Here is a 114537-nt window from a genome sequence, read left to right as displayed (position 1 = left end):
AAGTGTTTTTTAAACGTTCGTTTAATGGACGTCAAATTTCAGGAAATGAAATAGGGAATGAGTTAATAAAAGGGAATGGAAATTTTAAATATTAAATAAGATACTTAATATACTGAATTACTGTAGATTAAACTGAGATACGATGGGTTTTCCAAAATATTTTTATTAAACATTTTGAGGATATAAAAAACAGTCTTATCTTTGCGTCCATTAAACGAACGTTTAAAAAACGCTTTTTGTTTGTAATCCGTTCGTTTATAGTCTCTTACCAGAAGGTAATGACGAACTGCAAAAAAACTGTTGGCAAGAAGGGCACAATGCTTGCTGTATTTTACATAAGGTGCTCGCAAATGATTGGATACCAGGTATATACCGAGGGTCCAAAGCCCCAGAGGAACACTCTTTTGTGAACAAAACAACGAAAATGGAAACGGATAACGAGGTTGAAGTCTGGCATGCCATGCGTGCCACATACCGCAGAGAGCTTGATGCGGTGCATCTTCTCGAGAAGGAGAACCTCGGCTGTTTTGTCCCCATGCAATATAAGGTAAGTATCCGTAAGGGTAAGAAAGTCCGTACTTTGGTTCCCGTCATCCGTAATCTGGTTTTTGTCCATGCACGTCCTTCCGACGTACAGCGTGTTAAGTCTCAAATTACTTATTTGCAATATATAACCGATACCCGCAGTGGTCAGAAGATAATTATTCCCGACCATGAGATGCAGCGCTTCATCGCCGTTGCCGGAACCTATAACGACCATTTGCTTTATTTCCAGCCCGAAGAGTTGAATCTGTCGAAGGGAACTAGAGTCCGTATTACGGGTGGTGACTTTGCAGGTCAGGAGGGTATTTTTCTGAAAGTAAAGGGGGCACGTGACCGCCGTGTGGTTATAGAGATACAAGGTGTCATTGCTCTTGCCATGGCCACTATCCATCCGGATCTTATAGAAGTGATCGGCTGAATTATAATTCATAATTTACAACTCATAGTTCACAATTCATAATTCAAAAAATGTCCTCCTCCCTTTTCGAAGAAGCAATTAATCTCCAGCGTGCTGCGCACGAACTGATGTATTTAGGTATGGACGGTAGTCCTATCTATAGTGATGACCTTTCCCGCCGCAACGGTGAGGTTTACCGCTTGACTGCGGCTTTGTATGGTTCCAGTGCCCGAGGTACTACTACGGAAGAACAAGCAAACGTCTGTCTTGCTCTCCTGATGGGGTATAACGCATCGTTCATTGACCATGGCGAGAAGCAGGATCACCTCCAGAAGATATTAAACCGTTGCTGGAATCTCCTTGATACCCTTCCCGCCTCGCTGTTGAAACTCCGTCTGCTTACTGCCTGTTATGGAGAAGTGTTCGATGAGCCCCTGGCCGACGAAGCCCGGAAGATTATTTCTTCCTGGGACTCCGCATCGCTCACTGCCGAACAGCAGGAAGCTGTCGAGGAATTCCGGAATGTAGTTGACAATCCCTATCCGTGGGAATATCTTGAGGACTAAAACAGGTGAAAGTTTTCTCGCAAGGCAAAAAAAATGGAGTGGAGAATGTAAGAGACACGGGAAAAGTTAAAGGCATATAGAGCTAAACATACAAGTGATATATTCATGTAATGAGTGAAAAGGATTCCACGCATTGTATTACGAAAAATAGCCTCCAGAGAAACGGATTATATGGCATTTCTGCCAATGAATATAGTAAAATAACTTATTATTTGATTAAAAATATAACTCAAAGTGGGTTATACCCCCTTTAGTAGATGCCCAATATCTATTGAATATCCGGGAAGCGTGGTACTAACTCTTTCATTACTACGCGAAGTAATAAATATAAATCACCTTTGGTTCCACCTTCCCGGATTAGTTTGATTTTTTCAGTGTGTGACATATAAGAATCTAACAAACATTAAATTATGCGTCGAGTCTTATTTCTGATTTTATGTCTTTTTATTTTCTTCGGTTCTGCCTATGCCCAGCGCATGTCCGACGAGCAAGTGGTTGAATATGTGAAACAAGCACAGGCAGCCGGAAAATCTCAGAAGCAGATGACTGCCGAACTGTTGCGCCGTGGTGTGACCCGCGAACAGGTGCTCCGCATCAAGGATAAATATGAGAACTCGGGTGTTGCTGTCCCGGGTTCCGAAGCTCCCTCACAGATGCGCAAGCGTTCGGTTGCTGTGGGAGAATCCTACGAGGCTGCCGAACTGGATGACCAGAAAGCGGTTGTTGATGAGAGACTTGAAAGCCAGTCCGCCCCTGAGGCTGCCGGCATACAGATTTTCGGTCATAATCTGTTCCAGAACCGTAATCTCTCCTTTGAACCTAGTGTGAATCTGGCTACTCCGGCAAATTATCGGCTGGGGCCCGGTGACGAGGTGATCATAGATATCTGGGGAGCTTCCGAGAATACCATCCGCCAGACCATCAGTCCCGAGGGGAGTATCCAGGTGAAAGACCTCGGTCCCGTTTATCTGAACGGCATGACTGTTAAAGAAGCCAACGCTTATCTGCAACGGGAACTGTCCAAGATCTATTCCGGTATCGGAGGGGGGGATCCCAATTCACAGATCCGTCTGACTTTAGGCGATATACGTACCATCCAGATCCATATCATGGGTGAGGTCACGGTGCCGGGTACTTATACACTTTCGGCCTTTTCCACGGTTTTCCATGCCTTGTACCGTGCCGGTGGTGTGAATAATATCGGTAGCTTGCGTGACATCCGTCTGGTTCGTAACGGAGAGACGATAGAGCATTTGGACGTCTATGAGTTCATCATGCAGGGCAAGATGAATGACGATGTCCGTCTGCAGGAGGGCGATGTGATTATCGTGAGTCCCTACCAGTCGTTGGTCGAGATAGTAGGCAAGGTGAAACGTCCCATGTATTATGAAATGAAGCCTGCCGAGACGGTTGCTTCCTTACTGAAGTATGCGGGTGGCTTTATGGGAGATGCCTATAAGAAGGCTGTACGCATCATCCGTAAAAGTGGACGTGAACATCAAGTATATAATGTGGATGAGATGGACTATTCCGTATTCCGTTTAGACGACGGTGACTTAATGACGGTTGACGCCGTACTCGACCGTTTTGAGAACAAGGTTGAGGTCAGTGGTGCCGTCTATCGTCCGGGGCTTTATCAGTTGGACGGTGAGGTGAACACGGTGAAGCAGCTGATAAAGAAGGCTGAGGGACTCCGGGGAGATGCTTTCCTTGCCCGTGTCCTTCTGGACCGTGAGCGTGAAGATCTTACGCACGAAATGGTTGCCGTTGATCTGGAGGGTATTATGAACGGTACGGTTTCTGATATACCCCTTCAGAAGAACGACCATCTGTATGTTCCCGGTATCCATGACCTGAAGGAGAGCGAGACGGTCTCCATTTATGGTGAGGTGCTCAATCCCGGTACTTTCCTGTACTCCGATAACTTAACGATAGAGGATATGATTGTCCAGGCGGGAGGTCTTACCGAGGCTGCCGCCACTACCTGTGTGAGCGTGACGCGCCGCATCAAGGATCCCAAGAGTACTGCCTACAGCAGCAAGCTTGCGGAGACCTTCACCTTTGACATCAAGGACGGTCTTCTGACGGGTGCCGGTAGTTTCTACCTGCAACCTTTCGATGTAGTCCAGGTTCGTCGCAGTCCTGCCTACCAAGTTCAGCGCATGGTGACGGTTGCGGGTGAGGTACTTTTCAGCGGCAGCTATTCGTTGTTGAAAAAGAATGAACGTCTGAGTGATGTGATAGGTCGTGCAGGCGGAATTACTCCGGCGGCATATATAAAGGGGGGACGTTTGATTCGCAAGCGCAATGATGAGGAACGTCGGCGTGAGACGGATGTGCTTCGCATAGCTCAGGGTGGTGAGGGGAAGGATAGCATCTCTGTGGACAAGCTTGCCATCTCTGAGACTTATGCAGTAGGCATCGATATGGAAAAGGCTCTGTTTAATCCGGGAAGTGACTATGACATTGTCCTGCGTGAGGGAGATATCGTTTATATTCCTGAATACGTCAATACGGTGAAGATCAGCGGTTCAGTGATGTATCCTAATACAGTAACCTGGGAGAAAGATGCCAAGCTGAAACATTATATCAATATGGCAGGTGGTTATGGCGAAAATGCGAAAAAGAAGAAAGCATACATCATTTATCTGAATGGTACGGTAGCCCGTGCTAAGAAGAGTGACAGTGATTTAATCCAGCCGGGTTGTGAGATTGTGGTTCCCACGAAGTCTGAGAGGAAGCGTCTCCAGCTTTCCGAGATTATGGGTATGAGCTCCATGACTGCAACGATTGCGGCGATGGTGGCTACGTTGACTAATGCTTTTAAATAAGAAACAAGTGGAAGATATAAAAAGAAAGGATGCTGATATGAATGACGAACAGCAGAATAAACATCCACAGGAAGAGGAGATTGATTTGCTAGAGCTTGCCTTGAAGGTCTGGGCAGAGCGCAAGTGGATATTGAAGTGTTGCGGCTATGCAGTGATTGTGGGACTGGTGATTGCTTTCAGTATTCCGAAAGAATATACAGCTACAGCTACAATTGCTCCGGAGTTGTCGGATGGAAAGAGTGGGGGAGGATTGTCTTCTCTTGCTGCCATGGCAGGATTTAATATAAATACTTCTTCTGGTGCTGATGCTATCTATCCTGATTTGTATCCCGATATTGTGAGTTCGACTCCCTTTATTATTGGTCTTTTCAATATTCCAGTGAAAGACCTAGAGGGGAAAATAGATACTACACTTTATTGTTATTTGGACAAGTATCAACGTTCTCCTTGGTGGAGTGTGATAACTTCTGCTCCTTTCAAGGCTCTTGGATGGGTGGTTTCTCTGTTTAAGGATGAAAAGGATGAGGATAGAATTACAAAGCTTAACCCTTTTCACTTGACAGTAAAAGAATCATCCATTGCAAAACTTTTGAGTAATAGCATCAGTGTTTCTGTTGACAAGAAGACGGGGCTTGCCACTTTGTCTGTTACGATGCAGGATGCTCATATTGCTGCCTGTTTGACAGATAGTGTAATGTATCGTTTGCAGAACTATGTTACGGATTACCGTACAAATAAAGCTCGTCAGGATTTTGAGTTCCAAAAGAAGCTTTTTGAACGTAAAAAGAAAGAATATGAGACGGCACAGGAGAATTATGCGAAGTTCTCTGATACTAACAAAAATATTATTCTTCAGAGTTACCGTGCTGAACAAGTACGATTGGAGAATGAAATGAATCTTGCCTATCAAGTATATACAAGTGTTGCACAACAATTGCAAATGGCTGAGGCGAAGGTACAGGAGATAACCCCCGTCTATACGGTGGTTGAACCTGCAATGGTACCCATTCGAGCATCGAAACCTGGTAAAGGAATGATATTGGTCGGTATTATCTTCACAACCGGAATTGTTTGTATTAGTTGGATTTTATTCCTGAAAAATATATTTTTGATTTTAAGGAAGAAGGGTAATCTCTCAAATAGATGTTAATAAATCAGGAAACTATTGAGGTTTTGTCTTTAGGATAAAAGTAACGGATTTGTCATAGTATTATTATCTGTAGATTGTATTCATAAATTTGTTTTAAATGTCAATTTATACGAGCAATAACAGTCGCATTGCCAAAAACACGATTTTACTTTATTTCCGAATGATTCTTACGATGTTGGTATCGCTTTATACCAGTCGTGTAGTATTGAACACCTTGGGGGTTTCTGATTTTGGTATTTATAATGTAGTAGGTGGTATCGTAGCAATGTTGGGATTCTTGAATGTATCAATGTCTGTTACGACACAACGATTTATTACATTTGAGTTAGGCCGTGGTAATTATAAACGTCTTCGGATAGTATTTAATACTAGTTTGTTGATATTGGCTATACTATCATTGATATTGGTTTTGATAGCAGAAACTTTGGGACTATGGTTCTTATGGCATAAAATGCAGATACCTGTTGAGAGGATGGATGCAGCATTTTATGTGTTTCAGGGTTCTATTGTGACAGCGGTCATATTTATTATGAGTGTTCCTTTTAATGCTATTATTATTGCTCATGAGCGGATGAGTGCATTTGCATATATATCTATTATAGAGGTACTACTCAAGTTGGCCATTGTATATTTATTATTGTTTTTTCCGTATGATAAATTAGTATTGTATGCTTTTTTGATAGTATGTGTACAATTTGTAATTTTCTTGTCCTACAGATTTTATTGTATAGCGAACTTTCAAGAATCCAGATTTATGCTAGTGTTCTGTTATCCGTATTTAAAAAAAATGGCAGGGTTCACAGGGTGGACTTTCTTGGGTAATTTAGCTTCTGTAACCTATACGCAAGGTTTGAACATTTTACTTAATCTATTTTTTGGCCCTATGATTAATGCTGCCCGTGGAATTGCGGTACAAGTGCAAAATGCTATCACTCAGTTCTCAATTAATTTTCAGATGGCATTGAATCCCCAGATAACTAAAATGTATGCCATTGATGATTTGCCGTCCATGTATAAATTGATAGAACGTAGCAGTAAGTTTACTTTCTGTTTATTGTTACTTTTGTCATTTCCGGTGATACTCGAAGCTGATTTTATACTTAAGTTATGGTTGGGTATTGTGCCTAAATATACTGTACTTTTCTTGAGACTGATACTTTGCACTGCTATTATAGATGCTGTTGCAAATCCATTGATGGTGTCTGCGGCAGCTACAGGTAAAGTGAAATTGTATCACTCGGCGGTAGGAGGATTGTTGCTCACTATCTTACCTATTTCATATGTAGTGTTAAAGAATGGAGGTGCTCCTGAATCTGTTTTTATAGTACATTTGCTCATCTGCGTGATAGCATTTGTTGTACGTTTATACATCCTACAATCCTTAATATATTTAGACATAAAGCGTTATTTGTATAATGTTGTTGGTAAGAGTGTGTTGATTATGTTAACAGCGTTGCCCCTTCCTGTAATGTTGAAGTTTTTTCTGGTTGATAACGCTATTTTCTCATTGATGGTGGTCTGTGTAGTATGTTTATTTGCAGTGTCTATATCATCTTTTTATATAGGGCTAGATAAATATGAACGTTGTTTTATAAAAGAGAAGCTATCTGTTTTATTGCTTAAAGTAAAGGGTGGTAAAAAAAATACTTGATGATTTCTGTTACATATGAAAGTTTTAGTCAAGGTTTATGCTAATTATAATTTAGGTGATGATTTGTTTCTACACTTATTGTTCAAAAGGTATCCTACTGTCACTTTTCGGCTGATAGCTCCGGATTCTTATGAGTTCTTTTTGAAGCATTATCATAATGTGGAGCGAGTATCTGAACCTCACTTGAATTTGCCATGGTTAATGATAGTCAGACTCTTTCGATTGTTTTACTGTTATAGATTATCTGGGTGTGTACTTAGAAGAAAATGGATAAAACTCTTTCAGGATGAGTCTCTTACTTCTGATGCCTATTTGTATATAGGTGGTTCTATTTTTATGCAACATGAGCCGAGATTGTTATTACAAGATAGTTTGAATAAGCTGATTAATGAGTATTTTGATAAGTCGTACATTATAGGAGCAAATTTTGGCCCTTATGTACGGCAGAGTTATTTGGTCTACTATCGTGATGAGGTGTTTCCTCGTTACACTGATGTTTGTTTTAGAGATACGTACTCTAGCCATTTATTTAAGGAGTTGAAAAATGTGCATGTTGCTCCTGATATCGTGTTTAATTTGCCACCACTTAATGTTGAAAAAAACTATAAGAGTGTTGGTATATCCGTGATGGATTTTACTAATCGTCCTGGCATTCAAAATATAAATAGTTTGTTTGTGGAAAAGATAGTGGATGCTATTGAATCTCTTTCTAAAGAAGGATATTCTTTTACTCTTTATTCTTTTTGTGAAAGAGAAGGTGATGAAATAGCAATTCGGAACATTCAAAACAAGTTGTCTGATTCGAAATTAGTAAAGACTTGCTATTATAGAGGAAATATAGGTGCTTTTCTGTCAGATTATGCTACTGTGGAAACTATGGTTACCACTCGTTTTCACTCTATGATATTAAGTTTGGTTTTCAAACAACAATTGTTACCCTTGATATACAGTGATAAGGTAATGAATGTTCTGGCTGATTTAAATTATAAGGACAACTTATACCACATTAATGATATAGGTTTGTACAATGTGACGGAGGCGATACGTATGGCGCGCATAGTAAATTATGATAATCAATATTATCAAAATGCGGCTGTTGCACAATTTGAAAAACTGGATCAGTTGTTGTTCTGATAATAATTTGCGTTATATTATGATTAAAGAGTTGCTAAAGGGTATTTATTCTAATATAGTGTCATATCAAAGTAAAAAAAAAATCATGAAATCTCTTAAAAGAAGAGGTGTAGAAATTAACCTTCCTTTTTACATACATGATTATAACCGTTTGATAATTTCCCCTCCTTGCTATATAGGACCTGATTCATGGTTCGTCTTACGTGCAAATTTGTATATAGGGTCTGGAACTATTATAGGACCTCGTTGTAGAATACATACTTCTAATCATAATTGGAGAGGAAATATGTTGCCTTATGACGATAAGTATATTGTAAAAGAAGTGCGTATAGGTAATAATGTTTGGATTGGTGCTGATGTATCCATAATGCCTGGGGTTACTATAGGTGATGGTGCTATTGTTGCAGCATGTGCTTGTGTGGCAAAAGATGTGCCTCCTTTAGCTTTGGTTGGAGGAAATCCGGCAAAAGTGATAAGTTACCGTGACGAGCAATTATACAATAAGTTGGTTGATTCCAGTCAAGTGTATTTGCTTTTAAAGCATAAAGGTGAAACAGTTACAGATGAATCCTTACGTTGTGTAAGTGAGTAGTATTTACGCTTAAATGATAACTAATTGGTTGATAAAAATAATCTAATGACAAAGTTCTCTATAATAGTACCAGTATATAATGTTGTTTCCTATCTTGAAGAGGCAATAATGAGTGTAATGAATCAAGATTATGGAAATTTTGAATTAATTTTGGTGGATGATGGAAGTACGGATGGATCGGATAAAATATGTGATGATTATTCAACTGGAGGAAACGTTCGATGCTTGCATACCACTAATTGTGGAGTGAGTAGAGCAAGAAATATAGGTCTTGATGTGTGTACTGGAGATTGGGTATTGTTTTTAGATTCTGATGATTGGCTTGATAGACATACTTTGTCCCGAGTAGCTTCTGCTACAACATTGGGTGTTGATATTGTTCAGTTTGGATTCACTAAAATATCTAAGAAAGAATATTGGGATCGTATCCCGCAAGGTAGAGGATTATATAATAATATTTTGGACTACCATAACTCATTTAGTTATATACCTGGTATAGCCGGTTACGCTATAAAAAAAGAAATAATAGATAGGTTTGACCTTCGTTTTTCACAAGGTATAAGATATTCAGAGGATCATGAGTTTATATTAAAATGTTTTATTACAGCATCTTCTTTTTTTGTAATTCATAATTCATTTTATTATTATCGGGATAGAGATGGCTCAGCTGTAAATCAACCTAAGCAGTACAGTACGGCTTTAGGGTGTTTAAAGGTTATTAGAAATGTTAGTCGGTATGTAGCAGAACATTCTTTGCCACAATCTTCCTTTTTGTCGTATTGGATTGAATATTCATATCGTGAGTATTATTCAATCATAGCGTTACTTCCTTTTTCTTGGGGTATCTATCGGACTTACTATAAAGATTTCATTCAATATTTGTCAATAATTGATAACAATCAACCGCCTTTATTCCTTTTTTACTTGATACGGATAGAAATAGCTAAATTGAAGCAGCTATTACTTAAATTATATTTGAATAATAAATTGGTGTATAAAATAGTAAGGTCGTTTCGGTGATCTGATGAAATTATGTATTCTGCTCCATATAATTTAGTAATAAGTCTTTTTTCTATTTTGGCATTTTTGTCTTTTAACTACAAGAAGGCAGAAGCAAAGAATTATTATGTTGTATTTTTCATTTATCTCATATTCTTTGGATTTAGGGGCTATGTTGGTTCTGATTTCTTTATGTATTATGAACTATTTCATAATCTGCCGGAGTTTGACACAAATTGGTCTTATAAGATTATAGAAGGTTTAGAATTGGAGAAAGGTTTTCTCCTTTATATGACTTTTATAAAGACATTATGTAGTGATTATTCATTTTTTGTGTTTATAAATTGTTTGATAAATATTACATGTATATTATTATTCATTAGACGTTATTCATCAAATGTAGCTCTTTCTATCATAATATTCTTGGAAATAGGTGGTTTGGTGTTTGAAACGGATGTACTTCGTAATATGAAGGCAATGCTTATATTTTTACTATCCATTAAATATATAGAGCAAAAAAGACTATTACCCTATTTTTTACTTAATTGCATAGGCTTTACTTTTCATAGTTCATCTATTATTTATTTCCCTATGTATTGGATTCTGAATAAGCCTATTGGACTAAAAAAGTTTTGGCTTCTATTTATTTTAGGAAATGTTGTGTTTTTAGGGCAGATACACATCCTATCCATGATGATAACCCCGACTTTATCACTTTTGGGTGGTAGGTTTGCTTTATTGCAAAGTAATTACTTGGACACAGGAATATTGAGTGATTACGGACTTACTATGGGATATTTCTTAAGAATTGCCGTAGCTGTTCTTATAAGTTTCTATTATGACAGTTTAATTAAACTGAAACCATATAATGTGATTTTTTTAAATGCTTTGATGATTTACCTTTTATTGTTCTGTTACTTCAGCGAAATACGAATTTTAGCCATACGAATGACTAACTTGTTTTTCTTTTCTTATGCAGTAATAATTCCCCAAATTGTGTCCCTTTTGCATATCCGTAACAATCAATTGATTTATATTGGGCTGATTTGTATAATATCAATGTTAAAAGTTCGAGGAAAAACTAATATTCCTATTTATGAATATGATTCAGTCTTGTTTGAACATAAGGGGCCTTATGAGAGAAAAATGAATGTTTACGATTTTTATATGAAAATAGAATAGATGTTTAGTGTAGTTATTCCTTTATATAATAAAAAACATACAATAAGAGAGTGTATTGCTTCTGTATTGTCTCAAAGTTATCAAGATTTTGAGTTGTTGGTTATAGATGACGGTTCCACTGATAATAGTTTTCAAGTGGTCAGTGAGTATTCAGATAACCGAATTCGTATAGTACAACAATCTAATGGAGGAGTTTCTAGTGCACGCAATTTGGGGCTGAAACTTGCTAAGTCAAAATACGTGGCTTTGCTTGATGCTGATGATCTTTGGATGCCTGATTATTTAGAAAAGATGAATAGCTTTATAGAATCCTATCCTTTTTGTGCTCTCTATGGTTCACGACAATATGTTGTGGATGGAAAAGGACACAAGAAGTTATCTGATACTTTGGGGCAAGAACAGTTTTATTTATTTCACAAAGAAGAATACTTTAAATATGCTACAGATGCAATTTTATTTCATACTTCCGCGGTAATTGTCAATAAGGAGATTATACAGGCTCATGGTTTATCCTTTAATACAAACTTAAAGAAAGGTGAAGACTTAGATTTTTTCTTTCGTATTGCTTTAAAGGAAAATACAGCATTTTTAAATGAGCCTCTTACTGTTTATAATTTGGAGGTGGAGGGTAGTGCCATGCGTTCGTATTGCGATTTATCCAATAGATTAATTGGCAATATTGGGCAATATAGGGAGGCTATGGAAAGTTACAAAAGTGTACGGATATTCTTTTCAGAATATATTCTTTCTTGCATACCGTTATTGATATTAGAACATGAGCCAACGAGTGTTATAAAGACTCTTTCGCGATTGATTGATGTCGATGCACTACCTTTGATAAAGAAAGTCTACTATTATCTTCCACTTTCGATGAAATTATTTATTTATAAACTATATATGCGGTAGGTATGAAGAGTTTAGGGATTATTACTATTCATCGTATATTTAACTATGGCTCTGTTTTTCAAGCTTATGCTCTTCAACAAGTATGTGAGGATTTAGGTTATAGAACAGAAATAATTGATTATCGCTATCCTAATGTGCAGCATCAGAATAATAGGTTTGCAACAATGGGGAATTCTCAGTCAAATGAGCCTAAATGGATTAAATATCTATTTGTAAAAGCTTTGTTGCGACAACACAAAGGGATCAGTAATTTTGTGTATCGGTATCAGCATTTATCGCCTATCACTTATAATTCTCCGGAAGAACTGAAGAAAAATCCTCCACGGTATGATGTATATATTACAGGTAGTGATCAACTTTGGAATCCGTGTTATTGTAATGGTGATCCGGCTTTTCTCCTTCATTTTGCTCCGGATGATGCACTGAAGATCTCTTATGCTGCAAGTATTGGAATGAGGGATATACCCTTAGAATTGCATATGCTTTATAAAGAACTATTAGACCGTTATAAACACATCTCAGTGAGAGAAGACTCCGGTATAAATGTAATTCGTGATATTACGGGAATGGAAGCAAAAGCTGTGCTTGATCCTACATTGCTTCTTGATAAAGATGAGTGGAATAAGATAGCTGTGCCTAAACGTTTAATAAAAAAAAAATATATACTCTGCTACTATCTTAATTATACATTCAATGCTTTTCCTTATGTGGATGATTTGACCGCTTATATGCAGAAGCAAACAGGTTATGAAATTGTTCATGTGGCAAGGCCCCCACACAAACTGGTGTATGGTCACACATGGTATCGTGTAGGTGCATCTCCGGAAGAATTTCTTGCTTTAGTTAGAGATGCGGAAATGGTACTTACTACCTCATTTCATGGAACTGCATTTGCTCTTAACTATGGAAAGCCCTTGCTTACGGTAGTGCAAGATAGAAATGCAAGTGATAGCAGACAGGTAAGTTTAATGCATAGTCTTAATCTTGATGCTCAGGTATTGTCTGTAAAAGATGTTTTTCCTGATGAAAGCTTATTTTCCTATAATGTGGGCGAAGAACAAATTCGATTATCGGCATTACGAAAAGAATCCAGACAATTTTTAATTGATGTACTTCGAGATGAATAAGATGGAACTCTGTGATGGTAACAACTGTACACAATGCTATGCTTGTCAAACTATCTGTCCTAAAGGATGTATTTCTATGCAGGAAGCGAAGGACGGCTTCTTAGTCCCTGTAATAGATTATGAAGCGTGTATAGCGTGTGGAAAATGTGTGAAAGCTTGTCATAAATTGACTTCATGCATACAGTATCAGACTCCCATAGAGACTTATGCTTGTTGGACAAAGGTATTGGTTGATCGTAAAAAAAGCTCCTCAGGGGGAGCATTTTCGGTCATAGCGCGCAAGATACTTAGTTTGCAAGGTATTGTATATGGAGCATCAATGTGTTCGGATTTGAAGGTAAGGCACATTGGCATAGAGTGTGTTGACGATTTAATTCGGTTGCAAGGTTCAAAGTACTTGCAATCATATGTAGGAAGCATATATAAGGAAATTAAGGCACAACTTTGCAAAGGTAGAAAGGTACTTTTTACCGGGACTCCTTGTCAGGTAGCAGGATTGCTTACATATTTACATCGAAGGTATGACAATTTGTATACTTGTGATCTAGTTTGTCATGGTGTACCTTCGCAGAAGGCGTTTGATATTTATGTTGACAAAATTGGTCTTAGGGGTAAGTGTGAAAATGTGAGTTTTAGATGTACAGATGGCTGGGGATATCAAATGTCCAAATATTTAGTATTCCCAACTAAAAATGAATATAGTGATAAAAGAGTGATATTCCCTAAGAATACCTATTATTTGAGAGCATTTACAAAAGGATTGATGTTTAGTGAAGCTTGCTATTCGTGTGTATATGCCCGACCAGAAAGGGTGAGTGATATTACTTTGGCAGACTATTGGGGAATAGGTGTGAAAATACCATTCAATTATTCTACTTCTAAAGGTGTGTCTTTGATGTTGATAAATAGTGAGAAAGCTTTATCATTGTTGAATGACTGTTCTGATCTATTTATGGAAAAAAGGCCTTTGGAAGAGGCTATAGAAGGTAACTATAATCTTTCACATGTTTCAAAAAGGCCAGAGGGAAGAAATACTTATTTTGAAGATTCTCAAAAATTGTCGATAGATACACTGTCTGCTAAATATGGTATTAAATCTTCTATTCGTGATTATTTACGTCTTTTGAAACAGATGATTAATTCATTTAAATAGAATTCCTTTATGAGAATAAGTTTTGTCGTTCCGGTTTATAAGGTAGAAAAATATTTGGATGAGTGTGTAGAGAGTATTTTGACACAAACATATAAAAATTTTGAGATTATTTTAGTAGATGATGGGTCTCCAGACAGTTGTCCTGCAATGTGCGATGCTTGGGCGGTTAAAGATAATAGAGTCAAAGTGTTGCATAAAATTAATGGAGGTCTTTCTGATGCTCGTAATGCTGGTGTTCGAATAGCGACAGGAGATTATGTGATATTTGTAGATAGTGATGATTTTTGGATAAATAAAGACTGTTTGCAGAAATTGATGGAGGTGGTGAAGAATAATTGCGATTGTGATTTTATCAATTTCAACTGTTCCTATTATTATACAGATACTAATCTTTATCGTAAATGGGTAGCTTTTGATGAAAGATTAGCTTATCCTACAGATAAAAATTCAGCAATGCATTTATTGGTTGCATCGGGTACAATGCCTATGAGTGCATGCTTGAAAGTTATTTCTCGGAAATCTCTTTTAAATATGGGATTGACTTTCGTAAGAGGTATTCGTGGTGAAGATATTGTTTGGTTTATCGATTTGTTGGATGGTTGTGATAAATGTATGTTTGTTAACCATTATATTTATGCATATAGACAAAATGTGGTAGGCAGTATTACCAATACAGATTGTGAACAAAGTTTTAATGACCTTTTTAATCTTCTGAAGTTAGAAATAGAAAGAGTAAATATTCGGACATTTTCAGAGTCTGCAAAGAATGATTTACGTTCTTTTTTAGCTTATGAATTTTGTATTTTGCTTTCTTTAGTAGGCTCACTTAAACTAAATATTCGTGGTGATAAACGCAGGCAATTATTGGAATACAGATGGCTGCTTCGTTTTACCAGTAATCCTAAAGTGAGAATGGTCGCCTGGGTCAATAAGATTCTGGGGATCAGGTTTACCGAATGGTTACTGAAGCTTTATATTAGTAAAATGAAGAGATAAGTGGGGTATAGCGATTGTTTGTAAAAGATATGACAATCAGAAAATATAAAATCATCCGATCTGTAACTGTGGATGAGTCATTAGGTTTTGTTGAACCGATGATTCCATCTTTGAAAGAAAAATATGAGGTGCAATTGTTGTGTTCTCCAGGAAAGAATATTGATCGAATTTGTCAGGAATATGGAGTAAAAGGGCATCGGATATATATGTTCCGTAGAATGTCTCCATTTAAGGATCTTTTATCGTTGTTTCGACTTATTGTAATATTCTGTGAGGAGAAGCCTTATATGGTGCATTCTATGACTCCGAAAGCTGGGTTGCTTTGTATGTTGGCAGCTTGGGTAGCGCGGGTTCCGCGAAGGGTACATACATTCACGGGACTTATTTGGCCAACAGCTTCGGGATTATCTCGCAAGATTTTGATGGTAACAGATTGGTTGACTTGTACCTGCGCAACACATGTGATTCCCGAAGGACAAGGAGTTCTTGATGATTTACAGCGATACATCACAAAGAAACCAATGCGGGTATTGGGATATGGTAATGTTCGTGGCGTGGACATGGTGAAATTCAGTCGTAGGCCAGAGGTTATAGAGCAAGCTAATGTGCTTAGAAAAGAAGGCATGTTTACGTTTATTTTCGTAGGTCGTATTGTGGGAGACAAAGGTATAAATGAGTTGGTTATGGCTTTTTGCAAACTGAACCAGAGATACCCTAATACTCGTCTGTATCTTGTGGGAAGTTATGAATCAGATTTAGATCCAGTGAGGCTTGATATATTGGATACTATTAATACAGATCCTGCGATTGAGGCAGTAGGTTCAAAATCTGCAAATGATTTGTTGGCTTACTATGTTGCAAGTGATTGTTTTGTATTTCCTAGTTATCGCGAAGGTTTTCCGAATACAGTTTTGGAGGCTGGTGCTATGGGGCTTCCATGTATAGTGACAGATATTAATGGTTCCCGTGAGATTATTGAGAATAACAAGAATGGGATGATTATCCCTTCTAAGAATGTGGATGCTCTTTACAATGCAATGAAACAGATGCTTCTGAATAGAGAGCAGACTCAACAATTTATTGCTAATGCAAGACCAATGATCGAAGCTCGTTTTGAGCAAGGATTTGTGCGTAAATGTTTGTATGAATTTTATGAAGAAATAATAAATTGACAGTTTACCATAAATATACCCCCTATGAATGAGAAAATTGTAGTTTTCTGTGCTATCGGAAATTTAGGTGCATATATAGCTATCCATATGAAGGAGTAGGGATATGATGTAATTGCTGTTGGTCATAGGAAAAATGATAACAATTTTTTTGCTGATCGTGGAATAGTTTATTATTCTGTTGACATCAAAGACCCGAAGTCTTTTGATGTTCTCTCACTTGATAATGTATATGTAGTGGCTCATTTCGCAAGCTCATTGCCTTCACGTTATGCGTTTGATCCAATTATTTGAATCCATAACCATTGGTACATTAAATGTATTGAATTGGATGCGAAAAATCAATTGTACAAAAATTGTATTTCCACAAACTCCTTCAGATATGGCAAAATATCATAATTAAAAAGGGCTGATTATACAATTGCTAAAAATGCGGCTATTGATTTAATGGAGTATTATCATGCTGAATATGGAATTTGTTTTTTTTGCACTCCGCTTTTTAAATTTATCAGTATCATCCGAATGCCTACCATTATGAAGATTGTAAAAAGAGAATAATGCCTTACAGAATGTTGATGTACAGGGCGAGTAGAAGTTTACCTATTGAGATTTGGAGAAATTGTAAGAAAAAGAAGGAAATGGTCTATATCAAGGATTTTGTAAGATTAGTTCAGGCTTGCATGGAGTCGGATAAGCAGGGAGGTATTTATAATTGTGATAATGGATGGCAGGTTTCATTAGAAGAGCAGATTAAAGGTATTATTGAAATATTTTCATTTAAAGATAGCCCTTCGGAAATTATTTATTGCCTAGAGAAGCCGGATCCCCTGTAAAATGCTGTTGAGATGACCAAGACTTTTGCTGATTTTCCTATTTATCGTCTGGAATAAATTATTTGGAACAGTTAAGGGATTTTAAAAAAAGAGATGGAAGAGGAACCCATGGTTCAGCTTTGGGGTACGAAAGATAATTATATTTAATAATAATGATGTACGAAAGATATATTAAGCGTATCATTGATTTCATAATAGTGTTTTGTGTATTATTGGTAATCTGGCCTTTTTTGCTCGTAATAATTGTTTTACTACTTCTTTTTAATGAGGGGGCAGGTGCTTTCTTCTTTCAGGAGCGTCCCGGTAAGGGTGGAAAGATTTTCCGAGTAATAAAGTTTAAGACAATGACGGATGAATGTGATGCTGATGGACAGTTATTACCGGATGCTGACCGGTTAACTAAGGTAGGTCGTTTTGTCCGTTCTATCTCAATAGACGAACTTCCGCAACTGATAAATGTGTTGAAGGGGGATATGGCTTTGATAGGACCGCGCCCCTTACTACCTCAATATCTACCTTTGTACAGCAAAGAACAGGCGCGTCGCCATGAAGTTCGTCCAGGTATTACTGGGTGGGCTCAAGTGAACGGGCGGAATGCTATTTCATGGACTAAGAAGTTTGAATTAGATGTGTGGTATGTAGACCATATTTCATTCTTTCTGGACTTGAAGATTATATTCCTTACAATGAGAAAAGTGTTTATGAGAGATGGGATAAATTCGGAGAATGATGCAACAATGGAGGACTTTAATGGAAATAATTAGTCAGCATAAAGATTTGATAACTCCCTGTTTTATTCTTGATCCAAGGGAATTAGTTAGAAGTATTCATGGTTATCAGACTGCTTTGAATAGCCATTTTGAGAAATCAGTCATTGGTTATTCTGTAAAGACTAATTCTACGCCTTATTGTTTGAAGTTAGCTGGCGAAAATGGCGCTTATGCTGAAGTAGTTTCTTATGATGAATATGAGTTAGTTAAGTTATGTGGCTTTGATCAAAGGCATATTATCTACAATGGTCCTATGAAGTCAAAAGAAACGTTTCTTGATGCAGTGATGAATGGGGCGATTGTAAATATTGAAACGAAAAGGGAATTATTATGGCTTCAGGAACTTCCACAGGATAGGATCTTCAGAGTGGGAATCCGTTTGAATATTAATATCAGTCGTATTTCTCCAGAGGATGCTGAAGGGGATAATGATAATAGCCGTTTTGGTTTCTCGGATGATACAATGGAATTTGCTGATGCTATTGGCTTGATAAAGTCTTTATCCAATGTGGTGCTTGACGGATTACATATCCATAGGACAGCTCATAGTCGTAGTATTCGTTTTTATAAAAAATCCATTGGTTATGCTTGTGAAGTAATTAAAAAGTATGGTTTACACTTGGACTACATAGATGTAGGAGGCGGCTATTTTGGCATTTTTTCCAACAAGCCTACTTATCAGCAATATAGTGATAGTTTTTATGAAGTACTGAGCCAACACGGATTGGAACGACTTTGTATTATAGTAGAACCAGGGAATGCATTGGTAGCCTCCTGCTATGACTTTCTTAGTGAGGTAATTGATGTGAAACATGTGGAGGGTGAATGTTGGTTCATTACGACAGATGGTTCACGCAATGACATTGATCCATTTTTCAAGAAATCATCTTATTGGGAAAAAGAGCTTTATCGTACGGAAACATCGGTGGTGAAAAGACAGATTATATCAGGATGTACCTGTCTGGAATATGATCGCTTGTTTACACTTACAGATAAACCGTTACTCAGTGTTGGTGATAGAATCCTTTATAAAAATGTGGGTGCTTATACCATGTGTCTCACCCCGATGTTCATCAGATATGTCCCTAATATTTATGTCAGGGAAATTGATGGTTATTCACTGATAAGGGAAAAGTGGACTGCCGAAGAATATATTCAAAAATCTAAAATTTAAACAGATGGATAACATTTTATTTTGTAGTGTGGGGCGCAGAGCCACTCTACTGAAGGATTTTCGTTTATCAATGAATAGCTGTGGCAAGATTGTGGCGGTTGACCTTAGTCCTGTAGCTCCGGCTCTCTTTTATGCGGATGAGGCTTATTTAGTTCCTCGTATTGATGCTCCGGATTACTATGACAAAGTTCTTGAAATCTGTGAGAAAAGTGACATAAAGGCCATTACTACTTTGATTGATCCTGAAATAGAGCTTCTGGCAAGGCATAGGGAGGATTTGCTTGCAAAAGGTATTTTACCGCTATGTCCTGCTGATTGGACTGCCCGTCTGTGCTTCGATAAATATGAGATGTTTAAGTATCTCCATGAAAAAGGTGTACGTACAGTGCTTACGTATAATTCACTCGAGGGATTGAAAGAAGGTTTGAACAAGGGTGAGATTTTCTTTCCTGTATTTATGAAGCCTATCTCTGGAAGTGGTAGTATAGGTATTGGTAGGGTGAATAATTGGGAAGAGGCAGAGGCTAAGTTTAACGATGGCAAGTTTACTTATATTATTCAAGAATTGATGACGGGTGGTGATTGTGATGCTGACGTTTATGTGGATTGTATCAGTCATAAACCTGTAGCTGCTTTTAGCAAGAAGAAGATAGAGAGCCGGATAGGTGGCGCAAGTAAGACCATTTCTTTCAAAGATTCAAAACTTTTTGATTTTATAGAGGAAGTTTGTTCTGTACTCGAGCTAAACGGTCCTTGCGATATGGATTTCTTTATTAAGAATGGTGAGTATTATTTGTCAGAAATCAATCCTCGTTTTGGTGGTGCTTACCTGCACGCTTATGGAGCAGGTGTAGATTTTATCAAATTGATTCTGAATAATATTCATGGAGTAGAGAACAAATCTGTCATAGGTCAATATGATGAAGACATTATTATGATGATGTATGACGATGTAGTAATTACTCGCAAAGACGAACTGATATCGGATGATTTCCCTTTGATTTAATTGCCAAAATAATCATGTTTGAAAGAAAAAACATTTATCTCTGCCTTGCCCATATGAGCGAGGAGGGTATTGAACAGAAATATGTAAAAGAAGCCTTCGATACGAACTGGGTGGTTCCTCTCGGTCCTAACGTGAATGCTTTTGAAGAGGATTTGAAACGTTTTGTAGGCGAAGGTAAGGAAGTGGTGGCACTTTCGGCCGGTACGGCGGCAGTACATTTGGCTCTGTTGGCTTGCGGAGTGGGACAGGGTGACGAAGTGATTGTACAAAGCTTCACATTCTGTGCGTCTTCGCATCCGGTCACTTATCTGGGGGCTGTTCCGGTATTTGTGGATTCTGAGAAAGAAACTTGGAACATGTCTCCGGAACTGTTGGAAGAAGCCATCAAGGACCGCATTGCCAAGACTGGAAAAAAGCCAAAAGCTATTGTTCCTGTGGCATTGTACGGCATGCCCTATGACTGTACACGTATCATGGAGATAGCCGATAGGTATGCTATTCCAGTGGTGGAAGATGCTGCCGAAGGTTTTGGCTCCCGTTTTAAGGGACAGGTACTGGGGACGTTCGGCAAGTTCGGGGTGCTGAGCTTTAACGGTAACAAGATGATTACTACCAGTGGCGGTGGTGCGTTGATTTGTAAAGATGCCGAAAGCAAGAATCAAATCATGTGGTATGCCACGCAGGCTCGTGAGGCTTATCCTTATTACCAGCATGAGGCGATAGGGTATAACTATCGCATGAGTAATATATGTGCAGGTATTGGTCGTGGTCAAATGACCGTTGCCGATAAGCATATTGCACATCACCGACATGTGCAGGCTCTCTATAAGGAACTGCTTAAGGATGTGGAGGGGGTATTGCTGCATGAAGCTCCTTCGGCTGATTATGACTCTAATTTCTGGCTTTGTACAATCACTCTGGATTCTTCACTTCGCATCAAAGGGCAGGAAAATGCTTATAAGGATGTTGTCAGGACTGCCGTAGGTGGTGCTGCAGGTGTGATTCATGCCGTAGATTGTGCTACAACAGATTGCCAGCCCAACGAGAATGTGGAGGCTTTGCGTGCTTTTATGCTTGGCAAAAAAATAGAGGCACGTCCGGTTTGGAAACCGATGCACAAGCAGCCGGTCTATAAGGATGCTCCGGCTTATATCAATGGGGTATCCGAAGCTATTTTTAAAATCGGTATGTGCCTTCCTGCCGGGCCGTGGGTGACTGATGAAGATGTATATTATATCGTGGAGTGTATAAAAGAGGCCATAGTAAAATAATAGATGAAAATACAGCTTTTTTAACTACGACCTTGACAACGCTGTCGGTTGCCAATACGTTTGTCAATGCGGATTTCATCTATACCGTTGTCTGTTCCGTTCTAGTCTTCTGCTTCTTCAATTTCTGCAAGCGTGCCAAATATTCACCGCCTGATGCTTCATGAGAATATCGGACTACCGCATCGCAAACATCTTATCAGATTATGGCGAATGAGCTGAAGATTCCCCATGTCATAGTATCTTTGACCTATATGGCAGTACAGGCAATCATCATCGTAGGATATCTTGATTAAGTTGGCTTGCCTAATCTGTCAGCTTGTAAATCAATACTTTATGAACTTATCTCAGAAAACAGCTTCAGCGAGGCTGTTTTCTTTGTTTACAGGCAAATATATCCTCACCTTTGCATTGTTGATCAACAAAACGAGATTAAAAACCATGTTGAATTAAAAATGTAAAAAGGAGAAAGAAACTATGCCTTTATTTTATTATGCAAGACAGTCGTCTCTGGCGACAAAAGAGGGTGCCAAACTTTGGCATCTGAGTTTGAAGAAAGTGGGAAGAGCCGTGGATGCACAACAGCTGGCTGAGGTGATTGCCGAGAAGTCTTCCCTGACTTCGGGTGACGTACATAATGTAATCCGTAACCTGATGACGGTAATGAGGAGCCAGTTGCTGAACAGCCGTACGGTGCGTCTGGATGGCCTGGGCACATTCACCATGAAGGTCCGTACGCGAGGTAAGGGAGTGGCCAAATCTGAAGACGTGAATCCCAATCAGGTGACTGCTTTGCGCTGCCAGTTTACTCCGGAATACACGCGCCCGGCTGCCATCGGCACTACGCGTGCCCTGCTCCAGGGTGTGGAGTTTGAGAAATGGACGGGAGTGGTGACTGACAGTAAGGATGATGCCGGTGATGGTGGTAATTCCGGTGGCGGTTCCGACGGTGACCAGGGAGAGAACCCGTTAGGATAAGATGTATTTACTAATTTTGAAAGATTAAAACTATGAAAAAGAACGTTTGGGACAAGATTTTGAAGGTAGTGATAGCTGTTGCTTCCGCCATATTGGGAGCTTTAGGCGCCAATGCAATGAATGTATAAATTGTAGATTTATATAGAATATTAGGAGAAAGGCGGTGAAGGAAAAGCACTTCATCGCCTTTTTGTTATTTTCTTCATTTATAATTCCCTGCCAACCAAAAAATCTTATTACCTTTGCAGGTCACTTTTGGAAACAATAAAAATATAATGATATGAATATCTCTTATAATTGGTTGAAAGAGTATGTCGATTTCGATTTGACACCGGATGAAGTTGCTGCGGCACTGACCTCCATCGGACTGGAAACGGGAAGTGTGGAAGAGGTGCAAACCATTAAAGGCGGACTGGAAGGACTGGTCATCGGCGAAGTGCTGACATGCGAAGCTCATCCTAACTCAGACCATATGCACGTCACTACGGTGAACCTGGGACAAGGTGAACCCGTGCAGATTGTATGCGGCGCTCCGAATGTAGCTGCCGGACAGAAAGTGGTAGTAGCCACGTTGGGTACAAAACTGTATGACGGTGACGAATGCTTTACCATCAAGAAATCAAAACTTCGTGGCGTGGAATCTGTCGGCATGATTTGTGCTGAGGATGAAATCGGTATCGGTACGGACCACGCAGGCATCATCGTACTGCCGGAGACAGCTGTTCCGGGTACGCTTGCCAAGGACTACTATAACATCAAGAGCGATTACGTGCTGGAAGTGGACATCACTCCCAACCGTGCCGATGCTTGCTCACATTATGGGGTGGCACGCGACTTGTATGCCTACTTGATACAGAACGGTAAGCCGGCTACTTTAAAGAAACCTTCGGTAGACGCTTTTGCGGTAGAAAATCACGACTTGGATATTAAAGTAACTGTAGAGAACAGCGAGGCATGTCCCCGATATGCCGGCGTTACGGTGAAAGGGGTTACAGTGAAAGAAAGCCCCGAATGGTTGCAGAACAAGTTGCGTATTATCGGCCTGCGTCCTATCAATAATGTGGTGGATATTACCAACTATATCGTTCATGCTTTCGGCCAGCCGCTGCACTGCTTCGATGCGGATAAGATTAAAGGCGGTGAGGTGATTGTAAAGACCATGCCGGAAGGTACTCCGTTTGTAACTCTTGATGGCGTGGAGCGTAAATTGAACGAACGCGACCTGATGATTTGCAACAAGGAAGAGGCGATGTGTATTGCCGGTGTGTTCGGCGGTCTGGATTCCGGTTCTACGGAAACCACCAAGGATGTGTTCCTTGAAAGTGCCTACTTCCATCCGACATGGGTGCGCAAGACAGCCCGTCGTCATGGATTGAACACAGATGCTTCTTTCCGTTTTGAAAGAGGTATTGACCCGAATGCCACTATTTACTGCCTGAAGCTGGCTGCTTTGATGGTAAAGGAACTTGCCGGAGGTACCATTTCTTCTGAAATAAAAGATGTGTGCGCCGCTCCTGCCAAGGATTTCCGTGTGGAACTTGCCTATGAGAAAGTGAACTCACTGATTGGCAAAGTTATTCCGGTCGATACCATCAAGAGCATCGTGACAAGTCTGGAAATGAAGATTGTAGACGAGACAGCCGAAGGGCTTACGCTGGATGTTCCTCCTTACCGTGTGGACGTGCAGCGCGATTGCGATGTGATAGAGGATATTCTGCGTATCTACGGATATAATAATGTGGAGATTCCGACTACCTTGAAGTCTTGTCTGACTACCAAGGGTGAATATGATAAATCCAACAAACTGCAAAACCTGGTTGCCGAGCAGCTGGTGGGCTGTGGTTTCAATGAGATTCTGAACAACTCGTTGACGCGTGCCGCTTACTATGACAACTTGGAGTCTTATCCGTCGAAGAATCTGGTAATGTTGCTGAATCCGTTGAGTGCAGACTTGAATGCCATGCGTCAGACACTGCTTTTCGGTGGATTGGAAAGCATCTCGCACAACGCCAACCGTAAGAATGCAGACCTGAAATTCTTTGAATTCGGTAATTGTTATCACTTCAACGAAGAAAAGAAGAATCCGGAAAAGGTGCTTGCCGCTTATTCCGAAGACTATCATCTTGGTTTGTGGGTGACTGGCAAGAGGGTTGTAAACTCATGGGCTCATCCGGATGAGAACAGCTCGGTATATGAGCTGAAGGCATACGTTGAGAATGTCTTTGCCAGATTGGGGCTGCACATGCATGATTTGGTTGTCGGCAATCTGACTGATGACATCTATGCTGCCGGTTTATCCGTACAGACAAGGGGTGGAAAGCGGTTGGCTACTTTCGGTATTGTAACAAAGAAGCTGCTGAAGGCATTCGATATTGACAACGAGGTTTACTATGCCGATTTCAACTGGAAAGAATTGCTGAAGGCCATCCGCAATGTGAAGGTGAGCTATACGGAAATCTCCAAGTTCCCTGCCGTGAAACGCGACTTGGCACTGCTGCTCGACAAGAAAGTGCAATTTGCGGAAATTGAGAAGATTGCCTACGAGACGGAGAAAAAGCTGCTGAAGGAGGTCTCTCTCTTCGACGTTTATGAGGGTAAGAATCTGGAAGCTGGTAAGAAGAGTTACGCGGTGAGCTTCTTGCTGCAGGATGAGAATGCCACGTTGAACGATAAGCAGATTGACAAGATTATGTCCAAACTGGTGAAGAACCTGGAGGACAAGTTGAATGCCAAGCTGCGTTGATTCATTATTTAGAATTTATAATTCATAATTTAAAATACAGTTCCAATGGGAAGAGCGTTTGAATATAGAAAAGCTGCCAAATTGAAAAGATGGGGTCACATGGCAAAGACCTTTACAAGACTGGGTAAACAAATTGCTATTGCGGTGAAGGCCGGTGGTCCGGAGCCGGAAAACAACCCGACACTGCGTTCGGTTATCGCTACTTGTAAGCGTGAAAACATGCCGAAGGATAATATTGAACGTGCTATCAAGAATGCGATGGGTAAGGACCAGAGCGACTATAAGGGTATGACTTATGAAGGATACGGTCCTCACGGTGTAGCTGTTTTTGTGGATACACTGACCGATAACACTACCCGTACAGTAGCCGATGTGCGTTCCGTGTTCAACAAGTTCGGCGGTAACTTGGGAACAATGGGTTCACTGGCTTTCTTGTTTGACCACAAGTGTGTGTTCACTTTCAAGAAGAAAGACGGTATCGATATGGAAGAACTCATTCTTGACTTGATAGACTATGATGTAGAGGAAGACTACGAAGAGGATGAAGAAGAAGGTACTATCACTATTTATGGTGACCCGAAAAGCTATGCAGCTATCCAGAAACATTTGGAAGAGTGCGGTTTTGAAGATGTCGGTGGAGAGTTTACCTATATTCCGAACGATATGAAGGATGTGACTCCCGAGCAACGCGAAACCATCGACAAGATGATAGAGCGTCTCGAAGAGTTTGATGATGTACAGACGGTTTATACTAACATGAAACCGGAAGAAGGCGGAGAATAATGACATATACATACAAGACGCAAGGTACGTGTAGCAGTAACATCGAACTGAATGTGGAAGATGGTATTGTGAAAGAAGTGGCATTTTGGGGTGGATGTAATGGAAACCTGCAAGGACTTTCACGTTTGGTGAAAGGCATGCCGGTAGATGCGGTGATTGCCCGTTTGGAAGGAATTCGCTGCGGAAGACGTTCCACTTCCTGCCCCGACCAATTGTGCAAGGCATTGCACGAGATGGGGTATTGAGCCTCCTGCCTGAAAGAATGGATGAGAGCCCCTGACATTGAAAGATGCCAGGGGCTTTTTTTGAACCTAACATGGAGGTATTTGTTATTATTTGAGTATTTTTACGCTCTTAATTGAACAGACACAATGAAGAATATTTTTAAAGACTTGAAACGGAGAGACCACAAACGCTATCTGGGCGGTCTGGACGTTTTTAAATATATAGGTCCCGGACTGCTGGTGACTGTGGGCTTTATTGACCCGGGGAACTGGGCATCTAATTTTGCGGCAGGGTCTGAATTTGGCTATTCATTGCTGTGGGTCGTGACTTTATCCACTATCATGCTGATTGTATTGCAGCATAATGTGGCGCATCTTGGCATTGTAACCGGCTTGTGCTTGTCCGAAGCCGCTACCAAATATACTCCTTCCTGGGTGTCGCGTCCCATATTGGGTACAGCAGTGCTGGCTTCCATCTCGACTTCGCTGGCAGAGATATTGGGAGGTGCCATCGCTTTGCAGATGCTGTTTGACATTCCCATCATATGGGGCTCTGTCTTGACTACCGTATTTGTAGTCGTCATGCTTTTCACTAATTCCTACAAGAAGATAGAACGTTCCATCATTGCTTTTGTTTCGGTCATCGGGCTCTCCTTTATCTATGAGCTGTTTCTGGTGAAGATAGATTGGCCGCTGGCCGCACAAGGGTGGGTGACACCTTCGTTCCCGCATGGGAGCATGCTGATTATCATGAGTGTGCTCGGTGCGGTGGTGATGCCGCATAATCTGTTTCTGCACTCGGAAGTGATACAGAGCCATGAATATAATAAGAAAGATGATGCATCCATCCGTAAGGTGTTGAAATATGAATTGTTCGACACGCTGTTCTCTATGATTGTGGGATGGGCCATCAACAGTGCCATGATACTGCTGGCTGCGGCAACTTTCTTTAAAAGCGGTATTCAGGTGGAAGAGTTGCAGCAGGCCAAATCCTTGCTGGAGCCGTTGCTGGGGAGCAGTGCTGCCGTGGTTTTTGCATTGGCATTACTGATGGCGGGTATATCTTCCACGATAACCAGCGGTATGGCGGCAGGTTCTATCTTTGCCGGTATTTTCGGAGAATCCTATCATATCAAAGACAGTCACTCGCAGGTGGGTGTGATTCTGTCGCTGGGCATTGCACTGCTGCTGATTTTCTTTATCGGAGACCCGTTCAAAGGACTGCTGATTTCACAGATGATACTGAGCATCCAGCTGCCGTTCACGGTTTTCCTGCAAGTAGGACTGACTTCTTCGCGCAAAGTGATGGGGCAGTATGTAAACAGCAAATGGAGTACATTTGTACTTTATGCCATTGCTGCGGTGGTCACTGTGCTGAATATCATGCTGCTGGTATCCGAGTTGACATCTTGAATAATTCATTTTTAAGAAATCAAATAAGTAGTATGAAGATTATTACATATAACGTAAATGGGCTGAGGGCTGCCGTGACAAAAGGTTTTCCCGAGTGGCTGGCACAAGAGCAGCCGGATGTGCTTTGTTTGCAGGAAACAAAGCTGCAACCGGAACAGTATCCGGCAGAGGCGCTGGATGCTTTGGGGTATAAGCATTACCTATATTCTGCACAGAAGAAGGGGTATAGCGGAGTCGCTATTTTGAGCAAGCAAGAACCGGACCATGTGGAGTACGGCATGGGCATTGAAGAATACGATAACGAAGGGCGCTTTATCCGTGCCGACTTCGGCGATGTGTCCGTTGTGAGTGTTTATCATCCTTCCGGTACCAGCGGTGATGAACGCCAGGCCTTTAAGATGGTCTGGTTGGAGAAATTCCAGGAATATGTATTGGAGCTGGAACGTACGCGTCCTAAACTCATTCTTTGCGGCGATTATAATATCTGCCATGAGGCAATAGACATTCACGACCCTATCAGGAATGCCACTAACAGTGGCTTCCTGCCTGAAGAGCGGGAGTGGATGACGCGCTTTCTCAATGCGGGATTCATAGATTCCTTCCGTTGGCTTCATCCCGACAAGCAGGAATATACGTGGTGGAGCTATCGCTTTAATTCACGTGCCAAGAACAAAGGATGGCGCATTGATTATTGCATGGTGAGTGAACCGGTGCGCCCGATGTTGAAGGAGGCGAGAATATTGGGTGACGTTGTTCATTCGGACCATTGTCCGATGTTGTTGGAAATTACAGAATAATGATGATGGAAACAAAAGACAGAATAGAAAAAGCTGTGGAGCTTTTCAAGAGTGGCTATAACTGCTCGCAGTCGGTAGTGGGAGCTTTTGCAGATATGTATGGCTTTACAGAAGAGCAGGCTTTCCGGATGTCCGCCTCTTTTGGTGGTGGCATAGGTCGTATGAGGCAGACATGCGGTGCTGCATGCGGCATGTTCCTATTGGCCGGATTGGAAAAAGGAGCTGTGGAAGGCAAGGACCGTGAAGGTAAGGCGGCAAACTATGCGTTGGTGCAGGAGCTGGCTGCTGAGTTCAAGAAACGGAACGGCTCTTTGATATGTGCTGAACTGTTGGGATTGAGAAAACCGGAAGGTTCGTCCGTTCCGGAAGCCCGTACCGAGCAGTATTATGCTAAACGCCCGTGTGCCAAGATGGTAGAGGTAGCTGCCCAAATTTGGACCGAATACCTGGAAAAAACGTCCTCAAAGTAAGAAAAAAGAACTTTTTTACCCCTTAGTAAGAAAAAAAGTGCCTAATAACGTGTTGTATAACATAAATATACCTATCTTTGCAGCGATATAAAAACACCGACATCTCTATCTTTGGAGATGAGGATAACGTTTAACTAAAAGCAAATAGAAATGTTAAAAGAAAAAGCTGGTAATGTTGCAGGACAGATTTGGACTGCACTGAATGGCACAGATGGCTTGACTCACAAGCAAATCAAGAAAGCAACTAAACTGATCGACAAGGACTTCTTCCTGGGATTGGGCTGGTTGTTAAGAGAAGACAAGGTCTCTACTTCTGAAGTGGAAGGCGAATTGTTTGTAAAGCTGAACTAAGCGAGGAATTGATTGGAATGTTATAAAAAGATGCGTTGGTACATGAATATGTTATCAACGCATTTTTTTTATTTGCTCTGTTTTCATTATCTTTGCGCACCCAATTAATAGATAGTTATTGACAATGAAGAATATACGAAATTTTTGCATTATTGCCCATATCGACCACGGTAAATCAACCTTGGCAGACCGTCTGCTGGAATTTACCAATACTATACAAGTAACTAACGGACAGATGCTGGATGACATGGACCTTGAGAAGGAAAGAGGTATCACCATCAAGAGCCATGCCATACAAATGGAGTATACCTATAAAGGTGAAAAGTATATTCTGAACTTGATAGACACTCCGGGACACGTGGACTTCTCGTACGAGGTGTCACGTTCCATCGCCGCTTGTGAAGGAGCCTTGCTTATTGTAGATGCTTCGCAAGGAGTGCAGGCGCAGACCATTTCAAACCTCTATATGGCGATTGAGCATGATTTGGAGATTATCCCCGTCATCAACAAATGTGACATGGCAAGCGCCATGCCCGAGGAAGTGGAGGACGAAATCGTTGAACTGTTGGGCTGCAAGCGTGATGAGATTATCCGTGCTTCCGGCAAAACAGGCATGGGAGTGGAAGAGATTCTGGCTGCGGTCATTGAGCGTATCCCTCATCCGGAGGGTGACGAGGAAGCTCCGTTGCAGGCGTTGATTTTCGATTCTGTCTTCAATTCTTTCCGTGGTATCATTGCATATTTCAAGATAGTGAACGGTGTGATTCGTAAAGGGGATAAAGTGAAATTCTTCAATACAGGCAAGGAATATGATGCGGATGAAATCGGAGTGCTCAAAATGGAAATGATGCCACGTCCGGAGTTGCGTACGGGGGATGTGGGCTATATCATCTCGGGTATCAAAACCTCTAAGGAAGTGAAAGTAGGTGATACGATTACGCATATTGCCCGTCCTTGCGAAGAGGCCATCGCCGGTTTTGAGGAGGTGAAGCCGATGGTTTTTGCCGGTGTGTACCCCATCGAGGCAGAAGATTTCGAGGACTTGCGTTCTTCTTTGGAGAAGTTGCAGTTGAATGATGCTTCGCTGACTTTCCAGCCTGAGTCTTCATTGGCTTTGGGCTTTGGTTTCCGTTGCGGTTTCCTTGGGCTGCTCCATATGGAGATTGTGCAGGAACGCCTTGACCGCGAATTTGACATGAACGTTATCACCACCGTGCCCAACGTTTCCTACAATATCTATGACAAGCAGGGAAATATGACCGAAGTGCATAACCCCGGCAGCATGCCCGACCCTACCATGATAGACCGTATTGAGGAGCCCTATATCCGTGCCTCGGTGATTACCACTACTGATTACATTGGCCCTATCATGACTCTTTGTCTGGGCAAGCGTGGCGAGCTGGTGAAGCAGGAATATATTTCAGGTAACCGTGTAGAAATATACTATGACATGCCTCTTGGCGAAATAGTTATCGATTTCTATGATAAATTGAAGAGTATCTCTAAGGGATATGCCTCTTTTGACTATCATCCCAACGGTTTTCGTCCTTCCAAACTGGTGAAGCTGGATATTTTGCTGAACGGTGAGCCGGTGGATGCTCTTTCTACCTTGACACACTTTGACAATGCCTACGAATTGGGACGCCGGATGTGCGAGAAGTTGAAAGACCTGATTCCGAGACAGCAGTTCGATATCGCCATTCAGGCTGCTATCGGTGCCAAGATTATTTCCCGGGAAACGATTAAGGCTGTGCGTAAGGACGTAACGGCCAAATGTTATGGCGGTGACGTGAGCCGTAAACGAAAATTGCTTGAGAAACAGAAGAGAGGTAAGAAGCGTATGAAACAGATTGGTAATGTGGAGGTACCTCAGAAAGCGTTCCTGGCAGTCTTGAAGCTGGATTGATGTCGAAAGGATGAAATCTTAAATCAAATATACTTCTTTATGATTATTTTACGTACTGTGAAAAACTTCTCGTCGCTGAATATAGCGGCGAGCATCTTGCTGTTTTTGATGGCTATTTTGGCGGCCGTTATTGCTAATTCGCCGATGGCTCCGTTGTATCAGGGCTTTCTTTTGCAGGAACTGCATCTGCGCATCGGAGACTTTAATTTGTTCTCCCATGGCGGTCATCCGTTGAAAATGATTGAGTTTATAAACGACTGCTTGATGACTGTTTTCTTTCTGGCTGTGGGGTTGGAGATAAAGCGGGAACTGCTGGTGGGTGAACTTTCTTCCTTTCGTAAGGCTTCTTTACCCTTTGTAGCGGCATGTGGCGGTATGTTGGTGCCGGTCATTGTCTATTCACTTTTGGTCGTTCAGGGTACTCCGGAAACGCGCGGTATGGCTATACCGATGGCTACGGATATTGCTTTTTCATTGGGTGTACTCAGTCTGCTGGGTAAACGGGTGCCTTTGAGTCTGAAAATTTTCCTGACGGCATTTGCAGTGGTCGATGATATTGGCGGCATTCTGGTTATTGCCATTTTCTATAGTTCCGAAGTGGCATACGGATATCTTATTGTAGCTGCTGTCCTTTATTTCTTCCTTTACTATATGGGGAAATTCGGTATGACACAGAAGATATTCTTCCTGCTTATCGGGGTAATTATTTGGTATTTGTTCCTTCAGTCGGGCATTCACAGCACTATTTCCGGAGTGATACTGGCCTTTGTAATACCGGCCCGTCCCCGTTTGGATGCCGGGAAATACATTAAACGCATCCGCGACATTATCGGTGATTTTCCGGTTACCAAATCAGATAATATTATATTGACCAATGAGCAGATTGCCACTCTAAAACAAGTGGAGCGCGCTTCTGATCATGTAATTAGTCCTTTGCAATCCCTGGAAGACAATTTGCATGGTGCGGTAAACTTTGTGATACTGCCGCTCTTTGCCTTTGCCAATGCCGGTGTGGTGTTCAGTGGAGGCGGTGGCGTTGTTGGAGCTGTTAGTATAGCGGTGGCTGCAGGATTGCTTCTTGGCAAGTTTATCGGTATTTTTCTGTTTACCTGGCTGGCGGTCAAGAGTGGTTTGTCCTCAATGCCTCCGGGAATGAATTGGAGAAGTGTTGCCGGAGTATCCTTGTTGGGGGGTATTGGCTTTACGGTATCTTTATTTATTGCCAACCTTTCTTTTGCAGGAGAATATCCGGATCTGCTGAACCAGGCGAAGTTTGGTGTATTGCTGGGAACGATTGTTGCCGGTATGTTGGGATATATGGTACTGAATGCGGTGTTGCCGAAGGTTAAGAACAAATAGATCTCCACTTTGGAATACTGGACGAAGAATCGGTTCTTTAGGGATATTCGGTAAATCCTCTGAAAGATAAGTTGGGATGTGTCAATGATTTAAGAAAACGTATTCTTTGTTACAGAAACAGAAGAAATAGTCCATTATTCTTAAAAAACATTCGTATCTTTGCTGATACAAGTCGAAAAGGACCTTCCGGATATGAAGCACATAAAGGCAGTTGCCGGATACATATTGATTCTTTCTCTCTGCCTCGTGTGTGCACACCCTGCCCATGCGGAGACACGGCGTATTGCGCTGATACACTCTTTCGAGCCGGGCTATCCGCCTGCTGCGAAGGCTCTGGAACTGTTGCAAAAAGAGTTCAGCCTTCTCGGCTTGGACTGCGATGTACGCGAATACTATCTGGACTGCGACCGCTACATGGAGGAGGCAGAAAACCTCCGTATGGCCGGTTTCGTGGACGACCTCTCTGCCTGGGGAGCCGAGTTGATAGCCGTGCTCGATGACCAGGCTGCCTATGCGCTGATGGCATGCAGACACCCGTTGGCGCATGAAATACCCGTTGTGTTCAGCGGTGTGAACTATCCCAACATATCTCTGCTCCTGCAATACCCCAACATCACGGGCTATGCCGACACGCCCGATTACTTGCGTACCATACGCATGATAGAGAGTATCATGGGAAAGTCGCGCATCTGCCTGATGAACGGACAAGTGTTTCTGGACCGCAAGATATGGCATGCGTTGAATGAGCAGTGTCGTGGGCAGGGGTTCGCCATCGTGACCTCTACCGAGGGTGCTTACTTTGCCGGTTCCTCCTATCACCGTGTGCGCGAGAGGGAGACTATCAGCCCTATACTGAAACGGCAGAACATAGACGTGTTGCTGGACACCACGAAGATTGTGCGCATGACGAGCGACTCCATAGCGATACGCCATCTGATGTGGCTGGGACGCGGCGACAATACGTTGCTGCTCTACACCAAGCGAGACTATACCACCAAGCGTGTGGGCATGCTCTTCGACAATCCCACGTTTCAGACCATCAACGAGGGCTTCGGCTTTGCCGACTACTTGCTGGGAGGATATTTCACTCCACTGGAAAGCCAGATAAGATACATGGCGACCGGTATCAAGGAACGCCTCGAAGGGCGGATGCCCCGGCAGCAGGTGACGGAATGCGCCAAGCAGTACGTGCTGAACTGGCATGTGCTGCAGAAGTATGGCATCCCGCTCGAGAGCATTCCGGCAGAGTACACTGTGATGTATATCCCTTTTTCGGAGCGCTACCGCTATCCTATACTTATCGGTTCCATCTTGGGCGCAGTCTTCGTGCTGACGGTGATAGTCTTGCTCTCCTTCAGCCTGCTGCGCGAACGCAGGCGCAAGCGTGAGGCATTGCGAAACCTCCTCTACGAGCATGAGACCCTCTGCCTGGCCATCGAAGGAAATTCTACCTACGCCTGGCGACTGGAGGGAGATTCCGTGTCCTGCGACTCGCAGTTTTGCGAGCTTATTCATCATCGCCCCGGCCGTCTTCTGCTCGATGAAATCACTCCCTACATCCATCCCGACGACTTACCCGCCTTCCGCAAGAACATAGCGGCAAGGCATGAACGCACGCACCACAAGGGGCAGTATCGCTGTAACTTCACCGGTGAGTTCCAGTGGTGGGAGTTCAGCTACAATACCATCCACACCCCCGGACACGCACCCATCATAGCCGGATTGCTGCAGAATATCCAGGAACTGAAAGACCACGAGCAGGAGCTGATAGAATCCCGCGAGCTGGCGGAGCAGGCCGAACTGAAACAGTCGTTCCTCAACAACATGAGCCACGAGATCCGCACTCCGCTCAATGCCATTGTCGGCTTCTCGGACATGCTGGCCAATGAGCCGGAGTTTTCAAACGAAGAGCGGCAGGAGTTTGTGGACATTATCAACACCAATACCAAACTGCTGCTGAAGCTGGTGGGCGATGTGCTGGAACTGTCGCGCATCGAGTCGGGTAACCTCTCGTTCACCTTTCAGCGGGAGAGCGTGTGCCGGTTGCTCGATGACGTCTATCAGACGCATAGCCTGCTTATCCGGCCGCCGTTGCAGTTCCTCAAGGATTTCCCTCCCGAAGATGTGCAGGTGAATGTAGACCCCATGCGACTGACACAGGTACTCACCAACTTCCTGAACAATGCCAACAAGTTTACGAAAGGAGGCAGCATCCGGCTGGGGTATTGCTGTCCGTCCGGCATGAGCGAGGTACATCTTTATGTGGAAGACACCGGCATAGGCATTCCGCACAGCGAGCAGAAGATGATTTTCGAGCGTTTCTACAAGCGTAGCGAGTTTTCCCAAGGCGTCGGGTTGGGCTTGTCCATCTGTGTGCTCATCGTCGAAAAGATGGGAGGACGCATCGAACTCCAGTCCGAGGAAGGCCGTGGGAGCCGTTTCACAGTGATACTGCCTTGTATTGAATAAATGCTTAAAAAATGTAATCGTGTTGTAACAACTTTATATATAATTTTGCGTATCTTTGCCAATGTTTTAAGAAATATAACGTTTTAAGAAACTAATTTAAAAGACATTATGTTAAAGAGAGTAAGAATTATACTGACGGTGCTGCTGTTACTGGCCACCGTGGGTGTAGATGCGCAGGTCACCACTGCCTCTATGGCAGGTAAGGTGACGGATGCAAGTAATGAGCCCATTATCGGCGCCACTGTCCAGGCTGTTCACCAGCCTTCCGGTTCGCGCTACGGAACCGTGACCAACGTTGACGGACGCTATTCCATCCAGGGTATGCGCACCGGTGGTCCCTACCGGGTGGAGATTTCCTACATCGGCTATCAGACGGTTATTTATAAGGACATCACCCTTCAGCTGGGTGAGGTATACAACCTGAACGTAGAGATGAGTGAATCTTCCGAGTTGCTGAACGAAGTGATTGTGACGGCTGCCAAGACCAAGTTCACCGCTGAAAAGACGGGTGCCACTACCAATATCTCGTCTGCACAGATGACGCAGCTTCCCACCGTGAACCGCAGCATCAGTGACATTGCCCGCCTTTCTCCCTATGCTAACGGCATGAGTTTTGCCGGCGGTGACGGACGTTCCACGAACTTCACTATCGACGGTGCCAACTTCAACAATAACTTCGGACTTAGCTCCAACCTTCCCGGCGGCGGCAACCCTATCTCCATGGATGCCATCGAAGAGGTGCAGGTAGTGGTGGCTCCCTTCGACGTGCGCCAGACGAACTTCATAGGCGGCGGCATCAACGCCATTACCAAGAGTGGTACGAACACGTTCAGAGGTACTGCCTATACCTATTACCGCAACCAGGACATGCGCGGTAACCGCATCAACGGCGAGGACCTGGGAGCACGTTCCGACGAGTCCAAGACTACCTACGGCTTCACGCTGGGCGGTCCTATCATCAAGAACAAACTGTTCTTCTTCGTGAACTACGAAAAAGAGAAGACTCCGGGAGAGGTTATAAAGTATCGCGCGCGCGAGGACGGTGAAGATGCGAAAGGTATGGTGTCCCGTACACTGAAGTCGGACATGGAGAAGGTGTACAACCATCTGAAGGACAAATACGGCTATGATGCAGGCTCCTACACCAATTTCCCTGCCGACGAGGAGAACACCAAGCTGCTGGCCCGCATCGACTGGAACATCACGGACCGCCATCGCTTGAGCCTCCGCTACAACAATACGAAGAATACGGCTTGGAATGCCCCGAACGGCAACTCTTCCGATACGGGATATCGCCTGAACAATACTTACCGCGTAGGTACACAGTCTATGGCGTTTGCCAACAGCATGTATTCCATGGACAACAAGGTGCAGTCTTGGGCGGCAGATTTGAACAGCCGCTTCACCGATAAGATTTCCAATCAGCTGCTGTTCACCTACACCAATATAGAGGACATGCGCGGCACCAACTCTTCTCCTTTCCCTTTTATCGACATCATGGCAGGCAAGGACGAGAACGGAAACCAGATTCTGGAACCGTATATGAGCGCCGGTTACGAGTTGTTCACCTACAACAACGGTGTGAAGAACAAGATTACGAACATTACCGATAACTTCACCTTCTTCACCGGTAACCACAAGCTGACGGCAGGTCTTAGCTACGAGCACCAGTTTGCCAACAACGCCTATATGCGTAACGGTACGGGATATTACCGCTATAACAGTCTGGAAGATTTCCTGAGTGGCGCAGCTCCCGAATCATTCGCTTTGACTTATGGCTTCAACGGTGTGGCCAACCCCAATGCTCAGGTTACCTTCAACCAGCTTGGTTTCTATGCCCAGGATGAATGGAACCTCGGCAACAGTCTGAAACTGACCTACGGTATCCGTTTCGACAACTTGATGTTCGACAACGACGACCTCCAGAGAAACGATGCCATCTATGAGCTTGACTTCGACGGGCAGCACATCGACACTGGCAAGTGGCCGGATTCCAGATGGCAGATTTCTCCCCGTATAGGTTTCGTTTGGGACGTGTTCAAGGACAAGTCGCTGAAAGTACGTGGAGGTACGGGTGTGTTTACCGGACGTCTGCCGTTGGTTTTCTTCACCAATATGCCGACCAATGCTTCTATGGTACAGAACTCCGTTACCTTTAAGACCCAATATGACAATGGAAAGGTGGTGGGCCATGATTCCCGTCTGGACCAGTTGGCAGGCGGCATGATTACGGACATGAACCAGATAATCGACAAGTTCAACCTCCCCACCACGATTGAGAAACACGTGGCGGGAAGCAAGATTTCCGGTGTGGCTCAGGACTTCAAGATGCCGCAGGTGTGGAAGTCGTCTATCGCGGTGGACTATCAGGTACCCGTATCTTTCCCCTTGACCGTGACGGGAGAGTTCATGTTCACGAAGAATGTGAATGCCGTTACCATCAACAACATCAATATCAAGAACCCCGACGAATGGAAGTACAATAAGCTGACCACCGTCAAGGGCGCTGATGGAAAAGACGTGACAACTACGGAACTGCTGCATACGGGTATGCAACGTTTCAATGGTGCGGATAACCGCATGGTGTACTCTTATTCTCTTTATGACAACCCCGACAAGAATGTGAAATATGCAGGCGACTTCGTGCATTACAATGGCAAGAATGCCGTGGTACTCGACAATACATCCAAAGGCTACGGCTATACGGCAAACATCACGGTGAATGCCCAGCCGGTGGATGACTTGATGCTGATGCTGGCCTATACGCACACGGAGTCCAAAGAAGTTTCCGGTCTTCCGGGCAGCGACCCTATCTCCACTTGGCAGGGATTGAACACGATTGATGGTTCCAATTATGTGGATGCACAACGGTCACAGTATGTGGTTCCCGATAAGGTGATTGCTTCTGTGGGCTACTACATCCCCTTCAGACACAAAGGCCTGCTTCGTGGCACACACTTGAATCTGTTCTATTCCGGCTATTCTTCCGGCGGTTATAGCTTCTGCTACACCAACGACATGAACGGCGACGGTATCAACAACGACTTGATGTACATTCCGAAGGACGATAGTGAAATCAACTTCAAGACAGAGGAAGACCGCGTTGCCTTCTGGAAATTCGTAGAGCAGGATTCGTACTTGAAGAATCACAAAGGACAGTATGCCGAGGCTTATGCTGCCCGCGCTCCGTGGGTGCACCGCTTTGACTTCCGTCTGCTGGAGGATTTCGAATTCAAGATTGGCAAGACCAAGCATTGCTTCCAGTTGAGTTTCGACATCATGAACGTGGGTAACCTCATCAACTCCAAATGGGGTATCTCCAAGACCAATACCGTTTCCAACAGCAACCGAATCCTGAAGTATGAAGGGGTGAAGAGCGCCACTGACCTGACTCCGGTATTCTCCATGTATAAGGTGAACGGTGAATATCCTACCAAGACTTACGACACCTATCAGAACTACAGCGAATGCTGGAAGTTGCAAGTCGGTATCCGTTACGTGTTCAACTAATCGGGTGCAGATAACCTCCGCTGAATGGCAGAATATGATAAGGCAAGGGCTGTTCCGGGATTTCCGGGACAGCCCTTATTGTTTTTGGCTTTCTTTACTTTATTGTATTTCAACCTCCATAATCACTGGATTGTGGTCGCTGCACAAATCCAGGTCCGGAGAGTAGTATGCAATACCCTTCAGGCTGGGGGAGTGGAAGATGTAGTCAATACGCAACATGCGTTTGGCATAGCGGTAGGTGTACATGTATCCGTTTCCGGCAGTGCGGAATCCGTCTTTGAGGGTTTTCCTCAAATGATGGTAGGTGTAGGAGGAAGGTATTGAGTTGAAGTCGCCGCATAGCAGCACGGGATAGGGGCTGGTCTTAGCGTAGTGGCTGATGACGTAAGTCTGCGTGGCCCGCTTCATGAAGTTTTCGTGCAGGGTGCCTGCGGCATCTTTGGCTGCCTGGACTTCGCGGCGGGTGTCGTCGGTGGCCAGCTCGCGTTCCCACTTCCTGCGCTTCTGGCTAACGCTGGTGGTCTGCAGGTGGTTGTTTATCAGACGTATGGTATCCGTACCCATCACTACATCGCACATCATGCTACAGTTGGAGCTGTGCTGGTAAGTGATGAAACGGTGGTTCGCCAATGGATAGCGGCTGAATACGGCGATAGGCAGTACGCCCTTGACGGAGTCTTCAGAAGGGATGAGCGCGTGTGACCAATGCGAGAGTACGCGCCGTATGCTGTCTGTGGGGAAGTCACTGTTGTCTCCGAACTCCTGGAAGCACAGCACATCCACGCCCTCCTGCTGCATGTACCGGGCTATCTCCTTGCAGGAATAACCGGTAATCTCACCTCCAAAGTTGTGTATGTTGTAGGTGGCTATCTTCAGATACTTGCCTGCCGGGGTCTTGTCTTTCGGCAGGTGGAGCTGGAAGACAGACGTCAGATATCCCCAGTTGCAGAAGAATGCCACCAGCGGAACCAGTGCCCAGCGCTTACGGGCCAATGCCCAGCAGAGTGCCGTTATCAGATTGACAATCAGGAGTACGGGCACTGCCAGCCCCAGTAATGGCATGATGACGGAATCGACCGGAGCTACATTTCCTGAGAAGGCTGCCACTATGGTGATGGTGGCCAAGACGAATGTCGCTGCTATCAGACAGATGTAGAACAGACCTTTTACGGCAGACTTTCCCATGTTGTTTGCTTATTTATTCACTACGTTCACCGGCTTGCCGTCTTGGTAGGCCTTGATGTTTTCGAGCATAATCTGCATGAGGCGTTCGCGCGCGGCGGTGCTTGCCCAGGCAATGTGCGGAGTGATGTAGCAGTTGCGGGCAGAGAGCAACGGATTGTCGGCACGGGGAGGTTCTTGCGAGAGTACGTCTACGCCGGCGGCATAGATGGTACCGTTGTTAAGTGCGTCGGCAAGGTCTTGTTCGTTGATGAGCGGGCCGCGTCCGGTATTGATGAGGATGGCGGTGGGCTTCATCAGTCGGAGCCGTTCTGCATTTACCATCTCGCGGGTGGAGTCGGTGAGGGGACAGTGCAGGCTGATGATGTCACATTCGCGGAACAGCTCGTCCAGCTCCATCTTGCGGATTTCGGGAGGAAGCTGGAAGTTGGTCTTGGAGGTGTAGGCACATACCTTCATACCGAAGCCGATGGCGATGCGGGCGGTGGTGAAACCGGTGTGGCCCAGGCCTACGATTCCGAGCTTCTTTTCGCGCAGTTCGATGAGCGGCGTGTCCCAGAAACAGAAGTCCTTGCTTGCTGTCCAGCGGCCCCGGTGCACCTCTTCGGAGTGGTGTTGCACTTGCTGGGTGATGTTTAGGATGTGGGCAAAGACCATTTGGGCTACGGAGTCGGTGCTGTAGGCGGGAATATTGGTGACGATGATTCCGCGTTCTTTGGCGGCAGTGGTGTCTACGATGTTATATCCGGTGGCCAGCACACCGATATACTTCAGTTCGGGCAGTGCCGCCATGTGTTCAGCGGTGAGTACAGTTTTGTTGGTCAGCAGGATTTCTGCACCAGCAGCGCGTTCCAATACTTCCGCAGGGGCGGTGCGGTCGTAGATGGTGCACTCGCCCAAGGCTTGCAATTCGTCCCAGCAGAGGTCGCCGGGGTTGGCGGCATAGCCGTCTAATACTACTATATTCATGGAGTTATGAGTTATGAGTTATTTGTTGTGGGGATTTTCTGTATCCGACTTTTAATCTCTAATTTTCAATTTTTAATTTGAATTGATAGTTTACCATTTCTTTTCCTCTCCCCAGAGTTGCTGCATCCGTTCCTTATGCTTTTGCTCGGCAGGGTTGAGTTGTGGTTCCCAGATGCGGCGGTCTTTCAGTTCGTCGGGCAGGAATTGCTGCTTGACGAAGTTGCCGGGGTAGTCGTGGGCGTACTTATACTTCTCGCCGTAGCCCAACTGCTTCATCAGCTTGGTGGGCGCATTGCGTAGGTGCAGGGGGACGGGGAGGTTGCCCGTTTCGCGTACCAGTTCCAGGGCATTGTTGATGGCCATATAGGCTGAATTGCTCTTAGGACTGGTGGCGAGGTATATGGTGGCTTCTGCCAGGGGGATACGTCCTTCGGGCCATCCCACTTTCATCAGCGTGTCGAAGCAGGCGTTGGCAAGCAGCAGCGCGTTGGGGTTGGCCAGTCCGATGTCTTCGGAGGCAGAGATGACGAGGCGGCGGGCTATGAAGGCAGGGTCTTCACCGCCTTCTACCATGCGTGCCAGCCAGTAGATGGCGCCATCCGGGTCGCTGCCGCGAATGGATTTGATGAAAGCGGAGATGATGTCGTAGTGCATCTCGCCGTCCTTGTCGTAAGCAAGAGGGTTCTGTTGAAGGCGTTCGGTCACCATGTCATCCGTGATGAGGACAGGATCGGTGGCTTCGGAATCTATCACCAGTTCGAGGATGTTGAGCAGCTTGCGGGCGTCTCCTCCGCTGAAGCGGAGCATGGCAGTGGTTTCTTTCAGTTCTATTTTCCGTTCCTTCAGCACGGTGTCCGTGGTGATGGCGCGTTGCAGCAGTTCCAGCAGGTCGTCCTTCTCCAGTGACTTCAGGGTATAGAGCTGGCAGCGGGATAGTAGCGGGCGGATGACCTCGAACGAAGGGTTCTCCGTGGTGGCGCCTATCAGCGTCACGGTGCCTTGCTCCACGGCTCCCAACAGCGAGTCTTGCTGCGACTTGCTGAAACGGTGTATCTCGTCGATGAAGAGGATGGGACTGGCTTGCGAGAAGAAGCGGTTGCTCTTGGCACGCTCTATCACGTCGCGTACATCCTTCACACCGCTGGTCACGGCACTAAGTGTATAGAAAGGGGTTTCCAGCTTGTTGGCGATAATCTGTGCCAGGGTTGTCTTTCCCACTCCCGGAGGGCCCCATAAGATAAACGAAGAGATACGTCCTGCATCAATCATCTTACGCAGCACTGCACCCGGTCCCACTAAATGTTTCTGACCGATATATTCATCTAATGTTCTTGGTCTAAGCCGTTCTGCTAATGGTTGCATAGTATGTAACTCTTAAAAAATCATTAATATCATGAAGCGTATACCGCCCTTCTTCACTCCCGGTATATCCGTATAGGTCAGTCGGCGTACATATTCTATGTGGAGCAGCTTGAAGATATTGTAGATACCTACACTGGCTTCCACATAGGGAGTCTTGCCCATGACGTGGCTGGTGGGTACACCGTCGCGCATGGGGAAGAGGAACAAGTCGGGATTGTTGCTCTTGTATGGGTTGTTCTTGTCCGTCAGCGTGCCCCACAGACCACGGATGCGGAACATCTCGCGCCACTTCAGCTTCTTGATGAGCGGGATGCGGTTGAAGAGTTTTCCGTTCATGTCGTAGCTTAGGTTGAGGGAGGCGTAACGGTCGTTCAGGAACTCCATGTTGTTGATGAGGTTGAAGGACTCGTTGTTCTGCGTGATGTACGAGAGGTTTGCCATCGGTAGGTTCAGCAGGGGGAAGGGAACGGTGTTCCATTGCGCACCGGCACGTGCCGTTACGTCCAGCTTGCCCCACGAGCCGAGCCAGAAGCGCTTCCGGATGCTGGCTTCCGTCAGGTTGAAGTTGTACTCTCCACCCAGCACGCCCTTGAATCCGGCGGTGTGGGAGAGGGTGAAGGTGGGCGCATCCAACGATACGGGCACGCGGCGCTGTTTGGTGTTGACGAAGGTTTCGCCGGGAGCGTAACGCAGGGTCACACCCAGCTCGGTAGTGGTGATGTCGTGCACCAGCGTATTCTTTTCATCCCACTGTCCGGGTGTTTCTCCGTTGTTCTTCCAGTATTGCAGTTGCCCCGCAGGCTGGTCGTTGCGGTGGCGTGCCATGGCCTGTACGGAGAAGCCGGTATTGGTTTCCAGCTCGTAGGTCAGCGTGGCATCGCGCATGTAGGACATCTGGTCTACCGTGGTCCATTTCCAGCCGACAAATAAGTTGTCCTTGTCCGTGGCGAGGTACTTGTCCATGGGAGACATCACGTCGTAGGTGTACTTGAAGGCGATGTAGTGCTTCGGGAACTCCCACAATACGTATTCGCGTTTGTTGAAGGAGTAGGCCACCTGCCCGGAGTAGAACCATTTCTTGTCCTTGGTTCCGTAGGCGCCGTAACCGCTCAGGCTCCAATGCGGGTCGAGGTTACCGGTTGTCATACCGCTCAGACGGAAACGGGTGCCGTTGACGTAGTTGCTGGTTATCATTGTATTGATAGGACCGAAGTCGAACTTACTGGGATGTTTCTTGCTGCCCGTTTCCACGAAGTTCTCAATCAAGGCTTTCGCTCCGAAGATGACGTACTTGAAGCCGGGAATCTGTTCGATACGGTTCATGAATACGTCCATCGTGCTCTCCTTCTTGGTGAGAGGCACTTGGCGCACTTTCGCCCAATACTCGTCGCTCTTGGCAAGCATGTTCGCCTCCTTGATGACATTTCCTTTCAGGCGGAAGAGGCGGGGTTCTATCTCTGTGAACTGATAGTCGCTGTACTTGGTGGTCCGCTGTACTTCCAGGCCTTGGATGCCTTTCACAAAGTGCAGTTCCACGGTCATGTCGTCGTCGGTCAGCACCCAGTTTCCGTCGGGCAGTTGTTCGAACTGCTGCACGATGTCGAGGTTTTCCACGAAGTTGACACCCGTCTTCTTGGGTAGGTTCATGGTACATTTCTTCACGGCATAGGTGGAGTCCTTCACCACGTAGAGGTGCCCCGTGAAACCGAAGTCCTGCGGGTTCTGCGGAACGAAAGTCAGATGCACGCACTCCTGCTTGTCCACCATGAGTGTGTCCATCAGATAGTACTTGTAGAAGCTGATGGCTCCGCGACCGATGGGGCTGACGAAGCGGCGTTGCAGCAGCCGGATGTCGTCGTCGTAGATGTTGATGTCGGAGAATACGTCCGTAAGGATGGTCCCCAGCATGTCTCCGGTGTTGAAGAACTCTTCGATACCGGTGGAGTTCATACCTTCGATGATGGTCTTTTCGCTCTTGGGGTTTTTACGGAAAATGGTCTTGCTGGCCGTCTCCTTGATGGAGATGGGTAGAATCATTTTGTTGGTCTTGGGTGATACCTCCACCTGGTCTTTGAAGAAGGAGAATTTCTTGTAGATGCCTTTCTCCATTTTGTCAGGGGTGACGTCGTTGAGCGACATCTTCATCTTTTCGTACTTCTGGTACTGGTAGTAGTCGTTCTCTTCCAGTTTCAGTGCCTTCTTGTTCTCGATGACCTTCTTCATGAACTCCACGGCGGGGTTGTTCTTGCGGGAATATTTCTCCTTTTTGGGCTTCACCACGACCTCGGAGAGCATGATGTCATCCGATTGCAGTTTGACGTTCAGCACCCGGGTGCCGGGTTTCAGTTTTACTTTCTTGGTGATATAGCCTACGGCGGAGAACGTCAGCTCATCCCAGCCTTTGCGGGTTTCCACCTGGTATTCACCGTTTGCGTTGGAGATGCCGCCTACACCTTTCCCTTCATACTGTACGGTGATATACATCAGCGGTTCGTTCGTGAGGGAGTCTGTGATGACACCCTTTATCTGGGCGGATGCGCTGATGGAGACGAACAGTGACAGCAGGAAAAGGGCGTAAATTGTATATCTTTGCTTCATAAGTTACAGATAATTCGGGCGCAAAGTTAACAAATTAAGGTTAATCAAGAAGCAAATATAGACTAAAGAAACGGGAGATATGGTTAAATGAACGTGAAAGTCGTATGTCTTGTTTGCCGGATACAGATAAAAAACGTACAGAATCCTTATAGAAAAGTTGCCGGATATAAAGGATAAAGTTGCACAACGTATGGAGAAAGTTCTATCCCAAGCCTTGGGATAGAAAGACCCAAGCTTGGGATAAGCGTCCGTAGGTTTGGGATAGACGTTTGCAAGCTTGGGATAGAATTTATGGAGGATTATGAATTGTTGCCGTTCAGTAGTGTCTGTACGATGCGTTCCGCCGTTCGTCCGTCCCAGCGGTCGGGCAGGGTGGTGTGCTTCCATTCTCCGTGCAGCAGCTTGTCGAGCGAGGCGGAGAGAGCGAAGGAATTTTCGCCTACCAGCTCGTTGGTACCGATGCGCCAGGTTTCGGGATGCTCGGCATAGGTATTGAGGGTGATGCAGGGGACGTCGAGGAAGGTAGCTTCTTCGGCGATGTTTCCCGAGTCGGTGACGATGCCCCGTGCCTGGTTGATGAGGAATCCGAAGTGCAGGTAACTCTGCGGAGGCAGGATGTGCAGGTTGGGAGCATTCACTTCCAGCGACTTCACCGCCTTTTGCACGTAGGGGTGTAGTGGGGCGACGATGGGCATGCCGCCGGCCTTCTCGATGACGGTCTGGAGCAGGGAGTGCAGTACGGCTTTCTTCTCCAGCAGGTCGCGGCGGTTGAGGGTGAGCAGCAGGTAGTTCCCTTTCCGCAGGCCGAGGCTGGAGAACCACATGGGCTGCACCAGGCGGTGGCGGTTGAAACGGATGGTGTCAATCAGTATGTTGCCCACGTAGTGGATATATTCGGGTATCATGCCCTCCTGGTTGAGGTTGCGGTTGGCCACCATGCCGGCGGTGAAGAGATAGTCGGAAATGGCGTCCACGATGGTGCGGTTCACCTCGCGGGGCATGTTCATGTCGAAAGAGCGTGTGCCGGCTATGACGTGCGCCACCTTCAGTCCGCGCTTCTTGGCGACGATGGAGCAGCTCATAGTGGCGGTCATGTCATCTACCACCAGTACGACTTGTGCCGGATGCCCGTCCAACTCCCGCTCGAAGGCGAGCATGATGGAGGCTGCCACCTGCGAGTGGTTGTGTCCGGTGACACCGAGGTAGGCATCCGGTTTCCTCATGGAAAGGTCGGAGAAGAGCGAGGCATCCAGGCTGGTGTCATCCTGCGGACCGGTGTAGACGATGCGGTAGGAGATGTTCTTTCCTGCCTCTCTGGCGGCGTCGATGGCGCGGCAGATGGGGGCTATTTTCATGAAGTTGGGGCGTGCGCCCGATACGATTGTTATTCTCATTGTCGTAGTTGGTGAAAAATGATACGACAAAAATACGTTTTCTTAGGGAAATTATTTGTTACTTTGCCTATTATTTTCAGAGTGTCTGTTGAAAATACACACTTATTCAATGTTTAATTTATAATTTTTAATTTTTAATTTTTAATTCTCAAAGTGATAATGCCAACATTTGTTCAGATACTCGATTTCATTGGCACATTTGCCTTTGCCATCAGTGGCATACGCCTGGCCTCGGCCAAGCGGTTCGACTGGTTTGGAGCGTATGTGGTGGGTTTTGTGACGGCCATTGGTGGCGGTACGATACGCGACCTGTTGCTGGACGTCACCCCGGGCTGGATGACGGATCCCATTTACTTGATTTGTACCGGACTGGCCTTGTTGTGGGTCATCCTCTTCGGTAAACATCTCATCCATCTGCACAATACGTTCTTCATATTCGACAGTATCGGCCTGGCACTGTTCACGGTGGTCGGCGTGGGCAAGAGCATCGCGCTGGGCTATCCCTTCTGGGTGGCCATCATTATGGGCAGCATCACTGGGGCTGCGGGAGGTGTGATACGTGACGTATTCATCAACGAAATTCCGCTGATATTCCGGAAGGAGATTTATGCGATGGCTTGTGTGGTGGGAGGAACCTTCTACTGGATGTGCCATCTTCTGGGGATGGAGTCTTTCGTGTGTCAGATTGTGGGCGGTGTGACGGTGTTCGTTACCCGCATACTGGCGGTGAAGTATAGGATTTGCCTGCCTATCCTTTCGGGCAATGAAGAGGAGCAGGAAGGGTAGTCCGTTATCTGCTGTCTGAGAATCTTAGGGATTTTCCGGTGAAATTCCGGGCAATGTGCAAAAGAACTTCAGGTGTTAAAAATAAGATTCCCCGGCATTTGCAACCGAAATGTCGGGGAATCTTTCATATTCCTCGTTCCCCTGATAAGGGGGAAGGAGGATGGGATTGCTAAAGGGATAAAACAAGGTTAGAACAATGCATCCTTCGTGTTGAAAAGTTTGCGTTCGTTCAGTTTCACTACCTTGCCGAATTTTTCCAGTCGCTTCAGGTCAATGTTCTTTGGGTTGCCCATGATGGAAATGCAGTAAGGTTTGTCTTTGATGTTCTCTTCGTAGAATTTCACGATGTCGTCAAAGGTCAGTGCATCTACTTTCGGCAGGTTTTCCTTTGCTGGGTCGTCTGTGTAGCCTCTGTAGCCCAAGTCTACCAGTTCCATGGCTTTGTTGCGGAAGCTGGGGTGACTGGTCAGCATGGCTTGGCGGAGGTAGCTCTTGATGTTGTCGATACGTTCCGGATTTTTCGGCATGTCGTTGACGAGACCCATCAGTACGTCCAATGCATCGTTTGCCTTGTCGTTCTGGGTACCGATGTAGCCGCGCAGATAGCTTGCTTTTCCGGCTATGCCTTGCGTGCCGACGAATGCGTAGGCTGTATAGGCCATGGAGCGTTTTTCGCGGATTTCGTTCAGAACGATGCCGGTGAAGTCAAGACCGAAGTATTGGTTGAATGCGCTACGCAGCACGTCGTCCTTTTTGTCAGCCTTCTGCATCGGGATGTAGAGGTGGATTTGGGCTTGTTCTGCATCGTTGTTAGGCAGGAAGTAGACGGTGTTTTCGGTCACCGGCATCATGTCCTTTGCCTGTGGGGAGTTGGACGGGCGTTCGTTGGCCACCAATGGGAGGTTCTTGCTCAGGATATCGTATACTTGGTCGAAGGGGAGTGTTCCGGTGAAGAACACCTTTGCCTCGTAGTTGGAGGCGCGGTTGATGTCGCCCGTCAGTTCTGAAATCTGTAATTCGTAAATCTCCTTGTCGGTCAGTTCCTTGATGTAGTCTGATTTCTCTCCGTAGAGCATGTACTGCCGCAGTGCTTCGTTCAGGATGCTGACGTTGTCTTTGCGCTGCTGGCGCATACCCATTGCCGAACCTTTCAGACGTGCCAGTTGCTTTTCGTCCAGTTTTGGCATCAAAATCTGGCGTGAAAGTAGCTGGCAGGCTTGCGGCAGGGTGGCTTCGTAGCCCTCCATGATGATGTAGAGGTTGTCATCATCGGCTGTCACGTGGCAGGTTGCGTTCAGCTTGCTGAGTTCTTCTTTCAACTCTTGCGGTTCGTAGGCCCCCATGATGCCTGCGTTGTTCATCAACTGGGCGGCATAGCCAAGTTTTGGGAATTCGCGTTCACCGGCTCCGTATTGTACAACCAACTGGAATACGTTATTCTCCTTGTTGGGTGTGTAGTACATCTTTGAACGGTCGTTCAGTTGCTTGATTTGCACTTCGCCGTAGTCTGCGAATTTCTCCTCCATCTGTCCGATGGGCAGGTTTTTGAATTGTGTTGCATAGAGCGATTCTTTTCCTATCGGAGGTTCTACGGGTTTGTAACCCGGCTTCTCAATCTTGGCGTTCTTGTCAGGCTTTCCTTTTTCGATATATAGGGCCAGGTAATTGTCTGACAGATATTTCTTGGCTACTCGCTTGATGTCGTCAGTGGTGATGGCCATAATCTTGTCCTTGTAATTGAGTATGTCGCCCAAGTCCTGCTCGTTGTAGAAGGCGTTCATCAGTATCATGGCCTTGTCCTCGTTCGACTCCATTTCCAGGTCGAACTGGCGGCATTTCTCGGCTTTGATGGCATCAATTTTCCAGTCCTCGAATTCTCCGTTGGCGATTTGCTGGATGGCTTTCAAGGCTTTCTTTTCGGCGCTCTTGGTCGACTCGAAACGGCGCTGGTTTTCGTCGTAGAGGGGAATGGCCGCTACGATGGCGCGTCCTTGTTCGCGGAAAGTACGGGTGTAGGCTCCGGCGCTGGTCAGTTCACCGTCCAGTACCAGCTTGTCCATAGTTCCGGTCTGACTGTTGTTGTTCAGCAGTGCTAGGGCGATGTCCAGAGCGTCTTCGTCGGGATGTCCGGCAGGTACTCCATTGAATACCATTGCCACTTGCGGGTAGAATCCTACTTTAGCCGAATACTGTTTGCGGCCCTTTATTTCGAGGTTCTGGTAGACCTTGCGCTCGGGTGAGGGTTTAGCAGCCAGACGTCCAAAGGCGGCATTGATGCGTCCGCTGATTTGTTGGGCTTTGATGTTTCCTACGAGTACCAGTACCATGTTTTCGGGGACATACCATTGTTCGTAAAATTCAATCAGCTTGCTCAGGCGGGGATTCTTCAGATGTTCGGGCAGGCCGATGATGGAACGGGAGTAAGGATGTCCCTCAAAAGCTTTCTCCATCACGAACTGGTTCTGTGCACGTCCCTGGTCATCTTGTGAACGGTTATATTCTTCGTACACGTTTTCCAGCTCCGACTGGAAGGAACGGAATACGGGATGCAGGAAACGTTGTGAGGAGATTTCCAGCCATTTGTTTATCTGATAGGCAGGGAAGGAGCTGTGATAGAAGGTCCAGTCATAGTAGGTGCCTGCATTCACCCCTTTGGCACCCATGCTTTCCATCAGGTTGGAGTATTCGTTGGGAAGTCCCAATTTTCCAGCTTTGACGGTCAGCTCATTGATTTCCTTGCTGATGGCTTCTTTTTTTGCCGGGTCGGCTTCTTCGGCCATCTGGTCGTACTTGGCGATGATTTCCTTGTAGATCGGTTCTTCTTCCGTCCAGTTCAGCGCGCCTATCTTGTCTGTTCCTTTAAACATGACGTGCTCCAGGTAGTGTGCAAGTCCCGTGTACTCTTCGGGGTCGTTGATGGAACCGGCACGTACGCCTACCAGTCCGAACACGTCCGATTTGGATTCATCTTCCCATATATATACGGAAAGACCGTTCTTCAGCTTGAACGCCTTCAGTCCTTGTCCGAAGGAGGGCAGGGAAATGATAAGGGTAGTCAGCAGAAGAAGTGACTTAAATTGAAATGATTTCATAAAATAAAGTGTTTTTATGTAATAAAAGTGTTTTCCTATATGTAGGCAAAGCTATAAAAAAATCACGTAACATTTACGAAATCTTCGGAAAAATGATAGTTTTCAGTATATAATATCACCCGTAAACTATCAGAGAGGGGGGTGTAAACTGTCAAATGATAGTTTTCACCCCTAATAAAAACCGTATTCCGTCCCCCGGGGCTTCAAATCTTCCTTATACTTGCAATCGTAAAACCTAAACCATTATTAACTATTTAAAAATTGAGCAAAGTATGAATACTTACAGTTTTAGAAAAGATTTGCTTGCAGTGCAAGAAGAACTGCTTCGCTTTGCATACAAGTTGACAGCCGACCGGGAAGAAGCGAATGATTTGTTGCAAGAGACATCTCTCAAGGCTTTGGATAACGAAGACAAATTTGAACCCGACACCAATTTCAGAGGTTGGATGTATACCATTATGCGCAACATCTTTATCAATAATTACCGGAAAATAGTTCGCGAACAGACTTTTGTGGACCAGACGGACAATCAGTATCACCTCAGCATGCCCCAGGACTCTGGTTTTGCCAGTACCGAGGGTGCCTACGACCTGAAAGAAATGCATCGCATCGTCAATGCCCTTCCACGCGACTATAAAGTCCCTTTCTCCATGCATGTGTCCGGTTTCAAGTACCGCGAGATTGCCGAACGCCTCGGCCTTCCGCTCGGAACGGTGAAAAGCCGCATCTTCTTTACGCGCCAGAAGTTGCAGGATGAATTGAAAGATTTCATCTGATAATAATTTGATAGTAGCAATATGATATATAACATATTACTTATGATGAATTTTCAAGGGTTATTCTTGACTATATGTCAGAATAATCCTTTATATTTGTATATGTTAAGTTAACCGAAGGAAAATCTCTTATTATTGACTATGATGAAAAAGGAAATTAAATTCAGTCTTGTTTACCGGGACATGTGGCAGTCGTCCGGTAAGTATCAACCCCGGGTAGACCAGTTGGTACGTATTGCTCCGTTGATAGTTGAAATGGGTTGTTTTGCACGCGTTGAAACAAACGGAGGAGCTTTTGAGCAGGTAAACCTTCTGTATGGTGAAAATCCCAACAAGGCTGTACGCGCCTTTACCGCACCTTTTAGGGAAGCAGGCATACAGACGCATATGCTCGACCGCGGGCTAAATGCACTGCGCATGTATCCCGTTCCGGCAGATGTGCGCCGGCTGATGTACAAGGTGAAGCATGCCCAGGGTGTGGACATTACCCGTATCTTCTGCGGATTGAACGAGACGCGGAATATAATTCCTTCTATCAAATATGCTCTGGAAGCGGGCATGATACCGCAGGCTACGCTCTGCATCACGTATTCTCCCGTCCATACGGTGGAATACTATGCCAGTATTGCCGACCGGTTGATTGAAGCCGGGGCACCTGAAATCTGCTTGAAGGATATGGCGGGCATCGGACGTCCGGGTATGCTGGGACAGCTTGTCAGAACCATTAAGGAGAAGCACCCCGATGTGCTGATACAATACCACGGGCATAGCGGTCCCGGACTTTCCATGGCTTCCATTCTCGAAGTCTGTGAGAACGGTGCCGACATCATCGATGTGGCGATGGAACCCATGTCGTGGGGCAAGGTTCATCCGGACATCATCTCCGTGCAGGCCATGCTGAAAGACCTGGGTTTCCAAGTGCCCGACATAAACATGAAAGCCTACATGAAAGCCCGTGCCATGACGCAGGAGTTCATTGACGAGTTCTTGGGTTATTTCATGGACCCCACCAATAAACATATGTCCTCACTCTTGCTGAAGTGCGGTTTGCCGGGTGGCATGATGGGCTCCATGATGGCCGACTTGAAGGGAGTGCATTCCGGCATCAACATGATACTGCGCGGTAAGAACGAGCCGGAACTCAGTCTGGACGACCTGCTCGTCATGCTGTTCGACGAAGTGGAATATGTATGGCCCAAGCTGGGTTATCCTCCTTTGGTGACTCCTTTCAGCCAGTATGTGAAGAATGTGGCTTTGATGAACCTCATGCAGCAGGTAAAGGGAGAGGAGCGTTGGACGATGATAGACAACCATACGTGGGACATGATTCTGGGCAAGAGTGGACGCCTCCCCGGTACTTTAGCGCCCGAGATAGTGGAACTGGCTAAGTCCAAAGGCTTTGAGTTCGTGGATACGGACCCGCAGCTGAACTACCCGGATGCTCTGGATACATACCGGAAAGAGATGGACGAAAACGGTTGGGAATATGGCGATGATGACGAGGAACTCTTCGAGCTTGCCATGCACGACCGGCAGTATCGCGACTATAAATCCGGCGTTGCCAAGAAACGTTTTGAGGATGACCTGCAGCGTGCCAAGGATGCGGCGATGGCCAAAAACGGATACTCGGAAGAAGAAATCAAGAAGCTGAAGCGTGCCAAGGCAGACCCGATAATCGCGCCTTCCAAGGGGCAAGTGCTTTGGGAGGTTTCCGTCGAAGGTCCTTCTTCTGCTCCTTTCATCGGACGCAAGTACCAGCATGATGAGGTGTTCTGCTACATCTCTACGCCGTGGGGCGAATACGAGAAGATATGGACCGGATTTACCGGACGTGTGGTGGAAGTCTGTGCCAAGCAAGGGGATGTGGTCAATAAAGGGGATGTGATTGCTTATATCCAGCGAAGTGATATTTTTGCATAAAGTGGAGGATGACTGTTTTTCAGTCATCCTTTATCATCCAGCCATTTCTTGATGGTTTCCTTCAGCACTTCTTGAGTGAAGGGTTTGGTAAGGAAGTCGTTGCAACCTGCTTCCAGGGCAGCTTGCTTGTCGTGCTCGTAGGCATAGGCTGTAAGGGCGATGATGGGGACGTCCGGTACCAGTTCACGGATGATGCGAGTGGCGTCGATTCCGCCAAGGTTGGGCATTTTCATGTCCATCAAGATGAGGTCGGGGTGGACTTCCTCGAACATCGTTACGGCTTCCATGCCGTCTTTGGCATGTTTCAGCCGATAGAGTCGGCCTAAAATGGCGTTAATTAGGATGAAGTTGCTTTCTGTATCTTCGGCAATCAGGATGGTCTTGGAAGGAGGGGTAGGGAGTGCTCCGACCTCTTCATTCTTCGGGGAATCTCCGGGGGCTGCATTTTTGCCCCTCTGCTCTGTGGAGTGTGTCTCTGCTGTCGTTTCCTGGTTGTCCTCTTCTTTCTTTTCCGCCTCTGTTTTGCTGGTGGATTCCAGCGGGAGAACAAAAGTAAATGTGGTGCCTTTACCCACCTCTGAAGTGACGGATATGTTGCCACCCAGACGTTCGATGATGGTTTTGCAGATAGAAAGTCCCAATCCGGTGCCCTGGGCAAAGTTGTTCACCTTGACGAAACGTTCGAATATCCGGTCCACCTTGTCCGGTGCAATGCCCATACCCGTATCGGTGACGTGGAATGCTACATACTTGCCTTCCCGGCGATACCCGTAACTGATGTGCCCGGTGGTGGTGAACTTGAAGGCATTGCCTATCAGATTGGAAATGACCTGGAAAATCCGGTTCTTGTCTCCGTCAATCACGATATTCTCGTCAGAGGGTTCGTATATCAGTTCCACTCCTTCGGGACAGCGGAAAATATGTGCGTCGTGTATCTCCTTGCAGAGTGGATGGAGGCGTACGGGCGTGATGGTGAACTCCACGATGCCCGATTCTATTTTTGATAAGTCGAGGATTTCGTTAATGAGCTGGAGCAGGCGTTCATTGTTCGATTCCACTATTTCGTAATAGCCTAGCCGTTCTTCCTCATCGGTACTTTCGGCAATAATTCGTGAGAAGCCTACAATGGCATTGAGCGGTGTGCGTATCTCGTGGCTCATGTTGGCGAGAAAGGCGGATTTGAGCCGGTCGGAAGTCTCGGCTTTCTCCTTGGCTACGAGCAGTTCCCGTTTCATCTGTTCCATTTCCGTGATGTCCCATTCGATGTTCAGCAGGATGGGGGAGAAGTCGTTGCTTTCAATCTTCATCTTTCGCTTGTCCAGATAGATGGAGTTACCGTTTCCGTTGCGTTCTTCCGCAATCCAGTGCATCTCTTTGCCGGTTCTGGCTATTTCGATGTCTTGCGCCCTCTTTTCCTGAGCAGTCTCCAGAGGATAAAAATCGAAGTCGTCCTTTCCCAATGCCTCTTGTATGGGGATTTCGCGGTTATACGATTCGCGGTTGCGGTAGAGGTACTTGAAGTTGTTGTTGATGTCCTTCACAACAATGCCTGCCGGGAGGTTTTCGATGATTTTGTCCAAAATCTGGTTGAACTGTTTGATTTGCTGCTCATGCCGGATGCGTGTCGATACGTCTCTTCCGAATGTCCAGATGGTTCCTTCCCCTTTGTCGCTTGTCACCCAATAAGCGTTTCCTTCAATGGCGAGTACTTCCGGACGCTTGGGCAGCGGATGGTAGACGATGTATCCGTGGTTCGTCTCTCCACGTTTGACACGGTTGGCAAACTCTTTCCAGGATGTTTCATCCCTGCCGTATGAGGGCAGGTCGTATATCTTCATCCGGGTGATGTCTTGGCCATTACCGATGCCATGCCGTTCCTTGAAGCAACGGTTGCAGAATATCAGCGTGCCGTCTTCGTGTGCCGAATAAATGTCCTCGGTGGAGTTGTTGATGGCATGTGTCAGCAGATTGATGTCGTTGCGCCGTTTCTGTATGTCGGTAATGTTCTGTATGTATCCTTCTATAGTGACATTCCCGTCTTTCTGCCGTTCGCGGGCAAACGCTTTGAGGCGGATATAGAAAATGTTTCCTTTGAGGAAGATGCGGTAGTCCACGCTGTTTTCCATCTTGCCTTTCAGATTCTCTTTCATCCAGCCGGTAAAGCTTTTCCGGTCTTCAGGAAGGATAAGTTCCAGATAATTGTCCATATTGATGTGCTGCACCTCTTCCGAACACATGATACCCGTATGGCCTGCATAACAGAATATGCGGGTCTGGGTATCGTATTGCCAGTTTCCGATGAGGGCGGCCTTTTGTATTTCGTTGAGCTCGTGGTTTTTCTTTTCGAGTTCCAGTTTGCGCTGGCTGCGTTCTGTGATGTCGCGGTACTGGCAGAGGACCATGCCGTCGTACGGGTACATGATGCATTTAAAGTAATAGGTAGTGTGACCCAGTGTCATTTCGTAATTATGGACTGAACGTACCTTTTGCGTCAGTACCTTCTTGAACTCCGGATATACTTGGTAGTAAGTGGACGGCGGTATCAGTTGGAACAGATTCTTGCCCAGCAGCTTTTCTTCCTTCATGAACCAAAGGTTTACATTGTGCACTGCGATGTCCATGCAAATGCCGTCCCGGTTCAGAAGGAGCATGGTATCTGACGTCAGCTTCAACAGTCTCTCGGCGTTTTCAGCTTGTTTCAAAATGTTTTTCATTCTTACAGTATTAGTTTCATGCCCTTCTGGCCTTCTCCCATGCGCCGCTTGCATTGCCTATGCGCTTGTGCAGGTAGTTGAATCCTCGTATGACGTTGACGTTCATGAAGAGGAAATAGTAGGGGATGAAAAGTATCTTGTTTTTTATATGCTTCATTGAAAGGTAGTACCCCCAACTTCCCATGAGGTAGAAAAGAGCTTGTAACAGCCAGATGATGGCATACAGTAATGGCGTGCTTGTCGTAAAGATGAGAATTGTGTTGAGGGGAAGCAATAGGAACAATAGGATAGGAGTGAGCGACCAGCGCAGCACCCGGTGGGAAATATATTGGAAACAGAATGTGCCGTAACGGAATGGGTTGAGCAGCGGACGCAGCCGCCAGATGGATTGCAAGCCCCCGGCAGCGATGCGCACCTTGCGCTTTTCTTCTTCGCGCATGTCTGCCGAGCCGCTTTCTACGGCATAGGCATTGGCACAATAGGCAATGGTGTGTCCCTGCATGACGATGCGCAGGGAGAGTATGAAGTCGTCGAGCAGCGTATCTGTCTGCATTTCCTCGAACAGCTCGCGGCGCACGGCAAACAGTTCACCCGCTGCGCCTACTGCCGAATAGAGGCGTGCGTCGAGCGCTTTGAGGGTGGATTCGTATTTCCAGTATAGCCCTTCTCCCCCCGAGGCAGCATTGTCCTTGCTTTGCACGGCGATACGTTTTTCGCCTGCCACGCATCCCACTTTAGGGTCGGTGAAGGCGTGCACTATCTCCCGCAGGGCTTCGCGGTTGAGGTGAGTATTGGCATCGGTGAACACGACAAGGGGCGTTTCTACGAAATGTATACCGCGGTTCAGGGCGGCTGTCTTGCCTTGGCGTTGGGGTTGGTGGAGGACGATGGCTTGCGGCCAGTGGGAGAGGCGTTCGTTGGTATGGTCGTTGCTGCCGTCGGTCACCCAGAGGATGCGTAGCTTGTCGGCGGGATAATCCAGCTCCAGGCAGTTGCGCATTTTTTCATCCACTACATCTTCTTCGTTGTAGGCGGCGATAAATAGCGTCAATGGGGGTAAAGCATCGTCGGCAGGCATCGGACGGGGCGCAGGCTTACGGAAACATTCTTTTATCTTGACCAGGATATATAATAGTATACCATATCCTATATAAGTATAGAACACTATGAATAAACTTATCCAGAAGAGTACTTCAAAGGCTTTCATGTATCCGCTCGTTTGCTTTCTTTTTTGATAAAAAGAAATGTGATTGCCAAAAGTATGGATAATCTTTTACCGATGCAAGAAAAAGAAAAGAAAAATAAAATGTTTGTTTCTCAAGGTGTTCCGATGTTATAAGGAAGTGGGCTTCCTATAGAGGTGAGCTTGAATAACCTTGTGAGTGAGAGGCGATTAAAGGCTTTCAATCATCATTCTCCATAGGAAAGGGATGGGCAGGTAGGCAGGGCGTTACTCAAAACGCTTCTGTCATATTGAAGTAAAACAACATCTGGTTGTTTACCGTGTTTTTGCCTAAATCCAGGCGGACGTTCATGCGTGGCTGTACCTCAATGCGCAGACCTACACCATAGTTGGGCAGTACACCCTCTATCTTGCCGGGAGTGGGGCCCATGAAGCCGCAGCCGGTCCAGGCTACAAACCCTATGTGGTTGAGCATCCGCTTCAACCAAGTGCTGCGGTCGGTATTGAGCATCTGTCTGTACTCCGCCATGACCACATGCGAGGACTTGTCGCGATATTGCCCCATGTAGTAGCCGCGCAGGTCGAAAGGCGTTCCGGTGAGGGCATATTGCGTCAGAGGGACGTCGCCGAACACGTTCTTGGTTTGTGCCGTCCACGCAAGTACCCTGCGCTTGCCCAGTGACTTGTATTGGCGGTAGTCTATCTCCAGGCGGTAGAAGGTCTGGTCGCTGCCGATGAACTTGGCGTACATCATGCCGCGGAAATCCAGATACATGCCACGGTAGGCGTTGGCTGGGACGTCACGGCTGTCGTATGTCAGCAGGAAACCGAGGCCGGAGTTGAAGTTGTTATAGCCATTGGCCGTACCGCCTGCTTCTTTGTACGAAGGTTCGTCCACCAAGAACTTGCCGGGCTCCGTCAAGTGGTCGTAATTGATGTCGATTTGAGGTCCGGCAAAGATATTGCTGTTGCCCAGTCGGAAAAGGAACCAGGGGTTGATTTGCACGCCGCTGTACCGGTATTTGCTGGTACTGTCGCTTCGTACGTAATCTTTATTGGTATTATAGCCGATGCCGTAAAAGTTTTCTTCCGTATTTTTATAGCTGAACTTTCCGAAGATACGGAAACGGTCGCCCTTAAAGAAGAGTTGCGGTTTGGAGAAGAGATTGATGCCACCGTTGAACATGAAGGCGATGGCCATGGGCACTACGGAGCGCAGCTGCGTGGTGTCGCTGGGGTTCATGCGGAAGGTCATCAGGGCGCTTCCTCCCAGCACGGCACCGAAGTCGGGGGTGTAGCTGGGTCCGCCCAGAATATTGTAATGCAGATTCCGGCGCGCTACCTTTTGCTTGCGTAGTTCTTTTTTTGTCAGTGCAGGAACGCTGTCGTTTGTGGCGGCCGCAGTCTGTTCCTGGGCATAAAAGGTGGTGGCGAACAGCACCAGTGCGATAATGCTTAGTATATATCTTTTCATGTCGTACGAAATGTGGGTGCAAAGGAAACTATTTTATCCCGAATAGTTTTCACTGTAATAGATAATAAATCTAAAGATGTCACTAAAATTATCAAAAAAGACATTACTTTTGTCTGCTTCACGAAGCAAGACATCAATAACTAAAAACACATAATCTGAATGAAGAAACGATTTTTATCTGTAATTGTTCTGAGTGCCGCACTGTTCTCTGTGCAGGCACAAGAGGGAAAGGGGGGTATCAGCCCCGAAATGCTTGGACAAATCAAGCAAAGTTATCAAGGCACGGCTGCCGACAAGGCGCTCCGCAATGCCATAGGCAATAATGACATCCGTAAACTGGCACTCAACCAGGAGAATATGCAGGGCATGGATACCCACTTCTCCATCAAGGTAGAATCCAAAGGCATCACCGACCAGAAGTCGTCTGGCCGCTGCTGGCTGTTTACGGGGCTGAATGTGATGCGTGCCAAGACTCTTGCCGAATACGGTTTTCAGTCTTTCGAGTTCTCCGAAGTCTATCCCTTCTTCTGGGACCAGTTGGAGAAGGCAAACCTCTTCTTGCAAGGCATCATCGACACCTCCAAGAGTCCCCTGACTGATAAGACCGTAGAATGGCTCTTCCAGCATCCGCTGAGCGATGGGGGTACCTTTACCGGTGTGGCCGACATTGTTTCCAAATACGGCCTTGTTCCCAAAGATGCCATGCCCGAAACAAACAGCAGTGAAAATACCTCCCGCATGGCCAACCTCATCTCTCTGAAGCTGAAAGAGTATGGTCTGCAACTGCGTGACATGGCTGCCGCCGGTGCCAAGCCCGAAGCTCTGGAGAAGGAGAAAACTACGATGCTCGGAACCATCTACCGCATGCTGGTGCTGAACCTCGGTGTACCTCCCACGGAGTTCGACTATGTCCGCCACGATGCCAAGGGTAATCCTGTGGAGACAGAGCATCACACTCCCATGTCTTTCCTTGAGAAATATGGAGACAAACAACTGCTGACCAACTACGTAATGCTGATGAACGACCCCAGTCGCGAGTATTACAAGTGCTATGAAATAGACTATGACCGCCACCGTTACGACGGCAAGAACTGGACTTATGTCAACCTGCCCGTAGAGGACATCAAAGAGATGGCCATTGCCTCCTTGAAGGACAGCACCATGATGTACTTCTCTTGCGATGTGGGCAAGTTCCTGAACTCCGAACGCGGTCTGCTCGATGTGAAAAACTATGACTACGAATCACTGATGGGCACCACCTTCGGGATGGACAAGAAGCAACGTATCCAGACTTTCTCCAGTGGCTCTTCCCACGCCATGACCTTGATGGCCGTTGACTTGAACAAAGACGGAAAGCCCGTAAAGTGGATGGTAGAGAACAGTTGGGGAGCCGCTTCCGGTTATCAGGGACATCTCATCATGACCGACGAGTGGTTCAATGAATACATGTTCCGTCTGGTAGTGGAGACAAAGTATGTTCCCGCCAAAGTGATGGAACTGTTTAAACAAAAGCCCGTCCGCCTGCCGGCATGGGACCCGATGTTCGCTGAAGAAAAGTGATGATAAGGATTAGGGGTTAGGGATTAAGGATTAGTGGGCTGCACTATGATTCCGCAGGGTATTAATCCCTAATCCTTAACCCCTAATCCTTGTTCTCGTGTTCGTTAACGAAAGGGATTACGGAAATTTCTCCGTAATTCCTTTCTTTTTTACTCTTTATTCACGTTCTTTTTTGCTACTTTTGCGGCAAATTAATGAAACCATTATTTTAAATAAACGCATGGCAAATGTAATTAAGTTACGTAAAGGCCTTGACATCAACCTGAAAGGCGCTGCTGCCCAGGAACTTGTGTCTGTTAAGGAACCGGGATTCTATTCGCTGGTTCCCGATGACTATACAGGCATCACTCCGAAAGTGGTGGTCAAAGAGCAGGAATATGTGATGGCCGGGGGACCCTTGTTTATCGACAAGAATCATCCTGAATTGAAATTTGTTTCGCCCGTTAGCGGCGTAGTGACAAGCGTGGAGCGTGGTGCACGCCGCAAGGTGCTGAACATCGTCGTAGAGGCTGCCACTGAGCAAGACTATGAGGAATTCGGCAAGATGGACCCGTCCAAGATGAGCGGCCAGCAAGTAAAAGAAGCTCTTTTGCAAGCAGGTATGTTCGCTTTCATCCGCCAACGTCCGTACGACGTTATCGCTGATCCGACGGTAACTCCGAAAGCTATCTTCATTTCGGCTTTCGACAGCAATCCGCTGGCTCCCGATTTTGAATTCGCGCTGAAGGGAGAAGAAGCAAACTTCCAGACGGGACTCGACGCTTTGTCAAAGATGGCAAAGACGTATCTGGGTATTAGTGTAAAACAAAAGTCTGCTGCTCTTGTGCAGGCAAAGAACGTTACCGTAACAGCTTTCGACGGACCACATCCGGCAGGCAACGTGGGTGTACAGATTAACCACATCTCTCCGGTAGTGAAGGGTGAAACGGTCTGGACCATCAGTGCCGAAGCCGTACTCTTCATCGGACGTCTGATGAATACCGGTCGTGTGGACATGACCCGTACGGTGGCTGTAACGGGTTCCGAAGTGTTGAAACCCGCTTATTGCAAGCTGAAAGTCGGCGCTCTGTTGACGAACGTTTTCAAAGGTAACGTGACTACCGACAAAGACCTCCGCTACATCAGCGGCAACGTGCTGACCGGTAAGAAAGTTTCTCCGAACGGCTTCCTCGGCTCTTTCGACAGCCAGCTGACCGTTATTCCCGAAGGAGATGAAATCCATGAAATGTTGGGTTGGATTATGCCGCGTTTCAATCAGTTCAGCGTCAACCGCTCTTACTTCAGTTGGTTGATGGGCAAGAAGGAATATGTGATAGATGCCCGTATCAAGGGTGGCGAACGTCACATGATTATGTCCAACGAATACGACCGTGTGTTCCCGATGGACATCTTCCCCGAATATCTGGTGAAAGCAATCATTGCAGGTGATATCGACCGTATGGAGGCTCTGGGTATCTACGAAGTAGCTCCTGAAGACTTCGCTCTCTGCGAATTCGTATGTTCTTCCAAGGTGGAAGTGCAGCGCATCGTACGTGCAGGACTCGATATGCTTCGTGCCGAAATGGCATAATCGGGGCATATGGCAAATCGTAAAATGTAAATCGTAAAATCGTAAATATATTAATGAAAGCGTTAAGAAATTATCTCGACAAGATAAAGCCGAACTTTGAGGAAGGCGGCAAATTCCACGCATTTCGTTCGGTGTTTGATGGCTTCGAAACATTCCTGTTCGTGCCCAATGCCACTTCGAAATCGGGAACGCATATTCACGACTCCATTGACAGCAAACGCATCATGTCGATGGTGGTCATTGCGTTAGTACCGGCACTGCTGTTCGGTATGTATAACGTAGGTTACCAGCATTTCCACGCTACCGGTGCTGCCGGAGGCTTCTGGGAAATGTTCATCTACGGTTTTCTGGCTGTATTGCCAAAAATCATTGTATCTTATGTAGTAGGTCTCGGCATTGAGTTCGTAGTGGCTCAGTGGAAGAAGGAGGAGATTCAGGAAGGTTTCCTGGTTTCCGGTATCTTGATTCCGATGATTGTTCCGGTAGATTGCCCGCTGTGGATTCTGGCGGTGGCTACTGCATTTTCTGTAATTTTTGCTAAGGAAGTATTCGGTGGTACGGGTATGAACGTGTTCAACGTAGCTTTGATTACCCGTGCATTCTTATTCTTTGCTTATCCTACGAAGATGTCCGGTGATGCCGTTTGGGTATCGGGCGACAGTATCTTCGGTCTGGGACAGTCGGTAGATGGTCTGACGGTAGCTACTCCGTTGGGTGCAGCCGCTACCTCGGGCGCCGTTCCGGAGTTCTCCTGGGACATGGTGACCGGCCTTATTCCGGGTTCTATCGGTGAGACAAGCGTTATCGCCATCGCTCTGGGTGCCATTCTGCTGTTGTGGACGGGTATTGCAAGCTGGAAGACGATGTTCTCCGTATTCGTAGGCGGTGCCTTCATGGCATGGGTGTTCAATGCAATCGGTCCCGACACTCCGATGGCACAGATGCCTTGGTACGAACACCTCGTGCTGGGTGGTTTCTGCTTCGGTGCCGTGTTCATGGCTACCGACCCCGTTACATCGGCACGTACAGAGACCGGTAAGTATATCTTCGGATTCCTGATTGGTGCCATGGCTATCATTATCCGTGTGCTCAACCCCGGTTACCCCGAAGGTATGATGCTTGCCATCCTGCTGATGAATATCTTCGCTCCGCTGATTGACTATTGTGTGGTACAGGGCAACATCAGCCGTCGCGAGAAACGTGCAATCAAGTCTAACAATTAAATACCGGAAAAGAAATGAATACCAATAGTAATAGTTATACTATCATTTATGCTTCGGTAATGGTTGTTATCGTTGCATTCCTGCTGGCATTCGTAAGTTCTTCCTTGCGCGAGACGCAGAACAAGAATGTGGAACTTGACACGAAGAAGCAGATTCTTGCTGCACTCAACATCAAGGACGTGAAGGATGCCGAAGCTGAATATAATAAATATGTAAAGGGCGATATGCTGATGAACGTTGACGGTACTCTGACAGAGAATACCGGTGCATTTGCTACCGCTTACGAGAAGGAAGCCAAAGAAAATAACCGTCTGCACGTATTCGTGGCAGAGGTTGACGGTGAGAAGAAATATGTATTTCCCGTTTACGGTGCCGGTCTTTGGGGCGCTATTTGGGGATATGTTGCACTGAACAGCGACAAGGATACCGTTTACGGTGTTTACTTCTCCCATGCCAGTGAGACTCCGGGTCTGGGTGCCGAAATTGCCAGTGCGCACTTCCAGGGAGAGTTCCCCGGCAAGAAAACGTTGGAGAACGGCGAGGTAGTCCTCGGTGTTGTGAAGAACGGCAAGGTAGAGAAACCTGACTATCAGGTGGACGGCATTTCCGGTGGTACCATCACTTCTGTAGGTGTGGATGCCATGTTGAAGGCTTGTCTGAGCAGCTACAAGAACTTTTTAACTAATAATAATGAGGAGGAATAAGAATATGGGACAATTGTTTTCAAAGAAGAATAAAGAAGTATTCTCTACTCCGCTGGGACTGAACAACCCCGTTACCGTGCAGGTATTGGGTATCTGTTCTGCTTTGGCTGTTACTGCCAAACTGGAGCCTGCCATTGTGATGGGTCTTTCAGTGACGGTGATTACAGCATTCTCCAATGTAGTGATTTCACTGCTGCGCAAGACGATACCCAACCGTATCCGTATCATCGTTCAGCTGGTGGTTGTTGCCGCGTTGGTAACTATTGTAAGTGAGATTCTGAAAGCTTTTGCTTACGATGTAAGTGTGCAGCTTTCTGTATATGTAGGTCTGATTATTACCAACTGTATCCTGATGGGACGCTTGGAAGCATTTGCCATGCAGAACGGTCCCTGGGAATCTTTCCTTGACGGTGTGGGTAATGGTTTGGGATATGCCAAGATTCTGGTAATCGTAGCCTTCTTCCGCGAGCTTCTGGGTTCGGGAACGCTGCTCGGTTTCAACATCTTGAACTATGAACCTCTGCAGAAGTTGGGCTATGTGAACAACGGCTTGATGCTGATGCCGCCAATGGCGTTGATTCTCTGCGCTTGCATCATCTGGTATCAGCGTGCACGTCACAAAGAATTGCAGGAAAAGCAGTAATAAATAAATGAAGAATGAAAAATGAAAGAATGAAAAATGGGCTGCTCTGCTGCAGTACAAGTTCTCATTGCTTTAATTCTTTAATTCTTTAATTCTTAATTTATCGAAGAGATATGGAACATTTAATAAGTTTATTCGTCCGCTCTATTTTTGTGGACAACATGATATTCGCGTTCTTCCTCGGTATGTGTTCTTACCTTGCCGTATCGAAGAATGTGAAGACTGCCGTAGGACTGGGTATCGCCGTAACTTTCGTGTTGGTGGTTACGCTTCCGGTCAACTATTTATTGCAGACCAAGGTGCTGGCTGCCAACGCAATCATTGAAGGCGTTGACCTCAGCTTCCTGAGCTTTATTCTTTTTATTGCTGTAATCGCAGCTATCGTTCAGTTGGTGGAAATGATTGTAGAGCGTTTTAGCCCTTCGCTGTATGCTTCACTGGGTATCTTCCTGCCGCTGATTGCTGTAAACTGTGCCATCATGGGTGCTTCCCTTTTCATGCAGCAGCGCATCACGCTGGGTGAGAGCGACCCGAAATTCATCGGTGGCATTGCTGATGCTGTCTCTTATGCGTTGGGCTCCGGTATCGGTTGGTTGCTGGCTATCGTAGGCTTGGCTGCCATCCGTGAGAAAATGGCCTATTCTGACGTTCCGGCTCCACTGAAAGGACTGGGCATCACGTTTATCACTGTAGGTCTGATGGCAATGGCATTTATGTGTTTCTCTGGTTTGAACATCTAAAAGAAAGGAATAAAACAATGGATATGAATATGATATTAGCAAGCATTGGAGTATTCCTCGTGGTTGTCATCCTGCTTGTTGTTATCCTGCTGGTTGCCAAGAATTTCTTGGTGCCTTCGGGTAATGTAAAACTGACTATCAATGGCGACAAGGAACTGGACGTAGCTTCCGGTTCTACATTGCTGAATACGCTGTCTGTAAACGGTGTGTTCCTTTCCTCCGCTTGCGGTGGTAAAGGTTCCTGCGGACAGTGCAAATGCCAGGTAATGGAAGGTGGGGGTGAAATCTTGCCTTCTGAGACTCCGCACTTCAGCCGTAAGCAAATACAAGATCACTGGCGTCTGGGTTGCCAGGTGAAAGTGAAAGGCGATATGGCCATCAAGGTTCCCGAAAGCGTACTGGGCGTAAAAGAGTGGGAGTGCGAGGTTATCTCCAACAAGAATGTGGCTACGTTCATCAAAGAGTTCATCGTTGCATTGCCCAAAGGCGAGCACATGGATTTCGTTCCGGGTTCTTATGCGCAGATTAAGATTCCTAAATATTCGATGGATTATGACAAGGACATCGACAAGAGCCTTATCGGTGATGAGTATCTGCCTGCATGGGAGAAATTCGGTCTGCTGGGCTTGAAGTGCCGCAATGACGAAGAAACCATCCGTGCTTACTCTATGGCCAACTATCCTGCCGAAGGCGACCGCATTATGCTGACGGTACGTATCGCTACGCCTCCGTTCAAGCCGAAAGACCAGGGACCGGGCTTCATGGATGTAATGCCGGGTATCGCTTCTTCTTATATCTTTACACTGAAACCGGGTGATAAGGTAACCATGAGTGGCCCTTACGGAGACTTCCATCCGATATTCGACTCCAAGAAGGAGATGATGTGGGTCGGTGGTGGTGCCGGTATGGCTCCGTTGCGTGCACAGATTATGCACATGACGAAGACACTGCACACTACAGACCGCGTGATGAATTACTTCTACGGTGCACGTGCATTGAATGAAGTGTTCTATCTGGAAGACTTCCTGCAGATTGAAAAGGATTTCCCCAACTTCAAGTTCCATCTTGCACTGGACCGTCCCGATCCGGCAGCCGATGCAGCGGGCGTGAAGTATACTCCGGGCTTCGTACACAACGTAATTTACGAGACTTACTTGAAAGACCACGAAGCTCCCGAAGACATCGAATACTACATGTGCGGTCCCGGTCCGATGTCGAAAGCTGTTGAGAAGATGCTCGACGACCTCGGTGTTCCGGCTCAGAACCTGATGTTCGATAACTTTGGCGGATAATCTTCCTTGTCCGTCTTGAGATAAAAAAAACTCCGGCTTGTCCTTCAGGGCTTTGCCGGAGTTTTTTGTTCGGGGCATTTCCTCTCTAATGAAAGAAAGTGGAGTGGATTCTTCGTCGCTTTTTCTTTATTCCTTGATATGAATCAGTGCATTTGCCAGAATGGCTGTTACTTCTCCGGTGGTAATTCCTGTTGACACAGACCTCGTATGAATGGTTCTTGGTGAAGGAGAATGCGGTCTTTCAGAGTTTTCATGTTGGATGTTTTATTGAATGTTATCGTTTTCCTCTTCTGTTTCTTCTTGAATGGTGTCTTTGGGCAGCAATCTTGGAGAAATGCGTTTCTTGGGAGTGAGGCTCATGCCTTTCAGCATTTCGGCCTGGCGTACTACACTGCCGTTACCGTCCGAGAGCTGGTTGAAGGCTTTATCGTAATCCCTTTGCAGGCTGGCCAGCCGGTCGCCGATACCGAGGAAGGTGTCGGTAAAGCCTGCGATTTTTTCATATAAGATGGTGCCGCGCTTGATGATGGCCTGCACATTCTTTACCTGGTTCTCCTTCTTCCAAAGGTCGAGCGAGAGGCGCAGGGCGCTAATCAGGTTGGTGGGGCTCATTAGTACCACCTTTTTGTTGTAGGCATATTCCCAGAGGTGGGCATCGCTTTGGATGGCGAGGAGGTAGGCACCTTCGGTGGGGATGAACATCATAACGAAATCCGGTGATTGGGCGTCGTAATGCGAGTAGTCTTTATGGCTGAGCTCGTCGATGTGGGAGCGGACAGATTGCAGGTGTGCTTTCAGGAAGTGTGCCTGCTCCTCCTTGCTTTCGGCAGAGGTGTAGGCAGCATAGGCAGTCAGCGACACTTTGGAGTCGATAATCATTTCCCGTTCGTCGGGGTATTTCACGATGATGTCGGGCTGCATCTTCTGCCCGCTTTCCTCGTTGATGATGGCTTCGCCCCGTTCGTCTTTTAGAAACTCCTGGCGGAAGTAGTGTTCGCCTTCAATCAGTCCGGAGGCTTGCAACAAACGTTCCAGAATCATTTCGCCCCAGTTGCCTTGCATTTTGGAGTCTCCTTTCAGGGCACGGGTCAGGTTGTTGGCATCTTCGCTGAGGCGGTTGTTCAGTTCCACCAGTTCCTTGATGCGTTCACCCAGCGAGAAGCGTTCTTTGGCTTCGGTGCTGTATACTTGTTCCACCTTTTGGCGGAAGTCCTTCAGGTTATCGCCCAGCGGACGGAGCAGATTGCCCAGGTGTTCGGCATTCAGCCTGGTAAAGTCTTCGGCTTTGCTCTGGAAGATACGGTTGGAGAGATTCTCGAACTCGGTGTTCATGCGCTTGTGCAACGCTTCGGCTTCTTCCTTCTGCAGCTTCAATAATTCTATTTCCTTCTTTGTCCCGCTGATTTCCGCCCTCAGTGCGGCAGACTTGCGGTCTGCCGCCAGATAGCCGACTACGGTTCCGATGATTATCCCTATAATCAGTAATACTATCTCCATAAGTGTTTTGAAGTGTCCGCCTTATTGTGTCAATATTTCGTTTCCGTCTTCAGTAATCAGGATTTGGCTTTCCCATTGGGCAGAAGGCAGTCCGTCGTCTGTGCAGACGGTCCATCCGTCGGCTTCGTCGATAAAGACTTCGTAGCTTCCCATGTTAATCATCGGTTCGATGGTGAACGTCATGCCCGGCACTATCAGCATGCCCGTACCACGTTTGCCGAAGTGTTCCACATCCGGTTCTTCGTGGAACTTGACGCCGCAGCCATGTCCGCAGAGGTCGCGTACCACGCTGTATCCGTTCTTTTCCGCATGCTCCTGGATGGCGGCGCCTACGTCACCGAGGCGTGCCCAGGGCTGTGCGGTCTGTATGCCTATGTCACGGCATTCTTTGGTGACCTGTACCAGTCTCTGCATGTCGGGGCTGACTTCGCCAATCATGAACATGCGTGATGCGTCGGCAAAGTAACCTTTGTAAATGGTGGATACATCGACATTTACAATGTCACCGCTTTTCAGGAATTCCCTGGTGCTGGGAATGCCGTGGCACACTACATCGTTGATGCTGGTGCACACACTTTTGGGGAAGCCTTCGTACATGAAGGGGGCGGGGATGGCGTCGTGGTCTGTGGTGAAGCAATACACCATATGGTCAATTTCGGCTGTGGACATGCCTTCGCGAATGTTCTCGGAGAGATAATCCAGCAGGGCCGTGTTGATTTTGGCGCTTGCGCGGATACCGGCCAACTGCTCCTCGGTGCGGAGTGCGCTTCGCATCGGCAGTTTATATCCTTCTTTCTTATAATGTTGAATTTTGGCTTCTACTTCGTCGGAATAGTTTTTAGGAGTAAACCGGACTCCTTTCATGAACTTTTTCATTGTCTTTTCTTTTTTATGAGACTGCAAAAATACACAATAATGCAGGTGCTTGTACTATCAAGAGCCGAAAAAACATTCGTTTTCTTTATCCCGATACCAGCTTAGAGGGTATTCACCACTTCTATTTCGCTTCTTGAACTGTCTATCCTCCGTACTTGTATCTGGGTCTTTATGCGCTCTTTCAGTCCTTCCACGTGACTGATGATGCCTACCTTCTTGCCACCCATCTGGTGCAGTTTTTCCAATGTGTCCATAACGGTGTTCAGATAGTCGCTGCTCAGTGTGCCGAAACCTTCGTCGATGAACAGTGTGTCTACCGAGAGGCTCTGGCGGCTGAGGGAAGAAAGTCCGAGGGCAAGTGACAGAGATACTAGGAAGCTTTCGCCGCCCGATAAGGTGCATGCCGGACGTGCCGCACCTCCTTGATGGAAGTCGCGCAGCAGGATGGTGAGCGAACCGGCCTGGCATTCCAGTTCGTAGCGGTCGGTCAAGCGTTGCAGATAGAAATTGGCGCCTGCCAGCAGTTCTTTTAAGACGAAGCTCTGGGCTATGTTGCGGAAGTTCTTTCCCCGTTCGTCACCGAAGTGGTGGCAGAGGCGGTCCCACTTCAGATACTCTTCGCGTAGCCGGTCGGCACGTTCCTTTTCTTCCTTTATCCGGTCGATGTTACGGGTGTTTTCTTCCAGGCGTAACTTCTGCTGGCCGATGGATTGGTTGCCGGCGGTTATCTTTTCTTCGAGATTTGCGATGAGTGCATCCAGGGTTTCGAAGTTCTCGTTTTCTTCTATTTCGGGCTTCCGGCCGATGTGCTCTTCCATTTGTTCGGTGGCCAGATGAAAGGCGGTCGATGCAGCTACTTCTTCCTCTTTAAGTGTCTGCAATGAGGCACGTAATGCTTCTATCCGGGAGCCGGACCAAGCGGATAGGACGGTGATACGATTCTCGTCGAGAGTGGGGTTGGCGGCATAGAACCCGGTTAAATCCTTTTGCAGCCTTGCCATTTGGTCTGCGGTGGAGGATATGCTTTGTTTCAGTCCGCTTGCTTGTGTATTCAGATTATTCCAGGCAATCCCCAGGTCCTTGATTTCCATTTCCTGTGTTGCTGCAGGTGCGTTGCGCCAGTCGGGGAATGCGGCATCGATGCTTTCCTTGTTGATGTTTATCCCTTCCAGCTCTTTGTGGATAAGGGCAATGGCGGATTTCAGTTCTCTTTGTTTTTCCTGCGCCAGACGGTAGTTGCGCGTAGCTTGCGTCAGGCGGTCAATAAAGGAGAGGGGGGAGTTCTTCCATTCCGTGTTCCATCCTTCCCAGAGGATGTGGGGAGTGACGCGGTCCATGGTGGCACGTATGTTCTCCTTTTCGTTGGCGGTGAGCGACTTGTAATTGACGATGCTGTTTTTCAGCTCATTCAGCACTCTGTCGGCAGAGTTGAAGGCTTGGCGTGCAGCGTCCACATGTTTTTGGCATTCGTCCTTTTGCCGTTGCAGAGCTATGATTTGTGCGCTGAGCTTTTGAACTTCCGTGAGCTTTTCGTTCAGTTTGTCTGCTTCCAGCTTGTTCTCTTCCAGTAGCTTCTTCAGGGTTTCGCCGGTGGTTGTGGAGAGGCCGACGCCGTTGCATTGGGCGCATTTGGCCTGTGCGTCAGTGTGGGCAAGGTTGTAGCTCCGGAGCGCTCTTGCTGTGGACTGACGGGCATTCTCTGCCAGCGTTCCGTAGGTCTTGGATTCTGTCCGGTTGTTGTTCAATGCCTGCTCGGTTTCCTTGTATTCTTTCTCTTTTGTTTTCAGGGAGGTGCGTATGGGAGCAAGGACAGACTGGAAATCTTCATCTTTGCAAAGCGATTTTATTTCTTGTCCGCACACGGGGCAAGTATCTCCGACGGCAAGCCGGGAGCGTGCTTCCTTTGCCCACTCTTCTACGGCTTCCTTTTGCTTGTCGTAGAGGGTGCGGATGTCATCATAACTTGTTTTCCTGCTGTCGAATGCCGTTTGCAGGAGGACGTATTGCTTTTGGCACGCCTCCACTTTGGCGTTCAAAGCCTTTTCGTTTTCCTTTGCCTCGTTCAGTGTCCTTTCCGTTTCAGCCAGTAAAGACAAGGCGCTCAATGCTTGCAGCAGGTTCTCCCGTCCGGCATCGAGTTTGTTTTTCTTGTCTTGCAGGGCAGGGCGGTCCATGGTTTCAAGCTGCTTGTTCCGGAGGTTTATTTCGTTTTGCAATGTATGGTTCTCTTGTTCTTTCCGGGTGAGGGCAGCTTCCTTGTCGGTACGCTCCTTGACTTTTACGGGTTGTTGCGCGGCAAGTCTTTCAAGGTGCGCGTTGTAGGTGCCGATGCGTGTTTGGGCATCGAGTGCGGATTTTAGGCCGGTAATGATGGATTGGCTTTGCTCGAACATGGGCAGTAAGGGCGAATGCTCTTGCAAGTACTTCTCGGCACGATGCAGCTTGTCTTCTTGCTCTTTCAGGAAACCGCATAGCCACTTGCTTCCTCCGTCCAGCCGGGCAAAGGATGCTCTTAACATTCCGGCTTGTGCATAGTTCTGTTGTTGTTGCTGTTGCTGCTGTTTCAAGGTAGAGAGCCAGTTGCGGGCATCGGCGGTGGCGTTCCATTCCTTAATCAGCAGTTCTTTCTGTTTGAATTCGTCCGATTGCAGTTGCGCTTGCTTCCCTTCCCACATCTTCTTTTGCTGTTCACGGGTGAGGAGGAGTTCGGAGTATTTCTTCAGCCAGTCCCGTTTTGCGAGGACGATGGTTTTCTGCTCATTGGCTTCCTTGACTCCGGCATTTTGCGTGGCTATGGCTTCCTTGATTGTGGCGACTTCTTCTTCTGTCAGGATGTGGATGCCTTCCAGCTTCCGGTTCTGGTTTTCGTATTCCGTCCGTCTTTCCTTGGTGGCGGCATATATTTCGGCACCTATTTCGGAGTAGATACTTGTACCGGTCAGCTTTTCCAGAATGTCCGATTTTTCGCTTTCCTTGCTTTGCAGGAACTTGGTGAAGTCGCCTTGCGCCAGCATGGTGGTGCGGCAGAATTGTTCGAAGGTCAATCCCACTGCAGCTTGTATTTCTGCCTTTATCTCGTTCTTTTTGTTGAGCTGTGCGCCGCTTTTCTTGTTTTCCAGTGTCCAGCGCACATCCTGCACAGCTCCTGAAATCTTGCGGTGTGCCCGTGCCACGTACCATCGGGCGGTGTAGGGCGTTTCGTTCGAGCCGGTAAACTCCAGCTCCGTCCATGCTTCACTGGTGTTACGGCGCATCAGTTGCCGGCTGTCGTTGATGGCAACATCTTCCTTTTTGGCAGAGAAAGTCTGGCTCAGGTCTTTGTATTTTTCGTTCTCGGCATGGTCCATGCGGGGCGTTTCGTTGTAGAGTGCCAGGCAGATGGCGTCGAGAATGGTTGTCTTCCCTGCACCCGTCTCGCCGCAGATAAGGAAAAGGGATTCCTCGCTTAGCGGTCCGTTCTCAAAGTCGATGACGGCATCTTCTATGGAGGCAAGGTTCTTTATGGTCAGTTTCTGGAGTTTCATGGTTCGGACAAATGATTAGGAGTTGTTCTTGCTTTTCACTTTTTGCATGACAGTCTCCATCAGCTGGCAAAGTTCTGGGTCCATCTCTTCTCCTTCGGTTTCGCGGTAGTAGAGTCTGGCTATTTCCAGGGGAGACATTTCCTGCATCTCTTGGATGGAGATAGGCTTGCTCTCGTCAGTGTCGGCCTGCCGCTCTCGGGTCGTCTTGATGTAGCAATATTTGCATGCCTTGCCTTTGGCGGCGTTCGAGGCTTTTTCGTTGCAGTCGGGGGGCAGGTAGCCTTTTGTCAGCACATTCAGACGGAGGTATGCAGGTTTCTCTTCCGGATATTCTTCCAGTAATTTCAAGGCGTCTTCGAAAGGTGTCGGGTCATGGGGAAGTGTGACGAGCGGAATCGGATTTTCAATTTCCCTTGTACTGATTTGTGGTTCTGCCCCTTTCTCCAACTCGATGATGGAGATGGAGTGCGGATAGGTTTCGTCGAAGCTGACGGGGAGGGGAGTGCCGCAATAGCGTGCGTGGTGATGACTGCCTTTGATGTCCTGAGGGCAATGGATGTGTCCGAGTGCCAGGTAGTCGTATCCTTCTCCCATAGCGCTGAGGGGAACATACTCTATTCCGCCGATACTCTCATCGTGCCCGCTACGGTCGCTGCCTTCAATGGAGAGATGGGCCATGAGGACGACGGGAAGCTGTGCCGTATTCCGTTTCTTCACTTCGTCCAGCAGTGCCTGGAAGAAGCGTGCCTGTCGTTGGTCGCGCGGTGTTTCAGTGTCCAGCAGGGGGAAGTTTTGCGGATAGACGTGGGGCACGGCAATGACGTAGCCTATTGTCTTTTTTTCATTGTTTATCTCGATGATGTGCTTGTCCAGATTCACTTCCTCGGCTGTACGTTCGATGTTTCCCACAACGTTCAAGCCGAAGTGCTGCCAGAGGCTGCTGTCTATCTCCAGTTTCGAGCTGCTGTCGTGGTTTCCGGCGGTGACTACGATGGCCATTCCGGGGCAGGCTTGATGGATGTTCAGCATGGCGTCGGTGTACATCTTCTGCGTGGCGGCAGCGGGAGAGGAGTAGTGGTAGATATCTCCGCTTACCACCATGGCGTCGGGCTGCTCTTCGGTTACTATGCGGGTGAGTTGCCGTAGGAAGGATTGCTGCTCGGCGGTGCGGTCGTAGTTGTAGAGGGTGTGTCCCAGGTGCCAGTCGCTGGTATGTAGTATTTTCATTGTTTTTGTTACTTCAATGGATGTGGGTTATGGTTTCCTTAGAATATAAATCTTGTGTGTTCCTCGTCCTTTGTAGTCGATGCCCGATTCGGGATTGGCTATCCATTCGCGCAACTCGCGGGAGGCGGCGGACTTCAATAAGCCGGTCAGTTGGCAATAGTCGGCTTGGGTCATGAAGCTGTTCTTTTCCAGGTATTTTTTTGCCCGTTCCAGCCGTTCCTGCGGAGAAAACACTTGTGAGGAGCGTTGGAATTTGTCGGTGGAACGTTTCAGGTGGCAATGGCGAGCGGTACGGTACAGTAGTTCTTTGTCCACCTTGAAATGTATGTCCTTCAGGCAGATGCTGACGGCGTTTCGCTTGGTGTCTCCTTCTTCGCCCGTCTCCCGTTCACGGTCTTGCCGCAGACCGAGGGCAGGGGTGAATACTCCTAAGTTGTCAATCTTCACGGAGTAACCTTGCCCCATTTGGTAGGCTATTTCGTCGGTGATGGCTTGCACCAGTCCGATGATGTCTCCTCGTGTGAAGGATGAGGCGTATGCTATCTTTTCGGTGATGGTTTCCAAGTCCACCTGCCCGTATAGTTTCATTCGTGGGTAGAGGATGCGTTTGCCGTCTTCTCCCGGCAGGTTCAGTTCCTGCATGTTGTATTCTGCCATGATGGTAGCGTTGTTATGAGGTTCGTTTGTTTATTGGGGCTTACAAAGTTTGTCCCAAGGTTGCGGATGTGTATGCCAAGGTTGGGGATTTCTATCCCAAGGCTTGGGATAGACAAACCAAGGGCGAAGGTAATTCTTTATCTCTATACTTGCAAACTTTACTATTAGTAGTTAGGAAGTTTTTTATTGGTAGTCGGGAAGTTTTTTGTTATAGGTTTGAGAGAGGAATTGAAAAAAACGTTATCTTTGTTACATAAGAGAAGTGCATGAATGATGAACAAAACTAAAATTAAGCGATATATGAAACATTATCCGGACTTATTATTGTTGTTTACCTTATTGTCCGTTACCACAATGATTAAAGCACAAATATCGATAAGACCTTATAGCGAATGGGAAGCAACCCAGTTTGTTGCAGTGAACGGACATCAGCCCGAAGACTATGTAAAGCCAGATAATAATTGGGAAATACTATACAATTTACGGACTCCACGTACTCAAGCCGAACTTCGTGAAATGGGTATTAAATGCTCTGATAGCCAATTATTGTTATTGGAAGTAGGTGGACTTGTCAGTAAAACAAAAGGAAAATGGGAAGCTACTATACCCATTCTCGACAAAGAACAGACCAATTCTCTAAGAAGCTTAAGTAAGGAGATTGCTGAATCCATGTATGTCAAAACAAAGGCAGACTTTATATCATTGGCACAAACTATCAGTGAAATGGGATTCAAGAACAATGTACTCTCACTTGTTTTTTCATACCTTCTGGATGGAAAAATGTGGACAAAGTTAGTCATGTTTGAGGATGTTGACAATTATACAAGCTGGAGTGGCTGTTACTGGGTATTATACGAATCAAGAAATGGCTTTGCATGCGGTACGAATGGTTTCGGAGAACAGAATTTGATTTTGACTTACATCAATAGCGGCATTGCTCCTGACAACGACATTATGGACCATTGTGCTGATGAAATAGCACAATTTGGAAAAGTAACAGATGCCAAACTCGTTTCTCAGTTAAAACCTTATGGGCTGGTAGATGATAATGGAGATGTATTATTTCCTATTATAAAGAAACGGCAAGACCGCTTTCATCAAATAACTGAAAAATTGGTAAACTCTATCAGTGCGGAACTAAAGAATAATTGTGGCTCCTTAGCAAGCCAATATGGTATTGACAATGAAAAAGTGGCAATGGTGATGCTGTACCATGAAGTCATGTGGGATTTGGTAGATAATCTGATTCAAGATAGGATAATCTTTACTCCAGCTATTTTCAAAGATGAAGAATCGAATAAAGAACGATTGAATGAAGTCGTTTTCTTCATAGAAGGAGGATTAATGCAATAATAATTCGATAGAGAAAAGGACATTTGACTTTGAAGAGTTTTCTGTAAATGCATTTCAAGTGCATAGAAAATAGCCAATTAAAAATAAAGAATTATGTACGAATGGGCCAATGAAATGAACTGTGCCGTAACTGTATGCGACACAAAGGGAATCATCCTATATATGAACGAGAAAGCATGCCGTACGTTTGCCAAACACGGTGACCTGATAGGCAAGAATCTCTTTGATTGCCACAACCCGCAATCGCAAGCCAAGATACGCGAACTGCTGGAGACGGGGGGAGTGAATGCCTACACCATTGAGAAGAACGGTGTCAAGAAAATGATTTATCAGACGGCATGGAAGCAGGACGGAGTGGTCGGTGGCCTGGTGGAGATTTCGATGGAAATACCCGGAGAGATGCCACACTATATGAGAAAATAACAAAATGATATATGATATGAAAACACTTTCTAATTCAGAACTGACAATTAAAGTCTCCCCACATGGGGCCGAGTTATGCAGTATCTTGCATGATGGAAAAGAATATCTTTGGCAGGCAGACCCTGCTTTCTGGAAACGGCATTCTCCGGTGCTTTTTCCCATTGTAGGCAGCGTTTGGGAGAATGAATACCGCCACGAAGGCGTTTCCTACGCATTGACGCAACACGGTTTTGCCCGCGATATGGATTTTGAATTGATATTTGAACAGGAAGATGAGGTACGCTATCGACTGGTTGACAGTGAGGAAACACGCAAGAAATATCCTTTCCCGTTTTGTCTTGAGATAGGCTATCGGATAGAAGGAAAGAAGGTTGAAGTGCTTTGGAAAGTCATCAATACCGGAACACGCGAAATGCACTTCCAGATAGGAGCTCATCCGGCTTTCTATTATCCGGACTATGATGCGGAGACAATGGACCGTGGATATTTCGGCTTTGATAAGACGGAAGGTTTGCACTATATCCTTATCTCCGAGAAAGGATGTGCCGCTCCGGATAAGGAATATTTGCTTGAGTTGACAGATGGCCTGCTGCCTTTGGACATACACTCCTTTGATAAAGATGCCTTGATTCTGGAAAACAGTCAAGTGAAAGAAGTTACATTATATAATAAGGAAAAGAAACCCTATCTCAGTCTGTATTTCGACACTCCGGTGGTGGGGCTGTGGTCGCCTCCGGCCAAGAATGCTCCGTTTGTCTGCATCGAGCCGTGGTACGGGCGTTGTGACAGTGCCCATTATAAAGGTGAATATAAGAATAAGGACTGGATGCAGCACTTGATACCGGGAGAAGTCTTTAATGGTGGGTATACAATTGATATAAGATAAAAAATGAAGAAGGATACTGAAAATAATTCGGTATCCTTTTTATTTGGAGAATGCAATGTCATTATCTTTGCGCCCGGTAAAAAATATAGGTTGTTTTTTTAAGGTATGAAGAAGAGTCTTATTGCATTGGCATTCGGTACATTGGGGCTGGGGATTGCCGAATTTACGATGATGGGTATTTTGCCCTATGTGGCTACTGATTTGGGAATCAGCATTCCCGTGGCCGGTCATTTCATTTCTGCGTATGCGTTGGGTGTCTGTTTTGGTGCACCCATGCTGCTCCTGGCCCGCAAACGTCCGTTGAAGCAGATTCTGCTGGTCTTGATGACATTAATGATTGTGGGTAATATTTGTGCGTCTATGGCACCCAATTATTGGGTCTTGCTGTTGGGACGTTTTGTTTCCGGACTTCCTCATGGCGCTTATTTTGGGGTGGCTTCCATTGTTGCGGGAAAATTGGCTGATAAGGGGAAAAGCTCGGAGGCGGTTTCAATTATGATAGCGGGAATGACTGTGGCCAATCTGTTTGGGGTGCCGTTGGGTACTTCGTTGAGCCATACGCTGTCTTGGCGTGCCACGTTTCTGCTGGTAGGTGCCTGGGGATTGATAACACTGTACTACATTTGGCGTTGGGTACCGCAGGTCGAAGGACTGAAAGACACGGGATTTAAAGGACAGTTCCGTTTTTTGAAGAAGCCGGCGCCGTGGCTCATATTGGGAGCTACGGCTTTGGGCAACGGTGGCGTATTCTGCTGGTATAGCTACATCACCCCGTTGCTGACCGAGGTTTCCGGTTTTAGTGCGGACAGCATTACGGCACTGATGGTACTGGCAGGATTCGGAATGGTTGTCGGCAATCTGGTCAGTGGGCGCATGTCCGACCGGTACACTCCGGGGAAAGTCGGTACGGTGGTGCAAGGGATGATATGTGTTATTTTATTATTGATATTTTTACTCTCGCCCCATCCGTGGTGTTCGGCAATATTGATGACACTCTGTACGGCAGGTTTGTTTGCCGTCTCCAGTCCGGAGCAGGTGTTGATGATTCGTGTGGCTCCTGGAGGAGAAATGTTAGGAGGCGCTTGTGTGCAGATGGCTTTCAATTTTGGGAATGCTATCGGAGCTTATATCGGAGGCCTTGCCTTGAGTGGAGGCTACCGTTATCCTGCATTGGCAGGCGTACCGTTTGCACTGATGGGATTTATTTTATTCCTTGTCTTCTACAAGAAATTTCAGGCGAAGTATTAAGTGTTTCATTTTTTTTGTGTATGTTTGTCCGCAAGTATTAACTAAACTCGATAACTTATGAAGACTTTGAATTATGTGAAGATATTGCTGTTGTGTGTATTTACGATTGGGTTGGCGTCTTGTGGGGATGATGTATATTATACCATGCAGAATAGCGACGACAAATTGTGTGGAAAGACGTGGGTAGAAGAATATCAGACGGAAAACAAAGATGGAGTTGAAGTGTTATGCAGTCATCAACTGAAGTTTGCCAAAGCTGATAATTCCGGACAGGAAATCTGGGAGTATTATCGCGGAGGCGAGTCCCGTCCCTATGAAACGACTTCACGTACTTTTACTTGGAAATGGATGGACAAGTCTATGGAGGGGTTGACGCTGAATTACGGTGCGGGTGAAATCAAGTACTTTGATAATGTATGGGTGCGCGAGCATTATTTATCCGGCAAGCTGGATGGAGTAGTTGTAATGATGGTAGATGCTAATTATAAATAAAGTATGGCTTATGAATAATATGTTGAAATACACAAAATTGTTATTGTTGTTTGTCCTTGTATTAGGATTGACATCATGTGATAGTGAGGAAGAAACGGAATATAATCTGCCCGGTGAATGGTATACATCTGAAGAAATAGATTTTGGGGCATATACTTGGGGTAGGGGGACGATTATGACCTTTAACGCGCGTAACCAAGGTACTATTGGTTCATATGGCGACCCGAATTATTTGCTTTTCAGATGGAATTGGGTTAGTGGGGCTTACAATCTGATGGAATTGGAATTCTATGATGATGGCAGCATGGCTTACATTGAAGGAGCCATGGCTGATTCTTATTCTTTCAGTGGTACTTGGTATAATAGCTGGAGGGAATATCAAGATAATATTCACGGACAGCCTTTTCGTATGCGTCGGCAATGACGACATGCTTATCAATAAAAAACGGAGCAAATCAATTGCTCCGTTTTTTTATTGTATGTCAGCTTTTTACTTATTCTTCAAAACCAATTTCTTGAACTCTCCCGGATAAGGTGTTTCAAACCGCATCAGCTCTCCCGTGACGGGATGATAGAAACAGAGTTTGAAAGCATGCAGGGCCAAGCGTCCGATAGGATTTACGTCTTCCAGTCCATAGCGTCCGTCGCCGATAATGGGATGCCCCAAATCCTGCATGTGTACACGTATCTGGTTTTTTCGTCCCGTTTCCAGGTTCAGTTCAACGAGAGAGTATCCATTGGCTCGTTTGATGGTACGGTAATGCGTAATGGATTCTTGTCCCCCGTCATCTGTCGGACTTGAATATACATACAGCTTGCGGTCTGTCAACCAAGAAACCACGGTTCCTGCATCTTTTTCCATCTCGCCGACCACCACGGCTACGTATCGCCGGTCTGTTACAATGTCATGCCAGTTATCGCGTAGTGTACGTTGGGTCTTCTCGTCTTTGGCAAACATCATCAAGCCGGAGGTGTCACGGTCCAGGCGGTGCACGATGTGTACACGGTGCTGCTTGCCCGAGCGTTGCACGTATTCATTCAAGATGGTATAGGCGGTACGTTCCTTTTGCCGGTCAGTGTTGACGGACAGCAAACCCTGCATCTTCTCTATCACGATGATATAGGCATCCTCGTATACAATCTTCATCAGTTTATGGTTGAACTCTTTACGTCCCTTCTCACGGCTGATTTGTACTTTCATACCCGGTTTCAGGGGAAAATTGTATTGTGTAGTGATAACGCTGTCCACATATATAATGCGTTTGCTCAGCAATGATTTCAGCTTGGTGCGGCTGGCGTCCGGCATTTTAGCTGCCAGAAACTCCATGAGCTCCATCGGTTCCTTCACCATGTAGTCCGTATATTGTGTGCGGGCTCTTGCTGTAATTTTTTCTTTTGCCACGACTGGTTTTAATTTACGATTAGACAATTTACAATTTACGATTGAAAACTACTTGGACTTTCAATCTTTTAATTCCAATAATACTACGTTTTCCACATGGTGGGTGTGCGGGAACATGTCTACCGGTTGAACGGCCTTCACTTTATATTTCGCATCGAGCAGTTGCAGGTCGCGCGCCTGCGTAGCCGGATTACAGCTGACGTATACGATGCGTTTGGGTTCGGCAAACAGAATGACATCCACTACATCCTGGTGCATTCCGGCACGGGGAGGGTCGGTGATGATGACATCGGGACGGCCGTATTGGTTGATGAAGTCTTGTGTCAGCATGTCTTTCATATCTCCGGCAAAGAACAATGTATTTTTAATTCCGTTAATCTCGGCATTGACCTTGGCGTCTTCAATGGCTTCGGGCACATATTCTATGCCGATTACCTGGCGTGCGTGCTTGGATACGAAATTGGCAATGGTACCCGTGCCGGTATAAAGGTCATAAACAAGCTCGTTACCGGTCAGTCCGGCAAAGTTGCGCGCTACTTTGTAGAGGTTGTAGGCTTGTTCGGAGTTGGTCTGATAGAAAGATTTGGGACCTACCTTGAAGCGCAGTCCCTCCATTTCCTCGAAGATGTGGTCTTTTCCCTTGAAGGTGTGTACCTCGAGGTCGGTGATGGTATCGTTGCACTTATTATTAATAATGTATAGCAGGGAAGTGATTTCGGGGAATGTATCTGCTATGTATTGCAGCATTTGCTTGAACAGAGCCATTTCCTCCTCTTTCTCTATCTTGCAGATGAGGATTACCATCAGTTCGCCGGTGGTAGAGGTACGCACAATCATATTGCGTAGCATTCCTTCATGCGTACGCAGGTTGATGAAGGAATAGTTGTGCTGGTAGGCATAGTCGCGTACCGCATTGCGGATGCGGTTGGATATATCGTCCTGCAACCAGCACTTTTCTATGGCAAGCACTTTATCGAAAGCATTGGGAATATGGAAGCCTACGGCATTCATCTGTTCGTATACTACATTCTGCTGAACCTCTTCTGTTGTCAGCCAACGTTTGTTGGAAAAAGTGTACTCCAGTTTATTCCGGTAGAACTGAGTTTTTTCTGAACCTAATATCGGAGAGATTTCCGGCAATTCGATTTTGCCGATGCGGGTGAGGTTGTCCGTTACTTGTTTTTGCTTATACTTGATTTGCTCGGAATAGGGGAGAACCTGCCATTTACAACCGCCGCATACACCATAATGTTGGCAGAATGGAACTGCCCGTACTGCCGAATATTCATGGAATTTCACAGCCTCGGCTTCAGCATAATGATGCTTTTTTCTCTTAATTTGCAGGTCAACTACATCGCCGGGGACGACATATGGTACGAAAATCACCAAATCATTGACTTTTGCGATGGCTTTTCCTTCGGCAGCCACATCCGTAATTGTCACCTTCTCCAGTAGGGGAAGTTCTTTTCTCTTTCTTGCCACTTTTACACCAATCTAATAAATTCTTCGGCAAAAATAGACATTTTTTCGGGATTTCTCTCTATGAAATGAAATATTAAAGATTGCAATGTCGAAATTGCATTTTAGCATAAAGTTTTTTCTGAAAAAGTTTTCTAGTCTGCGAAATATACTTAGATTTGCGAACAGAAAAGAGAAATCACTATCAAAAACTTTAAATTTATATTATGGACAAAAAAAGAGTTTATACCTTTGGTAACGGCCAGGCAGAAGGAAAGGCCGATATGAGAAACCTTTTGGGTGGGAAAGGTGCTAACCTTGCAGAAATGAACCTTATAGGGGTTCCGGTTCCTCCGGGCTTTACAATAACGACAGAAGTTTGTACGGAATATTATGAAATGGGGCAGGATAAAGTCGTTGCTCTGTTGAAGAACGAAGTTGAACAGGCCATTGCCCATGTGGAGACGCTGATGCGTTCCAAATTCGGTGATGTGGAGAATCCGTTGCTGGTTTCCGTTCGTTCGGGTGCACGCGCTTCCATGCCGGGCATGATGGACACTATCCTGAATCTTGGCTTGAATGACGAAGTGGTGGAAGGCCTGACGCGTAAGACGGGCAATGCACGCTTTGCATGGGACTCTTACCGTCGTTTCGTGCAGATGTATGGCGACGTGGTGCTGGGTATGAAGCCGGTGAACAAGGAAGATGTAGACCCGTTCGAGGCTATTATAGAAGAGGTGAAACATGCTAAAGGCGTGAAGCTGGATAACGAGCTTGAGGTGGAAGACCTTAAGGAACTCGTGAAGAAGTTCAAGGCTGCGGTGAAAGAACAAACCGGAAAAGACTTCCCGACTTGTGCCTACGAGCAGTTGTGGGGTGCCGTTTGTGCCGTATTCAACTCCTGGATGAACGAACGCGCCATCTTGTATCGTAAGATGGAGGGAATTCCTGACGAATGGGGTACTGCCGTAAGCGTTCAGGCTATGGTATTCGGTAATATGGGCGAGAGCTCTGCTACGGGTGTTTGCTTCAGCCGCGATGCTGCTACCGGTGAAGACCTTTTCAACGGTGAGTATTTGATTAATGCACAAGGCGAAGACGTGGTTGCCGGTATCCGTACTCCGCAACAGATTACAAAAATCGGTTCTCAACGTTGGGCTGAATTGGCCGGTGTAAGCGAAGAAGAACGTGCCAGCAAGTATCCTTCCATGGAGGAGGCTATGCCGGAAATCTATAAAGAATTGGATGCTTTGCAGACGAAGCTCGAAAACCACTACCGTGATATGCAGGATATGGAGTTTACCGTACAAGAGGGTAAACTCTGGTTTCTCCAGACCCGTAATGGTAAGCGTACCGGTGCCGCTATGGTGAAGATTGCCGTAGATTTGCTGCATCAAGGTATGATTGACGAAAAAACCGCATTGATGCGTTGCGAGCCCAATAAGTTGGACGAATTGCTCCACCCGGTATTTGACAAGACAGCGCTGAAGCAAGCCAAGGTATTGACCCGTGGTCTTCCCGCTTCTCCGGGTGCCGCTACGGGACAAATCGTATTCTTTGCCGATGATGCTGCCGAATGGCATGCTGCCGGCAAGCGTGTGGTGATGGTACGTATCGAGACTTCTCCGGAAGATTTGGCAGGTATGGCAGTTGCCGAAGGTATCCTGACTGCCCGCGGCGGTATGACTTCTCATGCGGCAGTGGTTGCTCGTGGTATGGGTAAGTGCTGTGTATCCGGTGCCGGTGCCTTGAATATAGACTACAAGGCGCGTACAGTGGAAGTGGATGGTGTACTGTTGAAAGAAGGTGACTATATCTCCTTGAACGGAAGCACCGGTGAAGTATATAAAGACAAGGTGGAGACAAAAGCGGCTGAGCTGTCCGGTGACTTTGCGGAACTGATGGATTTGGCAGACAAATATACGAAGCTGCAGGTTCGTACCAATGCGGATACTCCTCATGATGCCGCAGTAGCACGTAATTTTGGCGCTGTGGGTATCGGTCTTTGCCGTACGGAACACATGTTCTTTGAAGGCGAGAAGATTAAAGCCATGCGCGAGATGATTCTGGCAGAAAATGCAGAAGGGCGCCGCAAGGCTTTGGCTAAGATTCTTCCCTACCAGCAAGCTGACTTCAAGGGAATTTTCAAGGCAATGGAAGGCTGTCCGGTGACGGTGCGTCTGCTTGATCCTCCTTTGCATGAGTTTGTTCCCCATGACCTGAAGGGACAGCAGGAAATGGCAGATACGATGGGCGTGAGCCTCCAGTATATCCAGCAACGTGTTGAGGCACTTTGTGAGCATAATCCGATGTTGGGTCATCGTGGTTGCCGTTTGGGAAATACATATCCTGAAATTACACAGATGCAGACGCGTGCCATCCTGGGTGCTGCTTTGGAATTGAAGAAGGAAGGTGTTGAAACCCATCCTGAAATCATGGTGCCTCTGACCGGTATCTTGTATGAGTTCAAGCAGCAGGAAGAAGTGATTCGTGCTGAGGCTGCCCAGTTGTTTGAAGAAGTGGGTGACAGCATCGACTTCAAGGTAGGTACAATGATTGAGATTCCGCGTGCCGCCTTGACTGCCGACCGCATTGCTTCCTCTGCCGAGTTCTTCTCATTCGGTACGAACGACTTGACTCAGATGACATTTGGTTATTCACGCGACGATATCGCTTCCTTCCTCCCGATTTATCTGGAGAAGAAGATTCTGAAAGTAGACCCGTTCCAGGTACTCGACCAGAATGGTGTAGGACAGTTGGTGCGCATGGCTACTGAAAAGGGACGTGCTATCCGTCCGGATTTGAAGTGCGGTATCTGCGGCGAACATGGCGGTGAGCCTTCTTCTGTGAAGTTCTGCCACAAAGTTGGCTTGAATTATGTCAGCTGTTCTCCGTTCCGTGTGCCTATTGCACGTCTGGCTGCGGCGCAGGCTGCCATTGAAGGCTGATTTCAATAATACTGAATAATGACATTTATGGGCTGCATGCTTTACTTGGTAATGGCATGCGGCCTATTTTGTTGGAAAAAACTGTAGTTTCTATTAATTTATTTGTATTTTCTTTAGTATATTTGCTTCCCATAATTTTATAGTTTCCAATAAGCAAGCAAAAAACGATGATATTGACAATTACGGCAGCATACGATGTTTGGACGAATGACTTCTATCAGAATAATGAAGCATTGGTATATAGTTTTGGGATAATTGTCATTCTGCTTTTGGTCATCATGATAATCATTTCCATCAGCAAGAGCAAAAGGTTGAAGACGTTGCAGCGCATCAATGAGGTTGCCGAAGAATCCAACCAGCTGAAGAATGCTTTCATCGCTAATATGACTCACGAAATTCGTACTCCTTTGAATGCCATTGTAGGCTTTACAACTATGCTTGCCGAAATGGATAATTTGGACAGAGAAACCCGTATGGCTTTTCTGAAGGAGATTAATGATAACAAGGACTCGCTGCTGCAACTGGTCAATGACTTGCTGGACTATTCGAAGATTGAGGCAAATACTCTGGAATATAACGATGGAGAAGTGGATGTAAACGCGCTGATTGATGAAGTCTGTACGACGGAGAATATGCGCTCGCATCCCACGGGCATTCAGGTGGAGTTTGTAGAACGGCTGCCTCAATGCCGTTTGGTGGTAGACCGCGTGCGTTTTGCCCAAGTCATAGGTAACTTGGTGAGGAACGCCTTGAAGTTTACGGAGATGGGCAGTGTGAAAATCGGTTGCAGGAGATTGAGCAACCATAACTTCTATTTTTATGTGGCAGATACAGGCTGTGGTATCGATGAAGTGGGAAGACATGCCATCTTTGAACGGTTTGTGAAGATGAACTACAATATCAAAGGTACGGGGTTGGGGCTTTCCATCACCAAATCTATTGTGGAGCACTATGGGGGAGGTATCGGTGTGGAGTCTAAGAAAGGGGAAGGCTCCACCTTCTATTTCACGTTGCCTGCCGGTATTGAATACAAAGAGTACGGTAAATTTTGATTTGCCAGTCCAAGGCAAGGCTCAATCAGCCATTTTCTTCAACTTCTTGAAGTGGCGGATTACTTCCAGATAATCGCGGTCGGTGCAGGCATTGAATTTATTCCATAAGTCACCCATTACAACGGCACCACCGAATCCGTAATCCTTAATCTCCAGTATGTTGTTGGGAGTAATGCCTCCCAAAGCCATGACTCTACTGTCTATGACCTTACTTTTTCCTGCTTGCCGCAACTCTTCGGCTGTGAAGCCGGACGTGACTCCGGACTTTGTGATGCAATTATATATCGGGCTTAGGAACAGATAGTCATAGAAATGCTTCTTGTTCTGCACTTCATCCAGTGAATGGCAGGTGCAACTGATGTGACCCGAATAGTCATGGGGCTCTTTGGGATTGCGGGTGTTTAGATGAATCCCCATCAGGCTGAACTCTTCCTGCAGGTAGAAGTGCTCATGGGTAATGATGCGCTTATGGTATTTTGCGGGTATCAGCGTTAAAAGCCGTTCTGAATACATGGCGGGAGTTTCCGGCTTCCTCAGATGTAGAATATCCAGCCCCTCTTCGAATAGTGCCGTGATAATCTTGTCTTCTTCCACAAAAAATGTGGGTGCTGTTACTACGATGAGTTTCATTTCTTTTGTTTAACTTTTAAGTTTAGCAAAGTTAATGAATACTTATGGTAGAAGCCAAAGAATTTCTTTAAAATATGTTAGATGGCTATTTTAAACAAGAAAACGCATTCTTGAACCTTAGTTGCTCAAGAATGCGTCATTAACATGTTTAGTGGGACCTTGTTGCTTATTTCAGTCTTTTACCTACTACATCCCAGTCGATGATGCTCCACAGTTCGTTCACATGGTCGGCACGGCGGTTCTGGTAATCAAGATAGTAGGCATGTTCCCACACGTCGAATCCGAGTAGCGGAACAAGACCGGCGCGTACCGGATTGCTACCGTTGGCTTCTTTGGTGATGTGGAGTTTGCCGTTCTTGTCGGCAGACAACCAAGCCCATCCGGAGCCGAACAAGCCGACAGCTGCCGCGTTGAATTCCTTCTTGAAATTCTCAAAGCTGCCGAAGTCGCGTTTGATGGCTTCTGCCAGCTTGCCGGTAGGCTCGCTGTGGGCAGGCTTCGGAGCAAACTGTAAGAAGTATAATGTGTGGTTCAACACTTGTCCTGCATTGTTGAAGATGGCACCGTCCGGTGCTGTGGCAACAATGGTTACCAGGTCTTTGCCTTCAAATTCCGTTCCCGGAACGAGGTTGTTGAGGTTGTTCACATAGGTTTGCAGATGTTTACCGTAGTGGTAATCTATGGTTTGCTGACTGATTACAGGTTCCAGTGCATTGTTGGTGTAGGGAAGTTTTGGCATTTCGTAAGTCATAACTGTTATCATTAAAATCGTTAATATTGTATTCATAAGTTTCAATTATTTAATTTTGGAACTTTACTATATAAACACTATAACCTATAGAAATGTTCGTACGTCTCCGAAGCTTTTTTTATCTTTGCCTCCGTAAAAACAAAGGAAGAAAAAATATCATCATTTTAAGATTATACGGATATGCCCGATTATATAGAGGAACTGAACGAAGGACAACGGAACGCGGTGTTATACAATGACGGTCCGTCACTGGTGATAGCCGGTGCCGGTTCGGGAAAGACGCGCGTGCTGACCTACAAGATTGCTTATCTGCTGGAGAATGGCTACCAGCCTTGGAACATTCTGGCATTGACCTTTACCAACAAGGCGGCGCGCGAAATGAAGGAGCGTATAGCCCGTCAGGTGGGGCCGGAGAGGGCGCGCCATCTGTGGATGGGAACCTTTCACTCCATGTTCCTGCGCATTCTGCATGTCGAGGCCGGGTATATCGGCTTCACTTCGCAGTTTACCATTTACGATACGGCAGACAGTAAAAGCTTGATACGTTCCATTATCAAGGAAATGGGGCTGGATGAGAAAGTGTACAAGCCGGGGATGGTGCAGGCGCGTATCTCGAATGCCAAGAATCATCTGGTTTCTCCGGCAGGCTATGCCAACAACAAGGAGGCTTACGAAGGAGACCGTGCAGCCAAGGTTCCGGCGCTTCGCGACATCTACCAGAGATATTGGGAGCGTTGCCGGCAGGCAGATGCGATGGACTTCGACGATTTGCTGTTCTACACATTCCTGCTGTTCCGGGACCACCCCGAGGTGTTGGCGCGTTATCAGGACCAGTTCCGTTACATTCTGGTAGATGAGTATCAGGATACCAATTTTGCACAGCACAGCATTGTGCTGCAACTTGCCAAGAACCATCAGCATGTCTGTGTGGTGGGGGATGATGCACAGAGTATCTACTCCTTCCGTGGTGCTGATATTGACAATATTCTCTACTTTACGAAAGTATATCCCGATACGAAGGTCTTCAAGCTGGAGCAGAATTACCGTTCCACCCAGACCATTGTCCGCGCGGCCAACAGCCTGATAGAAAAGAACCAGTGGCAGATACGCAAGGAAGTGTTCTCGGAAAAGGAGAAGGGAGAGGCCATTGGTGTGTACCAGGCATACAGTGATGTGGAAGAAGGGGATATTGTGGTGAATAAGATAGCTGAACTGCGGCGTGAAAAGCGCTATGCCTACTCTGATTTTGCGATACTCTACCGTACCAATGCGCAGAGCCGTATTTTTGAGGAAGCCATGCGCAAACGCAGTATGCCTTACCGTATTTACGGGGGCTTGTCGTTCTATCAACGCAAGGAAATCAAAGATGTTATTGCTTACTTCCGTCTGATAGTGAATCCCAATGATGAAGAGGCTTTCAAACGTATTATCAATTATCCTGCACGGGGTATCGGAGATACGACAGTGGGAAAAATCATTGCTGCCGCCACCGGGCACAATGTAAGTTTGTGGACCGTGCTTTGTGAGCCGTTGGCGTATGGCTTGAACTTCAATAAAGGTACGGTGGGAAAGTTGCAGGCATTCCGCGAACTTATATCTGCCTTTATCACAGATGCTGCGGAGAAGAATGCCTACGAGATTGGTGCTGACATTATTCGCCAATCGGGCATCATCAATGATGTGTGTCAAGACAGCTCTCCCGAGAATCTGAGCCGTAAGGAGAATATAGAGGAGCTGGTGAACGGTATGAGTGATTTTTGCGCCCAACGGCAGGAGGAAGGAAACCCTAACGTGTTGTTGGGTGACTTCCTTTCGGAAGTTTCCCTTCTTACCGACCAAGATTCGGATAAGGATGGGGACGATGAGAAGATAACCCTGATGACTGTACATTCGGCCAAGGGATTGGAGTTCAAGAATGTGTTTGTAGTGGGGATGGAGGAGAATCTTTTTCCCAGCAGCATGGTGGGTGACTCTCCCCGGGCATTGGAGGAAGAACGGCGGCTGTTCTATGTAGCCATCACACGTGCCGAAGAACACTGTTTCCTATCGTATGCAAAGACGCGTTTCCGGTACGGCAAGATGGAGTTTGGCAGTCCCAGCCGTTTTCTGAAGGATATAGACGTACGGTTCCTGCGCCTGCCTCAGGATGCGGGAATGTTCCGCAGGGTAGAGGAGGAAGCTGCCGTTTTCCGCAGGGAGAACGCCAGAGGCTTTGCGCCTGATAAGGAAGATACTCCGTATGGAGGAAAAGAGCGTGTGTCTGTACGGCCGAAGCAGCAGATTATTGCGCCGACCGTTCCACGTAACCTGAAACGGGTGGCGCCTTCTGCAAATACGGCAAGTACATCGCCTTCTGCCGGCGCGTCTGCCAACCGTGTACAGCAGGGACAACTGATAGAGCACGAACGTTTCGGCCTGGGTGAAGTTTTGAAAGTGGAGGGCGAAGGAGACAATGCGAAAGCCACCATCCGCTTCAAGAATGCGGGAGACAAACAACTTTTGCTGCGCTTCGCGCGTTTCAAAGTTATAGGGTGATGAATATTGTTTACAAAAGAATGACTTTGCAGAAGGGCGGCATCTGTTTTACTAAATATTCCCCGGAGAATTACTAAAATGAGGAGGACGATTTAGTAAATCTTCTCCGAAGTTTTACTAAATCGTTGGAGAGGGCTTGTCAACCCCTTGTGGCGTGTTTATTAGGATGGAATCATAAATGGTAAAAAAAATATATATAAAATGACAAATAAAGACTTTTCCCTTTTCCCTTCTCCCTGCTATATTATGGAAGAAGGATTGCTGAGAAAGAACCTCGCACTGATAAAAAGTGTGGCCGACCGCGCAGGTGTGGAGATAATCCTCGCTTTCAAATCATTTGCCATGTGGCGTTCCTTTCCCATTTTCAGGGAGTATATAGACCACTCTACGGCAAGTTCTGTCTACGAAGCCCGTCTGGCATTGGAGGAGTTCGGAAGTAAGGCACATACGTACTCGCCTGCCTATACCGAGGCCGATTTTCCGGAGATAATGCGGTGCAGCAGCCATATTACTTTCAATTCGCTTTCGCAGTTCCACCGCTTTTATCCGGTAGTGGTGGCGGAGGGAAGCGGCATTTCCTGCGGTATCCGTATCAATCCTGAATACTCTGAGGTGGAAACGGAGCTTTATAATCCCTGCGCACCCGGTACCCGCTTCGGTGTAATGGCCGACCAGCTTCCCGAAGAACTTCCGGCGGGTATTGAAGGTTTTCACTGTCATTGTCACTGCGAGTCTTCTTCCTACGAGCTGGAACACACATTGGAGCACTTGGAAGGAAAATTCTCCCGCTGGTTCTCACAGATTAAGTGGTTGAATTTAGGAGGCGGGCATCTGATGACGCGTAAGGATTATGATGTAGAGCATCTTGTCCGTCTGTTGCAGGGCTTGAAGGGGCGCTATCCACATCTTCAAATCATTCTTGAGCCCGGTTCCGCTTTTACTTGGCAGACCGGTGTGCTGAGCTCGGAGATAGTGGACATCGTGGAAAACCGCGGCATTCGTACCGCCATTCTCAACGTTAGCTTTACGTGCCACATGCCGGATTGTCTGGAGATGCCCTATCAGCCTGCAGTGCGTGGAGCGGAGATGGGCGATGCGGGCCCTTACGTCTATCGCCTTGGAGGAAACTCCTGCTTGAGCGGCGACTATATGGGACTGTGGAGTTTCGACCATGAGCTGCAGATAGGGGAGAGAATCGTCTTTGAGGACATGATACATTACACCACTGTAAAGACGAATATGTTCAATGGAATTCACCATCCGGCCATTGCAATGTGGACAAAAGAAGGAAAAGCTGAAGTTTTCAAGCAATTTTCTTATGAAGATTATCGTGGGCGAATGAGTTGATAATCAAAAGTCTGCTTGTATGCCTGGCGAAAATGTACACTTTTCTGTGTGAAAAAAGTCTGCGGAATGTTTGCAGGTTTAAGGAAAATATCTACCTTTGCATCCGCAATCGCGGAAATAGCTCAGTTGGTAGAGCATAACCTTGCCAAGGTTAGGGTCGCGAGTTCGAGTCTCGTTTTCCGCTCAACGCAGTTTGGATTGCAATTACCTATGCCCAGGTGGCGGAATTGGTAGACGCGCACGTTTCAGGTGCGTGTGTCGAGAGGCATGCAGGTTCGAGTCCTGTTCTGGGCACCAAGGTAAAGCAGTCGGTTCTTTGAATTGTTGAAAGTAAGTTGGAGAGGTGGCGGAATTGGTAGACGCGCTACTTTGAGGGGGTAGTGACAATTATGTCGTGGGAGTTCGAGTCTCCTTCTCTTCACGCTTTTATACATTGCGGAAATAGCTCAGTTGGTAGAGCATAACCTTGCCAAGGTTAGGGTCGCGAGTTCGAGTCTCGTTTTCCGCTCTTTCCGATGTATTGAAGATGACTTATGCCCACGTGGCGGAATTGGTAGACGCGCACGTTTCAGGTGCGTGTGTCGAGAGGCATGCAGGTTCGAGTCCTGTTCTGGGCACTTTACTCCTCAAAAAAGGAGAGTCATCCCATGCGGAAATAGCTCAGTTGGTAGAGCATAACCTTGCCAAGGTTAGGGTCGCGAGTTCGAGTCTCGTTTTCCGCTCTTTTCAGATAAAAAAATCTCGCAAGCATTGTTCGGTGCTTGCGGGATTTTTTTGTTGTATGGAAGTTGTTGTTACAGTTTCTGTAATGAGAATCCGAGCATCATTCCGTCGTAGCTGTTGGCCAGCGAGCCGATACTCTTCAGAGTGGAGTTGCTGCTTTTGCTGGAGAGGAAGGTTATCAGTTTCAGTAGCTTGTCCGATTCGAACAGCAGGTCCATAGTTGTGGAGGTAGCGTTGACCTTGGCATTCATACCTATCAGCTTGGCGAATTTCAAGTTGACCTTTTGGGTGGATGCATCGTAGGAGTAGCTTCCCTTCATGCTCTTTTGCCCTACTTTGGCGCTGAATGTGCTGTCGGCGTTGAATGTGAATGACATTTGCCCGGCTTTGATGCCTACTTTGGCAAGCTGTTCGTCCAGTTTCTTTTCTGCGGCTGTGGCGGCAACGGCACCGCCGGCTTTCTGCAGCAGGTTGTCCGATTCGAATTCAATGGCGGAGCCGGTATACGACCAAGTGCCGGTCATATCCGCTGTTGACTTGCCGGTCACGGCATTTACCGCCTTCTCTATATTTTCTTTGTTGAACAAATCCTTGATGGATTGTGCGTGACTATTGCCGGTCAGCAGTAGTGCGGCAACAAACAGTTGCCAAAAAACTAATCTTTTCATTTTACTTATGTCTATTGTTTGCTATTCAGGCTTTTGTTGATACTTTCGATATAGTCCAGCAGCTCTTTCCGTCCCATGCGGTTTTCAGAAGAGGTGATGAAGTAGGGAGGCAGCTCTTCCCACTGTTCCTTCAACTGTTCCAGGTATTCGTTGATGTGGGTGTTCAGTCTGCCGCCTTTCAGTTTGTCGGCCTTTGTGAAGACGATGGCAAAGGGTACGCCGTTCTCGCCCAGCCATTCCGTAAACTCGAGGTCGATGGCTTGGGGAGCCAGCCGGCTATCTATAAGAACAAACAAACAAGTCATCTGTTCGCGTTGCAGTATATAACTTTCTATAATACGTTTGATTTGTTCCTGCCCTTTCTGTCCCCGTTTGGCATAGCCGTATCCCGGAAGGTCTACAATGTACCAGCTCTTGTTGATGAGGAAATGGTTGATGAGCATGGTCTTTCCCGGTGTGGCAGAGGTCATGGCAAGCCCTTTTCTCCCGGTCAGCATATTGATGAGACTGGATTTTCCTACGTTGGAGCGTCCGATGAAAGCATATTCGGGAAATGTACCAGTGGGGCATTTCCGCACGTCTGTGTTACTGATGACGAATTCAGCGTTTGTAATATCCATTTTGTTGCCTTTTTGGGGTTTTACGTGTGGCAAAGGTAGCACTAATTTCATAAGTTTGTACTATCTTTGCCCAGAAAGCGAAGATAGGCTGTACCTCAGCATAAAAAATGAACTCGTTCATTTTATTCTGCATTCGGTTTGCACTATCTTTGTGGCCAATAGGAGAATTTTAAGTATGAATGGACAGTTTCCCTCTACATTATTGGAGAAGGCGGTAAATGAGTTTGCCAAGTTGCCCGGAGTGGGACGCAAGACGGCTATGAGGCTGGTTCTTCACCTGCTCCGCCAGGATACGGCAGTGGTGGAAGCGTTCGGCAATGCCATCGTGACGCTGAAGCATGAAGTGAAATATTGCAAGGTATGCCATAATATATCAGATACGGAGACGTGCCGCATCTGTTCCAGTCCGCAACGGGACGCTTCTGTGGTTTGTGTGGTAGAGAACATCCGCGATGTGATGGCTGTGGAAGCCACACAACAGTTCCGTGGTTTGTATCACGTGCTGGGAGGTGTCATCTCGCCGATGGATGGCATTGGCCCCGGAGACTTGCAGATAGAAAGCCTTGTGCAGCGGGTAGCCGCCGGCGGCATCAATGAAGTGATTCTTGCGCTGAGCACGACGATGGAGGGAGATACCACCAACTTTTATATCTACCGCAAGCTGGAAAAACTGGGCGTGAAGCTCTCTGTCATAGCCCGTGGCATTTCCATCGGCGACGAATTGGAGTATACGGATGAAGTGACTCTGGGACGCAGTATTGTGAACCGCACTCCATTTTCCGGAACTGCCTGATTGTTTGGGCCATTATCAATTATTCATTATCCACTATCAATTTACTAAATGGAAGAACAAATAAAGAAGACCGCAGCGCGTGTCCGAACAACTTTTGCCTATTTCTGGATGCTTCCCATCCTGCTCGTTCTACTTGGAGAAACCGGAGGCGGATGGGTAGGTATGTATGCCGGAGATGTACGTGTCACCTATATGGCTGAGACGGTAACCATTCTGCTGGCTGCCTCTTGCGTACCCATAGCCTTGAAACTCTTTTCATGGGTATTAATCCGGAAAATAGATGTAGTGACGCTTCCCGAAGCCCTCCGCCTCTATGCGCTGTGGAGTGGCGTGCGGCTGGCATTGCTTGCCATACCGGTGCTTGCAGGCTTTTTCACCTATTATATCATGTTGAGCAGTACGGGTGCACTGTGTGCACTGATAGGACTGACGGCTTCTCTGTTCTGCCTACCGGGTGAGGGACGCCTGCGTAAAGAACTGCATATCAATAAAGAAGAAGAAATGTAACCGACTGGAAGATATGAATAAATCTTATTTCTGCAGTGAAAGGGTGCGTCTCCGTGCTATGGAGCCGGAAGACCTGGAAGTGATGTATGCTATGGAGAATGATTCCCAGACTTGGGATGTGACGAACTTCACCGTACCCTATTCCAGATTTGTCTTGAAACAATATATTGAGAATTCCGAATGCGATATGTTTGCCGACCGCCAGCTGCGTATGATGATTGTACGTGCAGAGGATGATGCGCTGATAGGTACCATCGATATTACAGAGTTTTCTCCCATGCATGCCCGGGGAGAGGTGGGCATTGCCATACGGAAGGAGTATCAGGGCAATGGTTATGCCAAGGAAGCGCTGCGTTTGCTGTGCGACTATGTTTTCAGTTTCTTGTATCTGAAACAGTTGATAGTCCATATCTCGGTGGATAATGAGGCAAGTATCCGCCTTTTTGAATCCTGCGGTTTTGTGCGTTGCGGGCTTTTGAAGGAGTGGTGGCGCGTAGGAGGATGCTATAAGGATGTCGTGCTGTTGCAACTTCTCCGAAGCACTAATTGAGCGTTGGAATCTGAGGGAAACGCGACCATATTTCATATTTTGCTCCCAGCTTGCACAATGCCTTCTTCCAGAGTGTGCCGCTGGCCGCCTCGTTCATTAGCGAACTGATGTTTTCTTTGCCTACCAGCCAGGTGTTTTCTTCAATTTCCCGGCCCAGTTGTTCGTACTCCCAGCCGGAGTATCCCAAGAAGAATCTGATTCTGCCTTGAACGGGATTTCCCTGCATGATGTAGTTTTTAATGGCTTCAAAGTCACCGTTCAGGTAGAAGCCTTTGCCGATGGACAGCGCTCCGGTAATACCCTCGAGCGTGTGCAGATAGAACAATGTATCTGTGCTGAGTGGTCCTCCTTTATAGATAGGTATACTTTCCGGGCAGTCGAAGTCTTTCAGCACATCATTCAAGAATAGGGGGAGCGGTTTGTTCAGAACCAGTCCCATTGTGCCGTCATGTGTATGGTCCACCAGTAGAATGACGGATCGTCCAAACATATGGTCACACAAAAAGGGTTCGGAAATCAAGACCTTTCCCTGGGCAGGAACCACATGGTTTGTTTCTATCTTGAATAGATTTATATTGCTATACATGCCCCTAATATACATAATATTCCACAATAAACCAAAGTTCTTCGCTGTTTTTCATTTTAAAAGTTTCTTTTCTCAGATTTTATGGCTTTTTTTATTCGGAGAAAATACTTAAGTTTGCAAGTAATTGGCAATTTAATGCAATGAAATATACTACATTATATACGTTAATTTTAGGGCTGTTTTCTATAGGATGGACGGATTGCCCGGAGGATTTTATGGAGCGTATGCAGCGTCCGGGACATTCTGAAATACAGCTTTCTAAAGTGACGATAAGTGGCCGTGTGCTGGATGAAAGCGGGTTTCCGTTGGCCGGTGCCACTATTCAAGAGAAAGAAACTGCCAATGGTGCGATAGCGGATTCGGAAGGAAAATTCACTCTGGTGGTTGCCGATAATGCAGTGCTTCGTGTTTCGTTTATCGGCTACATGTCCCAGGATATTGAGGTGGAAGGACATTCGACCTTTCATATCACACTAAGAGAAGATATGATAGAGCTGGATAACGTTATTGTTACCGCTTTGGGTATCGAAAAGAAAGAAAATTCTCTTTCTTACGCCACAGATTTAATAAAAAACGAGGAGTTGACGCGAGTAAAAATGCCCAACTTAATTACTTCGTTGACCGGCAAGTCGGCAGGTGTGCGTGTCAATCAGGTTTCTTCCGGTCTGGGAGCCTCAGCCAAAGTCAGTATCCGTGGAATCCGTTCGGTGGCGAGTGACAACCAACCGCTGTATGTGATAGACGGTGTTCCCATTCTGAACTCCACTTCCGAGCAAGCATACTCTGCCATAGGCGGAACGGCCAATGCCGGCAACCGTGACGGAGGAGACGGCATTTCCAATCTGAATCCTGAAGATATAGAGAGTATCAGTATCCTGAAAGGAGCTCCCGCGGCAGCTTTGTATGGTAGCCAGGCTGCCAATGGGGTGATACTGATTACTACAAAGAAGGGGCAGTCGCACGGGCAGCGCAGTGTTTCTTTCTCGACGAGCCTAATGTTCGACAATGCTTTTGCGCTACCCAAGATGCAGAACCGCTATGGAGTAAGTGACGGTGTGGACAGTTGGGGAGAACGGGCAAACCTTCCCGAATACGATAATCTGAGAGACTTCTTCTCTACTGGTGTCACCTCCATAACTTCCATCTCCTTGAGTCACGGCAATGAGAAGTTGCAGAACTATTTCTCCTATGCTAATACTACGGGGCATGGCATCATTGGGAAACATAACCTTTCGAAGCACAACCTCACTTTCAGAGAGACTTCCGTTCTATTGAATTCCCGTCTGAAGTTAGATGGCAGTATGAACCTGATGCGCCAGGTGGTGAAGAACAAGCCTACCGTGGGTGGTTTCTACATGAATCCTTTGGTGGGGCTCTACCGTTTTCCACGGGGTGAGGATATTGCTTATTATAAGGAGAACTTCGAGGTTGATGATGAGGGTAGAAACTTGAACATACAGAATTGGCATACCTCTTACGAGGATTTTGAGCAGAATCCCTACTGGATTACCAATCGCATATTGAGCAAGGAGAACCGCATGCATGTCATAGTCTCCTTATCCGCCAATCTGAAGATAAACGATTGGTTAAGCCTGCAGGCCCGTGGCAATGTAGACTATATTAACGACAAGGTGCGCCAGCAGTTCTATGCCTCTACCGCTCCGGCGTTAGCGGGAGCCAATGGGCGTTATATCGAGATGGACTATCAGGAAACCCAATATTACGGAGACGCCATACTGATGATGAAAAAGCAGTGGGATGCATTCTCTCTCAACGCGGCGCTCGGTGCCAGTATCAATGACAAGACAGTGAACTCCACCCGCTATGACTCTAAAACAGCTTCGCTGAAATATGCCAATGTGTTCAATCTGGCCAATATCATCATGAATGGTTCTGCCGGGCTGGACCAGAAGATTGATGCGCGGCGCCAATTGCAGTCCTTGTTTGCGACGGCACAACTGGGCTACAACGAGTTTGTCTATCTTGATTTGTCGGCCCGTAATGACTGGTCTTCCACGCTGGCTTATACATCTCATGAGAAAAGCGGGTTCTTCTATCCCTCCGTGGGATTTTCGCTGATATTCAATAAGCTGATGACTTTACCCCAATGGGTGTCACTGGCAAAGATAAGGGGGGCATACAGCATGGTGGGCAATGATATTCCCATGTTCATCACAAATCCTTCCTCGCATATCACGGCGGGCGGAGAGTTCCTGGCAAGTGATGCCGCGCCGTTCAAGGATATGGAACCGGAGATGACGCACTCCTTTGAGGCGGGTATAGAAGCGCGTTTTTTAAAGAACCGCATTGGTTTGAATGCCACTTTCTATAAGACGAATACCCGGAACCAGTTCTTCAAGCTTCCTACTCTGTCGGGCGATAAATATGCCTACCGTTATGTCAATGCGGGTGATATACAGAATGTGGGGTGGGAGATTTCATTGGATGCCGTTCCTTTGCTGACAAACCATTTCAAGTGGAAAACAGAGGTGAACTTCTCCACCAACCGCAACAAGATAATTTCACTGCACGAAGCGCTGAAGGAGTTTCTTTACGGTCCTACCAGCTTCTCGTCCAGTTATGCCATGAAATTGGTGAAAGGGGGCTCTATCGGTGACATCTACGGAAAAGCTTTTGTACGTGACGATGCGGGCAATATCGTTTACGGCACGGAAGGAGACAATACCGGCATGCCTTTGGTGGAAGGTGATGGCAATACGGTGAAAGTGGGCAATGCCAATCCAAAACTGATGCTGGGCTGGAATCATATGCTGTCTTACAAGAATTTTTCTTTCTATTTTCTGGTGGATTGTCGCTTTGGAGGCGATATTTTGTCCCAGACGCAGGCGGATATGGATATGTATGGCGTTTCTGAAGTCACGGCCCGGGCCAGGGACAAAGGTTATGTAATGCTTGAAGGTAACCGGATAGATAATGTGAAAGGATTTTATAAGAATGTTGTAGGCGGACGGGCCGGGGTGACGGAATATTATATATATGATGCCACGAACATCAGGCTGCGTGAGCTGTCCGTGGGCTACCAACTGCCTGCTGCCTGGATGGAAAAGACCAAAGTCCTCAAGCGGGCACAACTGTCCTTTTCGGGACGCAACTTGTTCTTCTTCTACAAAAAGGCGCCTTTCGACCCTGACCTGGTACTCTCTACGGGCAACGATAACCAGGGAATTGAAGTCTACGGTATGCCTACCACGCGTAGTTGGGGATTTTCTTTGAAGTGTGAATTTTAAGAGGGGGAGGGAGACTTGATATGAAGAGGATTATAGTACTGATTGGCATGGTTTTCGTGTTTCTGGCTTGTACGGGAGACTTTAAGGAAATCAATACGGACAAGTCCGGCGTGACGGACGAGGACTTGCAGGCCGACTATAACGAACATGGCATCCGTCTTGGAATCATCCAGCAAGGCATCTATTTCAATTACGACTACGGAAAGGGGAAGAACTGGCCTTTTCAATTGACCCAGAATTTGAATGCCGACATGTTCAGCGGTTACATGCACGATGCCAAGCCTCTGAATGGAGGTTCGCACAATTCGGACTACAACTTGCAGGATGGATGGAACAGCGCCATGTGGGGACATACCTATGAGTATGTTTTCCCGCAGATATATCAGTCGGAGAATGCCACACGTGACCGTATGCCTGCCTTTTTCGGCATTACCAAGATACTGAAGGTGGAAGTGATGCACCGTGTCACGGACTATTACGGCCCTATTGTGTATAGTCATTTTGCCGATCCCGAAGCCCGTTATATGCCTGACACGCAGAAAGAGGTCTATAGTGCCTTTTTCTGTGAACTCGATACGGCTGTTGCTGTACTTTCCGATTATATTGTCGAGCATCCGGGAGCTTCGGAGTTTGCGCGTTTCGATATGTTGTTGGACGGTGATTATGACTCTTGGATAAAGTTTGCCAATTCGTTGCGGATGCGGCTTGCCATGCGCATTGCGGTAGCCAGTCCGGAGAAGGCAAAAACGGAATTCCGTAAAGCGATGGATAATGAATACGGAGTCATTCGGGAGGCGGACGAGTCGGTGGCGGTTTCCACGGCGAGTGGATATACCAATCCGTTGGGCGAGATAAACCTTGTTTGGAATGAAGCTTATATGGGAGCGCCGATGGAGTCCATACTGAACGGATATGAAGATCCCCGTCGTGAAATCTATTTTGCCACTTGCCAGAATGAACAGTTTGCAGGCGAGTATCGCGGCATTCGTCAGGGTACATGCTTTGCACATAACTATTATAATACACTCTCAAAATTGAAAGTCACCCAGCAGACTGATGCAGTGTTGATGCCGGCAGCAGAAGTCTGGTTCCTGCGTGCCGAGGCTGCCCTACGGGGATGGACCGATGAGTCGGTGAAAACCTGCTATGAAGAAGGGGTAATGGCTTCTTTCCGTCAGTATGGCATCTTGCAGTCCGATGCTTATCTGGAGAGCGACTTGTTGCCTGCCGATTTTGTGGATACCTACGATATGGAGAATGATATTACCGCCCGTTGTCAGGTTTCGCCACGCTGGCTGGAGTCAGCGGATAGGGATACGAAACTGGAGAAGATTATTACCCAAAAATGGATTGCCATGTTTCCCGAAGGGTGTGAGGCTTGGGCTGAACAGCGCCGGACGGGGTATCCCCGGCTATTCCCCGTACGCTTTAATCACAGTAAAGACGGGTGCATAGATACTGAGACAATGATTCGCCGTCTGAACTTTCCCGGCGGACTGAAGACGGAGAATGCCGAGCAGTATGCCGCTTTGGTAGAGGCACTGGGTGGGGATGACAATGCCGGTACCCGATTGTGGTGGGATACCGGCATCAACTGGTAGAGATACCTTATTTATATAGGGATATTTTTTATTGGATGGGGTGATTCTCGGCAAAAATCGCCATACGTTCGTCCAACTGGTCGTACTGATGGTCTTGGATAAAGGAAGTGCAGGCACGCAATCCTTCTTGATGGCTTCCGGTGGTCACCAGCGAAATGGCGCTTACACCGTAGTACATTAGTTCCCGCGCAAGTTCTCCGCTACTCATGCCCGGATAACCGATGGTGAAATAGAAACCGTCGGCAACGGGATCACCCAAATCATTGTCGTATACCAAGTGGAAACCGTGGCGCAAGAAGATTTCTTTCAGGCGGCGGGCACGCTCACCGTATACTTTCACTTCATCAAGGAAGTTGTATTGACCTTCATTGGCTGCTTTAAGCATGGCGGCAAGAGCATACTGCGCAGAGTGGCTGGTGCCGGAGGAGAGCGCATAGAGTACGCGGTGGATGAATACTGTGCCGAAGGTGCCGCCGCCGTAGCGTTGTGTCAACCCGGGATAGGCCCGATGATACAGTTTGTCCGAAATGCAGCTGACACCGATACGTTGACCGGCATAGCTGAAAGCTTTGGAACCGGAAATGAGCAGCACGTAATAGTCCGTATAGTGTGCCACAGAAGGTTGGTAAGGCGCTTGGAACGGTTTGCTCAAGTCTTGGCGGAAGTCCATGGCAAAGTAGGCGAGGTCTTCCAGCACAATGACGTCATATTGGGTTGCCAGTTCGCCGATGATGCGCAACTCTTCTTCTTTCAGGCAAATCCAGCTGGGGTTGTTGGGATTGGAATAGACGATGGCGGAGATATTGCCTTTGCTGAGGTAACTTTCCAGCTTCGCTTTCAACTTGTCGCCACGGTAGTCATATACGTCAAAGGTTTCATATTTCTGTCCCATCACGACCAACTGCTGCTTCTGTACCGGGAAACCGGGATCGATGAAGAGAATGGTATCCTTTTTCTCATCGCATTGGCTACATGTGAGAAATGAAGCGAAAGTTCCTTGCATGGAGCCGGTAACTGGTACACAACCTTCGGGGGCTACATCTACATTGATAAAGGCTTTGATGAAACGTGCTGCTTCCTCTTTCAAGGCGGGAAGTCCGTTGATGTCCGGGTAGAGGCTGGCAATACCATTCTGCAATGCCTCCACCTCTGCCTGTACGCCGACGGTTGAGGGGGGGAGTCCGGGTACACCCATTTCCATTTTTATGAATTCCACACCCGATGCCGCTTCGGCATTGGCTGCAATGGCTTTTACTTCACGGATGGTTGCTTTGGCAAAGTCTGTGATATGAAAATCTGCGATAGTTTCATCTATCAACTTACGTTCAATAGGAGTATTTCTCATGATTTCAATATTAATTTAGTTTTGCAAAGGTAACATAAATCTCTTATAATCAAGCTTTGTTAAAAAAAAGATGATTTTTTTTCTTTCAATCTATTGCAGATATAAGAATTTTGTCTACCTTTGCAACCGCAATCGAGAGAGATGGCAACAAAGAAATGAAATAATGGTGCGTTAGTTCAGTTGGTTAGAATACATGCCTGTCACGCATGGGGTCACGGGTTCGAGTCCCGTACGCACCGCGAAAGCAAATAGCAAATTAAAGCAAAGCTCTGAAATTCTTGAATTTCAGAGCTTTTTTTGTTTTCTGTATCGGCAGAGAATAACGATTAAAAACAAATCATGCGTGGGATTATTCGTGGGATTTCTGCCAGTCTTACTATACTCATCTGATGAACTTGAACTTTCTTGCGGTATAATCGGGAATTCGGGTACAAATATCCGTAAATCATATACACCTTCGCTTGTGCTATCGCGGTACCTTTATCATCAGAAGTTTAACAAGAAAAATAGAGTAATATAGCGTATGGCAAAAACAATTTTAGGAGTTCTGTCGAATCCCTGCAAGGTGACCCAGCTAACAAACTCAATAACTTCATGCAATAAATAGAACGACTATGAACAAGATTTTTTTAATTTCAGTATTCAGCATTTTAACACTCAATGTTATGGCACAGGAAAAGATAGTACAGACAGCAGGACGCATCCAGTTGGGTGAGTTTGCTCCTAAATTTGCGGAGCTCAACGACGATGTCCTCTTTGGCGAGGTCTGGAGCCGCACCGACAAACTCGGTCTGCGCGACCGTAGTTTAGTAACTATTACCTCTCTTATCAGTCAGGGAATCACGGATAATTCGCTCGTGTTCCACCTTCAGTCGGCAAAAAAGAACGGCATCACCCGTACGGAGATTGCCGAAATCATCACCCATATCGGATTCTATGCCGGTTGGCCCAAAGCGTGGGCAGCGTTTAATCTGGCCAAAGGCGTATGGGCAGAGGACACCGCCGGTGAAGATACCAAAGCCGCGTTCCAGCGTGAAATGATTTTCCCCATTGGAGAACCGAACACAGCATACGCACAGTACTTCATAGGTAACAGCTATCTTGCTCCCGTTTCACGCGAGCAGGTTTCCGTCTCTAACGTCACTTTCGAGCCTCGTTGCCGCAATAACTGGCACATGCACCGCGCTACTAAAGGCGGTGGACAGATGCTTATCGGTGTTGCCGGTCGTGGGTGGTATCAAGAAGAAGGCAAGCCGGCAGTAGAGATTCTACCCGGTACGGTTATCCATATCCCTGCAAATGTGAAGCATTGGCACGGTGCCGCTTCTGATGGTTGGTTTGCCCATCTTGCTTTCGAAGTTCCCGGTGAGGATACTTCTAATGAATGGCTAGAGCCGGTGACGGATGAAGAATACGATAAACTTAAATAATACAATCCACAAGTCAAAACTGAAACTATCATTTTGCTCTGTCATTAGCTTCGCTCAAAACCTTATCTGACTTTTTCATTAAAGTATAGTTTTTGCTTCGTTCTGACTGTGTTGAGACGGACGAACTCAACGTCTTCTTTATCAGCATACAACAGCTGTACGAACACTTTGCTGAATATAAAGTATCACTTTATCGCGAGTAAAGCAACACTTTATTGCGAGTAAAGCAGTGCTTTATCAGTGATAAAGTATCACTTTATTACGAATAAAGTGTCGCTTTATTGATGATACTCGATAACTTTTCATTTAACTTGTTCCTGTAGCGGGCACAAACGGGTATTGGGGTGCGGTTGCCCTGAAAAAAGGGCGTACTTTCTTTATTTGCGGAATATGTGTCATCTTTGTCATACTTGTAATTTAAAACAGTAGCAACTATGGAATTGATTGGCAGACGTTACTCGATAGGGATACAGAATTTTGAGGAACTTCGCAACCGGAATTGTGTGTATGTGGACAAGACGGAGCTGGTTTATAAATTGGTGAATACAGATAAGGTCTATTTCTTCAGTCGTCCCCGTCGGTTTGGCAAGAGCCTGCTCGTGTCTACGCTGGAGGCCTATTTCCTGGGGAAAAAGGAACTTTTCGAGGGACTGGCCATGGAACGGCTGGAGCAGGAGTGGGAGGCCTATCCGGTGCTGCACGTCGATTTCAGTCTGACGAAATATACCGAGCTGCGCGACTTGACGGGGCAATTGAATTTGTTTTTATCCCGTTGGGAAGAAATTTACGGAAAAAAGGAAGAGGAAGAGGGGGCGGCAGAGCGCCTGCAAGGCATCATCCTGCGTGCCTACGCCAAGACCGGAAAGCCGGTTGTAGTGCTGATTGACGAGTACGATGCTCCTCTGCTTGACAGTAATTCCGATGCCCTTTTGCAACAACAGCTTCGCAACGAGATATGCAAGTTCTTCAGTCCTCTCAAGGGATTGGGGCAATATCTCCGTTTTCTCTTCATCACGGGCATCAGCAAGTTCAGCCAGCAGAGCATCTTCAGCAGACTGAACAATTTGCAGAGATAGATATTCTGCGCCACGCAGACTTCGATGTGCGCGCTCTGGAAGGTGTTGAGGCTACCGATGAGCAGTTTGATGCGCCTACGGAACAGATAACGAGTCCCATTCCGGTGCTCTACCAGAGCGGTTATCTGACGATAAAGGGATATGACCCGCTGTTCCGCCTTTACAAGCTGGCTTACCCCAATAGTGAGGTACGTTATGGTTTTACGGAGTCCCTGCTTCCTTCATACGTTCATCGTTTTCCGCGTGAAAACACCTTCTACGTCGTCTCTTTCCTTCGCGACCTGATGAAGGGTGATGTGGATAGCTGCCTGGAGCGTACCCGTTCCTTCTTTGCCTCCATTCCCAATGATTTGGATAACAAGACCGAAAAGCATTATCAGACCATTTTCTATTTGTTGTTCCGGTTGATGGGGCAATATGTGGAGTCGGAAGTGAAGAGTTCCGTAGGCCGTGCGGATGTGGTGGTGCAGTTGCAGGATGCCGTTTATGTCTTCGAGTTCAAATACGACGGTACCCCGGAAGAGGCGTTGGCGCAGATTGACAGCAAGCAGTATGCCATCCCTTACCGGGCAGACGGCAGGCGTGTGGTAAAAATTGGCGTGAATTTTGACAGTTCCACGCGGACGATTGGCGGGTGGAAAATAGCTAAAGCAGATTAGAAGAAGAAACTGTTTTGATTTTATATCCTTCTTTCTCAAGTCATTTTCCTTTTTTCTTTATATTATTGTTTAACTTTGGCGCTATTAAGCGGATGCCTCTTCGAGTGCATGGGTAGAAATGAATAAGCAACAGAAAGGAAGGAGTAGATGAAACGCTATAAGAAGATTCTTATGATATGGATATGTGCCATTGTAGTGGTGGCAGTGTCTGTGATAGTAGCATTATATGATAATGCCAACCAGGGACAAGACGTGGCTAAGGAGGTTGCTGTAGAAACTCTGCGGAAGGTTGCGGAACGGGTCGTGAATCGGGAATTTGATGGGCTGGGGATGTTCTATGCATTTGGGTCTGATAGTGGTAAGAAGCATACCAAAAGGAAAGCGATATCAGAAAATGGTGAATTTGAAGTGATAATAGATTCATTGAAAGAGGCACAAGGACTATTCCCGTTGGATGTCGTAGGGTTTAAAGCCGATATGTTGAATTATTATGGAAAATTTCCATTGGAAGAGATTTGTCTTGAGTGGAAAGCTGAGATGAATGATAGGTATGGCGGAGTCATGTGTGCTCTTTTTCTGAAGGTTAATCCGATGGGAAAGGGCATTGTGCAAGAATTATCTACTGGAGATGAAACTATAATTGCTTCACAGAATGATTTAGGTACTTACTATTTGAACGGTATGTACACAATGAGGTTGACAGCTTATATGCTGCTTGATTTTTGGCACTGTGTGGATTGGGCAGACCATGTGCTGCAGATACTATCCTGTATTTTGTGCATTCTGTTATTGGGACTGGCGGTTTATATAGGAGGGCAACAGTATAGAAAGAGAAAAACGGCTGATACGTTGACAAAGAGCACTTACCGGTTCGGGAAGTATATATTTGATTCCGTCAACCATACACTGACTTATGAAGGTGAAAAAATATCTTGTACGCCACAAGCTGCGAAGTTATTACTTGGTTTTGCCAAGTCGTCCGAACTTTTCCTGACGAACGATGAAATAGCGGAAATTTGCGGTTGGCCATTGAGTGATTTGAATTTAGGCAGCCGCCGCAGAAAAGCAATAAGTTTATTGGGTAAACTCTTTGAGGCGGACGATTCCGTTCAGATTCTTCTTCTGCCGGAAAGGAAGGGGTATCAAATTGTTATCTCCAAGTAGATGAAATGTTAACCCATATTGGTGTGTCGGGTGTGAACTTTTTTTCACGCCCCAACTTTGGGCGTTTTCCGAATAAAGACTTGCAAAAGCCAAAATAATCCTTTTATCTTTGCTTGTGTAACAAAAAACAAAAACACTATGAAAAGCAAGGTGAAGCTATTAGGAACTTTGGCAATTAGTGCCATTTCGTTTTTAAGCTATGTTCAAATTAGTCATTCGGAAAAGCTAGATGATTTGCTATTGGAAAATATAGAGGCATTGGCTGCTGGTGAGAGTGGGGATGATAGCAAATGTTTTGGGAGTGGTTCAATAGTTTGTCCTTTAACAAATCAAGGAGTAGCTCATGTGCAAATTTATTATAGCCTGCCTCATTAGCCTATCCGCACTGTCCTTTTCCTCTTGTACACAGAAAAAAGTAGCAACTTCTGTTGCCTACATGGATTTTCCGCAAACAATCGAGCTGAAAGCGAGGGTGCAGCCATTGGACACCGCTTTGTTCCGTTATCCGTTCCGCGTTCGGGTGCAGGGTGATAAGGCTGTGGTAATGGATTTGCATGGCACGGACTACTTTTGCCATGTTTTCCACTATCCGGGTTTCCGCTATTTTGCTTCGTTCGGCAAGCGGGGCGAGGCTCCCGAAGAGATGCTTTCTGCTGAAAATATCCGATGGCATGGTCAATCTCTGTGGGGACTTGATGCTGGTAAGTCCGTATTAACCAAGTATGATTTTACTTCGTCGGGTTGCTCAATCGTTCCTCAGAAAGTGATAAATATGGATGCTGACATGCTTCGCGTTTTAGACTTTGTGATGGTTGACGACTTTACCTTCATTGTTCCGGACGGATCTGGCAGTAGCCGCTTTTGCTGGGTAAACTATCAAGGGAAATTATTGCGCAGAACCGGTCAAATACCGTCAGCCAACGCGGAGGCTTTACAGAATGCCCGTCCTGCATTGGCTCAGGCATGGCGTAGCTTCATCGACTATAATCCCCGAAATGGAGTGCTGGCAGCAGTTACCCAGTTGGGCGAAGTACTTGAAGTCTTTAATTTGAAAGATAGTACGCATGTGGTACGCATTGGTCCGCACGGTGAACCGGAGTTTAAGATTTCTCAGGGTTATGGTATTCCTACGGGTATCATGGGATTTAGCGATGTCCAAGTGGCAGACAGTGCCATTTATGCGGTTTTTCATGGGCGCTCTTTTAAGGAAATTGCGCAAAATGTACAGCAAGGTGTCTATTTGCCGGATGGAGGACGGTATATCTATGTTTTTAGTCTGACCGGCGAACCTCTCTGCAGGTATGTGTTAGATCATTATGTTTATGGCATATCGGTAGATGAACAAAAAGGAATAATCTTGGCAACGGATGTGAATAAAGATGATCCGATAATAGAGTATAGTATGAAATAAAGTAAACTATAATATGGATGGAGAGGAACGGACGGTTCACGTTTGGTTGGTGCATCTCGTACCGTCCGTTCCATAACCCACCAAGAAAGGAGGTCGAGGCAAAGATAGTAATTTGAATTGAAAACAGAGTGTGTTTTCTGCCATTTCGATAGGTATGGCAAGAAAAGAGTTCTCCAAGATTTTTATATCTTGATTCTGGTACGCAAGCATTATGCTTGTGGTAAATGATAAAAAAAGAATAATCTTATACTAATAAAACTGAAGAGTAGTATGAAGAAAATGATTAAGATAGCTTTTGTTGCAGCATTTGCAGCGATTGCAGGATATGGAGTTTATGCAAATCAGAAAACAGATGTTATGTCTGATTTGGCATTGGCTAATATAGAAGCATTAGCAGATGGTGGTGAAGGTTCTGGTGATTGTTATGGTTGTGCTATATATGCAATTGGTATCTGTAAAGATTGGGGATGGGGTGGATGTAAAGGACAATCGCTTATACACTATGTTTAATTAATAAATATAAATCAAGAAATAGTATGAAAAAAATATTAATATTGTTTGTTGTTCTGTTTTCTTTAATCAGTGTAGAAAGATTGCATACTGTAGAAGATACTGAGCAGATATGTGAGTTGCTGTTAAAGAATGTAGATGCTATGGCGTCTGGTGCAGAGATTATAATAGGTCCATTTTGTATTCAAACAGATCGTACATGTTTTGTAGATTATGATGGCTTTTTTGTAAGAGGGTATCGTCAGTATTTCTAGTAATTCATTTTATTGGATAAATACAGAAAATAATTCAGGAGAACTCTTCTTTGTTATTCTAAATAAAAGACAACAAAGAAGAGAATTCTCTTGATTATATGTTAATATACTAATATTTTTTTATTCTTTATTATGAAATATTTATTGGTTCTAATTTTAGTAGTTTCATTTTCATCATGTACAAATTATGATGAAAAAATGAGAAAATTTGATGCTTCATTTACAAAGATGCGTAAAATTACTTCTGCGAATGTCTTAAATCATGAATTAATTTTAGGGAGACCATATATTATTCATTATGCTGATTCATCGGTTGTTATCTATGATGATATAAATGATAGTATATTTACATTAATAGATTTAAGAGATAATAATTCTGTATATCATTTTGGAAAAAGAGGGGAAGGTAATAATGAATTCCTTCAGGTTTTTTCTTTGTGCTCTTTGTATGGAGATTCGTTAATTGGGGTATATGATGTTTATAAGCGGAACCTAGTGGAAATGAATCTACGGCAAATTAAACAAGGAAACATTCAATTTCCAGTGTTGATGCAGGATAGTCTGATGAGCTTAAATATATGCCCAACTCAATATGATACATATTTAGGATTAGGGTTTTATGAAAATAATATGTTTAGTCTTACTGGTAAGCATATTGGAAGTAGGTATTACTACGAGTATCCTTATCGTGATAAACAAGAAAAAGAAGTTAAAAATCGTTTAAGAGGAATGGCTTATCAAGGAACGTTATCTTCTAATAAATCATTGAATCGATTTGTCTTTGCTATAGGGTCAGCACCTATATTTTCATTGTATTCTGTAAATAAAGATAATATAGATAAATCATTTGAATTTGTAGGAGGATACCCTGAATATAAAACAGAAGATACAGGTACAACTAGGTCGGCCCCAATGAGTGTAGCTAATAAAATGGCTTTTATTAAAGCTTATGCTACAGAGAAGTATGTTTATCTACTGTATTCAGGAAATAGTTATAAGGAAGTTGGTGTAAAGGCTTTTAATGGAAAAATTATTTATCAGCTAGCTTGGGATGCCACTCCTATATGTAAGTTTGTCTTAGATTTTCCAATTATGAATTTTTGTGTATCAGATTCAGATGATACAATATATGCTTTAATGGATAAAGAGGAAGTAGAATTGGTTAAATATTCGTTGAATTTGTAGTTATGAATCGTATTTTATATATTTCTCTGTCAGTTATACTATTTATTTCTTGTGGAAATAAGGATCGAGAAATACTCGTAAAGTTAATGCAAGAGTGGAAAGGACGTGAAATATTGTATCCTAATGATATGCATTTTTTTATGCAAGGTCGAGATACTTTGAATGCAGATTCCATATGTATGTATAAGATAATAACCTATATAGATTCGATAGGTTGTATGAGTTGTAAATTGGGTTTATCACAATGGCAAGATTTTGCAGTAAATGTTGATTCTATATTCCCGAATACTGTGCATTTTCAGTTTGTTTTTCAGCCATATAAGCTTAATGAAATACGGCTTTTGTTAAAGAGAGAACGGTTTAATCATTCGGTATATATAGATAAAAATAATAAGTTTAATAAATTGAATAAATTTCCTTCTAATATGAATTTTCAAACTTTTTTGTTAGATAGAAATAATAGGGTTATTGCTATTGGTAATCCAATTTATAATCCTAAAGTGAAAGAACTCTATCTGAAGATTATTAAAGGTGAGAAGATAGAACGAAGAGATGAAAGTAAAGTGATAAAAACAGAAGTGGATGCCAGCAATATATCTGTTTCGCTGGGTCGTTTTGATTGGCAGGAGGAACAAAAAGCAACTTTTATATTGAAGAATGTGGGTGACAAACCATTGGTTATACAAGATGTTGCCACTTCTTGTGGTTGTACTACCGTAGCTTATTCAAAGGAACCGGCATTACCGGGTAAGGAAATAGCTTTGGAAGTGGTTTATAAAGCCGAACATCCGGAGCACTTCGACAAGACGATAACGGTATATTGCAATACAGAAAATTCTCCGTTGGTTTTGAAGATTAGTGGGGATGCAAAATAACTGATTGATGGGATGAAGGAGCGGCTGCAATTGAAAAAATGGTTGAATGGAATAACAAACGTATTATTCTGTCTGTGCCTGCTTGTTGTGATACTGATAGTATTGCAGGTGTTTGTGGTGACCTCCTTCAAGATACCGTCGGACTCGATGGAACCGTCGTTGCTGGCGGGTGATTGTATTCTGGTGGATAAATGTTCGGGTGGAGCACGCCTATTCAATGTGCTTGATGCCGTGGAGAAAAAGGAGGTGAGGATGCACCGTATGTCCGGATGGAGAAATTTTCAGCGGAATGATGTACTAGTGTTCAATTTTCCTTATCCGGGCAGGTGGGACAGCATTGCGCTGGACGTGATGTTGTATTACGTGAAGCGCTGTATCGCCGTGCCGGGTGATACGTTGGAGATAAGGAATACACATTATCGTGTGTCCGGATTTGATGGTATCGCAGGAAATGTGCAGGCGCAGGAGGAATTAGGTAAATTGATATCTTCGGGCATGACGGAGGAACGGGGCCTTGTTCTTAAGAGCTTTCCCGATGGTGGCTGTAATGGGTGGACTATCAGCGAGTTTGGGCCTCTTTATATACCGGCCAAAGGCAGCGTGGTAGGAATGAATCCGGAAACACGGTTGCTGTATCGGAACGTGATAGAGTGGGAACAGAAAAAGAAACTGACATTGCATGGAGATTCGGTTCTGCTGGGGGACAGTGTGATACACAATTACCGCTTCTGTGAGAACTATTATTTTGTTTCGGGTGACAAGATGGTGAATTCAAAAGATTCCCGCTACTGGGGATTACTGCCGGAACCATTTATAGTGGGAAGGGCATGGCTGGTATGGAAGTCCGTCAGCCCGAATACTGGAAAAATGAGATGGAAACGTATCTTTAAAAGAATAGACTAAGATGAAAGTTCTGTTTAAATTGCTCTGGATATTATTGATTGCCGGGATATTGGAGGCTTGCAATGCTTCCGGCAGATTGGAGTACGCACTGGAGTGTGCTGCAACCAACAAAGGCGAACTGGAAAAGGTACTGGAACATTATAAAGATGAGCCTGAAAAATATAAAGCCGCTTGTTTCTTGATAGAAAATATGCCTTATCACTATGCCCTTGAAGGTGAAGAACTGGATTCTTTGAAAACAGTGCTGGCTTCGGCAGATGCTTATGGGGTGATGCTGAAGGATACTGCCGTACCGGATTGGGATTATTATACCCCTTCCGGATTGCAGAGAAAACCGGATGTACTGAATATAAGGGCTGAATTCTTGATAAATAACATTGATTTGGCTTTTGATGGTTGGAAAAAGCGTCCGTGGAATGCTTCCCTTTCTTTTGCAGATTTCTGTGAATGGCTGCTTCCCTATCGTATCGGAAATGAGACTCCGGACAACTGGCGGCAGATATACCATGACCGTTATTCCTTTTTGCTGGACGAGGTTTATACGGGTATCGATGTAGTGGAGGCGATTAGCGTAGTTTGGGAGTATTTGCAGAAGGAAGACCCTTACCGGTTTACGTGGGTCTTTAACTATCCGCATTTGGGAGGAGAGTACCTGCTGCATAATCGTATCGGCAAGTGTCAGGATGCTTGTGATTTTATGATTTATGTGATGCGGGCCATCGGCGTCCCGGTAGCCTATGATTTCTATACTTTCAATGCGGAAACACGAAAAGGGCATGTGTGGAATGTGGTGAGGGATGTAACGGGTGTCTGCCTTCCTTTTACTTTCCCTTCCCGGAAGCCGGAACGGGGAAGTTTCTATATTGACAGTCGGCGCCCGAGCGTGGTTTACCGCCGGTGTTTTGGCAGGCAATGGGACATGGATGGTGATTTTATGCGGAACCAGTCCGTACCGGCTGCTTTTAAGGATGTGTTTGCAAGAAAAGTGTCGGATAATTATTTTGATTCGAATCTGGAACTGCCGGTAGAAGGGATGGACGGGAATTATGTTTATGTGGGGTTGTTCAGTGCTTATGGGTGGCGGGGAATAGATTTTACTAAGGTAGAAAGTGGAAAAGCGCTTTTCAGGAATTTGGCTTCGAGGCAGGTTTATATATTGTTGGCATTCGCAAACGGGCAGTATCGCCCTATTGGAAATCCTTTTTATTTTGATGGCAAGGATATACATCCTTATGTTGCAGATACCTCCAAGTGCTATTCTGCTGAATTGTATCGGAAATACCCTCTTTCGGAACGTATCAGGAATTATATGGGAGGGATAAAAGACGGGCATTTTGAGGCGGCTTGTGATAAGGATTTTAAAAATGCGGAGTTGTTGTGTACTGTGAAAGATACGCCCGGTATCAATTATAATCACGTTATTCTTGAGAAACCGGTAAGGGGTCGCTATGCCCGTTTTTGTTCTTCGGCAGAGGGATATGCGGAAGTTGCCGAAATGCATTTTTATAAAGGAGAGGAAGAAATTGTCCCTATAGACAGTTGGGGAGATGCTCCGGCTACAGTGGGTACTTTTGCCCATCAGGTCTATGATAATGAGCCGTTGTCGTATTTCATTTCATCAAAACCCGGTGCAAGTGTAACGGTGGATTTTGGAAAGGTTGTTACTATAGACAATTTTATGTATATGCCCCGTAACGATGATAACTTTGTCAGGATAGGGGATTGTTATGAACTCTTCTATTGGGGAGAGGGCTGTTGGAACTCATTGGGGAAGAAAATGGCAGAAAAACCTTTTCTGCCATATGACGGGATACCATCGGGAGCTTTGCTCTATTTGCATGACAGTACCCGTGGAGAAGAAGAACTGATATTTCATATGGAAGATGGTAAGCAGGTATTTGTATCGGATTGTAAGGATTGATTGGACTGCCTTTCAGATTGGAATAGAAAAAATGGAATAGTGATATGAAGCATTGGTGTGTATGGGTATGGTTTACAGCAGGTCTGTTTATGGCTTGTTCTTCGGAAAATCAGTGGCTGGACACAGCTTTGAATCTTGCCGGTGATAACCGTGCGGAGTTGCAAAAGGTACTGGACCGTTACAAGGAAGAGGACGGTGACAAATATCGTGCTGCTTGTTTTCTGATAGAGAATATGCCTTTTCATGGTGCTTACGAGGGAAAGGCCTTGGAGAATTACAGGAAGTATTTCAGTGAATACGTTTCATTTCCTTATTCCAGGCATGTGCAAGAGTTGATTGATTCCTTGAAAAGAGCAGATGGAGAATTTTCTATAAATCAATTGACTTATAAGAGGGACATTATGACGGTGGATTCCGCTTTTTTGGTCAATCATATAGAATGGGCATTCAAAGTCTGGCGGGAGCAACCTTGGGGAAAGCATGTTGATTTTGATACTTTCTGCGAATATATATTGCCTTATAGAATAGGGGATGAGCCGCTTTCTCTCTGGCGCAAAGAAATTTATGAGTGCTATAGCCCGATTTTGGATGAATTCAGGAAGACAGATGAGGCTGATAATCCTAAGGTTGCCGCCCAGTTGTTGATGGATACGTTGCGGAAAGCGAACTACCGGAATACGGCTCTTTTTCCGGTGGGGCCTCATTTGGGACCGGATGTACTGAAATGGCATACGGGCAGTTGCCGAGAGTTTACGGATGCCATGATATATGTGTTGCGGGCATTGGGCATTCCGTGCGGAGTAGATAGGGTGATGGTATTAGGAGACAACAATGCCTCTCATTTCTGGAATTTTGTTTTGGATAAGGAAGGAAAGACATACATTGCAAATCTTCCTTATGAAGAAGTATGGAGCAAAGCGGAAGAATATAGCATTTCGAGGGGAAAAATGTACCGGGCAACCTATAGTATTGATAAGGAGGCGGTACGGAAACTGGGGAAATATTCCGATGTTTACCCGGCATTCCGACGTCCGTTCTTCCGCGATGTCACTGCACTTTATACCGGTAGCAGGAATTGGACTGTAGCTCTTCCGGATTCTTTGCTTTCCGGACAGTTTCGTGAGGGGGATATGGTGTATTTGTGCCTTGCCAACAGACTACAATGGCAACCTATAGGATATACTTTCTTTAAAAAGCGGGAGGCTCGTTTTGAGGATGTGGGAGGCGGGGCGGTCTTTACGCTGGCTGCCTGGAACGGAAAGGAATACGCTGCAGTATCTTCTCCTTTTCTTCTGGAGCGTGAAACCGGAAAGATACGGTTCATTGTTCCGGAAGCTGAAAAGCAGGAATTGGTCTTGTATAGGAAGTGCCATCTTACTTTGAGTGTTCTTTTCAATGACCGGATGATTGGGGGAGTAGTGGAAGGAAGCGACCGGGCAGACTTTGGGCGGAAGGATACTCTACTTTTGATAAAGGAGGCTCCGTATCGGCTATATACTGTGGCCCGGTTGAAGTCTGATAAACCGTATCGGTATATGCGCTATAAGGGTGCTGACGGATGTTTCTGTAATATCTCGGAACTGGCTTTTTATGAGAATACGGAAGATACCATACCTCTATATGGGGAAATCATAGGTACTCCGGGAAGTTTTGAAGACAATACACATGAATATTTGAACGCATTTGACGGTAATCCGGATACTTCATTTGATTATATACATCCGGATGGAGGATGGACCGGGATGGACTTTGGAAGTCCCCATCGTGTGGAGAAGGTGGTGTATACTCCTCGTAATGAGGTGAATTTTATTTATAAAGGTAATTTGTATGAATTGTTTTATTGGGGTGGAGGAAAATGGAATTCTGTCGGGCGGCAAATGGCTGTGTCAGATTCTATTGTCTATTCAGGGTTTCAAGGTGCTTTATTTTATCTGAAGAATCACACAGCCGGTAAAGATGAACGGATTTTTGAATATAAAGACGGGAAACAAATCTTTTGGTGAATTATAGAATACTATTGAATATTTGATAGATAGAATGAATAATGTACGTAATCTATTGACTGGAAGTTTGGTCTACATTGCTTGTATAGTTTTATTGTCTTTGGCATGTAACGTTTCTTCCGGACTTCCTGTAGCTGATGTTATAGGGCAATGGCTCTATTTCGATAAAAGTGCATTGGTAGTTGCAGGATGTCTGTTGATGGCTGGATTGATGATGGAAAAAAGGTATTTTCTTTTTATACCGGTTTCGTGGGTATTGGTAATGCTGGGGGGCATTGAGGCTGTTTGGGGATTGAGGCAGCTTTATGGTTATGCTGTGTCCAACCATTCCTTGTATGTATTGACAGGTTCTTTCTTCAATCCGGGGCCTTATTCCGGCTATTTGGCCATGATACTTCCGGTCTGTCTGCATCAATGGCTGACCAAGAGGGGGGAGATTCTCTGCTCTGACCGGAATGACGGGAAAGGATGGAAAAAGGTGATGGATAAAGTTGGAGCTATGGTTGCCGGTGGCGTGATGCTGCTTATCCTTTGTGTGCTTCCGGCAGGAATGAGCCGTTCGGCATG

Annotated in this window: 90 protein-coding genes, 7 tRNA genes and 3 pseudogenes; 78 read left to right on the top strand and 22 right to left on the bottom strand. The window is 45.9% G+C overall.

Going from position 1 to position 114537, the window contains the following annotated elements; genetic code table 11:
- The first annotated feature begins 424 nt into the window (after positions 1-424).
- From DWZ67_RS08480 to DWZ67_RS08325, 33 genes and pseudogenes are all read left to right on the top strand, one after another.
- Entirely contained in the window at positions 425-961 is a 537-nt protein-coding gene (locus tag DWZ67_RS08480) for a UpxY family transcription antiterminator (RefSeq protein WP_120138579.1), read from the top strand.
- Between the two features lie 50 nt (positions 962-1011).
- Entirely contained in the window at positions 1012-1506 is a 495-nt protein-coding gene (locus DWZ67_RS08475; protein WP_120138577.1) for a UpxZ family transcription anti-terminator antagonist, read from the top strand.
- Between the two features lie 410 nt (positions 1507-1916).
- Positions 1917-4337 (top strand): SLBB domain-containing protein, encoded by a 2421-nt coding sequence (locus DWZ67_RS08470; RefSeq protein ID WP_120138575.1) that lies wholly within the window; start codon positions 1917-1919, stop codon positions 4335-4337.
- A 37-nt stretch (positions 4338-4374) separates the two neighbouring features.
- Positions 4375-5487, top strand: coding sequence for a Wzz/FepE/Etk N-terminal domain-containing protein (locus tag DWZ67_RS08465; RefSeq protein WP_087332622.1), 1113 nt, complete (start codon positions 4375-4377; stop codon positions 5485-5487).
- A gap of 97 nt (positions 5488-5584) precedes the next feature.
- Positions 5585-7138, top strand: a complete 1554-nt coding sequence (locus DWZ67_RS08460; RefSeq protein ID WP_120138573.1) for an MATE family efflux transporter — start codon at positions 5585-5587, stop codon at positions 7136-7138.
- A gap of 15 nt (positions 7139-7153) precedes the next feature.
- Entirely contained in the window at positions 7154-8272 is a 1119-nt protein-coding gene (locus tag DWZ67_RS08455; RefSeq protein ID WP_087332564.1) for a polysaccharide pyruvyl transferase family protein, read from the top strand.
- 19 nt (positions 8273-8291) lie between these two features.
- On the top strand, positions 8292-8864 hold the full coding sequence (locus DWZ67_RS08450) for an acyltransferase (RefSeq protein ID WP_087332621.1): 573 nt from the start codon (positions 8292-8294) through the stop codon (positions 8862-8864).
- Between the two features lie 45 nt (positions 8865-8909).
- Positions 8910-9884: a glycosyltransferase family 2 protein gene (locus tag DWZ67_RS08445; protein ID WP_087332563.1), complete on the top strand. Its 975-nt coding sequence runs from the start codon at positions 8910-8912 to the stop codon at positions 9882-9884.
- Between the two features lie 12 nt (positions 9885-9896).
- Positions 9897-11045, top strand: coding sequence for an EpsG family protein (locus tag DWZ67_RS08440; protein ID WP_087332562.1), 1149 nt, complete (start codon positions 9897-9899; stop codon positions 11043-11045).
- On the top strand, positions 11046-11951 hold the full coding sequence (locus tag DWZ67_RS08435) for a glycosyltransferase family 2 protein (RefSeq protein ID WP_087332561.1): 906 nt from the start codon (positions 11046-11048) through the stop codon (positions 11949-11951). It begins immediately after the preceding gene.
- Positions 11952-11953: 2 nt separating this feature from the next.
- Positions 11954-13078, top strand: coding sequence for a polysaccharide pyruvyl transferase family protein (locus DWZ67_RS08430; RefSeq protein ID WP_087332560.1), 1125 nt, complete (start codon positions 11954-11956; stop codon positions 13076-13078).
- Entirely contained in the window at positions 13071-14231 is a 1161-nt protein-coding gene (locus DWZ67_RS08425; RefSeq protein ID WP_162612927.1) for a Coenzyme F420 hydrogenase/dehydrogenase, beta subunit C-terminal domain, read from the top strand. Before DWZ67_RS08430 ends, DWZ67_RS08425 begins: the two co-directional genes overlap by 8 nt.
- Before the next feature lie 9 nt (positions 14232-14240).
- The gene (locus DWZ67_RS08420) at positions 14241-15227 is read left to right on the top strand and encodes a glycosyltransferase family 2 protein (protein WP_087332558.1); all 987 of its coding nucleotides are present in this window, start codon (positions 14241-14243) and stop codon (positions 15225-15227) included.
- Between the two features lie 29 nt (positions 15228-15256).
- The gene (locus DWZ67_RS08415; RefSeq protein ID WP_087332557.1) at positions 15257-16399 is read left to right on the top strand and encodes a glycosyltransferase family 4 protein; all 1143 of its coding nucleotides are present in this window, start codon (positions 15257-15259) and stop codon (positions 16397-16399) included.
- A gap of 554 nt (positions 16400-16953) precedes the next feature.
- Positions 16954-17229 carry a hypothetical protein gene (locus DWZ67_RS20380; protein WP_239420904.1) on the top strand — a complete coding sequence of 92 codons (276 nt, stop codon included), beginning with the start codon at positions 16954-16956 and terminating at the stop codon, positions 17227-17229.
- 155 nt (positions 17230-17384) lie between these two features.
- Positions 17385-17993, top strand: coding sequence for a sugar transferase (locus DWZ67_RS08405; protein WP_087332620.1), 609 nt, complete (start codon positions 17385-17387; stop codon positions 17991-17993).
- Positions 17980-19173 carry a diaminopimelate decarboxylase gene (locus DWZ67_RS08400; protein WP_087332556.1) on the top strand — a complete coding sequence of 398 codons (1194 nt, stop codon included), beginning with the start codon at positions 17980-17982 and terminating at the stop codon, positions 19171-19173. The genes DWZ67_RS08405 and DWZ67_RS08400 overlap by 14 nt, the downstream gene beginning before the upstream one ends.
- Positions 19174-19177: 4 nt before the next feature.
- Positions 19178-20179 carry an ATP-grasp domain-containing protein gene (locus tag DWZ67_RS08395; protein WP_061411846.1) on the top strand — a complete coding sequence of 334 codons (1002 nt, stop codon included), beginning with the start codon at positions 19178-19180 and terminating at the stop codon, positions 20177-20179.
- Between the two features lie 14 nt (positions 20180-20193).
- Positions 20194-21450 (top strand): DegT/DnrJ/EryC1/StrS family aminotransferase, encoded by a 1257-nt coding sequence (locus tag DWZ67_RS08390; RefSeq protein WP_061411848.1) that lies wholly within the window; start codon positions 20194-20196, stop codon positions 21448-21450.
- A 56-nt stretch (positions 21451-21506) separates the two neighbouring features.
- Positions 21507-21737 (top strand): annotated as a pseudogene (locus DWZ67_RS08385) (hypothetical protein); the annotation flags it as partial.
- A 187-nt stretch (positions 21738-21924) separates the two neighbouring features.
- Positions 21925-22425: an HU family DNA-binding protein gene (locus DWZ67_RS08380; RefSeq protein WP_120138571.1), complete on the top strand. Its 501-nt coding sequence runs from the start codon at positions 21925-21927 to the stop codon at positions 22423-22425.
- Positions 22426-22457: 32 nt separating this feature from the next.
- Positions 22458-22553, top strand: coding sequence for a smalltalk protein (locus tag DWZ67_RS20075; RefSeq protein ID WP_005828262.1), 96 nt, complete (start codon positions 22458-22460; stop codon positions 22551-22553).
- A gap of 152 nt (positions 22554-22705) precedes the next feature.
- A complete protein-coding gene (gene pheT, locus DWZ67_RS08375; protein WP_120138569.1) occupies positions 22706-25168 on the top strand; it encodes a phenylalanine--tRNA ligase subunit beta in 2463 nt (820 codons plus the stop codon).
- A 45-nt stretch (positions 25169-25213) separates the two neighbouring features.
- Complete coding sequence (locus tag DWZ67_RS08370) at positions 25214-25951, top strand: YebC/PmpR family DNA-binding transcriptional regulator (protein WP_005828265.1); 738 nt, start codon at positions 25214-25216, stop codon at positions 25949-25951.
- Entirely contained in the window at positions 25951-26196 is a 246-nt protein-coding gene (locus DWZ67_RS08365) for a TIGR03905 family TSCPD domain-containing protein (protein WP_005836420.1), read from the top strand. Before DWZ67_RS08370 ends, DWZ67_RS08365 begins: the two co-directional genes overlap by 1 nt.
- 126 nt (positions 26197-26322) lie before the next feature.
- Positions 26323-27588: an Nramp family divalent metal transporter gene (locus DWZ67_RS08360; protein ID WP_009036937.1), complete on the top strand. Its 1266-nt coding sequence runs from the start codon at positions 26323-26325 to the stop codon at positions 27586-27588.
- A 32-nt stretch (positions 27589-27620) separates the two neighbouring features.
- A complete protein-coding gene (locus DWZ67_RS08355; protein ID WP_005828268.1) occupies positions 27621-28385 on the top strand; it encodes an exodeoxyribonuclease III in 765 nt (254 codons plus the stop codon).
- A complete protein-coding gene (locus tag DWZ67_RS08350) occupies positions 28385-28855 on the top strand; it encodes a C-GCAxxG-C-C family protein (RefSeq protein ID WP_035457924.1) in 471 nt (156 codons plus the stop codon). Before DWZ67_RS08355 ends, DWZ67_RS08350 begins: the two co-directional genes overlap by 1 nt.
- A 150-nt stretch (positions 28856-29005) precedes the next feature.
- A complete protein-coding gene (locus DWZ67_RS08345) occupies positions 29006-29206 on the top strand; it encodes a winged helix-turn-helix domain-containing protein (RefSeq protein WP_005828272.1) in 201 nt (66 codons plus the stop codon).
- A 124-nt stretch (positions 29207-29330) separates the two neighbouring features.
- Positions 29331-31112 carry a translation elongation factor 4 gene (gene lepA / locus DWZ67_RS08340; RefSeq protein ID WP_005828274.1) on the top strand — a complete coding sequence of 594 codons (1782 nt, stop codon included), beginning with the start codon at positions 29331-29333 and terminating at the stop codon, positions 31110-31112.
- Between the two features lie 39 nt (positions 31113-31151).
- A complete protein-coding gene (gene nhaA / locus DWZ67_RS08335; RefSeq protein ID WP_005828276.1) occupies positions 31152-32471 on the top strand; it encodes a Na+/H+ antiporter NhaA in 1320 nt (439 codons plus the stop codon).
- A gap of 192 nt (positions 32472-32663) precedes the next feature.
- The gene (locus tag DWZ67_RS08330; protein ID WP_120138687.1) at positions 32664-34940 is read left to right on the top strand and encodes a PAS domain-containing sensor histidine kinase; all 2277 of its coding nucleotides are present in this window, start codon (positions 32664-32666) and stop codon (positions 34938-34940) included.
- A gap of 108 nt (positions 34941-35048) precedes the next feature.
- A complete protein-coding gene (locus DWZ67_RS08325; protein WP_005836430.1) occupies positions 35049-38450 on the top strand; it encodes a TonB-dependent receptor in 3402 nt (1133 codons plus the stop codon).
- Between the two features lie 99 nt (positions 38451-38549).
- Here DWZ67_RS08325 and DWZ67_RS08320 read toward each other — a convergent pair whose 3' ends face one another.
- The 5 genes from DWZ67_RS08320 to DWZ67_RS08300 form a co-directional block, all read right to left on the bottom strand.
- Positions 38550-39635: an endonuclease/exonuclease/phosphatase family protein gene (locus DWZ67_RS08320; RefSeq protein WP_087332552.1), complete on the bottom strand. Its 1086-nt coding sequence runs from the start codon at positions 39633-39635 to the stop codon at positions 38550-38552.
- A 9-nt stretch (positions 39636-39644) separates the two neighbouring features.
- Positions 39645-40601: a D-2-hydroxyacid dehydrogenase gene (locus tag DWZ67_RS08315; RefSeq protein ID WP_005836435.1), complete on the bottom strand. Its 957-nt coding sequence runs from the start codon at positions 40599-40601 to the stop codon at positions 39645-39647.
- A 90-nt stretch (positions 40602-40691) separates the two neighbouring features.
- On the bottom strand, positions 40692-41963 hold the full coding sequence (locus tag DWZ67_RS08310) for a replication-associated recombination protein A (RefSeq protein ID WP_005828284.1): 1272 nt from the start codon (positions 41961-41963) through the stop codon (positions 40692-40694).
- Between the two features lie 12 nt (positions 41964-41975).
- Complete coding sequence (locus DWZ67_RS08305; RefSeq protein WP_057098090.1) at positions 41976-44561, bottom strand: DUF5686 and carboxypeptidase-like regulatory domain-containing protein; 2586 nt, start codon at positions 44559-44561, stop codon at positions 41976-41978.
- Positions 44562-44860: 299 nt separating this feature from the next.
- On the bottom strand, positions 44861-45955 hold the full coding sequence (locus DWZ67_RS08300) for a UDP-N-acetyl glucosamine 2-epimerase (protein ID WP_022401058.1): 1095 nt from the start codon (positions 45953-45955) through the stop codon (positions 44861-44863).
- A 159-nt stretch (positions 45956-46114) separates the two neighbouring features.
- On the opposite strand from DWZ67_RS08300, the gene DWZ67_RS08295 reads away from it, so the two are divergent.
- Positions 46115-46741 carry a trimeric intracellular cation channel family protein gene (locus DWZ67_RS08295; protein ID WP_005836440.1) on the top strand — a complete coding sequence of 209 codons (627 nt, stop codon included), beginning with the start codon at positions 46115-46117 and terminating at the stop codon, positions 46739-46741.
- A 188-nt stretch (positions 46742-46929) separates the two neighbouring features.
- Here DWZ67_RS08295 and DWZ67_RS08290 read toward each other — a convergent pair whose 3' ends face one another.
- Positions 46930-49833, bottom strand: coding sequence for a M16 family metallopeptidase (locus tag DWZ67_RS08290; protein WP_005836442.1), 2904 nt, complete (start codon positions 49831-49833; stop codon positions 46930-46932).
- Positions 49834-50105: 272 nt separating this feature from the next.
- Here DWZ67_RS08290 and DWZ67_RS08285 point away from each other — a divergent pair, with 272 nt between their 5' ends.
- Positions 50106-50609, top strand: coding sequence for an RNA polymerase sigma factor (locus tag DWZ67_RS08285; RefSeq protein ID WP_005828302.1), 504 nt, complete (start codon positions 50106-50108; stop codon positions 50607-50609).
- Positions 50610-50753: 144 nt separating this feature from the next.
- A complete protein-coding gene (locus tag DWZ67_RS08280; protein ID WP_025835515.1) occupies positions 50754-52529 on the top strand; it encodes a biotin/lipoyl-binding protein in 1776 nt (591 codons plus the stop codon).
- A gap of 23 nt (positions 52530-52552) precedes the next feature.
- Here DWZ67_RS08280 and DWZ67_RS08275 read toward each other — a convergent pair whose 3' ends face one another.
- From DWZ67_RS08275 to DWZ67_RS08265, 3 genes are all read right to left on the bottom strand, one after another.
- A complete protein-coding gene (locus DWZ67_RS08275; protein ID WP_120138567.1) occupies positions 52553-55243 on the bottom strand; it encodes an ATP-binding protein in 2691 nt (896 codons plus the stop codon).
- Between the two features lie 16 nt (positions 55244-55259).
- The gene (locus DWZ67_RS08270) at positions 55260-56450 is read right to left on the bottom strand and encodes a glycosyltransferase family 2 protein (RefSeq protein ID WP_120138565.1); all 1191 of its coding nucleotides are present in this window, start codon (positions 56448-56450) and stop codon (positions 55260-55262) included.
- A 247-nt stretch (positions 56451-56697) separates the two neighbouring features.
- Positions 56698-57900 (bottom strand): BamA/TamA family outer membrane protein, encoded by a 1203-nt coding sequence (locus DWZ67_RS08265; protein WP_044467296.1) that lies wholly within the window; start codon positions 57898-57900, stop codon positions 56698-56700.
- A 159-nt stretch (positions 57901-58059) separates the two neighbouring features.
- On the opposite strand from DWZ67_RS08265, the gene DWZ67_RS08260 reads away from it, so the two are divergent.
- The 7 genes from DWZ67_RS08260 (at position 58060) to nqrF (ending at position 65632) form a co-directional block, all read left to right on the top strand.
- Positions 58060-59460, top strand: coding sequence for a C1 family peptidase (locus tag DWZ67_RS08260; protein ID WP_117680791.1), 1401 nt, complete (start codon positions 58060-58062; stop codon positions 59458-59460).
- 220 nt (positions 59461-59680) lie between these two features.
- Positions 59681-61030: a Na(+)-translocating NADH-quinone reductase subunit A gene (locus DWZ67_RS08255; RefSeq protein ID WP_005828312.1), complete on the top strand. Its 1350-nt coding sequence runs from the start codon at positions 59681-59683 to the stop codon at positions 61028-61030.
- Positions 61031-61083: 53 nt separating this feature from the next.
- Positions 61084-62253, top strand: a complete 1170-nt coding sequence (locus DWZ67_RS08250; protein ID WP_005828314.1) for an NADH:ubiquinone reductase (Na(+)-transporting) subunit B — start codon at positions 61084-61086, stop codon at positions 62251-62253.
- Between the two features lie 14 nt (positions 62254-62267).
- Positions 62268-62957: a Na(+)-translocating NADH-quinone reductase subunit C gene (locus DWZ67_RS08245; protein ID WP_044468080.1), complete on the top strand. Its 690-nt coding sequence runs from the start codon at positions 62268-62270 to the stop codon at positions 62955-62957.
- Between the two features lie 4 nt (positions 62958-62961).
- Positions 62962-63600, top strand: coding sequence for an NADH:ubiquinone reductase (Na(+)-transporting) subunit D (locus DWZ67_RS08240; protein ID WP_005836455.1), 639 nt, complete (start codon positions 62962-62964; stop codon positions 63598-63600).
- Positions 63601-63713: 113 nt separating this feature from the next.
- Entirely contained in the window at positions 63714-64340 is a 627-nt protein-coding gene (nqrE, locus tag DWZ67_RS08235; protein ID WP_005828321.1) for an NADH:ubiquinone reductase (Na(+)-transporting) subunit E, read from the top strand.
- Positions 64341-64357: 17 nt separating this feature from the next.
- Complete coding sequence (gene nqrF / locus DWZ67_RS08230) at positions 64358-65632, top strand: NADH:ubiquinone reductase (Na(+)-transporting) subunit F (RefSeq protein ID WP_016272690.1); 1275 nt, start codon at positions 64358-64360, stop codon at positions 65630-65632.
- 264 nt (positions 65633-65896) lie between these two features.
- Here nqrF and DWZ67_RS08225 read toward each other — a convergent pair whose 3' ends face one another.
- The 5 genes from DWZ67_RS08225 to DWZ67_RS08205 form a co-directional block, all read right to left on the bottom strand.
- Positions 65897-67129, bottom strand: a complete 1233-nt coding sequence (locus DWZ67_RS08225; protein WP_044468078.1) for a DNA recombination protein RmuC — start codon at positions 67127-67129, stop codon at positions 65897-65899.
- Between the two features lie 21 nt (positions 67130-67150).
- Positions 67151-68005 carry a type I methionyl aminopeptidase gene (gene map, locus DWZ67_RS08220; protein WP_005828329.1) on the bottom strand — a complete coding sequence of 285 codons (855 nt, stop codon included), beginning with the start codon at positions 68003-68005 and terminating at the stop codon, positions 67151-67153.
- Between the two features lie 101 nt (positions 68006-68106).
- On the bottom strand, positions 68107-71529 hold the full coding sequence (locus DWZ67_RS08215; RefSeq protein ID WP_120138563.1) for an AAA family ATPase: 3423 nt from the start codon (positions 71527-71529) through the stop codon (positions 68107-68109).
- A 15-nt stretch (positions 71530-71544) separates the two neighbouring features.
- Complete coding sequence (locus DWZ67_RS08210; RefSeq protein ID WP_055288404.1) at positions 71545-72756, bottom strand: exonuclease SbcCD subunit D; 1212 nt, start codon at positions 72754-72756, stop codon at positions 71545-71547.
- Positions 72757-72783: 27 nt separating this feature from the next.
- Positions 72784-73413 carry an HU family DNA-binding protein gene (locus tag DWZ67_RS08205; protein WP_005836463.1) on the bottom strand — a complete coding sequence of 210 codons (630 nt, stop codon included), beginning with the start codon at positions 73411-73413 and terminating at the stop codon, positions 72784-72786.
- Positions 73414-73683: 270 nt separating this feature from the next.
- Between DWZ67_RS08205 and DWZ67_RS08195 the strand changes: the two genes are divergently transcribed.
- The 6 genes from DWZ67_RS08195 to DWZ67_RS08170 all read left to right on the top strand — a co-directional run bounded on the left by DWZ67_RS08195 (position 73684) and on the right by DWZ67_RS08170 (position 78239).
- Positions 73684-74766 (top strand): hypothetical protein, encoded by a 1083-nt coding sequence (locus DWZ67_RS08195; protein WP_120130276.1) that lies wholly within the window; start codon positions 73684-73686, stop codon positions 74764-74766.
- 93 nt (positions 74767-74859) lie between these two features.
- Positions 74860-75189 (top strand): PAS domain-containing protein, encoded by a 330-nt coding sequence (locus DWZ67_RS08190; RefSeq protein ID WP_005828341.1) that lies wholly within the window; start codon positions 74860-74862, stop codon positions 75187-75189.
- A 16-nt stretch (positions 75190-75205) separates the two neighbouring features.
- Entirely contained in the window at positions 75206-76075 is an 870-nt protein-coding gene (locus DWZ67_RS08185; protein ID WP_120130291.1) for an aldose 1-epimerase family protein, read from the top strand.
- Between the two features lie 105 nt (positions 76076-76180).
- Entirely contained in the window at positions 76181-77323 is a 1143-nt protein-coding gene (araJ, locus tag DWZ67_RS08180; protein WP_120130277.1) for an MFS transporter AraJ, read from the top strand.
- Positions 77324-77380: 57 nt separating this feature from the next.
- On the top strand, positions 77381-77815 hold the full coding sequence (locus DWZ67_RS08175) for a hypothetical protein (RefSeq protein ID WP_120130278.1): 435 nt from the start codon (positions 77381-77383) through the stop codon (positions 77813-77815).
- Between the two features lie 10 nt (positions 77816-77825).
- Positions 77826-78239, top strand: a complete 414-nt coding sequence (locus DWZ67_RS08170; RefSeq protein WP_120130292.1) for a hypothetical protein — start codon at positions 77826-77828, stop codon at positions 78237-78239.
- 66 nt (positions 78240-78305) lie between these two features.
- On the opposite strand, the gene DWZ67_RS08165 is transcribed toward DWZ67_RS08170, so the two are convergent.
- Both DWZ67_RS08165 and rlmD read right to left on the bottom strand, forming a co-directional pair.
- On the bottom strand, positions 78306-79217 hold the full coding sequence (locus DWZ67_RS08165) for an RluA family pseudouridine synthase (RefSeq protein WP_008663283.1): 912 nt from the start codon (positions 79215-79217) through the stop codon (positions 78306-78308).
- 60 nt (positions 79218-79277) lie between these two features.
- Positions 79278-80699: a 23S rRNA (uracil(1939)-C(5))-methyltransferase RlmD gene (rlmD, locus tag DWZ67_RS08160; RefSeq protein ID WP_008663284.1), complete on the bottom strand. Its 1422-nt coding sequence runs from the start codon at positions 80697-80699 to the stop codon at positions 79278-79280.
- Between the two features lie 203 nt (positions 80700-80902).
- Here rlmD and ppdK point away from each other — a divergent pair, with 203 nt between their 5' ends.
- A complete protein-coding gene (gene ppdK / locus DWZ67_RS08155; RefSeq protein WP_117963688.1) occupies positions 80903-83623 on the top strand; it encodes a pyruvate, phosphate dikinase in 2721 nt (906 codons plus the stop codon).
- A 167-nt stretch (positions 83624-83790) separates the two neighbouring features.
- Positions 83791-84675, top strand: coding sequence for a sensor histidine kinase (locus DWZ67_RS08150; RefSeq protein ID WP_005828359.1), 885 nt, complete (start codon positions 83791-83793; stop codon positions 84673-84675).
- A 21-nt stretch (positions 84676-84696) separates the two neighbouring features.
- Here DWZ67_RS08150 and DWZ67_RS08145 read toward each other — a convergent pair whose 3' ends face one another.
- Positions 84697-85305: a thiamine phosphate synthase gene (locus DWZ67_RS08145; protein ID WP_120130279.1), complete on the bottom strand. Its 609-nt coding sequence runs from the start codon at positions 85303-85305 to the stop codon at positions 84697-84699.
- Between the two features lie 166 nt (positions 85306-85471).
- On the bottom strand, positions 85472-86092 hold the full coding sequence (locus tag DWZ67_RS08140; RefSeq protein ID WP_005828364.1) for a superoxide dismutase: 621 nt from the start codon (positions 86090-86092) through the stop codon (positions 85472-85474).
- Between the two features lie 144 nt (positions 86093-86236).
- On the opposite strand from DWZ67_RS08140, the gene DWZ67_RS08135 reads away from it, so the two are divergent.
- The 8 genes from DWZ67_RS08135 (at position 86237) to DWZ67_RS08095 (ending at position 90660) form a co-directional block, all read left to right on the top strand.
- Positions 86237-88591 carry an ATP-dependent helicase gene (locus DWZ67_RS08135; RefSeq protein ID WP_120130280.1) on the top strand — a complete coding sequence of 785 codons (2355 nt, stop codon included), beginning with the start codon at positions 86237-86239 and terminating at the stop codon, positions 88589-88591.
- A gap of 201 nt (positions 88592-88792) precedes the next feature.
- Positions 88793-89938 carry a carboxynorspermidine decarboxylase gene (gene nspC / locus DWZ67_RS08130; protein WP_035448315.1) on the top strand — a complete coding sequence of 382 codons (1146 nt, stop codon included), beginning with the start codon at positions 88793-88795 and terminating at the stop codon, positions 89936-89938.
- Between the two features lie 111 nt (positions 89939-90049).
- Positions 90050-90122 (top strand) — tRNA-Gly (locus tag DWZ67_RS08120).
- Positions 90123-90150: 28 nt separating this feature from the next.
- Positions 90151-90235: transfer RNA gene (locus DWZ67_RS08115), tRNA-Leu, on the top strand.
- 40 nt (positions 90236-90275) lie between these two features.
- Positions 90276-90359 (top strand) — tRNA-Leu (locus tag DWZ67_RS08110).
- 14 nt (positions 90360-90373) lie between these two features.
- Positions 90374-90446, top strand: a tRNA-Gly gene (locus DWZ67_RS08105).
- A 27-nt stretch (positions 90447-90473) separates the two neighbouring features.
- Positions 90474-90555 (top strand) — tRNA-Leu (locus DWZ67_RS08100).
- Positions 90556-90587: 32 nt separating this feature from the next.
- A tRNA-Gly gene (locus tag DWZ67_RS08095) sits at positions 90588-90660 on the top strand.
- 72 nt (positions 90661-90732) lie between these two features.
- On the opposite strand, the gene DWZ67_RS08090 is transcribed toward DWZ67_RS08095, so the two are convergent.
- Together DWZ67_RS08090 and yihA are read right to left on the bottom strand one after the other, a co-directional pair.
- Entirely contained in the window at positions 90733-91329 is a 597-nt protein-coding gene (locus DWZ67_RS08090) for a DUF4923 family protein (RefSeq protein ID WP_087332535.1), read from the bottom strand.
- Positions 91330-91340: 11 nt separating this feature from the next.
- Positions 91341-91949, bottom strand: coding sequence for a ribosome biogenesis GTP-binding protein YihA/YsxC (yihA, locus tag DWZ67_RS08085; RefSeq protein ID WP_005836522.1), 609 nt, complete (start codon positions 91947-91949; stop codon positions 91341-91343).
- A gap of 175 nt (positions 91950-92124) precedes the next feature.
- On the opposite strand from yihA, the gene recR reads away from it, so the two are divergent.
- From recR to DWZ67_RS08070, 3 genes are read left to right on the top strand one after another with little or no spacing between them, the layout of a single operon-like run.
- Positions 92125-92742, top strand: a complete 618-nt coding sequence (gene recR / locus DWZ67_RS08080; protein ID WP_035448317.1) for a recombination mediator RecR — start codon at positions 92125-92127, stop codon at positions 92740-92742.
- Positions 92743-92790: 48 nt separating this feature from the next.
- Complete coding sequence (locus DWZ67_RS08075; protein WP_016272662.1) at positions 92791-93249, top strand: hypothetical protein; 459 nt, start codon at positions 92791-92793, stop codon at positions 93247-93249.
- Between the two features lie 13 nt (positions 93250-93262).
- A complete protein-coding gene (locus tag DWZ67_RS08070) occupies positions 93263-93799 on the top strand; it encodes a GNAT family N-acetyltransferase (RefSeq protein WP_016272661.1) in 537 nt (178 codons plus the stop codon).
- Here the strand turns inward: DWZ67_RS08070 and DWZ67_RS08065 are convergent.
- Entirely contained in the window at positions 93792-94400 is a 609-nt protein-coding gene (locus tag DWZ67_RS08065; protein ID WP_016272660.1) for a YqgE/AlgH family protein, read from the bottom strand. The two genes, DWZ67_RS08070 and DWZ67_RS08065, sit on opposite strands and share 8 nt — an antisense overlap.
- Positions 94401-94525: 125 nt before the next feature.
- On the opposite strand from DWZ67_RS08065, the gene DWZ67_RS08060 reads away from it, so the two are divergent.
- Entirely contained in the window at positions 94526-97633 is a 3108-nt protein-coding gene (locus DWZ67_RS08060) for a SusC/RagA family TonB-linked outer membrane protein (RefSeq protein WP_120138561.1), read from the top strand.
- Between the two features lie 20 nt (positions 97634-97653).
- Positions 97654-99234 carry a SusD/RagB family nutrient-binding outer membrane lipoprotein gene (locus DWZ67_RS08055; protein ID WP_044467587.1) on the top strand — a complete coding sequence of 527 codons (1581 nt, stop codon included), beginning with the start codon at positions 97654-97656 and terminating at the stop codon, positions 99232-99234.
- Between the two features lie 28 nt (positions 99235-99262).
- On the opposite strand, the gene DWZ67_RS08050 is transcribed toward DWZ67_RS08055, so the two are convergent.
- Positions 99263-100579 carry an aminotransferase class I/II-fold pyridoxal phosphate-dependent enzyme gene (locus tag DWZ67_RS08050; RefSeq protein WP_016272657.1) on the bottom strand — a complete coding sequence of 439 codons (1317 nt, stop codon included), beginning with the start codon at positions 100577-100579 and terminating at the stop codon, positions 99263-99265.
- 165 nt (positions 100580-100744) lie between these two features.
- On the opposite strand from DWZ67_RS08050, the gene DWZ67_RS08045 reads away from it, so the two are divergent.
- From DWZ67_RS08045 to DWZ67_RS07980, 14 genes and pseudogenes are all read left to right on the top strand, one after another.
- Positions 100745-100818, top strand: a tRNA-Asp gene (locus DWZ67_RS08045).
- A gap of 375 nt (positions 100819-101193) precedes the next feature.
- Positions 101194-102009 carry a carboxymuconolactone decarboxylase family protein gene (locus tag DWZ67_RS08040; protein WP_016272656.1) on the top strand — a complete coding sequence of 272 codons (816 nt, stop codon included), beginning with the start codon at positions 101194-101196 and terminating at the stop codon, positions 102007-102009.
- Between the two features lie 434 nt (positions 102010-102443).
- A pseudogene (locus DWZ67_RS08035) lies at positions 102444-103744 on the top strand (ATP-binding protein).
- Positions 103745-103891: 147 nt separating this feature from the next.
- Positions 103892-104908, top strand: coding sequence for a transcriptional regulator (locus DWZ67_RS08030; RefSeq protein WP_016272653.1), 1017 nt, complete (start codon positions 103892-103894; stop codon positions 104906-104908).
- A gap of 138 nt (positions 104909-105046) precedes the next feature.
- Entirely contained in the window at positions 105047-105283 is a 237-nt protein-coding gene (locus DWZ67_RS08025; RefSeq protein WP_005835266.1) for an NVEALA domain-containing protein, read from the top strand.
- Positions 105252-106319: a BF3164 family lipoprotein gene (locus DWZ67_RS08020; protein ID WP_009037140.1), complete on the top strand. Its 1068-nt coding sequence runs from the start codon at positions 105252-105254 to the stop codon at positions 106317-106319. The genes DWZ67_RS08025 and DWZ67_RS08020 overlap by 32 nt, the downstream gene beginning before the upstream one ends.
- Before the next feature lie 270 nt (positions 106320-106589).
- Positions 106590-106829 (top strand): NVEALA domain-containing protein, encoded by a 240-nt coding sequence (locus tag DWZ67_RS08015; protein ID WP_005835269.1) that lies wholly within the window; start codon positions 106590-106592, stop codon positions 106827-106829.
- Between the two features lie 26 nt (positions 106830-106855).
- Complete coding sequence (locus DWZ67_RS08010) at positions 106856-107083, top strand: hypothetical protein (protein WP_008665591.1); 228 nt, start codon at positions 106856-106858, stop codon at positions 107081-107083.
- A 132-nt stretch (positions 107084-107215) separates the two neighbouring features.
- On the top strand, positions 107216-108268 hold the full coding sequence (locus DWZ67_RS08005) for a BF3164 family lipoprotein (protein ID WP_005835273.1): 1053 nt from the start codon (positions 107216-107218) through the stop codon (positions 108266-108268).
- 2 nt (positions 108269-108270) lie between these two features.
- Positions 108271-109143 carry a DUF1573 domain-containing protein gene (locus DWZ67_RS08000; RefSeq protein WP_034523106.1) on the top strand — a complete coding sequence of 291 codons (873 nt, stop codon included), beginning with the start codon at positions 108271-108273 and terminating at the stop codon, positions 109141-109143.
- Positions 109144-109155: 12 nt separating this feature from the next.
- Complete coding sequence (gene lepB / locus DWZ67_RS07995; RefSeq protein WP_016272652.1) at positions 109156-110046, top strand: signal peptidase I; 891 nt, start codon at positions 109156-109158, stop codon at positions 110044-110046.
- 1 nt (position 110047) lies between these two features.
- Positions 110048-111967 carry a hypothetical protein gene (locus DWZ67_RS07990; protein WP_120130282.1) on the top strand — a complete coding sequence of 640 codons (1920 nt, stop codon included), beginning with the start codon at positions 110048-110050 and terminating at the stop codon, positions 111965-111967.
- Positions 111968-112011: 44 nt separating this feature from the next.
- A complete protein-coding gene (locus DWZ67_RS07985) occupies positions 112012-113970 on the top strand; it encodes a transglutaminase domain-containing protein (protein WP_117963743.1) in 1959 nt (652 codons plus the stop codon).
- Positions 113971-114004: 34 nt separating this feature from the next.
- Positions 114005-114537 (top strand): annotated as a pseudogene (locus DWZ67_RS07980) (hypothetical protein); the annotation flags it as partial.

This window comes from Bacteroides sp. AF34-31BH (assembly GCF_003602795.1).
In the GTDB taxonomy this organism is placed as follows: Bacteria; Bacteroidota; Bacteroidia; order Bacteroidales; family Bacteroidaceae; genus Bacteroides; species Bacteroides uniformis.
The sequence above is the reverse complement of the archived record's forward strand: the minus strand, read 5'-3'. Positions and strand labels throughout refer to the sequence as shown.

What these genes read in the sequence shown, in the direction of transcription:
- DWZ67_RS08400 (WP_087332556.1), top strand. Translation starts at nt 17,980, where the DNA reads ATGGAAATAATTAGTCAGCATAAAGATTTGATAACTCCCTGTTTTATT.
- DWZ67_RS08265 (WP_044467296.1), bottom strand. Translation starts at nt 57,900, where the DNA reads ATGAAAAGATATATACTAAGCATTATCGCACTGGTGCTGTTCGCCACC.
- DWZ67_RS08070 (WP_016272661.1), top strand. Translation starts at nt 93,263, where the DNA reads ATGAATAAATCTTATTTCTGCAGTGAAAGGGTGCGTCTCCGTGCTATG.
- DWZ67_RS08090 (WP_087332535.1), bottom strand. Translation starts at nt 91,329, where the DNA reads ATGAAAAGATTAGTTTTTTGGCAACTGTTTGTTGCCGCACTACTGCTG.
- DWZ67_RS08065 (WP_016272660.1), bottom strand. Translation starts at nt 94,400, where the DNA reads ATGTATATTAGGGGCATGTATAGCAATATAAATCTATTCAAGATAGAA.
- DWZ67_RS08300 (WP_022401058.1), bottom strand. Translation starts at nt 45,955, where the DNA reads ATGAGAATAACAATCGTATCGGGCGCACGCCCCAACTTCATGAAAATA.
- DWZ67_RS20075 (WP_005828262.1), top strand. Translation starts at nt 22,458, where the DNA reads ATGAAAAAGAACGTTTGGGACAAGATTTTGAAGGTAGTGATAGCTGTT.
- DWZ67_RS08145 (WP_120130279.1), bottom strand. Translation starts at nt 85,305, where the DNA reads ATGAAACTCATCGTAGTAACAGCACCCACATTTTTTGTGGAAGAAGAC.
- DWZ67_RS08195 (WP_120130276.1), top strand. Translation starts at nt 73,684, where the DNA reads ATGATGAACAAAACTAAAATTAAGCGATATATGAAACATTATCCGGAC.
- DWZ67_RS08060 (WP_120138561.1), top strand. Translation starts at nt 94,526, where the DNA reads ATGAAATATACTACATTATATACGTTAATTTTAGGGCTGTTTTCTATA.
- DWZ67_RS08005 (WP_005835273.1), top strand. Translation starts at nt 107,216, where the DNA reads ATGAAATATTTATTGGTTCTAATTTTAGTAGTTTCATTTTCATCATGT.
- DWZ67_RS08425 (WP_162612927.1), top strand. Translation starts at nt 13,071, where the DNA reads ATGAATAAGATGGAACTCTGTGATGGTAACAACTGTACACAATGCTAT.
- DWZ67_RS08465 (WP_087332622.1), top strand. Translation starts at nt 4,375, where the DNA reads ATGAATGACGAACAGCAGAATAAACATCCACAGGAAGAGGAGATTGAT.
- DWZ67_RS08170 (WP_120130292.1), top strand. Translation starts at nt 77,826, where the DNA reads ATGAATAATATGTTGAAATACACAAAATTGTTATTGTTGTTTGTCCTT.
- DWZ67_RS08440 (WP_087332562.1), top strand. Translation starts at nt 9,897, where the DNA reads ATGTATTCTGCTCCATATAATTTAGTAATAAGTCTTTTTTCTATTTTG.
- DWZ67_RS08275 (WP_120138567.1), bottom strand. Translation starts at nt 55,243, where the DNA reads ATGAAAAACATTTTGAAACAAGCTGAAAACGCCGAGAGACTGTTGAAG.
- yihA (WP_005836522.1), bottom strand. Translation starts at nt 91,949, where the DNA reads ATGGATATTACAAACGCTGAATTCGTCATCAGTAACACAGACGTGCGG.
- DWZ67_RS08025 (WP_005835266.1), top strand. Translation starts at nt 105,047, where the DNA reads ATGAAAAGCAAGGTGAAGCTATTAGGAACTTTGGCAATTAGTGCCATT.
- map (WP_005828329.1), bottom strand. Translation starts at nt 68,005, where the DNA reads ATGAAAAAGTTCATGAAAGGAGTCCGGTTTACTCCTAAAAACTATTCC.
- DWZ67_RS07990 (WP_120130282.1), top strand. Translation starts at nt 110,048, where the DNA reads ATGAAAGTTCTGTTTAAATTGCTCTGGATATTATTGATTGCCGGGATA.
- DWZ67_RS08460 (WP_120138573.1), top strand. Translation starts at nt 5,585, where the DNA reads ATGTCAATTTATACGAGCAATAACAGTCGCATTGCCAAAAACACGATT.
- DWZ67_RS08020 (WP_009037140.1), top strand. Translation starts at nt 105,252, where the DNA reads ATGTGCAAATTTATTATAGCCTGCCTCATTAGCCTATCCGCACTGTCC.
- ppdK (WP_117963688.1), top strand. Translation starts at nt 80,903, where the DNA reads ATGGACAAAAAAAGAGTTTATACCTTTGGTAACGGCCAGGCAGAAGGA.
- DWZ67_RS08215 (WP_120138563.1), bottom strand. Translation starts at nt 71,529, where the DNA reads ATGAAACTCCAGAAACTGACCATAAAGAACCTTGCCTCCATAGAAGAT.
- DWZ67_RS08315 (WP_005836435.1), bottom strand. Translation starts at nt 40,601, where the DNA reads ATGAATATAGTAGTATTAGACGGCTATGCCGCCAACCCCGGCGACCTC.
- DWZ67_RS08175 (WP_120130278.1), top strand. Translation starts at nt 77,381, where the DNA reads ATGAAGACTTTGAATTATGTGAAGATATTGCTGTTGTGTGTATTTACG.
- nhaA (WP_005828276.1), top strand. Translation starts at nt 31,152, where the DNA reads ATGATTATTTTACGTACTGTGAAAAACTTCTCGTCGCTGAATATAGCG.
- DWZ67_RS08445 (WP_087332563.1), top strand. Translation starts at nt 8,910, where the DNA reads ATGACAAAGTTCTCTATAATAGTACCAGTATATAATGTTGTTTCCTAT.
- DWZ67_RS08405 (WP_087332620.1), top strand. Translation starts at nt 17,385, where the DNA reads ATGTACGAAAGATATATTAAGCGTATCATTGATTTCATAATAGTGTTT.
- DWZ67_RS08345 (WP_005828272.1), top strand. Translation starts at nt 29,006, where the DNA reads ATGTTAAAAGAAAAAGCTGGTAATGTTGCAGGACAGATTTGGACTGCA.
- DWZ67_RS08455 (WP_087332564.1), top strand. Translation starts at nt 7,154, where the DNA reads ATGAAAGTTTTAGTCAAGGTTTATGCTAATTATAATTTAGGTGATGAT.
- DWZ67_RS08050 (WP_016272657.1), bottom strand. Translation starts at nt 100,579, where the DNA reads ATGAGAAATACTCCTATTGAACGTAAGTTGATAGATGAAACTATCGCA.
- DWZ67_RS08295 (WP_005836440.1), top strand. Translation starts at nt 46,115, where the DNA reads ATGCCAACATTTGTTCAGATACTCGATTTCATTGGCACATTTGCCTTT.
- DWZ67_RS08350 (WP_035457924.1), top strand. Translation starts at nt 28,385, where the DNA reads ATGATGATGGAAACAAAAGACAGAATAGAAAAAGCTGTGGAGCTTTTC.
- nspC (WP_035448315.1), top strand. Translation starts at nt 88,793, where the DNA reads ATGACAAATAAAGACTTTTCCCTTTTCCCTTCTCCCTGCTATATTATG.
- DWZ67_RS08245 (WP_044468080.1), top strand. Translation starts at nt 62,268, where the DNA reads ATGAATACCAATAGTAATAGTTATACTATCATTTATGCTTCGGTAATG.
- DWZ67_RS08205 (WP_005836463.1), bottom strand. Translation starts at nt 73,413, where the DNA reads ATGGCAGAATACAACATGCAGGAACTGAACCTGCCGGGAGAAGACGGC.
- DWZ67_RS08330 (WP_120138687.1), top strand. Translation starts at nt 32,664, where the DNA reads ATGAAGCACATAAAGGCAGTTGCCGGATACATATTGATTCTTTCTCTC.
- DWZ67_RS08270 (WP_120138565.1), bottom strand. Translation starts at nt 56,450, where the DNA reads ATGAAAGCCTTTGAAGTACTCTTCTGGATAAGTTTATTCATAGTGTTC.
- DWZ67_RS08470 (WP_120138575.1), top strand. Translation starts at nt 1,917, where the DNA reads ATGCGTCGAGTCTTATTTCTGATTTTATGTCTTTTTATTTTCTTCGGT.
- DWZ67_RS08255 (WP_005828312.1), top strand. Translation starts at nt 59,681, where the DNA reads ATGGCAAATGTAATTAAGTTACGTAAAGGCCTTGACATCAACCTGAAA.
- DWZ67_RS08280 (WP_025835515.1), top strand. Translation starts at nt 50,754, where the DNA reads ATGAAAAAGGAAATTAAATTCAGTCTTGTTTACCGGGACATGTGGCAG.
- DWZ67_RS08310 (WP_005828284.1), bottom strand. Translation starts at nt 41,963, where the DNA reads ATGCAACCATTAGCAGAACGGCTTAGACCAAGAACATTAGATGAATAT.
- DWZ67_RS08240 (WP_005836455.1), top strand. Translation starts at nt 62,962, where the DNA reads ATGGGACAATTGTTTTCAAAGAAGAATAAAGAAGTATTCTCTACTCCG.
- DWZ67_RS20380 (WP_239420904.1), top strand. Translation starts at nt 16,954, where the DNA reads ATGCCTTACAGAATGTTGATGTACAGGGCGAGTAGAAGTTTACCTATT.
- DWZ67_RS08210 (WP_055288404.1), bottom strand. Translation starts at nt 72,756, where the DNA reads ATGAAAATACTACATACCAGCGACTGGCACCTGGGACACACCCTCTAC.
- DWZ67_RS08305 (WP_057098090.1), bottom strand. Translation starts at nt 44,561, where the DNA reads ATGAAGCAAAGATATACAATTTACGCCCTTTTCCTGCTGTCACTGTTC.
- DWZ67_RS08185 (WP_120130291.1), top strand. Translation starts at nt 75,206, where the DNA reads ATGAAAACACTTTCTAATTCAGAACTGACAATTAAAGTCTCCCCACAT.
- DWZ67_RS08415 (WP_087332557.1), top strand. Translation starts at nt 15,257, where the DNA reads ATGACAATCAGAAAATATAAAATCATCCGATCTGTAACTGTGGATGAG.
- DWZ67_RS08000 (WP_034523106.1), top strand. Translation starts at nt 108,271, where the DNA reads ATGAATCGTATTTTATATATTTCTCTGTCAGTTATACTATTTATTTCT.
- DWZ67_RS08015 (WP_005835269.1), top strand. Translation starts at nt 106,590, where the DNA reads ATGAAGAAAATGATTAAGATAGCTTTTGTTGCAGCATTTGCAGCGATT.
- DWZ67_RS08435 (WP_087332561.1), top strand. Translation starts at nt 11,046, where the DNA reads ATGTTTAGTGTAGTTATTCCTTTATATAATAAAAAACATACAATAAGA.
- DWZ67_RS08290 (WP_005836442.1), bottom strand. Translation starts at nt 49,833, where the DNA reads ATGAAATCATTTCAATTTAAGTCACTTCTTCTGCTGACTACCCTTATC.
- DWZ67_RS07985 (WP_117963743.1), top strand. Translation starts at nt 112,012, where the DNA reads ATGAAGCATTGGTGTGTATGGGTATGGTTTACAGCAGGTCTGTTTATG.
- DWZ67_RS08480 (WP_120138579.1), top strand. Translation starts at nt 425, where the DNA reads ATGGAAACGGATAACGAGGTTGAAGTCTGGCATGCCATGCGTGCCACA.
- DWZ67_RS08140 (WP_005828364.1), bottom strand. Translation starts at nt 86,092, where the DNA reads ATGAATACAATATTAACGATTTTAATGATAACAGTTATGACTTACGAA.
- araJ (WP_120130277.1), top strand. Translation starts at nt 76,181, where the DNA reads ATGAAGAAGAGTCTTATTGCATTGGCATTCGGTACATTGGGGCTGGGG.
- DWZ67_RS08190 (WP_005828341.1), top strand. Translation starts at nt 74,860, where the DNA reads ATGTACGAATGGGCCAATGAAATGAACTGTGCCGTAACTGTATGCGAC.
- DWZ67_RS08420 (WP_087332558.1), top strand. Translation starts at nt 14,241, where the DNA reads ATGAGAATAAGTTTTGTCGTTCCGGTTTATAAGGTAGAAAAATATTTG.
- DWZ67_RS08055 (WP_044467587.1), top strand. Translation starts at nt 97,654, where the DNA reads ATGAAGAGGATTATAGTACTGATTGGCATGGTTTTCGTGTTTCTGGCT.
- pheT (WP_120138569.1), top strand. Translation starts at nt 22,706, where the DNA reads ATGAATATCTCTTATAATTGGTTGAAAGAGTATGTCGATTTCGATTTG.
- DWZ67_RS08320 (WP_087332552.1), bottom strand. Translation starts at nt 39,635, where the DNA reads ATGGGAAAGTCTGCCGTAAAAGGTCTGTTCTACATCTGTCTGATAGCA.
- nqrF (WP_016272690.1), top strand. Translation starts at nt 64,358, where the DNA reads ATGGATATGAATATGATATTAGCAAGCATTGGAGTATTCCTCGTGGTT.
- DWZ67_RS08010 (WP_008665591.1), top strand. Translation starts at nt 106,856, where the DNA reads ATGAAAAAAATATTAATATTGTTTGTTGTTCTGTTTTCTTTAATCAGT.
- DWZ67_RS08225 (WP_044468078.1), bottom strand. Translation starts at nt 67,129, where the DNA reads ATGGAGATAGTATTACTGATTATAGGGATAATCATCGGAACCGTAGTC.
- DWZ67_RS08365 (WP_005836420.1), top strand. Translation starts at nt 25,951, where the DNA reads ATGACATATACATACAAGACGCAAGGTACGTGTAGCAGTAACATCGAA.
- DWZ67_RS08040 (WP_016272656.1), top strand. Translation starts at nt 101,194, where the DNA reads ATGAACAAGATTTTTTTAATTTCAGTATTCAGCATTTTAACACTCAAT.
- DWZ67_RS08430 (WP_087332560.1), top strand. Translation starts at nt 11,954, where the DNA reads ATGAAGAGTTTAGGGATTATTACTATTCATCGTATATTTAACTATGGC.
- lepA (WP_005828274.1), top strand. Translation starts at nt 29,331, where the DNA reads ATGAAGAATATACGAAATTTTTGCATTATTGCCCATATCGACCACGGT.
- DWZ67_RS08135 (WP_120130280.1), top strand. Translation starts at nt 86,237, where the DNA reads ATGCCCGATTATATAGAGGAACTGAACGAAGGACAACGGAACGCGGTG.
- DWZ67_RS08075 (WP_016272662.1), top strand. Translation starts at nt 92,791, where the DNA reads ATGGAAGAACAAATAAAGAAGACCGCAGCGCGTGTCCGAACAACTTTT.
- DWZ67_RS08355 (WP_005828268.1), top strand. Translation starts at nt 27,621, where the DNA reads ATGAAGATTATTACATATAACGTAAATGGGCTGAGGGCTGCCGTGACA.
- DWZ67_RS08250 (WP_005828314.1), top strand. Translation starts at nt 61,084, where the DNA reads ATGAAAGCGTTAAGAAATTATCTCGACAAGATAAAGCCGAACTTTGAG.
- DWZ67_RS08325 (WP_005836430.1), top strand. Translation starts at nt 35,049, where the DNA reads ATGTTAAAGAGAGTAAGAATTATACTGACGGTGCTGCTGTTACTGGCC.
- DWZ67_RS08360 (WP_009036937.1), top strand. Translation starts at nt 26,323, where the DNA reads ATGAAGAATATTTTTAAAGACTTGAAACGGAGAGACCACAAACGCTAT.
- DWZ67_RS08395 (WP_061411846.1), top strand. Translation starts at nt 19,178, where the DNA reads ATGGATAACATTTTATTTTGTAGTGTGGGGCGCAGAGCCACTCTACTG.
- DWZ67_RS08390 (WP_061411848.1), top strand. Translation starts at nt 20,194, where the DNA reads ATGTTTGAAAGAAAAAACATTTATCTCTGCCTTGCCCATATGAGCGAG.
- lepB (WP_016272652.1), top strand. Translation starts at nt 109,156, where the DNA reads ATGAAGGAGCGGCTGCAATTGAAAAAATGGTTGAATGGAATAACAAAC.
- DWZ67_RS08450 (WP_087332621.1), top strand. Translation starts at nt 8,292, where the DNA reads ATGATTAAAGAGTTGCTAAAGGGTATTTATTCTAATATAGTGTCATAT.
- DWZ67_RS08370 (WP_005828265.1), top strand. Translation starts at nt 25,214, where the DNA reads ATGGGAAGAGCGTTTGAATATAGAAAAGCTGCCAAATTGAAAAGATGG.
- recR (WP_035448317.1), top strand. Translation starts at nt 92,125, where the DNA reads ATGAATGGACAGTTTCCCTCTACATTATTGGAGAAGGCGGTAAATGAG.
- DWZ67_RS08285 (WP_005828302.1), top strand. Translation starts at nt 50,106, where the DNA reads ATGAATACTTACAGTTTTAGAAAAGATTTGCTTGCAGTGCAAGAAGAA.
- DWZ67_RS08380 (WP_120138571.1), top strand. Translation starts at nt 21,925, where the DNA reads ATGCCTTTATTTTATTATGCAAGACAGTCGTCTCTGGCGACAAAAGAG.
- nqrE (WP_005828321.1), top strand. Translation starts at nt 63,714, where the DNA reads ATGGAACATTTAATAAGTTTATTCGTCCGCTCTATTTTTGTGGACAAC.
- DWZ67_RS08030 (WP_016272653.1), top strand. Translation starts at nt 103,892, where the DNA reads ATGAAACGCTATAAGAAGATTCTTATGATATGGATATGTGCCATTGTA.
- DWZ67_RS08150 (WP_005828359.1), top strand. Translation starts at nt 83,791, where the DNA reads ATGATATTGACAATTACGGCAGCATACGATGTTTGGACGAATGACTTC.
- DWZ67_RS08260 (WP_117680791.1), top strand. Translation starts at nt 58,060, where the DNA reads ATGAAGAAACGATTTTTATCTGTAATTGTTCTGAGTGCCGCACTGTTC.
- DWZ67_RS08475 (WP_120138577.1), top strand. Translation starts at nt 1,012, where the DNA reads ATGTCCTCCTCCCTTTTCGAAGAAGCAATTAATCTCCAGCGTGCTGCG.